The 105,966-nt window shown below is 64.3% G+C and carries 126 protein-coding genes, 1 pseudogene and 1 riboswitch (1 of these 128 only partly in view); of the genes and pseudogenes, 70 read left to right on the top strand and 57 right to left on the bottom strand.

All coding sequences use genetic code 11. From position 1 onward, the window contains the following. Both P9272_RS27130 and P9272_RS27125 read right to left on the bottom strand, forming a co-directional pair. Window positions 1-20, bottom strand: partial view of a DUF982 domain-containing protein gene (locus P9272_RS27130; RefSeq protein WP_128260822.1) — the beginning only. The gene continues 283 nt to the left of window position 1, outside the view; 20 of the gene's 303 nt are visible here — the first part of the coding sequence; it begins with the start codon at window positions 18-20; its stop codon lies beyond the left edge, outside the window. Between the two features lie 112 nt (window positions 21-132). Continuing rightward, window positions 133-447: an EthD family reductase gene (locus P9272_RS27125; protein ID WP_278162949.1), complete on the bottom strand. Its 315-nt coding sequence runs from the start codon at window positions 445-447 to the stop codon at window positions 133-135. A 193-nt stretch (window positions 448-640) separates the two neighbouring features. Here P9272_RS27125 and P9272_RS27120 point away from each other — a divergent pair, with 193 nt between their 5' ends. After that, the gene (locus P9272_RS27120; RefSeq protein WP_278162947.1) at window positions 641-1,000 is read left to right on the top strand and encodes a hypothetical protein; all 360 of its coding nucleotides are present in this window, start codon (window positions 641-643) and stop codon (window positions 998-1,000) included. Window positions 1,001-1,020: 20 nt separating this feature from the next. On the opposite strand, the gene P9272_RS27115 is transcribed toward P9272_RS27120, so the two are convergent. Then, window positions 1,021-1,557, bottom strand: a complete 537-nt coding sequence (locus P9272_RS27115; RefSeq protein WP_278162946.1) for a cupin — start codon at window positions 1,555-1,557, stop codon at window positions 1,021-1,023. A gap of 80 nt (window positions 1,558-1,637) precedes the next feature. Here P9272_RS27115 and P9272_RS27110 point away from each other — a divergent pair, with 80 nt between their 5' ends. After that, window positions 1,638-1,796 carry a hypothetical protein gene (locus P9272_RS27110; RefSeq protein WP_278162945.1) on the top strand — a complete coding sequence of 53 codons (159 nt, stop codon included), beginning with the start codon at window positions 1,638-1,640 and terminating at the stop codon, window positions 1,794-1,796. A 73-nt stretch (window positions 1,797-1,869) separates the two neighbouring features. Here the strand turns inward: P9272_RS27110 and P9272_RS27105 are convergent, their stop codons facing one another. From P9272_RS27105 to P9272_RS27095, 3 genes are all read right to left on the bottom strand, one after another. Continuing rightward, window positions 1,870-2,235, bottom strand: a complete 366-nt coding sequence (locus P9272_RS27105) for a hypothetical protein (protein ID WP_278162943.1) — start codon at window positions 2,233-2,235, stop codon at window positions 1,870-1,872. 126 nt (window positions 2,236-2,361) lie between these two features. After that, window positions 2,362-3,090: an SDR family oxidoreductase gene (locus P9272_RS27100; RefSeq protein ID WP_128260817.1), complete on the bottom strand. Its 729-nt coding sequence runs from the start codon at window positions 3,088-3,090 to the stop codon at window positions 2,362-2,364. A 33-nt stretch (window positions 3,091-3,123) separates the two neighbouring features. Then, window positions 3,124-3,585 carry a VOC family protein gene (locus tag P9272_RS27095; protein ID WP_128260816.1) on the bottom strand — a complete coding sequence of 154 codons (462 nt, stop codon included), beginning with the start codon at window positions 3,583-3,585 and terminating at the stop codon, window positions 3,124-3,126. Window positions 3,586-3,709: 124 nt separating this feature from the next. Here P9272_RS27095 and P9272_RS27090 point away from each other — a divergent pair, with 124 nt between their 5' ends. Beyond that, window positions 3,710-4,597: a transcriptional regulator GcvA gene (locus tag P9272_RS27090; RefSeq protein ID WP_278162941.1), complete on the top strand. Its 888-nt coding sequence runs from the start codon at window positions 3,710-3,712 to the stop codon at window positions 4,595-4,597. Window positions 4,598-4,659: 62 nt separating this feature from the next. Further along, entirely contained in the window at window positions 4,660-4,860 is a 201-nt protein-coding gene (locus P9272_RS27085) for a hypothetical protein (RefSeq protein WP_278162940.1), read from the top strand. 138 nt (window positions 4,861-4,998) lie between these two features. Here the strand turns inward: P9272_RS27085 and P9272_RS27080 are convergent, their stop codons facing one another. Next, window positions 4,999-5,352 (bottom strand): hypothetical protein, encoded by a 354-nt coding sequence (locus P9272_RS27080; protein WP_278162939.1) that lies wholly within the window; start codon window positions 5,350-5,352, stop codon window positions 4,999-5,001. A gap of 189 nt (window positions 5,353-5,541) precedes the next feature. On the opposite strand from P9272_RS27080, the gene P9272_RS27075 reads away from it, so the two are divergent. From P9272_RS27075 to P9272_RS27030, 10 genes are all read left to right on the top strand, one after another. Then, the gene (locus P9272_RS27075; protein ID WP_128260813.1) at window positions 5,542-6,882 is read left to right on the top strand and encodes a phospholipase D-like domain-containing protein; all 1,341 of its coding nucleotides are present in this window, start codon (window positions 5,542-5,544) and stop codon (window positions 6,880-6,882) included. Between the two features lie 174 nt (window positions 6,883-7,056). After that, the gene (locus P9272_RS27070; protein ID WP_278162937.1) at window positions 7,057-7,260 is read left to right on the top strand and encodes a hypothetical protein; all 204 of its coding nucleotides are present in this window, start codon (window positions 7,057-7,059) and stop codon (window positions 7,258-7,260) included. Window positions 7,261-7,696: 436 nt separating this feature from the next. Beyond that, window positions 7,697-7,924, top strand: a complete 228-nt coding sequence (locus P9272_RS27065; RefSeq protein ID WP_128260812.1) for a hypothetical protein — start codon at window positions 7,697-7,699, stop codon at window positions 7,922-7,924. 197 nt (window positions 7,925-8,121) lie between these two features. Next, complete coding sequence (locus P9272_RS27060) at window positions 8,122-8,424, top strand: DUF982 domain-containing protein (protein WP_128260828.1); 303 nt, start codon at window positions 8,122-8,124, stop codon at window positions 8,422-8,424. A 26-nt stretch (window positions 8,425-8,450) separates the two neighbouring features. Beyond that, entirely contained in the window at window positions 8,451-8,735 is a 285-nt protein-coding gene (locus tag P9272_RS27055) for a DUF982 domain-containing protein (protein ID WP_278162935.1), read from the top strand. Between the two features lie 179 nt (window positions 8,736-8,914). After that, entirely contained in the window at window positions 8,915-9,997 is a 1,083-nt protein-coding gene (locus P9272_RS27050; protein ID WP_278162933.1) for a L,D-transpeptidase, read from the top strand. A gap of 146 nt (window positions 9,998-10,143) precedes the next feature. Then, window positions 10,144-12,582, top strand: a complete 2,439-nt coding sequence (locus P9272_RS27045) for an FAD-dependent oxidoreductase (protein WP_278162932.1) — start codon at window positions 10,144-10,146, stop codon at window positions 12,580-12,582. 52 nt (window positions 12,583-12,634) lie between these two features. Next, a complete protein-coding gene (locus P9272_RS27040; protein ID WP_278162930.1) occupies window positions 12,635-13,744 on the top strand; it encodes a mandelate racemase/muconate lactonizing enzyme family protein in 1,110 nt (369 codons plus the stop codon). A gap of 69 nt (window positions 13,745-13,813) precedes the next feature. After that, entirely contained in the window at window positions 13,814-14,137 is a 324-nt protein-coding gene (locus P9272_RS27035) for a DUF2934 domain-containing protein (protein ID WP_278162928.1), read from the top strand. A 223-nt stretch (window positions 14,138-14,360) separates the two neighbouring features. Beyond that, window positions 14,361-14,645 (top strand): PRC-barrel domain containing protein, encoded by a 285-nt coding sequence (locus P9272_RS27030; RefSeq protein WP_278162926.1) that lies wholly within the window; start codon window positions 14,361-14,363, stop codon window positions 14,643-14,645. Between the two features lie 215 nt (window positions 14,646-14,860). Here P9272_RS27030 and P9272_RS27025 read toward each other — a convergent pair whose 3' ends face one another. Next, the gene (locus P9272_RS27025) at window positions 14,861-15,826 is read right to left on the bottom strand and encodes an AraC family transcriptional regulator (protein ID WP_278162924.1); all 966 of its coding nucleotides are present in this window, start codon (window positions 15,824-15,826) and stop codon (window positions 14,861-14,863) included. 403 nt (window positions 15,827-16,229) lie between these two features. Here P9272_RS27025 and P9272_RS27020 point away from each other — a divergent pair, with 403 nt between their 5' ends. Next, window positions 16,230-16,955 (top strand): outer membrane beta-barrel protein, encoded by a 726-nt coding sequence (locus P9272_RS27020; RefSeq protein WP_128260805.1) that lies wholly within the window; start codon window positions 16,230-16,232, stop codon window positions 16,953-16,955. Between the two features lie 157 nt (window positions 16,956-17,112). Here the strand turns inward: P9272_RS27020 and P9272_RS27015 are convergent, their stop codons facing one another. Both P9272_RS27015 and P9272_RS27010 read right to left on the bottom strand, forming a co-directional pair. Further along, window positions 17,113-17,334 (bottom strand): hypothetical protein, encoded by a 222-nt coding sequence (locus P9272_RS27015; protein WP_128260804.1) that lies wholly within the window; start codon window positions 17,332-17,334, stop codon window positions 17,113-17,115. 167 nt (window positions 17,335-17,501) lie between these two features. Continuing rightward, entirely contained in the window at window positions 17,502-18,695 is a 1,194-nt protein-coding gene (locus P9272_RS27010; protein WP_278162921.1) for an MFS transporter, read from the bottom strand. 46 nt (window positions 18,696-18,741) lie between these two features. On the opposite strand from P9272_RS27010, the gene P9272_RS27005 reads away from it, so the two are divergent. Then, entirely contained in the window at window positions 18,742-19,260 is a 519-nt protein-coding gene (locus tag P9272_RS27005; protein WP_128260802.1) for a GNAT family N-acetyltransferase, read from the top strand. 48 nt (window positions 19,261-19,308) lie between these two features. On the opposite strand, the gene arsC is transcribed toward P9272_RS27005, so the two are convergent. Genes arsC through P9272_RS26990 form a run of 3 tightly spaced genes read right to left on the bottom strand, consistent with a single transcriptional unit; the run spans window position 19,309 to window position 20,811 of the window. Next, entirely contained in the window at window positions 19,309-19,731 is a 423-nt protein-coding gene (gene arsC, locus P9272_RS27000) for an arsenate reductase (glutaredoxin) (protein ID WP_128260801.1), read from the bottom strand. After that, complete coding sequence (locus tag P9272_RS26995) at window positions 19,728-20,426, bottom strand: MIP/aquaporin family protein (protein WP_278162918.1); 699 nt, start codon at window positions 20,424-20,426, stop codon at window positions 19,728-19,730. The genes arsC and P9272_RS26995 overlap by 4 nt, the downstream gene beginning before the upstream one ends. A gap of 34 nt (window positions 20,427-20,460) precedes the next feature. Further along, the gene (locus tag P9272_RS26990) at window positions 20,461-20,811 is read right to left on the bottom strand and encodes a metalloregulator ArsR/SmtB family transcription factor (protein ID WP_128260799.1); all 351 of its coding nucleotides are present in this window, start codon (window positions 20,809-20,811) and stop codon (window positions 20,461-20,463) included. A 42-nt stretch (window positions 20,812-20,853) separates the two neighbouring features. Here P9272_RS26990 and P9272_RS26985 point away from each other — a divergent pair, with 42 nt between their 5' ends. Beyond that, entirely contained in the window at window positions 20,854-21,375 is a 522-nt protein-coding gene (locus P9272_RS26985) for a DUF6428 family protein (protein ID WP_278162916.1), read from the top strand. A gap of 233 nt (window positions 21,376-21,608) precedes the next feature. On the opposite strand, the gene P9272_RS26980 is transcribed toward P9272_RS26985, so the two are convergent. Continuing rightward, window positions 21,609-21,881, bottom strand: coding sequence for a PilZ domain-containing protein (locus P9272_RS26980; protein WP_128260797.1), 273 nt, complete (start codon window positions 21,879-21,881; stop codon window positions 21,609-21,611). A gap of 166 nt (window positions 21,882-22,047) precedes the next feature. After that, the gene (locus P9272_RS26975) at window positions 22,048-22,620 is read right to left on the bottom strand and encodes a histidine phosphatase family protein (RefSeq protein WP_278162915.1); all 573 of its coding nucleotides are present in this window, start codon (window positions 22,618-22,620) and stop codon (window positions 22,048-22,050) included. Between the two features lie 85 nt (window positions 22,621-22,705). Beyond that, window positions 22,706-22,850, top strand: a riboswitch (adenosylcobalamin (AdoCbl) riboswitch). On the opposite strand from P9272_RS26975, the gene P9272_RS26970 reads away from it, so the two are divergent. From P9272_RS26970 to P9272_RS26950, 5 genes are all read left to right on the top strand, one after another. Next, a complete protein-coding gene (locus tag P9272_RS26970; protein WP_128260795.1) occupies window positions 22,849-23,058 on the top strand; it encodes a CbtB domain-containing protein in 210 nt (69 codons plus the stop codon). It overlaps the preceding riboswitch by 2 nt. A 46-nt stretch (window positions 23,059-23,104) precedes the next feature. Next, window positions 23,105-23,845 (top strand): CbtA family protein, encoded by a 741-nt coding sequence (locus P9272_RS26965; RefSeq protein WP_278162913.1) that lies wholly within the window; start codon window positions 23,105-23,107, stop codon window positions 23,843-23,845. Window positions 23,846-23,993: 148 nt separating this feature from the next. After that, window positions 23,994-24,590: a hypothetical protein gene (locus tag P9272_RS26960; RefSeq protein ID WP_278162911.1), complete on the top strand. Its 597-nt coding sequence runs from the start codon at window positions 23,994-23,996 to the stop codon at window positions 24,588-24,590. Window positions 24,591-24,716: 126 nt separating this feature from the next. Beyond that, window positions 24,717-25,664 (top strand): DMT family transporter, encoded by a 948-nt coding sequence (locus P9272_RS26955; RefSeq protein WP_278162909.1) that lies wholly within the window; start codon window positions 24,717-24,719, stop codon window positions 25,662-25,664. Window positions 25,665-25,819: 155 nt separating this feature from the next. Then, window positions 25,820-26,719 (top strand): DUF1259 domain-containing protein, encoded by a 900-nt coding sequence (locus P9272_RS26950; RefSeq protein WP_278162908.1) that lies wholly within the window; start codon window positions 25,820-25,822, stop codon window positions 26,717-26,719. A gap of 104 nt (window positions 26,720-26,823) precedes the next feature. Here the strand turns inward: P9272_RS26950 and P9272_RS26945 are convergent, their stop codons facing one another. The 3 genes from P9272_RS26945 to P9272_RS26935 form a co-directional block, all read right to left on the bottom strand. Then, on the bottom strand, window positions 26,824-28,167 hold the full coding sequence (locus P9272_RS26945; protein ID WP_278162907.1) for a cation diffusion facilitator family transporter: 1,344 nt from the start codon (window positions 28,165-28,167) through the stop codon (window positions 26,824-26,826). Window positions 28,168-28,175: 8 nt separating this feature from the next. Next, a complete protein-coding gene (locus tag P9272_RS26940) occupies window positions 28,176-28,433 on the bottom strand; it encodes a metal-sensing transcriptional repressor (protein WP_128260789.1) in 258 nt (85 codons plus the stop codon). Between the two features lie 107 nt (window positions 28,434-28,540). Continuing rightward, window positions 28,541-29,365, bottom strand: a complete 825-nt coding sequence (locus P9272_RS26935) for a Ku protein (protein WP_278162906.1) — start codon at window positions 29,363-29,365, stop codon at window positions 28,541-28,543. A gap of 145 nt (window positions 29,366-29,510) precedes the next feature. Here P9272_RS26935 and P9272_RS26930 point away from each other — a divergent pair, with 145 nt between their 5' ends. Together P9272_RS26930 and P9272_RS26925 are read left to right on the top strand one after the other, a co-directional pair. Next, window positions 29,511-30,413, top strand: coding sequence for a GNAT family N-acetyltransferase (locus tag P9272_RS26930; RefSeq protein ID WP_278162904.1), 903 nt, complete (start codon window positions 29,511-29,513; stop codon window positions 30,411-30,413). Window positions 30,414-30,554: 141 nt separating this feature from the next. Beyond that, entirely contained in the window at window positions 30,555-30,890 is a 336-nt protein-coding gene (locus tag P9272_RS26925; RefSeq protein ID WP_128260786.1) for a hypothetical protein, read from the top strand. A 34-nt stretch (window positions 30,891-30,924) separates the two neighbouring features. Here the strand turns inward: P9272_RS26925 and P9272_RS26920 are convergent, their stop codons facing one another. After that, complete coding sequence (locus P9272_RS26920) at window positions 30,925-31,074, bottom strand: hypothetical protein (RefSeq protein WP_112100506.1); 150 nt, start codon at window positions 31,072-31,074, stop codon at window positions 30,925-30,927. Between the two features lie 244 nt (window positions 31,075-31,318). On the opposite strand from P9272_RS26920, the gene P9272_RS26915 reads away from it, so the two are divergent. The 3 genes from P9272_RS26915 (at window position 31,319) to P9272_RS26905 (ending at window position 32,282) form a co-directional block, all read left to right on the top strand. After that, the gene (locus P9272_RS26915; RefSeq protein ID WP_036258067.1) at window positions 31,319-31,501 is read left to right on the top strand and encodes a hypothetical protein; all 183 of its coding nucleotides are present in this window, start codon (window positions 31,319-31,321) and stop codon (window positions 31,499-31,501) included. Window positions 31,502-31,563: 62 nt separating this feature from the next. After that, a complete protein-coding gene (locus P9272_RS26910; protein ID WP_278162903.1) occupies window positions 31,564-31,944 on the top strand; it encodes a YkvA family protein in 381 nt (126 codons plus the stop codon). Window positions 31,945-32,123: 179 nt separating this feature from the next. After that, window positions 32,124-32,282, top strand: coding sequence for a hypothetical protein (locus P9272_RS26905; protein ID WP_278162902.1), 159 nt, complete (start codon window positions 32,124-32,126; stop codon window positions 32,280-32,282). A gap of 130 nt (window positions 32,283-32,412) precedes the next feature. On the opposite strand, the gene P9272_RS26900 is transcribed toward P9272_RS26905, so the two are convergent. Together P9272_RS26900 and P9272_RS26895 are read right to left on the bottom strand one after the other, a co-directional pair. Continuing rightward, window positions 32,413-32,565 carry a hypothetical protein gene (locus P9272_RS26900; protein ID WP_278162901.1) on the bottom strand — a complete coding sequence of 51 codons (153 nt, stop codon included), beginning with the start codon at window positions 32,563-32,565 and terminating at the stop codon, window positions 32,413-32,415. A gap of 418 nt (window positions 32,566-32,983) precedes the next feature. Continuing rightward, complete coding sequence (locus tag P9272_RS26895) at window positions 32,984-33,169, bottom strand: hypothetical protein (protein ID WP_278162900.1); 186 nt, start codon at window positions 33,167-33,169, stop codon at window positions 32,984-32,986. 520 nt (window positions 33,170-33,689) lie between these two features. Between P9272_RS26895 and P9272_RS26890 the strand changes: the two genes are divergently transcribed. After that, complete coding sequence (locus P9272_RS26890) at window positions 33,690-35,093, top strand: sensor histidine kinase (protein WP_128260783.1); 1,404 nt, start codon at window positions 33,690-33,692, stop codon at window positions 35,091-35,093. Beyond that, on the top strand, window positions 35,090-35,734 hold the full coding sequence (locus P9272_RS26885; RefSeq protein WP_128260782.1) for a response regulator transcription factor: 645 nt from the start codon (window positions 35,090-35,092) through the stop codon (window positions 35,732-35,734). The genes P9272_RS26890 and P9272_RS26885 overlap by 4 nt, the downstream gene beginning before the upstream one ends. A 181-nt stretch (window positions 35,735-35,915) precedes the next feature. Here P9272_RS26885 and P9272_RS26880 read toward each other — a convergent pair whose 3' ends face one another. From P9272_RS26880 to P9272_RS26870, 3 genes are all read right to left on the bottom strand, one after another. Continuing rightward, window positions 35,916-36,470, bottom strand: coding sequence for a hypothetical protein (locus P9272_RS26880; RefSeq protein ID WP_128260781.1), 555 nt, complete (start codon window positions 36,468-36,470; stop codon window positions 35,916-35,918). Window positions 36,471-36,843: 373 nt separating this feature from the next. Further along, the gene (locus P9272_RS36100) at window positions 36,844-37,023 is read right to left on the bottom strand and encodes a hypothetical protein (protein WP_347404071.1); all 180 of its coding nucleotides are present in this window, start codon (window positions 37,021-37,023) and stop codon (window positions 36,844-36,846) included. Between the two features lie 690 nt (window positions 37,024-37,713). Next, the gene (locus tag P9272_RS26870; RefSeq protein ID WP_128260779.1) at window positions 37,714-38,601 is read right to left on the bottom strand and encodes a DMT family transporter; all 888 of its coding nucleotides are present in this window, start codon (window positions 38,599-38,601) and stop codon (window positions 37,714-37,716) included. A gap of 597 nt (window positions 38,602-39,198) precedes the next feature. Between P9272_RS26870 and P9272_RS26865 the strand changes: the two genes are divergently transcribed. Genes P9272_RS26865 through P9272_RS26850 form a run of 4 tightly spaced genes read left to right on the top strand, consistent with a single transcriptional unit; the run spans window position 39,199 to window position 44,247 of the window. Continuing rightward, window positions 39,199-40,344: an acyltransferase gene (locus P9272_RS26865; protein ID WP_278162899.1), complete on the top strand. Its 1,146-nt coding sequence runs from the start codon at window positions 39,199-39,201 to the stop codon at window positions 40,342-40,344. Next, complete coding sequence (locus P9272_RS26860) at window positions 40,341-41,450, top strand: glycosyltransferase family A protein (protein ID WP_278162897.1); 1,110 nt, start codon at window positions 40,341-40,343, stop codon at window positions 41,448-41,450. Before P9272_RS26865 ends, P9272_RS26860 begins: the two co-directional genes overlap by 4 nt. Continuing rightward, window positions 41,447-42,475, top strand: a complete 1,029-nt coding sequence (locus tag P9272_RS26855) for a glycosyltransferase (RefSeq protein ID WP_278162896.1) — start codon at window positions 41,447-41,449, stop codon at window positions 42,473-42,475. Before P9272_RS26860 ends, P9272_RS26855 begins: the two co-directional genes overlap by 4 nt. After that, window positions 42,475-44,247 carry an ABC transporter ATP-binding protein gene (locus P9272_RS26850; protein ID WP_278162895.1) on the top strand — a complete coding sequence of 591 codons (1,773 nt, stop codon included), beginning with the start codon at window positions 42,475-42,477 and terminating at the stop codon, window positions 44,245-44,247. The genes P9272_RS26855 and P9272_RS26850 overlap by 1 nt, the downstream gene beginning before the upstream one ends. A gap of 399 nt (window positions 44,248-44,646) precedes the next feature. Here the strand turns inward: P9272_RS26850 and minE are convergent, their stop codons facing one another. The 3 genes from minE to minC form a co-directional block, all read right to left on the bottom strand. Then, window positions 44,647-44,919, bottom strand: coding sequence for a cell division topological specificity factor MinE (gene minE / locus P9272_RS26845; protein WP_042638296.1), 273 nt, complete (start codon window positions 44,917-44,919; stop codon window positions 44,647-44,649). Further along, a complete protein-coding gene (gene minD / locus P9272_RS26840) occupies window positions 44,916-45,731 on the bottom strand; it encodes a septum site-determining protein MinD (RefSeq protein WP_042638294.1) in 816 nt (271 codons plus the stop codon). Before minD ends, minE begins: the two co-directional genes overlap by 4 nt. A gap of 99 nt (window positions 45,732-45,830) precedes the next feature. Beyond that, window positions 45,831-46,721: a septum site-determining protein MinC gene (minC, locus tag P9272_RS26835; protein WP_278162894.1), complete on the bottom strand. Its 891-nt coding sequence runs from the start codon at window positions 46,719-46,721 to the stop codon at window positions 45,831-45,833. Window positions 46,722-47,090: 369 nt separating this feature from the next. Here minC and P9272_RS26830 point away from each other — a divergent pair, with 369 nt between their 5' ends. Beyond that, the gene (locus P9272_RS26830; RefSeq protein ID WP_278162892.1) at window positions 47,091-47,870 is read left to right on the top strand and encodes an FAD-binding oxidoreductase; all 780 of its coding nucleotides are present in this window, start codon (window positions 47,091-47,093) and stop codon (window positions 47,868-47,870) included. After that, window positions 47,765-48,481, top strand: coding sequence for an FAD-linked oxidase C-terminal domain-containing protein (locus P9272_RS26825; RefSeq protein WP_347404070.1), 717 nt, complete (start codon window positions 47,765-47,767; stop codon window positions 48,479-48,481). The genes P9272_RS26830 and P9272_RS26825 overlap by 106 nt, the downstream gene beginning before the upstream one ends. Window positions 48,482-48,594: 113 nt before the next feature. Here the strand turns inward: P9272_RS26825 and P9272_RS26820 are convergent, their stop codons facing one another. Further along, window positions 48,595-49,377: an AraC family transcriptional regulator gene (locus P9272_RS26820; protein ID WP_278162889.1), complete on the bottom strand. Its 783-nt coding sequence runs from the start codon at window positions 49,375-49,377 to the stop codon at window positions 48,595-48,597. Between the two features lie 105 nt (window positions 49,378-49,482). Between P9272_RS26820 and P9272_RS26815 the strand changes: the two genes are divergently transcribed. Continuing rightward, on the top strand, window positions 49,483-50,229 hold the full coding sequence (locus P9272_RS26815; protein ID WP_278162888.1) for a hypothetical protein: 747 nt from the start codon (window positions 49,483-49,485) through the stop codon (window positions 50,227-50,229). Between the two features lie 63 nt (window positions 50,230-50,292). Here the strand turns inward: P9272_RS26815 and P9272_RS26810 are convergent, their stop codons facing one another. The 4 genes from P9272_RS26810 to P9272_RS26795 all read right to left on the bottom strand — a co-directional run bounded on the left by P9272_RS26810 (window position 50,293) and on the right by P9272_RS26795 (window position 53,866). Then, on the bottom strand, window positions 50,293-50,718 hold the full coding sequence (locus P9272_RS26810) for a globin family protein (RefSeq protein ID WP_278162887.1): 426 nt from the start codon (window positions 50,716-50,718) through the stop codon (window positions 50,293-50,295). Between the two features lie 297 nt (window positions 50,719-51,015). Continuing rightward, the gene (locus P9272_RS26805; RefSeq protein ID WP_278162886.1) at window positions 51,016-51,837 is read right to left on the bottom strand and encodes a BA14K family protein; all 822 of its coding nucleotides are present in this window, start codon (window positions 51,835-51,837) and stop codon (window positions 51,016-51,018) included. A gap of 414 nt (window positions 51,838-52,251) precedes the next feature. Next, window positions 52,252-53,346 (bottom strand): KamA family radical SAM protein, encoded by a 1,095-nt coding sequence (locus P9272_RS26800; protein WP_278162885.1) that lies wholly within the window; start codon window positions 53,344-53,346, stop codon window positions 52,252-52,254. A 115-nt stretch (window positions 53,347-53,461) separates the two neighbouring features. Beyond that, the gene (locus tag P9272_RS26795; RefSeq protein WP_128261409.1) at window positions 53,462-53,866 is read right to left on the bottom strand and encodes a VOC family protein; all 405 of its coding nucleotides are present in this window, start codon (window positions 53,864-53,866) and stop codon (window positions 53,462-53,464) included. 120 nt (window positions 53,867-53,986) lie between these two features. Between P9272_RS26795 and P9272_RS26790 the strand changes: the two genes are divergently transcribed. From P9272_RS26790 to P9272_RS26780, 3 genes are all read left to right on the top strand, one after another. Continuing rightward, a complete protein-coding gene (locus P9272_RS26790) occupies window positions 53,987-54,685 on the top strand; it encodes a YafY family protein (protein ID WP_278162884.1) in 699 nt (232 codons plus the stop codon). Between the two features lie 103 nt (window positions 54,686-54,788). Continuing rightward, window positions 54,789-56,450 carry an acyl-CoA synthetase gene (locus P9272_RS26785; protein WP_278162883.1) on the top strand — a complete coding sequence of 554 codons (1,662 nt, stop codon included), beginning with the start codon at window positions 54,789-54,791 and terminating at the stop codon, window positions 56,448-56,450. A 93-nt stretch (window positions 56,451-56,543) separates the two neighbouring features. Beyond that, entirely contained in the window at window positions 56,544-57,437 is an 894-nt protein-coding gene (locus P9272_RS26780; protein WP_278162882.1) for a hypothetical protein, read from the top strand. 33 nt (window positions 57,438-57,470) lie between these two features. Here the strand turns inward: P9272_RS26780 and P9272_RS26775 are convergent, their stop codons facing one another. Then, window positions 57,471-58,895, bottom strand: coding sequence for a hypothetical protein (locus tag P9272_RS26775; RefSeq protein WP_278162881.1), 1,425 nt, complete (start codon window positions 58,893-58,895; stop codon window positions 57,471-57,473). Window positions 58,896-59,037: 142 nt separating this feature from the next. Here P9272_RS26775 and P9272_RS26770 point away from each other — a divergent pair, with 142 nt between their 5' ends. After that, window positions 59,038-59,193 carry a hypothetical protein gene (locus P9272_RS26770; RefSeq protein ID WP_278162880.1) on the top strand — a complete coding sequence of 52 codons (156 nt, stop codon included), beginning with the start codon at window positions 59,038-59,040 and terminating at the stop codon, window positions 59,191-59,193. A 123-nt stretch (window positions 59,194-59,316) separates the two neighbouring features. Here P9272_RS26770 and P9272_RS26765 read toward each other — a convergent pair whose 3' ends face one another. The 4 genes and pseudogenes from P9272_RS26765 to P9272_RS26750 all read right to left on the bottom strand — a co-directional run bounded on the left by P9272_RS26765 (window position 59,317) and on the right by P9272_RS26750 (window position 61,258). Continuing rightward, a complete protein-coding gene (locus tag P9272_RS26765; protein ID WP_278162879.1) occupies window positions 59,317-59,826 on the bottom strand; it encodes an Hsp20/alpha crystallin family protein in 510 nt (169 codons plus the stop codon). Window positions 59,827-59,919: 93 nt separating this feature from the next. Further along, entirely contained in the window at window positions 59,920-60,396 is a 477-nt protein-coding gene (locus tag P9272_RS26760; protein WP_278162877.1) for an Hsp20 family protein, read from the bottom strand. A 226-nt stretch (window positions 60,397-60,622) separates the two neighbouring features. Continuing rightward, window positions 60,623-60,862, bottom strand: a pseudogene (locus P9272_RS26755) (protein usg). A 48-nt stretch (window positions 60,863-60,910) separates the two neighbouring features. After that, a complete protein-coding gene (locus P9272_RS26750) occupies window positions 60,911-61,258 on the bottom strand; it encodes a hypothetical protein (protein WP_278162876.1) in 348 nt (115 codons plus the stop codon). Between the two features lie 329 nt (window positions 61,259-61,587). Here P9272_RS26750 and groES point away from each other — a divergent pair, with 329 nt between their 5' ends. The 8 genes from groES to P9272_RS26710 all read left to right on the top strand — a co-directional run bounded on the left by groES (window position 61,588) and on the right by P9272_RS26710 (window position 68,548). Further along, window positions 61,588-61,902 (top strand): co-chaperone GroES, encoded by a 315-nt coding sequence (gene groES / locus P9272_RS26745; protein WP_224524795.1) that lies wholly within the window; start codon window positions 61,588-61,590, stop codon window positions 61,900-61,902. Between the two features lie 61 nt (window positions 61,903-61,963). Then, entirely contained in the window at window positions 61,964-63,592 is a 1,629-nt protein-coding gene (gene groL / locus P9272_RS26740; protein ID WP_278162875.1) for a chaperonin GroEL, read from the top strand. Window positions 63,593-63,657: 65 nt separating this feature from the next. Beyond that, entirely contained in the window at window positions 63,658-63,879 is a 222-nt protein-coding gene (locus tag P9272_RS26735; RefSeq protein ID WP_278162874.1) for a hypothetical protein, read from the top strand. Window positions 63,880-63,957: 78 nt separating this feature from the next. Further along, on the top strand, window positions 63,958-64,353 hold the full coding sequence (locus P9272_RS26730) for a hypothetical protein (RefSeq protein ID WP_278162873.1): 396 nt from the start codon (window positions 63,958-63,960) through the stop codon (window positions 64,351-64,353). Further along, window positions 64,334-64,636: a DUF982 domain-containing protein gene (locus P9272_RS26725; RefSeq protein ID WP_278162872.1), complete on the top strand. Its 303-nt coding sequence runs from the start codon at window positions 64,334-64,336 to the stop codon at window positions 64,634-64,636. Before P9272_RS26730 ends, P9272_RS26725 begins: the two co-directional genes overlap by 20 nt. Window positions 64,637-64,696: 60 nt before the next feature. Continuing rightward, a complete protein-coding gene (gene htpG / locus P9272_RS26720) occupies window positions 64,697-66,586 on the top strand; it encodes a molecular chaperone HtpG (protein WP_278162871.1) in 1,890 nt (629 codons plus the stop codon). A gap of 129 nt (window positions 66,587-66,715) precedes the next feature. Next, a complete protein-coding gene (locus P9272_RS26715; RefSeq protein ID WP_278162870.1) occupies window positions 66,716-67,396 on the top strand; it encodes a glutamine amidotransferase in 681 nt (226 codons plus the stop codon). Between the two features lie 24 nt (window positions 67,397-67,420). Further along, window positions 67,421-68,548, top strand: coding sequence for a serine hydrolase domain-containing protein (locus tag P9272_RS26710; protein ID WP_278162869.1), 1,128 nt, complete (start codon window positions 67,421-67,423; stop codon window positions 68,546-68,548). A 9-nt stretch (window positions 68,549-68,557) separates the two neighbouring features. Here the strand turns inward: P9272_RS26710 and P9272_RS26705 are convergent, their stop codons facing one another. From P9272_RS26705 to P9272_RS26680, 6 genes are all read right to left on the bottom strand, one after another. Beyond that, entirely contained in the window at window positions 68,558-70,180 is a 1,623-nt protein-coding gene (locus P9272_RS26705; protein ID WP_278162867.1) for an ABC-F family ATP-binding cassette domain-containing protein, read from the bottom strand. Between the two features lie 163 nt (window positions 70,181-70,343). Next, window positions 70,344-71,087 carry a 2OG-Fe(II) oxygenase gene (locus P9272_RS26700; protein ID WP_278162866.1) on the bottom strand — a complete coding sequence of 248 codons (744 nt, stop codon included), beginning with the start codon at window positions 71,085-71,087 and terminating at the stop codon, window positions 70,344-70,346. A gap of 268 nt (window positions 71,088-71,355) precedes the next feature. Further along, window positions 71,356-71,880 carry a hypothetical protein gene (locus P9272_RS26695; RefSeq protein ID WP_128260898.1) on the bottom strand — a complete coding sequence of 175 codons (525 nt, stop codon included), beginning with the start codon at window positions 71,878-71,880 and terminating at the stop codon, window positions 71,356-71,358. A 5-nt stretch (window positions 71,881-71,885) separates the two neighbouring features. After that, a complete protein-coding gene (locus tag P9272_RS26690; RefSeq protein ID WP_278162865.1) occupies window positions 71,886-72,308 on the bottom strand; it encodes an OsmC family protein in 423 nt (140 codons plus the stop codon). Between the two features lie 143 nt (window positions 72,309-72,451). Beyond that, a complete protein-coding gene (locus P9272_RS26685; RefSeq protein WP_278162864.1) occupies window positions 72,452-73,942 on the bottom strand; it encodes an AMP-binding protein in 1,491 nt (496 codons plus the stop codon). A 79-nt stretch (window positions 73,943-74,021) separates the two neighbouring features. Continuing rightward, window positions 74,022-74,855 carry a p-hydroxycinnamoyl CoA hydratase/lyase gene (locus tag P9272_RS26680; protein ID WP_278162863.1) on the bottom strand — a complete coding sequence of 278 codons (834 nt, stop codon included), beginning with the start codon at window positions 74,853-74,855 and terminating at the stop codon, window positions 74,022-74,024. A 103-nt stretch (window positions 74,856-74,958) separates the two neighbouring features. On the opposite strand from P9272_RS26680, the gene P9272_RS26675 reads away from it, so the two are divergent. After that, complete coding sequence (locus P9272_RS26675; protein ID WP_128260902.1) at window positions 74,959-75,417, top strand: MarR family transcriptional regulator; 459 nt, start codon at window positions 74,959-74,961, stop codon at window positions 75,415-75,417. A gap of 171 nt (window positions 75,418-75,588) precedes the next feature. Here P9272_RS26675 and P9272_RS26670 read toward each other — a convergent pair whose 3' ends face one another. After that, window positions 75,589-77,121: an acid phosphatase gene (locus P9272_RS26670; protein ID WP_278162860.1), complete on the bottom strand. Its 1,533-nt coding sequence runs from the start codon at window positions 77,119-77,121 to the stop codon at window positions 75,589-75,591. A 221-nt stretch (window positions 77,122-77,342) separates the two neighbouring features. On the opposite strand from P9272_RS26670, the gene P9272_RS26665 reads away from it, so the two are divergent. After that, window positions 77,343-78,593 carry a cytochrome-c peroxidase gene (locus P9272_RS26665; RefSeq protein ID WP_278162858.1) on the top strand — a complete coding sequence of 417 codons (1,251 nt, stop codon included), beginning with the start codon at window positions 77,343-77,345 and terminating at the stop codon, window positions 78,591-78,593. A 70-nt stretch (window positions 78,594-78,663) separates the two neighbouring features. Here the strand turns inward: P9272_RS26665 and P9272_RS26660 are convergent, their stop codons facing one another. Then, window positions 78,664-79,251 carry a dihydrofolate reductase family protein gene (locus P9272_RS26660; RefSeq protein ID WP_278162856.1) on the bottom strand — a complete coding sequence of 196 codons (588 nt, stop codon included), beginning with the start codon at window positions 79,249-79,251 and terminating at the stop codon, window positions 78,664-78,666. A gap of 96 nt (window positions 79,252-79,347) precedes the next feature. Here P9272_RS26660 and P9272_RS26655 point away from each other — a divergent pair, with 96 nt between their 5' ends. Further along, complete coding sequence (locus P9272_RS26655; RefSeq protein WP_278162854.1) at window positions 79,348-79,764, top strand: helix-turn-helix domain-containing protein; 417 nt, start codon at window positions 79,348-79,350, stop codon at window positions 79,762-79,764. Between the two features lie 63 nt (window positions 79,765-79,827). Here the strand turns inward: P9272_RS26655 and P9272_RS26650 are convergent, their stop codons facing one another. Next, window positions 79,828-80,007, bottom strand: a complete 180-nt coding sequence (locus P9272_RS26650) for a hypothetical protein (RefSeq protein WP_278162852.1) — start codon at window positions 80,005-80,007, stop codon at window positions 79,828-79,830. 139 nt (window positions 80,008-80,146) lie between these two features. Between P9272_RS26650 and P9272_RS26645 the strand changes: the two genes are divergently transcribed. Both P9272_RS26645 and P9272_RS26640 read left to right on the top strand, forming a co-directional pair. After that, complete coding sequence (locus P9272_RS26645) at window positions 80,147-80,407, top strand: hypothetical protein (RefSeq protein WP_278162850.1); 261 nt, start codon at window positions 80,147-80,149, stop codon at window positions 80,405-80,407. Window positions 80,408-80,422: 15 nt separating this feature from the next. Next, the gene (locus P9272_RS26640) at window positions 80,423-80,671 is read left to right on the top strand and encodes a hypothetical protein (RefSeq protein WP_128260909.1); all 249 of its coding nucleotides are present in this window, start codon (window positions 80,423-80,425) and stop codon (window positions 80,669-80,671) included. 20 nt (window positions 80,672-80,691) lie between these two features. Here the strand turns inward: P9272_RS26640 and P9272_RS26635 are convergent, their stop codons facing one another. The 4 genes from P9272_RS26635 to P9272_RS26620 form a co-directional block, all read right to left on the bottom strand. Continuing rightward, window positions 80,692-81,396: an SOS response-associated peptidase gene (locus P9272_RS26635; protein ID WP_278162848.1), complete on the bottom strand. Its 705-nt coding sequence runs from the start codon at window positions 81,394-81,396 to the stop codon at window positions 80,692-80,694. Between the two features lie 103 nt (window positions 81,397-81,499). Continuing rightward, on the bottom strand, window positions 81,500-81,715 hold the full coding sequence (locus P9272_RS26630; protein WP_128260911.1) for a hypothetical protein: 216 nt from the start codon (window positions 81,713-81,715) through the stop codon (window positions 81,500-81,502). 417 nt (window positions 81,716-82,132) lie between these two features. Continuing rightward, window positions 82,133-82,279: a hypothetical protein gene (locus P9272_RS26625; protein ID WP_278162846.1), complete on the bottom strand. Its 147-nt coding sequence runs from the start codon at window positions 82,277-82,279 to the stop codon at window positions 82,133-82,135. A gap of 94 nt (window positions 82,280-82,373) precedes the next feature. Continuing rightward, window positions 82,374-82,607 (bottom strand): hypothetical protein, encoded by a 234-nt coding sequence (locus tag P9272_RS26620; protein WP_128260912.1) that lies wholly within the window; start codon window positions 82,605-82,607, stop codon window positions 82,374-82,376. A 164-nt stretch (window positions 82,608-82,771) separates the two neighbouring features. Between P9272_RS26620 and P9272_RS26615 the strand changes: the two genes are divergently transcribed. Beyond that, complete coding sequence (locus tag P9272_RS26615; protein WP_278162844.1) at window positions 82,772-83,209, top strand: YqaA family protein; 438 nt, start codon at window positions 82,772-82,774, stop codon at window positions 83,207-83,209. Window positions 83,210-83,310: 101 nt separating this feature from the next. On the opposite strand, the gene P9272_RS26610 is transcribed toward P9272_RS26615, so the two are convergent. After that, on the bottom strand, window positions 83,311-83,853 hold the full coding sequence (locus tag P9272_RS26610) for a phosphatase PAP2 family protein (RefSeq protein ID WP_278162842.1): 543 nt from the start codon (window positions 83,851-83,853) through the stop codon (window positions 83,311-83,313). Between the two features lie 38 nt (window positions 83,854-83,891). On the opposite strand from P9272_RS26610, the gene P9272_RS26605 reads away from it, so the two are divergent. From P9272_RS26605 to P9272_RS26580, 6 genes are all read left to right on the top strand, one after another. Next, on the top strand, window positions 83,892-84,374 hold the full coding sequence (locus P9272_RS26605; RefSeq protein ID WP_128260915.1) for a DUF2127 domain-containing protein: 483 nt from the start codon (window positions 83,892-83,894) through the stop codon (window positions 84,372-84,374). 159 nt (window positions 84,375-84,533) lie between these two features. Further along, window positions 84,534-84,998: a DUF2231 domain-containing protein gene (locus tag P9272_RS26600; protein ID WP_278162841.1), complete on the top strand. Its 465-nt coding sequence runs from the start codon at window positions 84,534-84,536 to the stop codon at window positions 84,996-84,998. A 628-nt stretch (window positions 84,999-85,626) separates the two neighbouring features. Then, window positions 85,627-87,096 (top strand): tlde1 domain-containing protein, encoded by a 1,470-nt coding sequence (locus tag P9272_RS26595; protein ID WP_347404069.1) that lies wholly within the window; start codon window positions 85,627-85,629, stop codon window positions 87,094-87,096. 245 nt (window positions 87,097-87,341) lie between these two features. Further along, a complete protein-coding gene (locus tag P9272_RS26590; RefSeq protein WP_278162839.1) occupies window positions 87,342-88,577 on the top strand; it encodes a glycosyltransferase in 1,236 nt (411 codons plus the stop codon). 197 nt (window positions 88,578-88,774) lie between these two features. After that, window positions 88,775-89,560 carry a ThuA domain-containing protein gene (locus P9272_RS26585; RefSeq protein WP_278162838.1) on the top strand — a complete coding sequence of 262 codons (786 nt, stop codon included), beginning with the start codon at window positions 88,775-88,777 and terminating at the stop codon, window positions 89,558-89,560. Window positions 89,561-89,661: 101 nt separating this feature from the next. Then, window positions 89,662-90,720: a Gfo/Idh/MocA family oxidoreductase gene (locus P9272_RS26580; protein WP_278162837.1), complete on the top strand. Its 1,059-nt coding sequence runs from the start codon at window positions 89,662-89,664 to the stop codon at window positions 90,718-90,720. 142 nt (window positions 90,721-90,862) lie between these two features. Here P9272_RS26580 and P9272_RS26575 read toward each other — a convergent pair whose 3' ends face one another. The 3 genes from P9272_RS26575 to P9272_RS26565 all read right to left on the bottom strand — a co-directional run bounded on the left by P9272_RS26575 (window position 90,863) and on the right by P9272_RS26565 (window position 94,317). Next, on the bottom strand, window positions 90,863-91,585 hold the full coding sequence (locus P9272_RS26575; RefSeq protein WP_278162836.1) for a 3-keto-5-aminohexanoate cleavage protein: 723 nt from the start codon (window positions 91,583-91,585) through the stop codon (window positions 90,863-90,865). A 171-nt stretch (window positions 91,586-91,756) separates the two neighbouring features. Continuing rightward, a complete protein-coding gene (locus P9272_RS26570) occupies window positions 91,757-92,689 on the bottom strand; it encodes a dimethylarginine dimethylaminohydrolase family protein (protein WP_278162835.1) in 933 nt (310 codons plus the stop codon). Window positions 92,690-92,721: 32 nt separating this feature from the next. Continuing rightward, window positions 92,722-94,317 (bottom strand): amidohydrolase, encoded by a 1,596-nt coding sequence (locus tag P9272_RS26565; RefSeq protein ID WP_278162833.1) that lies wholly within the window; start codon window positions 94,315-94,317, stop codon window positions 92,722-92,724. Between the two features lie 82 nt (window positions 94,318-94,399). Between P9272_RS26565 and P9272_RS26560 the strand changes: the two genes are divergently transcribed. From P9272_RS26560 to P9272_RS26540, 5 genes are all read left to right on the top strand, one after another. Then, on the top strand, window positions 94,400-95,287 hold the full coding sequence (locus tag P9272_RS26560; RefSeq protein WP_128260926.1) for a LysR substrate-binding domain-containing protein: 888 nt from the start codon (window positions 94,400-94,402) through the stop codon (window positions 95,285-95,287). Window positions 95,288-95,424: 137 nt separating this feature from the next. Further along, window positions 95,425-96,516, top strand: a complete 1,092-nt coding sequence (locus P9272_RS26555) for an ABC transporter ATP-binding protein (RefSeq protein ID WP_278162831.1) — start codon at window positions 95,425-95,427, stop codon at window positions 96,514-96,516. A gap of 75 nt (window positions 96,517-96,591) precedes the next feature. Beyond that, entirely contained in the window at window positions 96,592-97,704 is a 1,113-nt protein-coding gene (locus P9272_RS26550) for an ABC transporter substrate-binding protein (RefSeq protein WP_128260928.1), read from the top strand. 22 nt (window positions 97,705-97,726) lie between these two features. Next, entirely contained in the window at window positions 97,727-98,560 is an 834-nt protein-coding gene (locus tag P9272_RS26545; RefSeq protein WP_278162830.1) for an ABC transporter permease, read from the top strand. 4 nt (window positions 98,561-98,564) lie between these two features. Then, window positions 98,565-99,371, top strand: coding sequence for an ABC transporter permease (locus tag P9272_RS26540; RefSeq protein ID WP_128260930.1), 807 nt, complete (start codon window positions 98,565-98,567; stop codon window positions 99,369-99,371). 490 nt (window positions 99,372-99,861) lie between these two features. Here the strand turns inward: P9272_RS26540 and P9272_RS26535 are convergent, their stop codons facing one another. After that, window positions 99,862-100,221 carry a metalloregulator ArsR/SmtB family transcription factor gene (locus P9272_RS26535; RefSeq protein ID WP_042638109.1) on the bottom strand — a complete coding sequence of 120 codons (360 nt, stop codon included), beginning with the start codon at window positions 100,219-100,221 and terminating at the stop codon, window positions 99,862-99,864. Window positions 100,222-100,639: 418 nt separating this feature from the next. On the opposite strand from P9272_RS26535, the gene P9272_RS26530 reads away from it, so the two are divergent. From P9272_RS26530 to P9272_RS26520, 3 genes are all read left to right on the top strand, one after another. Beyond that, window positions 100,640-100,843: a hypothetical protein gene (locus P9272_RS26530; protein WP_128260931.1), complete on the top strand. Its 204-nt coding sequence runs from the start codon at window positions 100,640-100,642 to the stop codon at window positions 100,841-100,843. Between the two features lie 106 nt (window positions 100,844-100,949). Next, on the top strand, window positions 100,950-101,195 hold the full coding sequence (locus P9272_RS26525; RefSeq protein WP_128260932.1) for a DUF982 domain-containing protein: 246 nt from the start codon (window positions 100,950-100,952) through the stop codon (window positions 101,193-101,195). Between the two features lie 310 nt (window positions 101,196-101,505). After that, complete coding sequence (locus tag P9272_RS26520; RefSeq protein WP_128260933.1) at window positions 101,506-101,748, top strand: DUF982 domain-containing protein; 243 nt, start codon at window positions 101,506-101,508, stop codon at window positions 101,746-101,748. Between the two features lie 286 nt (window positions 101,749-102,034). On the opposite strand, the gene P9272_RS26515 is transcribed toward P9272_RS26520, so the two are convergent. Both P9272_RS26515 and P9272_RS26510 read right to left on the bottom strand, forming a co-directional pair. After that, on the bottom strand, window positions 102,035-102,988 hold the full coding sequence (locus P9272_RS26515; protein WP_278162828.1) for a glycosyltransferase: 954 nt from the start codon (window positions 102,986-102,988) through the stop codon (window positions 102,035-102,037). Window positions 102,989-103,009: 21 nt separating this feature from the next. Then, on the bottom strand, window positions 103,010-103,591 hold the full coding sequence (locus P9272_RS26510; protein WP_278162827.1) for a CatB-related O-acetyltransferase: 582 nt from the start codon (window positions 103,589-103,591) through the stop codon (window positions 103,010-103,012). Window positions 103,592-103,982: 391 nt separating this feature from the next. Between P9272_RS26510 and P9272_RS26505 the strand changes: the two genes are divergently transcribed. Then, window positions 103,983-104,744, top strand: coding sequence for a glycosyltransferase family 25 protein (locus P9272_RS26505; protein ID WP_278162826.1), 762 nt, complete (start codon window positions 103,983-103,985; stop codon window positions 104,742-104,744). Between the two features lie 142 nt (window positions 104,745-104,886). Further along, window positions 104,887-105,813, top strand: a complete 927-nt coding sequence (locus tag P9272_RS26500; protein ID WP_278162825.1) for a hypothetical protein — start codon at window positions 104,887-104,889, stop codon at window positions 105,811-105,813. Window positions 105,814-105,966: the final 153 nt, after the last annotated feature.

Raw genomic sequence — 105,966 nt, 5'->3', positions numbered from 1 at the left:
GAAAAGCGCATGGCGGGCATGGACTGACTCCTGTGGTGGGGTGCTTGCACAACGCGCGCCGCCAAGCAGGGTTGCAGCCCGCAAACGATTATCCGGCTTTGGACCGCGAAGCCCCTGCCCCCGCCCTTCCGCTCAGACCTCCATGCTGTCGAAAATGAAGATCTGAACGCCCGACTCATCCGGCGCGTAGAGCCGGCGGTCCGCGCCGGCCGCTTTTCCCTCGGGGCTGGCGAAGCCCTTCTTCATCCCCTCGATATCGTCGAAATGCAGTGTCCCGACCAGGTAAACATCCTGCGGTCCGGCCAGCACGGTGATCGGCCCCCGGCTTACTTCGTATTTCCTCAGGCCCGGGATCTTCTTGGCCAGCGGTATATGCGTTTCGAAATAGTGCCTGTCGAACGCTTCCGCGTCGGCCGGCTGCTTGTAGATGACGACCATTCCAGCCATTGCGGCTCTCCTTTTCGTTGCGGACGACCAAGGACGAAGCGGCGGGTGGAAACGGAACGAGGTGTTGAAAAAATTTCTGGAACGCCTCGACGGCAGGCGACAGCAGTTGTCCGGCTCTCCTTTTTGCCGCCATCTCGCTTGTGGGAAGAAGCATTCTGTGGTCTTTCCCGCCTAAATTAGCGAGGACTCAAGGATGAGAAATGCGGTGATCGCCGCGCTCTGCGCGGGTGTGGCTGGATGCGTGTCATCTCCGGCCGACTACGGCGCCTCGCTATCGCAGCAGGATCCGAAATGGGCATCGCCGGGATGCCAGCAGGCGCGCGCCGCTGCCGCCGACTATGCGCAGCGCGAGAAGGACCATCCCGGCTGGGGATTCGGCGTGCTGCTTGGGCCCTACAGCATGGGGATGGTTGCGGCGGTGAAGGAGCATGAAAAGCAGCAGCGGCGGCTGCTCGCCCGTCAAACGCACCTGCAATGCTCAAGTCTGCCGCTACCGAAGGAATTGGATTTTGATCCGGCAATCTATGCGCCGAAGAAGGAGCATTATCCGTAAGCGGACCGCCGCGTTGCGGTTCAGGCCGCCAACTTGCTCCACGCTGTCAACAGTGGACCGTCGCTCCCATAGACCGGATCCTTGTCGGGTCGTCGGACCTCCGGGATCGTGCGCAGCGCCTCGGCATGCTGCTTTGGGCTGCGGCACAGATCATATGTGCCGAACGGCGGATAGGCGCCGACTACCAGGAGATCGGCCGAGCCGGACAGGCGCTGGTGGCCAGTGCCGGCCGGCAGGACCGCCACGTCGCCCGCCTTGACCTCGAGCACCTTGCCCTTGTCGCCGCCGAAGCGGACCTCGGCGGCGCCGCGCGCGATGCCCAGTACCTCGTGGATGCGCGAATGATAATGGACGAAGTTGTAGATGCCGTTGCGCCAGCTGTCACCCCAGCCATTGGCGGCGAAAATATCGTCGAAGATGGCCCCCGGATCGATATCGTCCGGCAGTGGCACCGCGCCCGGATAGACAAGCATCGGCCAGCGCGGGTGATTGGGCACCAGCCCGTCATCGGCGAAGCGAAAGGAAAGAGGCTCCTGCTTTTTGACCTGTTGCGCCATGCTCACCTTCCTGCAACCTCTCGACCATCGGGTCTAACGGTTTTCCGCGCGTTCTGCTCCAATCACCCGGGGAGATCACAATGACCGCATTTCGCGTTTCGACAACCGGCTTGCTCGCGTTCGCGCTTTTGTCCGCCCTTGCGTTCGTCGCCGCAGGTAGCGCCAAGGCGGCCAAAGCCGCGCCTGCAGAAGATCTCTACAAGCTTTGCCGTCAGGTGCGTAGCGCCCCTGCGGCATGATCTCTTTTCTCGCAGCTCAGGCTTGATGTCCGGCACCGATCAGGCCGGAGCATGTGCAGCACAGCCACCGCGGTCAGCGCGGAAGCAGCCGGGAGACCTTGAGGCGCGGCGCGAAGAAGCAGCGCAGATAGGGCTGGTTGGTGATGACGTATCTGTTCTCGCAGATATGGTATCGGCCGTCCGGGGATTCCTGCACGCGCTCTCGCGGGATGTTGAAACCATCGGGCAGATAGACGTAGCCGCCGTCGGCCCTGGACTGCACCGCGGACTCCGGTATGGGGCGGCAATCCGTGCCGCCGCAACATTTGAAGTTCGTTACCGGATCGACCCTGTTTTGGTACCAGTCGTGGGCGTTGGCGCCTGTCGCGGCGGCAAGGCAAATGGCGGTGACGATGACCCTTCGCATGGCATTCCTCGGCGAGGTGGAGGCGCTGCTCATTCGAGCGTCATGTATATGAGCGTTGCGCCGGAAACGCTACGTTCAGCGAGGGTCTGGCGGCGAAGCCGGCACTGATGGACGTCGATGGCGGAGCCGGATCCTCGGACAGAGGCCCGGCCTTTCCGATCAGACCAGCCGCTGCCCGCCGTCGATATGGACGGTCTCGCCGGTCATGAACTCGTTCCGCATCAGATAGAGATAGGCCGGCGCGATGTCGGCGGGCTTGGCGATCCTGCCGGCCGGGATGCGACCGCCCATCTGCTCGAAATAGCCTGTCTTGGCCTCGCCGACGATCTCGTCCCACATTTCGGTGTCGACCCAGCCGGGCGAGACGATGTTGACGCGGGTTGGCGCGAGCTCCAGCGCCAGCGCGCGGGCGAAATAGCTGAAGGAACCGGCGACCGCCGCGACCACCGCGCCGCCCGGAACCGGCGGGCGGTCCTTGTTGATGCCGGAGGTGAAGATCATCGAGCCGCCCTTGTTCAATTTGCGCACAGCATGCTTGGCAAGCATCACCGATCCGATCAGCTTGCCGTCGACGAAGCCGCGCACGAAATCCATGTCGGTCTCGCCGATCGGATAATTGGGCGGCGGCGTGCCGGCCGTCGCCACCAGATGATCGAAGGCGCCGGCTTGCTCGAACATGCGGGACACGTCCGCCTCTTTCGCCATGTCGGCGGCAATGCCTGTCACGTGTCCTGCCCCGAGCCGCTCTTCGGCGGCCTTCAGCTTGTCCTCGGAGCGGCCGACGATCACGACTTCCGCGCCGTGTTCCAGGGCGGCCGCAGCGACGCCGAAGCCGATGCCGGAGCTGCCGCCGACGACGATGATCTTCTTTCCTGTGAGAGTGGTCATGGGTTTTCTCCGTTTTACAGTAATGGGTTGGAATCAGGCGCGGCCGGCGTGGGCGGCGGCGATGTCCGCGAGGATGATCTTCTTCATCGAATACATCGCCTGGCGCGCCCGGTCGGCCTTTTCGCGGTCCGGATCGTTCATCAGCCGTAAGGCTTCGCCCGGGATGACCTGCCAGTAGACGCCGAACTTGTCCTTCAGCCAGCCGCACGGCTGTTCGGAGCCGCCGCCGGCGGTCAGCGCGTTCCAGAAATAGTCGGTCTCTTCCTGGTCCCCGGTCTCGATGTAGAGCGAGATGCGCTCGTTGAAAGGCGGCACGCCGCCGGCGTTGAGCGCCGTGAAACGTTGCCCTTCGAGCTCGAAGTCGAAGATCGCGTGCGGCTTGTCGGTGAACTCGATCGCTCCGAGCGCGCGGCTGTTCTTGAAGACCGAGAGATAGAAATCCCGCGCGGCTTCGGCATCGAGGTTGAACCAGAGGAAGGGATGAACGGTGGCCATTGCGTCCTCGCACGTTGGTGAGTTTTGATCACAAGTTCTGTGAGGATTTTTGGCTGGAAAAAGCTCGATGGACAAACCAAAGTTTGGCAAGTATTTGTTACCATAACTCACAAATGTCTTGGCCATGACCCGCAGACTGCCGCCACTCAACGCCTTGCCGGCCTTCGAGGCCGCCGCACGGCATTTGAATTTTTCCAGGGCCGCGGACGAGCTCAACCTCACGCATGGCGCGATCAGCCGGGCGATAAAACATCTGGAGGATCAACTCGGCGTGCAGCTCTTCGAGCGCGCGACGCGCTCGGTGCGGCTCACTCCGGTCGGCGAGCCCTATGCGGTCGCGGTGCGCGAGACGCTCGACCAGCTCGCGCTGGCGACGCAGACCGCAACCTCGCGCCACTCCGGCTCGACGCTCAACGTCAGCACGTCGGACGGGTTTGCGGGCAAATGGCTGGTACCGCGGCTCTACCGTTTTCACCGCGCGCATGGCGATATCGACGTGCGCGTCTCGACCACCGGCCGGCTAACCAATTTCCGCGGCGACGGCATCGACGTCACCATACGATATGGCGGCGGCCGCTATCACGGGCTGACGTCGGAATTCCTCACCGGCGAGGAAGTGTTTCCCGTCTGCAGCCCGAAGCTGTTGGAAGGGCCGCATCCGCTCAGGCAACCCGAGGACCTCAAGCACCACACGCTCATCCGCGACGGCTACCGCATCGACTGGGCGGCATGGCTGGCCAGCGCCGGCGTCGAAGGCGTCGACCCCAACAGCGGGCTCACCTTCGATTCCGCCACCTTCGCGGTGGAATCGGCCGTCCAGGGTGAAGGCGTGGTGCTCGGCCGCACCATGCTGGTTTCCGCCGACCTTGCCACCGGCCGGCTGGTGCGGCCGTTCGATCACGCGCTGAAGGCCGTCTCCAGCTTCTATCTGGTCTATCCGCCGGAGGCGATCCGTCAGCGCAAGGTCAAGGCGTTTCGGGACTGGCTGTTTTCCGAGATCGGCCCGGGCTGACGTGGCCTCAGGAAACCTTCCTTCGGCTCCGCGGTTGATACCGATCCGAGAGTGGGTCATTCATGGCGAGACAAAGAACAGCGACGGTCAGACACGCCAAGCGGCCGCGCTCGCGTCCGCTGAAGGGCGAAGAGACGGAAGTGAAGCACGTCGTCGAGACGCAGGGGCTGTCGCCTGCGCAGGCGCGGGAACTTGTACGCCGCTATGGCAACGACTGGCGCAAGATCGAGGAAGCCGCCAAGACCTACAAGGGCGACGACTAAGGCTCGCCTGCCGACCTGAAGCAAATGTTCATAGCCCGGATATCGACGCGAGCCGCAGCCCGTTTGGTCTCGGCTTTCGCCGTTTCGAGATTTTCCATCTCGACGTGGATCGGCGGCTACGCCGCGGATTCGAGGAACTCAAAACGGAATTTCGGCATTCGTCTCCCCGTTTCCAGCGGCGGACGGTGCAGGCGCAATCGAGCCATGATCATCGCCGCCGCCATCGCGCTGCTCCTCCAGCACGGTCTCGGCGATGTATTCCTTGAGGTCGCCCACTTCCTCGCTGATCTCGTCAGGCCCTATGCCTTGGCTTTCGGCGTCGGCGATGCACTGATCGGCCAGTTCAGCGGCGACTATCTCGGGCGGCATCGAGACGCGGGGTTCGGTCTTATGCTCATTGATCCATTCCTCCACGAAGTGGGCGGTTTTGTTCACGAGCATGTCGGCCTCCGGCGAGGCTTCGGCTACGGGCTGTTCCAGCTTGATATCCATGCAAGAGCATCCTCGATGATCTTCTTCAACGCCGATTGGTCGCAAAGGATGCAGCGCTCGGTCGATGGTGAGCGGCGAGCCGGGGATCGGCTGACCAGGCGCCGGTCGGGGCTCGCGCATGTCGGCCGGGAACCTGAATCACGGTCGAACATTCTTGCTGTTGGGAGAAACTGACCGCAGGCGAAAGACGTGAAGGCTCAGGGCTTTAGAGCGCTGCTGGCCAGCGGAGCACTCGCTGCCGGGCGCAAGGCCGGCTATTGGCTCGACATCCTCAAATATGTCGCCGTGGCCGTCGCCGCCGCGATTGCCACGCTGGCCGCGGTAAACCTCACCCCGGAGCCGCGTGTCATCCGCACGATCGTTCCGCACCGTTTCGACGCCGCGGATCCGCAATTCGTGCAAAGCATGAGCAGCTATTCGCAAGGGCAGATGTTCGAGCAGAACGCCGTGCAAACCCTCGTCAACGGCGACGAGATTTTTCCGGCGATGCTGCAAGCGATTGGCGCGGCCCGATCCAGCGTCGACATGGAAACCTACATTTACTGGTCGGGCTCGGTCGGTTATCAGTTCGCCACGGCGCTGGCCGCGAAAGCCCGCGAAGGCATCGAGGTCCGAGTGCTGGTCGACTGGCTCGGCAGCCTGCCTTTCGACGAGAACCTGATCCACATCATGACGGGCGCCGGGGTGCGGTTCCAGCGCTACCGCCCCGTATACTGGTATACGCTTGACCGGGTGAACAATCGGACGCACCGCAAGCTGCTCATCGTGGACGGGCGGGTGGCGTTCACCGGCGGGGTCGGCATCGCGGACAACTGGCTGGGCAATGCGCGCAATCCGAACGAGTGGCGTGACACGCATTATCGGATTGAAGGACCTTCGGTGGGCGCCTTCCAGGCAGCCTTCGCCGAGAACTGGCTGGAGACCGCGGGCGAAACATTGCAAGGAGAGAAATTCTATCCGCCACCCGAACCCGCAGGCGCGCTTAGCGCCCAGCTGATCCTTTCATCGCAACCGAACGGCTCCGAGAACATGGAGCTGATGATGCTGGCCGCGATCGCCGCGGCCAAGGATCATCTGCGCATCGGCATGGCCTATTTCGTGCCGGACGAAATTGGGCTGCAGCAGATACTCGACGCCAGGAAGAGAGGCGTGGCCGTCGACGTCATCGTGCCCAATTCACTGACCGATGTGCCCATCGTGCGAAAGGGCTCGCGCCACTTCTGGGGAGAACTGCTGGAAGCGGGCGTGCGCATCTACGAGTTTCAGCCGACGATGTATCACCCCAAACTGCTCATTGTCGACGACGTCTGGGCAAGCTTTGGTTCCACCAATCTGGACGAGCGCTCTTTGCGCCTGAATGACGAAGCCAGCCTCAATGTCTACGGCAAGGATTTTGCGCACACGCAGATCGACTTGTTCAACGAGGACCTGAAACGGTCGAGGCAAATCAGCCTGGCGGAATGGCAGGCGCGCCCGCTGACCGAGAAAGTCACCGATTGGCTTGCGAGCAAGCTGCACACGCAGCTCTAGGTTCGGCGCGAAGAGTTTCGCGCTACGATTCACCTGGGTTAGGGCGGAATCATCAACAAACATCCAGGATGGTCGTGCCAGAACGTTGGGGTTGGCAGGCCCGGTCGGCGGTGGTTGTGTCACCAGCATGTCCGCCGGTCGGGCGTCCTTGGGCTGGGGCGCGGAGGAGGAGACATGCCGATTACGAGACTGTCGAAAGGCGCATTCCTGCCCGACGAGGTGAACTTTCTTGGCCGCGTCCTTGAACTCGGCGCCCATGTCAATGAAACCGAGGAGCAGCGCGAGCGACGAGCCTTGCGCATCATCGCGAACTACATGGCGGGGATCACCGACGAGCGGGAACTGGCGGAGCTGTCGCGAAGACCGCTGGGCAGATGACGCGCAGCGAAGCGGCCAGCCAAAGCGAGGCCGCGATGAAACTTTCGACGGTTTTCCCAGTTCGGTTGGAAGGAGGATTCTCGATATGACTGAACCTGGTGAAGGCAGTTCCCATGGTCGAATTGACGACAAGCAGCTCGTCATTCTGCTGAAGCAAAAAACCGGCATTTCCGACGCTCAGGCCAGGCGGCTGATAAAGGCTGTCGGGCGCGACCGGCCGTCGCTTTTGCGAGAAGCCCGGATCATAAGGGCGCGTGTTCAGACGTCCGCTTCAGGTCGTATGTGACCGGCGGAATGCGGCGCATTTCCTACCGGCCTCCGCGACAGTGAAGGCGCTTCGCGGCTTGTGGTTTCGAAAACCGTGCCGAACCAGGCAGCGGCTCGTCGAAGTCCGTTGGCTTGCACGGGCATGCCGTTTGCGCGATGCTGAACGGTCATGACCACCCAGTATCTGGACCACAAATTGGAATGCCCGTTTTGCGGCGTCATCCGTTTGAACATTCCAGCCGATGCCCAACCCACAACACCGATCCATTGCGCCGAGTGCGGTGCGTATCTCGGCACGTGGGACGAGCTTCAAACCGACTTCGAGCAGCAAGGCGGCACCGACGGCGTGTTCCGGCTGGACAAGGGGCGTATCAAAAAGCTCAATTCCAGTCGGTAAGAAGGCCGCTGCCGGTGGCCCGAATGCTGGCTGATCGACTGCTCGACACGCCGAACATCGGGCCTGAGGAATGGGACATGAGCGCATCCGCCAAGTCCTTGACGGTTCAAACTCGTAAACCCATATCGAAGTCGGGCACGGACCGCCGCGGTCCCGCCCTATCAAACTCAAATTGTTCGTTCGACTTGGAGGATCTTATGAACGATCGGATGTTCGACAGCCCTGTTTTCGTCAAGAGCGGAAACAGCCTCGTCCAGGAGATCGCGTGCCTCGAGGACGCGCTGGAATTCCTCTATGAATGGCCGAAGAACCGGCGCGGGCCGATCTATGAAACGGCGCTGCGCGCCTGCCAGCGGGCATTCGACAGCGGTTTTCCGCTGACAGCGGCCAGAGAGGCATTCTGCGGTTTCGCGAGGTCTGCCAGAATCCATGAAGACGTGAGCACCACCCTGCCCTGGATGATCGGCAAAGGCCGCAAGGGCGGCGGTCTGACCGCCTAGCATCGTCGCGGATCGAGGAGTTTGCGATGTTCGCCAAACCATTCGAAAAACCAATCCGGGTTTGGGTAGGGCTGGGCTTTCCGCGTCAGTTGAACACCGTCGTGGACGCCTATCAATTCGCCATCGACTGGTGCGGCAACAGCCCCGAGCAGAAGGCGGCCATCCGTGCCTGCAGGGCCGCGCTCGCCGGGGATGTCGATGCGGAAACAGCGAGGGGCGTTTTCGTCGCCTTTGCGCGCAAGAAGGACATCCTCATCGAGGATGGAGCCATTCCCCCCATGCTTGGAAGTGCTCACCCAAAACATGCCTGACGTAAGTGAGGCGGCGGCCAGCGCCGCCTCATTGCCTCTCAGTCGCGATCGCCGGTGGCGAGCACTCGCGATGATCTTCACGTTGCGCTTTGATAGGAACCAGATCGGGGCTGCCGCGTCATAGAGGCAGGTCCTAAAGCATGTCTCCCGAAAATGGTACCCGGTTTCGGGAGAAGGACATGCGTAACATCAAAGACCTAAAGCGCATGGAGCGAATCCGAAGGATCGCGACGCGCTTTGGTCGCGGTTCCGGAGTGACGTCGATGGTCAGGTTCCTTGTTGTCGTGGCGGTGGCGCTCGGCATCGCGTGCGGCATGACGCAGGCAGCGAGGCTGCAACCCGACGCGGTCAATCAAGCGCAATTCAGCGAAGGCGAACCAAAAGGCGTCAGCCCCATGCTGCTCAAGGCACAGGTGCTTCTGGACCGCGCCCGCTTCTCCCCCGGACTGATCGACGGCCGCGCATCGCAGAACTTCACCAAGGCGGTCGCGGCCTTCCAGGCGGCGAACGGACTGCCCTCCGACGGCAAGCTCACGCGGGAAACCTGGGACAAGCTCGCGGCCACTTTCGCCGGTCCGGTGATGACGACCTATGAGACCACCGCGAAGGATGTGCGCGGCCCCTTTACCAGGCGCATCCCGGCCCGCATGGAGAGCATGGCGCATCTCAAACGCCTCGGTTATCGCAACGCGCGGGAGAAGCTGGCCGAGCAGTTCCATATCAGCGAACAATTGCTGGGGGTGCTCAACCCCCGCGCCGGGTTCAACAAGGCCGCCGCGAACCTAGTCGTGCCCGACGTCGGCCGCGGCGATCCGCCTTCACAGATAGCCAGCGTCGAGGTGGACAAGGCATCGCGCCAGGTGCGCGCCCTCGATGCAGCCGGCAAGGCGATTGCCGTCTACCCGGCCTCGATCGGCAGCGAGGAAAAACCGGCGCCGAGCGGCGCGGCCGAGGTCAAGCGCGTGGTGCACGATCCGACCTATCACTACAATCCGAAATTTGCCTTCAAGGGAGTGAAGACCAAGCATCCCTTCACCATCGCCAAGGGACCCAACAATCCCGTCGGATCGGTGTGGATCGACCTCTCGATCGAGAGCTACGGCATTCACGGCACACCCGATCCGGGCAAGATCGGCACCACCTTCTCGCATGGCTGCATCCGGATGACCAACTGGGATGCCGAAGACCTCGCCGCCATGGTCAAGCCGGGAACGAAGGTCGACTTCAACGACGAGACGGCGCAGGATGGGCAAGCTCAGTGACTGCCGCCGCCCGCAGCCCGGGCGGCACACCACTGCATAAATCCAGCTTATCATGACCCCTAATTTTTGAAGACGTTACAGCGCCGATCACCCCCTGTAGCTTCGATCGCGGTTGTTCTCGGCTCGTCGAAAAACTTGGTGGTTTGATGCAGACACATGCGCGGGTAGTGATCGTTGGCGGAGGGTGCGTTGGCGCTGGTATCCTCTATGGCCTAGCCAAGCGCGGCTGGACCGACGTGGCGCTGCTGGAGCGCACGCAACTGACCGCCGGCTCGACTTGGCACGCGGCGGGGCTGATCCCCTCCTATGCCCGCAACATCAATGTCGGGCGCATGATCAACAAGACAATCGAGATTTATGAGGGGCTGGAGGCCGAGACCGGACAGCCGGTGGGCTGGCACAAATGCGGCCAGTTGCGCATCGCCAATTCACGGGACCGGCTCGATGAATTCAAAAGTTATATGAGCGTCGCCGAGGTGCAGGGCATGCGGGCGCATCTGCTGACGCCCGACGAAGCGCGAAAGCTCTGGCCGCTGCTCGACAACAAGGAGATGCTGGGCGCGCTCTACCATCCCGATGACGGGCATATCGCGCCGGCCGACGTGACGCATGCCATGGCCAAGGGCGCGCGCGATCTTGGCGCCAAAGTCTATCTCAACACAGAGGTCACCGGCTTCAGACGGACGCCGGGCGGCGAGTGGCTGGTTCAGACCAATCAGGGCGACATCACCTGCGAGCATGTGATTTGCGCCACCGGCAATTACGCGCGCCAGACCGGCGCGCTGCTCGGTCTCGACATCCCGGCGATACCGATCCTGCACCAATACTGGATCACCGAAGCGGTGCCGGAAGTGGTGGAGCGCAAGCGCGGCGGCCGGCCCGAAATGCCGATCCTGCGCGACGAGGGTTTCGAGGGCTATCTGCGCGAGGAAGGCGACGGGCTGATGTTCGGCCCTTACGAGCGCACCGAGCACCTCAAACTCTTCGCCGAGGACGGCGTTCCCGGCTGGTTCGGCGCCGACCTGCTGGAAGAGGATTTCGAGGCGGTGTCGTGGAACTGGGAGCAGGCGTTGCGGCTGGTTCCGGCGCTCGGTCGCGTCGGCATCAAGGCCAATGTGCGCGGGCCCTTCCAGATGACGGCGGACGAGCTGCCGCTGATGGGACCAGCCTGGGGCCTGCCCAATGTGTGGCTCGCCGAAGGCGTGCCGGGCGGCATCCTGTGGGGCGGGACAATAGGCTATTACCTGTCGGAGCGGATCGTCGAGGGCGGCAATAGCCTCGACACGTCCGATCTCGACCCGCGCCGCTTCGGCGACTACGCCAACAAGGAATGGACGCGCGAGAAGGTCCGCGAAGCCTGGGGCACGCATGCGGAGCAGAAGTATCCGGGGCAGGACATGCCGGCCGCGCGTCCGCAGAAGACCGCGCCTTCCTATGACCGGCTGACGGAACTCGGCGCGGTCTGGGGCGTGCTCAATGGCTGGGAGATGCCCAACTGGTTCGCTCGCGACGGCGTCGAGGCCAAGGACCAGTACAGCTGGCGCTGGACACCCAAGGGCAATCTTGTCGGCGAGGAGGTGCTGGCGGTTCGCAACGCGGTGGGCCTTGTCGAGATGACGCCGATGACCAAGTTCGAGGTGTCGGGCAAGGGCGCGGCTGCATGGCTGGACCGGATCATCGCCAATCGGCTGCCCTCAGTCGGCAAGGTGACGCTGGCGCATCATCTGACGGCCAACGGTGGAGTGCAGGCGGAGTATATGGTGGCGCGTCTCGGCGAGGACCTGTTCTACCTGATCTCAACGCCGCGCGCCGAGCGCTGGAACTTCGACGACTTGTCGAGGTTGCTCCCTGCCGATGGCGGCGTGAGCCTGAGGAACGTCACCAATGACCGCGGCTGCTTCACGGTGGTCGGCCCGAAGGCGCGAGACGTGCTGCAGCCGCTGACCGAAATCGATCTTTCCAACGAGAGCTTTCCCTGGTTCGGCGTCAGGACCGGCAGCGTGGCCCTGGCCAGCGATGTGCGGCTGCTGCGCGTCAACTATGAGGGCGAGCTCGGCTGGGAGCTCTACCATCCGCTGCCCTACCAGCGGCAGTTGCTCGATGCGATCCTGAGAGAAGGCGACAAGCACGGCATGCGGCTGGTGGGGCTGCATGCGCTGGAGTCGCTCCGGCTCGAGAAATCCTATCGCGCCATGTATCGCGACATGAACCCCGAGCTCAACGCACTGGAGAGCGGACTGGAGCGCTTCATCCGCCTCGACAAGGGCGACTTCGTCGGGCGTGACGCGGTGCTGGAATACAAGGAGCGCAACGACCAGCGCCGCTCGGTGACGCTCAGGATCGATACGGACGGCGCCAGCACTTTAGCCAATGAGGGGCTCTACAGCGACGGCAAGCTGGTCGGGCGCATCACCTCCGGCGGCTATGGCTATGCGCTCGGGCACGACGTGGCGCTGGCGCTGCTGCCCGGGCGTTTTGCCAGGCCCGGCACGAAGCTCGATGTCGCGATCCTCGGCGAATGGAAGGTCGCGGAGGTGATTCCGGACTCGCCCTACGACCCGACCTCGGCCAGGGCGCGGATGTAACAGGCGGGGCCTGCAAAGGGCCCGTTGCCGGCGTCTTTCGGAGGGAAGCCCAATGCACATCGAGCGGATCAACGTCTATTCGGCACAGCTGCCGGTCAAGAACGGCGTCTACCGCATGGCCAGCGCCGATGTGGAGGCGCTGGACTCCACACTGGTCGAGATCATCACCGATGACGGGCTCACAGGCTGGGGCGAGACCTGCCCGATCGGCCCCGTCTACCAGCCGCATCATGCTCTCGGCGCCCGCGCCGCCATCGCCGAGATCGCACCGGGGCTGATCGGCTCGGAGATCGCCTCGATCAGGCTGCTCGCCAAGCAGATGGACGAGCGGCTCAACGGCCACGGCTATGCCAAGGCCGCCTTAGACATGGCGTTTCTCGACCTGATCGGCCAGAAGCTCGGCGTGCCCGTCTCGACGCTCTTGGGCGGCGCGCTGACCGACCGCGTGCCGGCCTATTGTTCGCTGATCGTCGGGGAGCCGGAGGAGACGGCGAGGATCGCCGCCGACAAGGTGAAGGGCGGCTATCCGCGCCTGCAGGTGAAGATCGGCGGGCGCAATCTCGAGGAAGACGTCGCCGTTGTCCACAAGGTCTGGGAAGCGGTCGGCTACAAGGCGCGGCTGGCGGTCGACGGCAACCGTGGCTTGACGGTGGCGGCCGCGATCCATCTCGACCGGCTCTGCCAGGCGATCCCCTTCGTCTTCGAGCAGCCCTGCAACACGATGGACGAAATCGCGACGCTGAAAGGCCGCCTCACCCATCCCGTCTATCTCGACGAAAGCACCGAGGACCAGAATGCGGTGCTGCGCGCAATCTCCATGGGGATTGCCGACGGCTTCGGCTTCAAGGTGACGCGCCTCGGTGGGTTGACGAAGATGGCGACTGTGCGAGACCTTTGCGCCATCCGCTCCCTGCCGCACAGCTGCGACGACGCCTGGGGCGGCGACATCATCGCGGCGGCCTGCGTGCATCTTGCCGCCACCGTCGAGCCGCGCCGCATGGAAGGCGCCTGGATCGCCCAGGAATACATCGAGGGCCATTTCGACCAGAAGCACCCAGTCGTCATCAAGCAAGGCTATATCGACGTGCCGCAGCGGCCGGGGCTGGGCGTGAAACCCGAGCCCGGCATGTTCGGCAAGCCGGTCGCGATTTACGGGCCGTAGGCCGGTCGCCGACGATACGGATCGTTCCGCCCTGTCCCGCGTTCTTGTGACACACAAGGAGGAATGGCGATGGACGACGATCGGATCGAGAAGATCAGGCAGCGCGCCTATGAGATCTTTCAGCGCGAGGGCGGCATCCTCGGCAATCATGAACGACACTGGCACCAGGCCGAGATGGAGATCGACCGCGAAGCCGCCCTGCCGCTGACGGCGGACGATGCCCTGCCCGAAACGCGCGAGATCGACAGCGCCGATGTGCTGACGGTGGAGGCTCTTGCCATGCGCACCGGCATTTCGGGCGACGAGGCGCAGGAGCTGCTCGACCGGCTGGGCAACGACCGCGCCGCGATCGAGCAGGCGGCGCGGAGCCTGCAGGCGAAACGGCGCAGCTGACGAGCCGGCAACCAACCTATCCGCGGTGAGAGCCACGGGCATGCCCAGGCATGCCCCGGCGCCCGCGCCCGGCGTGCGCTCTCAGGCGCGCTGGTCGCGCTTGTCCTCATACTCGTGACGGGATGGACAGCGCTTCACCGAGCGACGTCGGCTTTTCGCTCCATCGCCGGAACCCTCGGGCCGATCAGAGGTTCATCCCCTGTAAGATCACAGGAGATGCGCCATGGACCACACCAGCCACGCAAGACTGACCAATGCCGAGCTCACGCCCGACATCCTCGAAGGCGCGACCATCTATGGGCCTGATGACGAGAAGATCGGCTCCGTCGATCACCTGCACGGCAGCCAGGTCGTCATCGATGTCGGCGGCTTTCTCGGCATCGGCGCCAAGCCGGTGGCCGTCACCGCCAGCCAGCTCGACTTCATGCGCGACGAGGACGGCGACGTGCATGCCGTCACCAGCTGGACGAAGGACCAGTTGAAGGCGATGCCGGAACATCGCGACTGAAGCGCAAGCGCTCGTGAAACGAACCCGACCCGGCAATTGCCGGGTCTTTTTTTGGAGGCGGCGCGGTCGAGCAGCTCGCGCTCGGCGGCCTGCATCTGGCCGCCGTGCTCAACGAGACGTTGGCGGTGGACAAATAGAAGCTGCGCAGAAATCAGGCTGCGGGCAAACTAGCCGATGCACGGCATCGGGTGAAGATGGCAGCGAACCCCGGCTCTTCAGCCGCTATCGCCCTTCTCGGTCAAGGCACGAACTTCCGTCGGCGTCATGCCGTAGCGCAGCCGGAACTGCCGATAGAAAGTGGAAGGCTCGTTGAAGCCGACCTCAAAGGCAATGTCGGCGATGCGCCGCAGCAACTGTCGGCGGTCGGTGAGGCAGCTATGGACATAGGCGAGCCGCTCGCCGTTGACATAGTCCGAAAAGCTTGTGCCCTCCCCGGCAAAGAGCTGGCGGACATAGCGCTCGCTGATACCGAATTTGCGCGATATCTGCCCGGCGTTGAGCCCGGGATCGGTGAGATTGCGGGCGATGTGCTGCTTGATGGCTGCAAGCCTCGCGGCGCGGACGCCAGGGGGATGCGTATGGGCCTCCATGCCACCGAAGGACACGGCAAGAAGATCGGTGATATGGCGGGACGCGAGAGGTGCGAGCGTCTCGGGCTCCTCGATATGCAGGAGCGACCAGAGGTAATCGAACAGCAGCCGATGGGCTGGAAGCGTACGGCCGAGAGTGTCGGGACGCACGTCGTCGAGGTTCTTCACCAGCGGGGCCAGCAGCGAGCGCTTGAACTGAAGCGCCATGGTCCATTGCGAATCCTCGCTGACGACCGAGTAGCGACGGTCCATCGGGAAGATGGCGGCGGTGCCGGGATCCGTGCTGAAGTCGCCACGCCCGGGCATGGTGAGGCGGTAACCGCCCTTTTTCCAGGACAGGATGATGTCGTCGTTGCCGTCGGCCATGAGCTCGCTGTTGCGCTCCCAGATCATGGGAGAGACAGAACCCTTGGTGAGACTCATCTCCGGCAGGAGCAGGGTACGGGCCGAGAATTTGAGGGGCACGTCGGCACGCGGCGTGATGTCCAGCCGCATCTGGATGCGCCCGTAGCAATCGCGAATGAACTCGTCCCGATGATCTTCGGGAATGTCGTCCGCCGAGAATGTAGCCACCCGATCAGCGCTCGCCATCGTGCTCCCTGTCGAAGACCGCCTGGAGTTGGACGGTGCCTGCCCGCAATTGGCGTTTGCCTGTCCGCTGACGCTGAGAATCCTCATTTCCGCTCTGGATCGAGCCTGATCCCAAATGGTCTCTCAGCTTTCTGAAAATGAGTTAAGTGTGACAATTTTGCAAGACTGAAATTCCGGAGCAACAACTGTTCCGTTATTGCAATTTTGACTTCCGTCTTCGCCACACGCACCCGGATTTTCTCTGCTAGCGGTGCGTTGAAGGGGCGGCACTCGATTTTCACGTCCGCGATGAACGGACATGTCTTCGCAAGTTGGCTGACGGCCCCGGAGACCCGCTCATGGATGAGCGGGAAGGAATGTGGACGCAATTTCGAAACTAGCAATCCAACGAGGAACGTATCCGATGAAGATCATACCCACGTCCATGGCCGCCATGGCAATCGTCCTTGCCGCCGGCAGCGCTTTCGCGGCCGATGCGCTCGCCCCGGAAGCGGCCCCGATGCCGCCGGCGGAGGAGAGCTTCAGCTGGACGGGGCCCTATTTCGGCGGGTTCGGTTCGTTTGCGGTTGGCGACATGAACCTCAATTCGCGGCAGATCTTCGCCGATGGCAACCCGCCGCCGATCAACGGTGCATTCGAGATTTCCGCGAGCGGCTTCCTCGGCGGCATCCAGGCCGGCTATGACCGGCAGTTCGCCGACCGCTGGGTGATCGGCGCCGTGGCGGACATTGCCGCATCCAGCTACGGCTCTTCGGTCACGGCTTCGGTGGACGGCACCGAGATCTTCAATGGCGAAGTGGACCTCAAATATCTTGGCACCGTTCGCGCGCGGCTGGGGCACGCTTGGGACCGCACGCTGATCTATGGCCATGGCGGCCTTGCCTTCGGCAAGACCGAGCAGACGCTGACGGTCGGCGGCACGACCGTCTTCAACGAGAAGCAGACGCGGGCCGGCTGGACCGTCGGCGCGGGCATCGAGCACGCCATCACCAATCACCTCTCCTTCGGCACCGAATATGCTTATGTGGACCTTGGATCGAAGCAGATACTCGACAATGGCGAGGGGCTGACGGTCAAGGACGACGTGGCTTTCCACACGTTGAAGGCCTTTGTGAACTTCCGTTTCTAAGCACGTAGCGAACGCTCGGCTTCGCTGTGGATAGATAGCGACTGGAAGATGTCATCCCGGCTGGCCGCACGTCGATGATTTCTTGCTGAAGGCCGCCCCGGCAAAAAAACGCCCGCTCCGGCATGCCGGAGCGGGCGGAAGTTCCTGCGCAGGAAGCCTACTTGCAGTCTTTCAGCAGCTTCAGCGCCTTTTCGGCATTGGCCTGTGACGTGTAGGCCTTTGTCCCCGCGTCGGTCAGTTTCTTGCCGTCGGGTTTCGTGGAAACCACCGAACATTTCTTGGTCGTTGCGTCCTTTGCCACCCAATATTGCGTGGCGGCAAATGCCGGCATGCTGACAAGCGCGACAACCGAAGCTGCAACCAGAACCTTACGTATCATGGCGTTCTCCCAAAATTGTGGATGGCCCGGCCTGCCCATCCCTGAAGCGCCGATGCCCCAATAGGAGGAGCGGGCCGAGCCGGCGGCCAGCGGTATCGCGAATTTACCGCCTGGGGCAATTTACAAAAATGTAAAGTTTGGCCGTGCGTTTGCGGCGCGAGACGAAGCTATCGGCGCACCACTGCAACAAGGCTGGCGCAGAGGCCGACATTGAGCGTGGCGGCAGCCGCGAGAGCGATCAGGACGAGATTGCCGCCGCCCACGCCAAGAAGCAGCGCTCCAATGGAAGGAGCCGCCGCCTGGATGATGAGGCTGGGCGTCGCGAGCTTGCCCATCAGGGTTGCGTATTGCTGCGGATTGAACAGCACCAGCGGCAGCGCGCCGCGCGCGATCGTATGGATGCCGTTGCCGGCACCGTAAAGGATCAAAGCGAGGGCAATGAAGGTCTGGCTCGTCAGGAGCAGCCAGATTCCGGCCGCGAGCAGTGATACGGATGCCAGCATCGTCCAGATCGGATGATGCCGGTTGCGGCCGATCAGCAGCTCGGCTACCCGCGCGCCCACCTGTGAAGGGCCGACCAGGGCGCCGAGGCCGACTGCGGCCGCCAGTCCGATGCCGCGCAATTGCAGCAGCGTCAACAGGTGAACGGAGAGCGTGGATGCGATCATCGCGGCCAAGGTCTGAATCGATGCCAGCAGAATGAAGCGCGTTCGCGTCCTGCCCGTGGCCGACGCCTCCTTCGACCTGTCTCTCACCGGCATTGGCGCCGCGGGCGGAGGCGGCGGAATCACCCAAAGGTGGAGCGGCAAGCAGATCGCCAGATGGATCGCGGCATAGGAAAGGCAGGCGACGCGCCATCCGCCATGCTCGACCAGGAAGACGCTGAGCGGCCAGCAGACGGTGCTCGCGAAGCCGCCGAAGAGCGTCAGGTTGGTGATGGCGCCGCGCGCGCTTCCTCCGTAGAGCCGCCCTAGCGTAGCGAAGCCAGCGTCGTAGAGACTGCTCGACATGCCAAGGCCCATCAGCAGCCAGGCAACCAGGTAAAGCGGATAGGCGGTTGCCGTCGCCAGCAACGAATGCGCGGCCGCCACCAGCAGCGAGCCGGCGGCGAGCACCGGACGGCCGCCGTGGCGCTGGATCAGTTGGCCGGTGACGGGGGATACAAGCCCGGCAAGCAGCAGCCCGCAGGACAACCCGGCAACGACCGAGGCGACCGACCAGCCGGTATCCTTTGCAATCGGCGCGGCAAGGACCGCTGGCAGATAGTAGGATGATCCCCAGGCGAGGATCTGCGTGATTCCGAGGGCCGTGACGACAACATGACGGTTGCGCTGGACGGGCGCAGGGGCTTCGGCCTTCACGGATTGCTCAAAGCCCATTATCAATCGAGCCTTGAAAGGGGAGCAAATGCGTATCGCGGTAATCGACCAGGCCGAAGCAACGGCGCAGCTCGACGCCCTCGCCGGGCTCTTGATGCAGAGCATCGAGGATGGGGCACTCGTCGGCTTCGTCCTGCCGTTCGACGCCGAACAGGCCCGGTCCTATTGGCAAGGCATCCTCCCCTCGCTGACGGACGGGGAACGTCTTCTCATCTGCGCCTATGTCGAGGACAATCTCGTCGGCACCGTCCAGCTCTATCTGTCGCCGGAACCAAATGCGCTGCACCGGGCGGAGGTTTACATGCTGCTCGTGCATCGAGATTTCCAGCGGCAAGGCATCGGTTCCGCGCTCATGGCGTCCCTGGAAGACGAGGCAAGGAAGAGAAAACGCTCCCTTCTCCTTCTCGATACCGCCGAAGGGGGAGCAAGCGAGCGGCTCTATCGGCGAATGAATTGGCGGCAAGTCGGCGTCGTGCCGCATCATTCCGTCGACCCGTTCGGCAAACCAAGGGCCTCCATCTATTTCATGAAGCATCTGGCGCCCTAAGCGGGAGGCCGGGATCTTTTGTTTTTTCGCAATTCGGACGGAAAGCCGCTACGCACTTTTCCCGGAATTGGCCGTATAGGCGACCTGCTCGCCGTCCTCCTTGATAAACTCCCGCACCGGATTGTCGAGCAGCGGCAGCACCGCTTCCGATGGCCGGCACAGTCTTGTCCCTTTCGGCGTCTCAACGATCGGCCTGTTGATCAGGATCGGATGGGCGAGCATGAAATCGATCAGCTCGTCGTCACTCCATTTCGGATCGGCGAGACCGAGCTCGGCGTAGGGCGTTCCCTTCTCCCGCAGCAATTGACGGGGCGCGATCCCCATCGCTGCGATCAGTTCGAGCAGCCGCTCGCGGCTCGGCGGCGTCTTCAGATATTCGATCACCACCGGTTCCTCGCCGCTGGCGCGGATCATGGCGAGCGTGTTGCGCGAGGTCCCGCAAGCGGGATTGTGGTAGATCGTGACCGTCATGGCTCTGCTTTCAGTGGCTGGGATTGCTGAACGGTTTCGGGCTTGAGCAGCCAGCCCATGAGCGCAAGAGCGACCAAGGCGCCGAGCAGTTCGGCGATGATGAAGCCCGGCAGGTCGACCGGCCTGATACCGGAGAAGGTGTTGGTGAGCGAGCGCGCTACGGCAACGGCAGGATTGGCAAAGGACGTGGACGCCGTGAACCAATAGGCCGCCGTGATATAGAGCCCGACCAGCCACGGCACGGCCCGCCGTTCGAAGCGAATGCCGGCGAGAATGACGGCGACAAGGCCGAATGCCGCGACGCCTTCGGAGAACCATTGCGCCGGCCCGGTCCGCGGCTTCGTCGCGATCTCCAGAACCGGCAGGGCGAACATGAGATGCGCCGCGGCCGCGCCGGCGATGCCGCCGATAAACTGCGCGACGAGATAGGGCGGGAGATCGCGGGCAGGCAGCGACCGGTTGAGGCAGCACACCAGTGAAACGGCTGGATTGAAATGCGCGCCGGAGATCGGCCCGAGGATGGTGATCAACACCACCAGCATGGCGCCGGTCGCGAGCGTGTTGCCCAGCAGCGCCAGCGCGGTGTCATGCGTCAGCGTCTCGGCCATGATGCCGGAGCCGACGACCGTCGCCACCAGCAGAGCGGTGCCCAGGGCTTCGGCGGCGAAGCGCCGCGACGGGTCGAAGCCGGTCATCGGCTGGCCCCGGGGCGGGCGAGGCGCACGGCGATCATTGCCGGGTCCCCTCGCCCGGCCGACAGCAAGGCGCGGCAAGCGCCGGCGCGCAGATTTCCGGACGGCCCGAGCAGCAATCCTCCATCAGGAACCGGATCAGCCCGGATAGCGCGTCGTATTCGGCGCTGTAGACGATCGAGCGGGCATCACGCCGCGCGCTCACGAGACCGGACCGTTCCAGCTCCTTGAGGTGGAAGCTGACATTGGAGGGCGAGACCTCGACCTGTTCGGCCAGCGAGCCGGCAGCGATGCCTTCCGGTCCGGCAACGACCAACAGGCGCAGCAGGCGCAGGCGGGTTTCCTGCGACAGCGCGCCAAAGGCGATCAGGGCTTGACGTTCATCCACGTTTCAATAATCCTTGAAATATTGAAATGAGGAATAGCCGACATGCTGTCTTCTGACAACCCGAAAAAAGTCACCCCGGTCGACCCGTCCGACTTGACCATCGGCGACCTGCTGGTGGCGCTGGCCGATCACAAGGACCGGCCACTGGTGTTCCGCTATGACGGGCGGCCGGTTAAACCAGGCTATCATGTCACCGAGGTGAAGGCGGGGCAGTTCTCGGCGCTGGATTGCGAGGCCAATCCGGAATCATGGTCGGAGATCTTCGTCCAGCTATGGGACGTAGACGAAGGCGGGCCGGTCCATATGCCGGCCGGCAAGTTCGCGGCGATCATCCGCAAGGTCTCGGATCACGTAGCCCTCGACCAGTCGGCGAAACTGACCTTCGAGGTCAGCGACGGCGTCCGCCCGATGGAACTGCACCGCGCGGCTCAGCCAAGCGTCGTTGGCGGCGCCATCGAGGTCGAGCTTTCGCCACGGCCGGCGAGCTGCAAGCCGCGTGACCGCTGGCTGACGGGACAGGCGGCCATGGGAAACGCGTGTTGCGGAGAGAGCCGCTGCTGCTGACCCGGCGAACGACGCCGCGGTGTGCTGCCGTTTCAGAATCTGATCAGGCCATTGGCCTGCAACAAATAAAGACCCACGAGAACGATAGCGGTCAGCGCCACCCAAACGGCTGTCCTGCTCATGCGCGAAGTCCCAGTTGATCGGCCCCAATGAACGCACGCGCCGCGGTTCCCATGTGCCGGGTTGCATGCCGCCCGGGCAGGATCAAGTCACGAACTGCTGAGGACGGCCCATCAGTCCCTCGGCGCGTTGCTGTAGAGCGCCACGCCGATGCGGTCGTTGCGACGCCATCGCACCAAGGCGCGATAGGTTATATCGTCGGCTGGAACCTCGAGCAGGAAGCGTTCCGGTATGTCCGTATCGGCGGGGACGCGCAGTTCCGCGCCCTGCTCGTGCTGATTGCGGACCGAGCAGCCGACTTTTACGGCCCCGGCAATGATCGTGGCTTCCTTGAGCACGAATTCGCGCACATGAAGACGGCGCTCGGTCTCGGGATAATTGGCCATATCCGGCGGGCTCCTAGGGCAAGGGTTTCCTCGCCACGGGGCAGCACGATAGCAGCGATGCGTTTCCGTTCCGTTAGCGATCGCTGAAACGACGAGCCTTGATACAGGTGCTGACGGTTGTCGAAGCTTGAGGGGATCCGCGCGGGATCGACCCGCGCCCGACCGTCTAGCCGCCGGCGATCACCCCGCTCGCATGCAGCACCCAGCGGCGGCCGTCGCTGCGGAACTCGGTGAGCGACAGCGGCTCGATGTCGATCTTCCAGACCGAGGAGAGCGGCGCGCCCAGCACATGCACGATGGCGGCGCGGATCGGCACGGCATGGGTGAGCGCGATGGTGTGGCCGCTCTCGCCGGCCGGGCGCTCCATCAGCGCAGCAACCCGCCGGGCGACGGCGGCAAGCGATTCGCCGTCATGGGGCGCGGCGTCCGGATCGGCGAGCCAGGCTGCCATGCCTTCCGGGTCCTCGGCCCGCACCTCCTCGAAGCTTCGGCCGGCCCAACGCGCGAAATCCTGTTCGGCAAGCAGCGGCTCGACCGTCGCTTCCAGGCCAAGGGCCTCGGCCGTCCTGCGCGCGGCAAGCGCCGGACTTGCCCAGACGCGGTCGGCCCGGCGCAGCGACGAAGCGAGCGCGCCGGCGCGGTCGAACGCGCTCGGCTCCGGCGCCTCGTCCTTCGGAAAACGGCCCTTGCGCATGCCGGGCGTCGCGCCGCTTGCGATCATCGTCAGGCGGGCGAACATCCCAAAACTCCGTGGTCCAGTGAAATTTCGGCCGCGCGAAGCCGCGTTGGCCATTACATGTCGTTGACAGGCGAACGAAGTGCTGACAAGTGTTTTAGCGCTATACGGGATTGGAAGCCGGTGCGAGTCCGGCACGGTCGCGCCACTGTGATCGGCACCAGCCGAAAGTCAGGCCTTATCCCGCAGCACAGTTGGATCAACGGGACGCAGCATCCCACAGGAGGTCAAATGTCCGACACCACCTTCGCCCCGACCTACGGCCCGGTTGCGATTCCCGTCCGCGAGCTTCTGCCCTGGGCCATCTTCGCCGGCCTGATGCTAATGCTGATGATCTATTTCGTCGGCGCGGAAGAAGGCGCGACCTCGCTGATCCGTGGCACGGCGGTGCACGAATTCGTGCATGACGGCCGCCACCTGCTCGGCTTCCCCTGCCACTAGGCGGTTTCAGCCTCGCTGAACCCGCTTTCCATAAAGGGTTAGTGACATGGTCGGAAAACTTTTGCTGCGCGGCATGCTTGTCGGGCTTGTGGCGGGGATTCTGGCGTTCGCCTTCGCGCGTGTCTACGGCGAGCCGCAGGTTGACAAGGCGATCGCCTTCGAGGAACAGCAGGCCCAGGCGGCCGGCGGCGCGCCGGAGCCCGAGATGGTCAGCCGCGCCACGCAGGCAGGCATCGGCCTGGCAACCGGCGTGCTGGTCTATGGCGCGGCGCTCGGCGGGCTGTTCTCGCTGGTCTTTGCCTATGCCTATGGTCGGCTGGGCTCGCTTGGGCCGCGCGGCACTTCGGCGCTCATCGCGCTGCTCGGCTTCCTTGCCGTGATCGTGGTTCCGAGCCTCAAATACCCGGCCAACCCGCCCGCGGTCGGCAACGCCGAAACGATCGCCTACCGGACCGAGTTGTTCTTCATCATGATCGTGGTTTCGATCGTGGCGATGGTGGCAGCGGTTGGCCTTGCGCAGCGGCTGTGGAACCGGCTGGGCGCCTGGAATGCCTCGATCGTCGCGGCGCTCGCCTTCCTGGTGGTGTTCGCGCTGGTGAAGGCAGCTCTTCCTGACATCAACGAAGTGCCGGAGGACTTCTCCGCGACGGTGCTATGGCAGTTCCGCGTCGCCTCGCTCGGCATGCAGTTCGTGCTGTGGACGGTCGTCGGCCTCGGCTTCGGCGCCGCCGTCGAGCGCCTGGTCGCGGTGCGCGACCAGGGCGGCTCCGCCCGCCGCTACGCCTGAACCCATGCCTTGGCCGCCACGGTTGCTTGCCCTGGCGGCCAAATCGGCTCAACGGTCGACACGACCGCTGAGCCGATCTGGTCTTTTGTTTTCTCGCAATTCCGGACGGAAAACCGCGGCACACTTTTCCTGGAATTGCTCGGTTGCAGTGCTGCTCGCCCTGCTGGCCACATCAGCGCAAGCGCATAGCGGCTCGTCGGCCCCGCCTCCCCCGGGCATCCAGATCCCCGGCCTCACCCACGGCCAGATGGCGGTGATCGCGCGCTATCGCGGCGACATCCTCGACCTTGCCCAACGCCAGACCGTGACCGACCCGACCTTCAGGCGGCTCTACAATCACGGCAATCTGCAATTCACCTACTGCCTCTGGGGCCTGATGCCGGGAAGCCTCGGCGACGAGCAGAGCCCCTTCAACGAATGCAGCCACGCTTATCTCGCCGCGGCCAAGGCGCTGCTCGCCTATATGGCCACGATGCCAGCAGCCGAACGCGAGGCGAAGGCGCTGATCTCCGACATCGACGCCGACATGGTGCGCAGCGGCGCGTCGTGGATCCTTTGCCAGTTCAGCGACGAGGCCTTCAGCACCGGCGCGGTGATCGAACCCAGATGGCGGGAGATGGTCTTCCACCTGCCCAGCCTGGCGGCGCTGCTTGCGACCATCGCCGCGCTGATCGGGGCCGGCTGGTCGATCTTCGGCGCGCCGCGTGGCGGCACAGACTGGGGCAATTCCAGGAAAAGCGTGTAACGGTTGGGCCGGGGGACTTCGCCGTACCTTCGTCTTGAATTGCGTAAACCGCGCTAGCTGTCCGCCGCAAGCCGGCGTAAGAAGCGCCACCCACCTGACGTCCGCACGGACCCGCAGCCACCAACCATGTTCGTCTCCGAAGCCCTTGCCGTCACCGCCGCCATGTGCAGCGCGCTGAGCTCCATGTTCCTCAGCGAGCTCAAGGGGCGGGTTCCCCTCCTCCAGCTTGCCCGCTGGCAGATGCTCGCGACCTTCGTGATGACCGGCTCGGTGTCGCTGGCGATCGGCGGCTGGCACACGATCGGACCAAGGGAGTTCTGGTTGCTCGCCGGATCTAGCTTCGCCGGGATCAGCATCGCCAGCACGACCTATTTCGCGACCATCTATTCGGTCGGCCCGCGCATCACGGCGCTGCTCTTCTCGCTCACCTCGCCTTTCGCGCTGGCGCTCGGCTACCTCGTGCTGGGTGAGACCATCGGCCGCTGGCAAGCGCTGGGCGTGGCGCTGGTGCTTGCGGGCATCGTGCTTGCCATCGGCATGCCGCGGCGGTTCCGCAAGCGCGGCGAGCTGGCGCCGGCCATGCCGGTCGTCACCCCTTCCACCGTGCCCGTCAGCACCGTGCCCGGCCCGCCGCTCACCGGCCGCATGGGACCAGGCATCGTGCTCGGCGTCACGACGGCGCTCGGCCAGGCGATCGGCACCCTTCTGGCGCGGCCGGCCATGGCGGCCGGCGTCGAGCCGTTCACGGCCATGGCGCTGCGCTCCGGCCTCGCCGTCATCCTGTTCATCGCGCTCACGGCAACGCCGTTCGGCAAGGGCAAAAGGGAGGCCGTCCAGTTCGGCACGGTCGGGCTCGCCGTGCTGTCCGCCTTCGTCGGCACCTCGCTCGGCATGTCCTGCCTGATGGCCGCGCTGCGTACCGGCAATGTCGGCATCATCTCGACGCTGTCGTCGATGACGCCGGTCATCATCCTGCCGATGGTGTGGCTGCGCAGCGGGCGAAGGCCGACCGCAGCCGCCTGGGCCGGCGCCCTGCTGGCGATCGCCGGCACGGCTCTGATCAGCGTGCGGTGACGCGTTGCGCGTGAGGCTCGAGCCGAAACAGCGAAAAACACGTAAGCCGGCGACCTGGGCGACCAAGTGCGCATCACAATTGCGCGAGCGTGATGACATCTCGGAACGGCAGACGTTTTCCACTTGGGCACCTGGGCTGAACACAGGAGCAAATCATGCGTGGAACAATCATAACTGGCCTCGCGCTGGCAGCCTCCCTTGGAATTGCCCAACCCTCGCTTGCCGCACCCGACTGGAAGGCGGTACAGCAGGCACTGGGGAAATCCGGCCAAGAGGTATCAGGGGGCATCTATCGGGTCGGGCTTCCTCGTTCGGACCTGAAAGTCACCCTCGACGGCTTGGAACTCAAGCCTGCCTTGGCGCTCGGTTCGTGGCTCGCATTCAAACCCATGGGCGATCACGACGCCATGGTGATGGGCGATCTCGTGTTGACAGAACCCGAGATCGGCCCGGTGATGATGAAACTGATTGAAAGCGGCATCGAGGTCACCGCCCTTCACAATCACCTGCAGAGGGCCAAGCCAGAGACGATGTACATGCACGTCCTGGGGCAAGGCGATCCGGAAAAATTGGCCACAGCGCTGCATTTGGCGCTGCAGCAAAGTGGAACGCCACTGTCGGACGCACCGGCGAGCGCCGCCGCTGCTTCCAAAGCGATCGATCTGGACACGCAAACCATTGACAAGGCGCTTGGCCACAAAGGCAAGGTCAACGGCGGGGTTTATCAGATCAGCATCCCGCGCGCGGAGACCATCAAAGACGATGGCATGGACGTGCCCGATGCAATGGGCTCCGCGATTGCCATCAACTTCCAGCCCACCGGCGATGGCAAGGCCGCGATCACCGGCGATTTCGTTTTGATCGCATCTGAAGTGAATCCGGTGCTACGAGCTTTGCGGGAAAGCGGGATAGAGGTGACCGCCGTGCACAACCACATGCTCGACGAACAACCCCGGCTGTTCTTCGTGCACTTCTGGGCAAATGACGATGTCGGAAAGTTGGCCAAAGGGCTGAAGCTGGCGCTCGATCAAGCACACCTCAGGACGGGTAGCTGATCTTTCACGGCCGGCCGAGGCAGAGTTCAGACACCTCTGAACTGCAAGAGCCAGCGGGGCTACCGCCAGGTAAATCTCGCGCTGCTTGTCAAAGCGCGCCTGTATCATTCATGCGCGTGCTCGTGGTGATGCCCTTCCGGTTCCGCCATGGCGAAGGGCAGGTCCTCGCTGTCCTGACCGGCCGCAAGCTGCAGCCTGGCGCTGAACTCATGCGGCTCGGCCGGAGCGACGAGGCTTTGCAGATAGTGGTGGTCGCCGCCGACCGGAGACAGCGGCAGGCTTTCGACGGCGCCGCCCGCCCTTTCAATGGCGACGTTTGCCCGCAGGCCCTCGGCATGGCGCGAGAGACGCAGCCGCATGCGCTCGCCCTGGGGCGTGTCGACGATCTCGAGCAGCCCGCAGGCCAGCTTGCCCGACACCAGGAACGGGTCAGGCGCATGGTGGTGGCCACCCTCGGCGCCGGGCGCGGCAAAGCGCACCGTGGCGACGTCGAGCGCGGGAATGTGCGCGAAGAGCTCGGCCTTGAGCGAAGCGGCAATGTTGTTGGCGGCGGCGAGCAGCAGCCCGTCATTGACCGCGATCTCAACATCGACATGCAGCTTGTGGCCGAGCCAGCGGGCCTTCGCGTCGACCACCCTGTCGATCCCGGCCACATGGTCGGCCGCGTGATGAACCTCGTCGAGCAGCCCCGGCTCCACTCCGTCGAGCATGCGCGTCAGCACGGAACGCGCCGACTGCCAGACGATGCCGAAGATGGCGAGGGTGATCAGCAGGCCGATGATCGGGTCGGCGAGCGGGTAGCCAAGCCAGACGCCGATCGCGCCGGCAACGACGGCAAGGCTGGTCAGCCCGTCTGTGCGCGCGTGATAGCCGTCGGTGATCAGGGCCGCGCTGTTGATCTGGCGGCCGACGCGGATGCGGAAGACGGCCACCGCCTCATTGCCGAGGAAGCCGATGACGCCGGCCGCGGCGAGCCAGCCCAGGAAGCGCACCGGCTGCGGATTGAACAGGCGATCGATCGCTTCGTAACCGGCAACCAGCGCGCTGGCCAGGATGATCAGCACAATGGTGATCCCGGCAAGGTCCTCGACGCGGCCGAGGCCGTAGGTGAACGTTCGAGTCGGCCTGCGGCGCGCCAGCACGAAGGCGATCCAGAGCGGAATGGCGGTCGTTGCGTCGGCGATGTTGTGGATGGTGTCGGCAAGCAGCGCCACGCTACCCGAAAAGACGACGACGGCGAGTTGCAGCGCGGCCGTTATCGCCAGGATGACGAACGACCATTTGATCGCCCAGATGCCGCGCGCAGTCGTGGCGATCGTCGCGTCGATCACGCCATGCGTGTGCCCGTGCGTCCCGTGATGGTCATGGCCGTGCCTGCCATGGCCGTTCCCGCCATGGCCATGTCCGTGCGAGCCGAAGCCGAACCAGTCGAGAATCCTCGTCAACATGAGCCGCCTCACAGATATTTGGTGAGCTGCTTCAGCTCTTTCAGCGTATCCCTGGTCGGCTCTCCGCCCTCGACAAGGCAATGCTCCATATGGTCGTGGATAAGCTCGCGCTTGGCGTTGCCGACGGCACTTTCGACGGCATGGAGCTGTTGCGCGAGGTCAAGGCAGGAACGGCCCTGCTCGAACATGGTGAGCACCGCCGCGAGATGGCCGTGCGCGCGCTTGAGCCGGGCGATGATGTCGGGATGGGAGCCGTGTATCGTCATGGCACCGATCCTATCCCCCAGGGTAGGATATGGCAATCAGGCGAAAGACCACCTCCCGCTGTGTCAGCGGATCCGCCTATCCCGAACTTGGACGTCATATCGCCCGATCAGGCCGACTTGCGGGCAGGCTTGGCATTCGAGGGCGCCTTTATGCCTTCCTTGGCAAGGCTCTTCCTGAGCACCGAGGCGAGGTCGACGACATTTTCCTTTGGCGGTGGCGCGGCCTTCGGCGGTTTCTTACCCTTGCGCTTGGCATCGATCATCGCGATCAGCGCATCCTCATAGGTATCCTCGAACTTCGAAGGATCGAACTTCGTCACCTTCTTGTCGATCAAAAGCTCGGCAATCTCGAGCAGGTCCTTGTCGTATTTCGGTGACGTCAGGTCTTCGAAGACGCTCTTTTCCGAGACCATCTCGTCGCGGGTGCGCAGTTCGGTGAGCAGCATTCCCTTGCCGAAAGGCTCGATGACGACCTCGCGGCCGCGCTGGTAGAGCACCACGCAGGATCTTGCGGCGACGCGCTTCTTCTTCATCGCCTCGCGCAGCACTCTGAACGCCTCGAGCGCGGCGCCATCGGCGGGGACGAGGTAATAGGGCTTTTGCAGATAGCGGGTGTCGATCTCGTCAAGGGCGACGAACTCGTCAACCTCCAACGTATGCGCCGAGGTGAGCTTCAGCTTCTTGATCTCATCCGGCTCGATCTCGATGAAATCGTCCTTCTCCACCTCGAAGCCCTTGGTCTGGTCCTCAGTCTCTACGATATCGCCGGTCTGCTCGTCGACGTAGGCGCTTTTCACCGGCAGGCCGTCCTTGCGGTTCAGGATCTTGAAATGAACTTTTCCGGTTTCGCTGGTCGCGCCGACCAGCTTCACGCCGCACGACACCGACCCGACCTTGAGAAAACCCTTCCAGACCGCGCGTGGCGCAACCATGTGCCATTCCTGTTGTCGTTGCGATCAACAGGAACATCTGGCGACCCGCGTGGTTCCGCGCGGGCCAAGCCACAGCAAGACGGCAGGCATGATTCGCTGATATGATCCGTACGGCGGCTCGCGCTCTAATGGTTGAGGTTGTTCCATGTCGCTCGTTTACAGACCTGCTCGCGCCGATGACCTGGCCGCGACCGATGCCATGGTGGTCGGCAGCATCAATGAGCTTACCGTTCGGCACGGCTTCGGCCCGATGGCGGCGACGAGTCCGCCCAATTTCCAGTTGTTCTCACTCGAGGACGACCCCGACGGCCTGTGGGTGGCGGAAGACGACGGGGAAATTGCGGGCTTCGCCTGGAGCTGGGCCTGCGGCGACATCTGGTTTCTCGCCCAGCTTTTCGTAGATCCTGGCCGACAAGGCCACGGCATCGGGAATACGCTGCTGGAGCGAACCATGCAGCACGCCCGCAAATCGGGCGCAGTCCACAGGGCGCTCATCACGTTCACCTTCAACCGTGTCTCGCAGGGCCTTTACATGCGGCACGGCTTGTTTCCCAAAACGCCGATCTACTTTCTCGGCGCCGCGCGCGAACAAGTGACCAAGGCGTTGCCTCAATCGCCATTGCGCGCCATCGAAATGGACGGCAGCGCCGCGACAATGGAAAAACTCATCAAGATCGACGCCAGTGCCCTGGGCGTCTCGCGGGAGAAGCACCACCGCTATCTGCGCACCGATTCCGCGACGACAGGTGTCTTGCTCCTCGCCGGGAGCGAGGCGATCGGCTACAGCTATCTCAGCGCCGGCGGGCATATCGGGCCCCTGGCGGTGACGCGGCCGGATTTTCTTCGTGATGCCTTCGCAACGGCATTGCGGCTGGCGGCAGATCGCTCGGTCGAAAAGGTATCAGCCTTCCTCCCGGGCACATGCGAGAGCGCGCTTGCCCTTGCGGTCGATCAAGGGATGCGCATCACCTTCCCGATGCTGTTGATGGCATCGCCCGGCTATGGCGGCTGGACGCAGTATCTGCCGCGAAATCCCGGCTTCATGTGATCGGCCGGGCCGTGGCGGCAGGCACGGCAGAGGCAACCAAACACTTGTTTTTCCGTTTATTTCAGCAGCTACCGGCATCCGTCATGTCGTCAGCCAATTGGCTCCCGTCCAACGACCGCGCGGAGCAGAAAGGAGGCCGCAATGACACGGCCCGTTGTTGAAATAGGCGATAGGGTGGCGGTGGTCGCGACAGTGACCGCGCGCGTCAAGGACCGCGTGACGCTGACGCTCGAGGGCGACAGCCACAGTTATTCGATGGTCGAGCCCAACGCCAAGGCGGGCGACAAGCTCAGGCTTGAGGGCGAAGTCGTCCATGTCGACGAAGATCTCGGACGAACGACCGTGCAGGTTCTGGGGCGCGTGACCGTCGACACCGGATCGGTCGAGATGCTGACGCGGCGTTGCGACCTCGACCACATCGGCTCCAACGTGCCGGGCCACCCTCGCCCGCGCACCCCGCCGACACCGCATGGATGATGCGATCGCCATCGGTGGCGAAAACGAAAAACAACTAGTGCCGCTTGAAATACTGGACTTCGCGTTCGTGCTTTTCCGCGGCTTCGCGCGACTTGAAGGTACCGAGATTGCGGCGCTTGCCGGTCCTGGGATCGATCTTGCGCGAATAGAGCCGGTATTCGCCGGATTTCAGCTTGCGGATCATGGAGACCTCCTGTGCAGGGCCATGACTCCAACCCGCCTGGGGCCGCCTCGGTTCCGATCGCCATGCACCCCGCCCGCGGCCGGCGGCAAAAAAAGCTTCTGTCGGTGAACCATTTCACGGACGCAAACGACCCAATGTAGGAATCGACATCGCAACGACACGATTGAGTCGAATTATTTGTATTCAAATGACTTTCGCGGCGTTATGCGGATGTTGCTGAAGTGCCGGATCTGAGGAGGGTGAGATGGTGACGGCGAAGCTTCACGGTGTTGAACTCGTCAGGGGACAGAAATGGACGGTCCGCGTCACCGCCTACGGCACGACGCTCATCTTCCCCTTCGAAGCCGAGCAATATGCGCGCTCCTACGCGGATGGCCAGGCTTTCCGCCTCGGCGTAGAGGTTGTCGAGCTGAAGGACTGCGCCTGAGAGGCCAAATCCAGCGTTCGTCCGTTGGCCTGAAGACCCGCACAGCCGTATAGAATAGGCTCATGTCGGCTCTGGACTCGGCAAAGCAATGGGCGCACGCCATCAAGCGCGACGCTGTGGCGCTCTGGATCGCAGCCCGTGATTCGCGCGTGCCCTGGTACGCAAAAGCCACCGCGGGCGCCGTCGCGGCCTATGCGCTGAGCCCGATCGATCTCATACCGGACTTCATCCCGATCATAGGCTATCTGGACGATTTGGTGATCGTGCCTCTCGGCATCATGCTCGCGGTCAGGTTGGTGCCGCCCGACCTGATGCGGGAATTCCGCGAAGAAGCCACGCGACGCGAGAAGCCGATCAGCAAGGCGGGTTTCGCCTTCATGATCGCGGTCTGGGTGCTGGCGGCGCTGGCGCTCACCTGGCTGTTCTGGCCGAAGCCGGCCTAAGCCCGCCTGTTTGGACTCGACCGGACGGCGTCGATTGTTGTCGAACTGGAAGTTCTTGCGCCAGCACGGCGCATATCCGGCTGCATTAGCAGCACCTTGTATTCGATGCAAATCAGGCTCATGCTCAAGGGTGAGCGAAATTACATGCGCTACAGGTGGGTCAAAAGGGGTAAGGCGTTATGGAGTTTGCAGTCTGCTACGATCACAGCGGGTTCGATCTGGCACGATCGATCTTCCTCAATCTCTGCGCTTTTCTTGCTCTGATGACGCCATGGGCGATCGCGCGGCTGATCGAGATCGCGCGCGAGGATGCCGCGGCCGGATTGCAGGTCGCGTGACGGGCTGAAAGCCGCGTTCCTGGAATTGCCCTAGAGCGCGTCGATGAAACGGATTCAGGCGACGCGCTTTAACCCTGTTTTGATGCATGTCCTTGTCCCAAAACCGCCGCGCACTTCTGGGCGACATGCATTAACCGTCGCGGCCGACCTTTCGGATCGACAGGTCGCCGAGCAGGGCCGAACAGTCGATCTCCTCCTGGAAATGCGCCTGCGGATCGAGCACCAGCCAGGAAGCGTGGGTGCGAAGCTTCTTCAGCCTGGCGTTCTTTTCCGCACGCGCCAAGCGCTCCGCCTCGTCTGTTGAGGCCTGAAACGGCTTTTCGGCGTTATGATGGTGGGGACTCCTCGACATCGCGGCCTAGAACGCGACTGACCTGCTTTTCGTTCCGCCACATTGCGATGGCCACGGCCATACATTCCTTCGGCGCCTCGCGACGACGACGGACCGGCCTTGGATCATTCAGGGAGTAGGGTAGCCCGGCTTGCCTTGGCGGTAAAAGAGTACGGCTCTCTTACAGGCAAGCCGGGCTAAAGCGCCGACCATTGGGTTTCCTTGGGGGGAGCCGACGCGAGCACAGAGTGTCCGTTTCCACCTGCGCCCGCAATTGTCGCCGAGGTCCTATGCGCCGGCGCAATGGTCCGAACAGCCAGGGCCGAAGCGTTCCCGCCTGGAACCATCCGGCTCCCGGACGCCTGAACGCTCAACCTCGCATAAGCCGGCTGCCTTTTTGGAGCGTGCTCTTGACGAAATGCTCGGCGTGCCGCGCCCAATCGGCTTCCGTGACGTCGTTCTCCCGAACAGACTGCCTGAAAGCTTCCCGCAATGCCTCGAGCTCAAAGATCGACAGCCGCTGATTTCTTTTATGGTTTTTTGTGCCGACGTCCATACTGCGTTGCCAGAAACAGCAAGGTAACGTCCATCGTATAAGCGGCGCGTCTCCGGCCGATCAAGGCCCTGGCTCTGACTTCTTTTGGGGGCAAATGCCGTCGCGAGTTCCCGGGTTTTGTGCGAGGACAGAGCGTTTCGGCCGCGGGAGTCTGGCACCCGATAGATATCGCTATATTCATGTCCACAACGCCCGAGGCAGGACCACCCTGGAGCGAGACGGCCGTGGCGCGGCGCTATATTCCGCGAGGCACACGTCTTTCGGTCTGGACCTGGGCCAGGATTGGTGATTTTGTCGGCGCTGCAAGAATTCAGGTGGCAGCCGGCCCGCGTCTTCCCCGCCAACAGGAGCGACGCGGGCATTTGCCATTCGGGGCGTGACCTTGCCGCTTGCTAATCGCAATTGCTGGCGGGCCGGCAACGGCCCGTCATTAACCTTCCTCATCGGCACGGACCAAGGTCGGTGTCGCAATTGCGTCACCTCGCCTATACTGTCGCGAACGGGTGGGTGAATGGTGTCGATGTTTGGGAGGTATCTGAAACGGCTTGCAGGAATCTGGAGCGGGCTCTCGCTTGCCTGGCAGTTCGTGATCGCGGGCGGCATCGGCCTTCTGGCGGTGATGCTCGTGGTCGGGCTGTGGGTGACATCGCAGATCCGTGACGGCGTCCTGCACAATTCCGCCGCCACCACCGCACTCTATGTCGACAGCGTGATCGCGCCGCTGCTGCCCGACATGCGCAAGAGCCAGGAGCTGGACGACACCGTCAAGCGGGCGCTGGACGAGACGCTCGGCCAGGGGGCGCTCGGAAAAAGGCTGGTATCGTTCAAGCTGTGGCGGCGCGACGGCAGAATCCTCTATTCGAAGGACGCGAACCTTATCGGCAGGCAGATCAAGCCCAATGCCAACCTCATCGCCGCCTTCGCCGGCAATGTGATGGTCAAATACAACTATAACAGGCTCGAAGACGAGGAAGACGACAAGGAACGGTCGATGGGAGTGCCGCTGCTCGAGATCTACAACCCGGTGCGCGAACCCTGGTCGGGCGAGGTCGTGGCCGTGACCGAATTCTACGAATTGTCCGGCGATTTCGAGGAATCCCTGCACTCGGCCCTGTTGTGGAGCTGGCTGGTGGTGGCGGGCGCCACGGCGGCGGCGCTTGCCCTGCTCTCGGGCATCGTTTTCCGCGGCAGCCGCACCATCGTCACGCAGCAGGCAGCGCTCGAGGCCAAGGTCTCCGAATTGCAGGCGGCGCTGGCGCAGAACTCGTCGCTGCGGCAGCGCGTTCAGCGCGCCTCGCGCCGCGCCACCGCCATCAACGAGCGCTATCTGAGGCGCATAGGCGCGGACCTGCATGACGGGCCGGCGCAACTTGTGGCGCTCGCCGCGCTGAGGATGGACAGCCCGGCGCTGGTCGATCCGGCCACGTCGAGCACGCTGCGCGAAGCCGAGATCGCCGGAATCCACAAGACGCTCGGCGAAGCGATGCGCGAGATACGCGGCATCTGCAACGGGCTGGTGCTGCCGCAGATCGAAACGCAGGCCATCGCCGACATCCTGCGGCTGGCGGTGGCCGAGCATGAGCGCCGCACCAGCACCAATGTGTTGCTAACCCTGCCAGAGCGCTTGCCGGAACTCGGCACCTCGGAAAAGATCAGCATCTATCGGTTCGTGCAGGAGGGCCTGAACAACGCCTTCCGGCACGGCAAGGGCAAGGGCCAGCAGGTCAGGGCCACGACGAAAGGCGGTAAGCTTCTCGTCGAGGTCGTGGACACGGGCCCCGGCTTCGACCCGGCCCGAAGCGAGGGACTTGGGCTTGCGGGCCTGAGAGAACGTATCGAAAGCATAGGCGGTCAATTCGAGACACTGACCGGACCCGGAGGAACCAGACTGGTGATCACCTTGTCTGTCGAGGAGCAACCGTGAGCACATCCATCCGCATCGCAATAGTCGACGACCACCCACTGTTTCGCGAGGGCGTGGCGCGCAGCCTCGGCGAGATAGGCGGCTTCGAACTCGTGGGCGAAGGCGCCAGCGCCGAGGACGCCGAACGGCTGGTGCGCGCCAGCACGCCCGATATCCTTCTGCTCGACATCAGCATGCCGGGCGGCGGCCTCAACGCGCTTGCCAGCATCCTTTCAGCGACGCCTGAGCAGAAGGTCGTGATGCTGACGGTGTCGGAGACCAATGCCGACGTCGCCCAGGCGCTGAAGGCCGGCGCGCGCGGCTATGTGCTGAAAGGCGTCGGCTCCAAGGCGCTGGCTGAGATCCTGCGCGATGTCGCCAACGGCCAGAGCTATGTTTCGCCGAGCCTGTCGGCCAGGCTGCTTTCCGACCTTCTGCAGCCCACCGGCAGCAAGCCGGACCCCCTCGCCCAACTCACCGGCCGCGAGGCCGAAATCCTGAAGCTCGTCGCGGAGGGACTGAGCAACAAGGAAGTCGCCGCCCGGCTGTCGCTGCAGGAAAAGACCGTCAAGCATCACATGACCAGGGTGCTCGCCAAGCTCAACGTCCGCAACCGCACCGAAGCGGCGCTGCTGATGCATGAGGCGAGGGAGAGGAACTGAGGGGCTGGAGAATTGAGGAAATGAGGAAATATTGCGTGGAGAGCTGAGGCGACAATGAAACGGTGACTGCCCGCTTTCTTCAGTTCTTCAGTTCCCCGCCTCCCAACACAGATCACCCCCGCCTCAGGGAGACGGGGGTGACGTGCAAGGCGCGGCAAAAGAGGGTAGCTTCTCCCGGCCCTCACAAGTTCAGCAGACGATTCAGATCCTCCTCCGTTGCCTGCCGATTGATGATGGTGCGGCCTTGCGCGTCGATCATCTCGAAACGGCCGTTCTGGACTTCTTCCTTCATGCCGTTGCGATGGACGACGGTGACCTTGTTGCCGTCGATCGAGAGCGTGTCGCCGGTTGCCGGGTTGCTATAGCTGTTCTTGCCGCCGGGACTGGCATTGCCCTTGCCGCTGTTGTTGCCAGGCCCGGCATTGGGGTTGCCGCCCCCGGCATCGCTGTTGTTGGAATTGCTGCCGGCGTTACCGTCGTCGCCGGCGCTTCCGGAATTCGAGCCGCCCGTGGAGCCGGAATTGGAGCCACCAGCGGAGCCGGAGTTGGAACCGCCGCCGGAACCCGAATTTCCGCCATTGCCATTGCCGCCGCTGTTGCCGTTGCCGGCGTAGGCGGCGGACACGAGCTTTGTCACCTTGCCCGGCGCCAACAGGCAGGGCGCGACCAACACCGCCAGCGCGACAGAGAGGCGCAGCGAGAGGTCAGCTAGCCTTTTGCAGGCGGGTTGGCGCATTCTTTTCCTTCTTGCCGGTTCCACCTCGGTGTGCCGAAGTTCCGCTCGCGGCACAGCCGAGGTGGAACCGGTCTCTTGACAGGGGCAAGGATCACATTCCGGCGGCGCGACGAAAGCGGCCCACGACCCATGCTCCAGCCGATCAGACCATTTCCGCCGCCATGGGTGACCAATGTCTCAACAGCAAACATCGCCGCAGCTTGAAAAAATTACCCCCGCACGGAGGCGGGGGTAAGGTGAGTAGCCAGATTCCATCGCAAGACGATCAGGACCGCAGAGACGAAGCAAAAGGTGGCAACCTGATTTTGCAGCGCTGACCTTCGATCCCTTAAGATCTAATCCGGATAAAACCTCGCTCTCACAAACTGTACTCTCACAAACTATTCAGGCGATTGAGATCGGCCATGGTGGCTTTGCGGTCGACGATGGTGCGTCCGTATTTGTCTTCCATCCTGAACCGGCCGTTCTCGATCGTCTCCTTCATTCCATTGCGGTGCGTGACCTGAATGCTGCCGGCGGTGGCCTCGACCTTATCGCCGGTCGCCGCGTTCACGTGGCTGTCGGCATCAGCGGCGCTTGCCCCGCCGGCACTGTTGCTCGAGCTGTTGTTCCCGCTGCTGTTGCTATTGCTGTTTCCGCTGTTCCCGCCGCTATTGCTGTTTCCGCTGTTCCCGCCGCTATTGCCGTTTCCGCTGTTCCCGCCGCTATTGCCGTTTCCGCTGTTCCCGCCGCTATTGCCGTTTCCGCTATTCCCGCCGCCGTTCCCGCCGCTATTGCCGCTGCCGTCCCGCCGCTGTTTCCACCACCATTGCCGCCGCTGTTCCCACCGCCATTGCCGCCTTTGCCGGCATAGGCCTTGGTCACAACGGCACCATCGACGGAGAGACTGAAAGGCGCGACAACAAGCGCCAACGCAGTCAGCGCTCGCAAGACCAACCCGCAGCCCCCGCGCGATGCGCGCATCCCGCTATCCCCACGCCAGTCCTTCAGCCCGTCGACCGAACTACCCCACCGGCAATGTCGCAGCATAAGCATCCCCAATCAGCCCATGATTAGGAAGTGGCCCACGACCCTTGTCTTGTCCACTCGGACTTATTGCTATTTTCGATACGACCTAAGTCTTATTTCAACCACCGGATGTGGTCGGATATTGCCGCTGCGCCATCGATTCTCCAGGCGGGGCAACGCTCTAAAGCGCGCCGCTGAGAAATGGATTCGGGCGACGCGACCGGCTTCCGCTGGGTCAGGTCGGCGAAGGCGCAGGCCGCCGCGCTGCGACCGCCGTGCCGAAGGCGGCGACAATGACGGCGGCGACGCCGGCGCATTGCAGAAGGTTGAGCTTCTCTGCCAAAAACAGGAAGCCGGTCAGGGCGGCGCCCGCCGGCTCCAGGCACACCAGCATGCCGTAGACCTTGGCCGGCATGCGGGCCAAGACCAGCATCTCCAGGTAGAAGGGCAGCGCGCTGGAGAACAGGCCGACCACCGCCGCGCCCGCCATGATGTGCGGGTCACTGAGATAGGGCTGCGCAGCGCCGAAGCCGAAAGGCAGGGCCAGCACCGCGGCGATCGCCATGCCATAGGCGGAGGTGCGCACGCCGAGCTCGGCGCCGGCCTTCTGCGCGAAGATAATGTAGAGCCCCCAGCAGGCGCCGGCCGCGAGCGCCAGCGCCACGCCCAGCGGATCGAGCCCGCGGCTGATCCCGGCAAAGGGCGACAGCAGCACGACGCCGGCGATCGCCAGCCCCACCCAGACTAGGTCGAGCAGGCGCCTGGAGCCGAGGGTGGCGACGAAGAGCGGTCCGGTGAATTCCAGCGCCACGCAGATGCCCAGCGGAATGCGCTGGAGCGCGGCATAGAACAGCAGGTTCATGGCGCAGACGGTGATGCCGTAGGCGGCGAGCCAAGGCAGGTTTCTCCGCGAGGGCAGCACCTTCCATGGCCTCAGCACCGCCCCCAGCATCAGCGCGCCGATGGCAAGCCTCAGCATGGTCGTGCCCTCTGGCCCCAGCACCGGGAACAGGCCCTTGGCAAAGGCGGCGCCGATCTGCACCGACAGCATGGAGCCTAGCAGGCCGAGCACGGGCATGGCGCCCATTTGCGCCTGCGGTTTTGCAATCGGCGTCGACGTCACTTGCTCTCCGTCCCCCCTGCCCTGGTCGGAATCGGAAATAAGGCCTAGCGGCTGCGCCGTCGTGAGGCAGCGGGCGGCGGATGGTGGGACAAGGCGGCCCTCTCTCTCCCGAGAGGCTTCGTTGCGTCGCACAAGAGCTTGAAAATCAAGGTGCTTTTACAGACTTTGGCGATAGGACCCTACCGCTCCGTTCGAACCTTTTCGCAATATTCTCGACCCACTCGCAGTGGTTGCTTGATAACCTTCCGACACCCCTGCCGATTATACTTGCCAAAAATCAGACCAATTGCCCACGGCTGAATAGGACCATTGGATGGTCCGAGCGGATATTTTCACAACACAACTATTTGCGCCCCACAACGGCATCACAACTTATTTCAGGATCGTAAGCATTTTGTGTTGCACCGCAACATATGCCGCGACAATCGTGGGGTGGGGGCATGCCTGTTGGGAGGCTGCCATTATTGTGACTCGGATGGGCATTCCGCCGGCCGGCAGGGACTGCGCACCCGGCCCCGACGGCGAGCGGTCGGCCCGCAGCGGCAAGGTTTTCTCGACCTCCGCCGCATGGTGCGACCGATTTGGCGGATGCCGCTGATGGCGAACGCGCGCGACATCCAACTCGACGCATTGCGGGCCGTTGCGGTGACGCTGGTGCTCTATGCGCATTTCCTCGCGCCAAACGGCACCTCCTTCCTCGGCCACCTCGGGGTCAGGCTGTTCTTCGTGCTCTCCGGCTTCCTGATCACCCGACTGTTGCTGGACGCACGTGACACCGGTGCTTTCGCCTCCGGCCCCGCGCTGCGTTCCTTCTATGCCAGGCGCATGATCCGGATCTTCCCGCCCTATTTCGCGGTGCTGGCGCTGGTCTGGTTCACCGATCTGGAACAGTCGAGGCCGTCGCTTGCCTGGCATGCGTTCTACCTCTCGAACTTCTGGTACGCGCGGCAGAACGACTGGACGCCCTGGCTGCTCTGCCACTTCTGGAGCCTCAGCATCGAGGAGCAGTTCTATCTCGCCTGGCCGCTGATCGTGCTTCTGGCGCCGCGCCGGCGCATCGAGGTGATCGCCATCGGCGTCATCGCCTTCTCGCTCGCCTACCGGTTCTACTGGCCGATCGCCGCCAGCCCGGCGCTCGCCCGCGACCTGCTGCCGCCGGCCTCGATGGACGCGCTTGGCTGCGGCGCGCTGCTTGCCGTCCGCCGCGCCAGGGGCGCGGATGCGCCGCAATGGATGCGCCTCTGCTGGCCGGCCCTGGCGGTGGTGTTCCTGTTCGTGGTCGGGTCCGACCCCGGGCCGGTGAATTCGGCCTGGGAGTGGCCGCGCTGGGCGCTGGTGCAGGTGCTGCCGCTGGTGCCGCTGGTCGCAATCGTCGCTGCATGCTCGAACGGTCTTGGGGGCACACTCGGCAGGCTGGCCGAACTGCCGCCGCTGCTCGGGCTCGGCCGCATCAGCTACGGCGTCTACCTCTACCATCCGATCCTGCTCGCCTATGCCGTCAAGGCGCAGCCATGGATCCCGCTCAACGTCTCGCAACAGGGGCCGGGGCGGTTCCTCGTCGCGGGTGCCGCCACCGTGGTCGTCGCCTCGCTTTCCTGGGTGTTCTTCGAGAAGCCGCTCAACGGTCTCAAGCGCTATTTCCCCTATGTCGCGCCCGCTCATCCGCGCGGCGCGAGCGAGGCCTTCCGGTTCGGCGCCGCCCCGGCACTCGATCTGCGGCCGACGGACCGGAGCCGGCCATGACCGCGGCGCCTCTCATCTCCGTGCTGTTGCCGGTCTACAATGCCGAGCCTTACGTGGCCGGCGCAATGCAGTCGATCCTGCGGCAGGACTACGGCCGGCTCGAAATCATCGCCATCGACGACGGATCGACCGACCGGTCCCTGGAAACCCTCGAACGCTGCCGCCGGGACGACAGCCGCGTATCGATCATCTCGCGCGAAAACCGTGGCCTCGTCGCCAGCCTCAACGAGGGGCTGGCGGTCGCGCGGGGCGAGCTCGTCGCGCGCATGGACGCCGACGACTTCGCCTATCCCTGGCGGCTGTCGCGCCAGGCGGCACTGTTTGCCGCGCGGCCGGAGCTCGGCTTCTGCGGCGCGCTGGTGGATACGCTGCTGCACGGCCGCATCGCCCGGGGCCGGTTCGATCCGGTGTTCCGGCTCGACCTCCCCGTGCTGGCAAAATTCTTCACGATCTTCCTGCACCCGACCGTGGTCTACAACCGCAAGGTCATCTCCGAGGCCGACCTCCACTACGACGGCAACTACCGGCACGCCGAGGATTTCGACCTCTTCCGGCGGCTGGCCGACCGCTATCCGGCGGCGCTGATGCCGGAAAGCCTGCTGGTCTACCGCCTGCACCCCGGCAGCGTGACCAGCCGGCACAGCAAGGAGATGCGGCGCACGCATCTCAAGATTGTCGGCGAGAACCTCGAGCGCCTTGGTTTGGCGCAGGGCTGCGAGGACCTGCGCGCCATCGGCGATCGGGTCTGCCTCGACACCGTGCGACGGGCGGCAGCTTTCATCCGGGCGCTTGAAGAGCGGATCGCGACACTGCCGGACCCGACGCGGCCGAGCTTCGAGGCCGGCGTGCTCAACCTGTTCTATTTCCTCTACCAACTCGTCAACGACGAGGAGCGGCCGGCGCTGACGCATGAATTGCTGACGCTGACCGGGAAATGGAACGCGATCCGCCGACGCGAGAAATACGCGCTCGGCCCCGGCGCCTGGGCTCCCTGGCTGAGCCAGGCCTCGATGTGGGCTGGCAAGCGCGCCGATGGGCTTGCCTATCGCTTCAAATCCGCGCCGGCAGCGTCAGTGCTGGCGCCCTATCGGGTGGAGACGGCATGAACGCCGAGCGCCATCCGCTGCTGCGGCACCTGCGCCCCGCCCTGCCTCCTCCTCCGTGGCCCAGGCAGCGGCCACAGGTTTCCTTCATCGTCTGCACGCGCGACCGGCTGGACGTGCTCGAAGCCTGTGTCGATTCGATCCGCGCCGCTTGCCGGGCGCACCCGGCCTACACAGCCGAACTGGTGGTGGTCGACAACGGCTCACGCGACGGCACGGCCAGTTATCTTTCGGCGACCGCCGCGACCTCGGATATCACCCTGACCGCAATCTCGGAGCCTCGCCCCGGACTGGCGGCGGCGCGCAATGCGGGGCTGGCGCGAGCACGCGGGCGGGTGCTGGTGTTCGTCGATGACGACTGCAGGCTCGACCGCAACTATGTCGCCGACCTCGAGCGGCATTATGCGAGCGGCGAGAAATGGCTGATCCGCGGCGGCCGCGTCGAGACCGGCGACGCGCTGGATCTGCCCTTCACCATCAAGCGCTGCGATAAGCGCGAGCGGCTCACGCCGGCGGTCCATCCGGGCGGCTTCGTGCTCGGCTGCAACATGACCATGCACCGCGCGGTTGCCGCCCGCATCGGCCCCTTCGACGAACGCTTCGGCGCCGGCGGCGTGCTGCGCTCGGCCGAGGACACGGACTATCTGGTGCGGGCCATGCTTGCCGGCATGGCGGTGGAATATGTGCCCGACATGACGATCTTCCATCATCACGGACGGCGCGACCGCATGGCGATCGACCGGCTGCATCGCGACTACCATTTTGGCAACGGCGCGCTGTTGTTGAAGCATTTTCGCCGCGCGCCCTGGCTGCTGCGCCATTTCTACTGGGCGGCCCGGGCGGCCATGCGCGAGCTCGTCGGCGGGCCGCGCTTCGACCAGGAGCTCAAACTGTCGCACTGGCCGATCGTTCTGATGAACCTGGCGGGCGCGGCGAGCTTCATGGCTCTCGTGCTTGTCAGGCGGCCGGGTCGGCGGCCGCAGTCGGGCAACGAGACCATCGAGGCCAGAGTGGAGGCCGGCGCGTGATGAGCAGGCGCCCGACCCTGTCGATGCTGCGCCAGGCGCTCGGCCGCCATCAGCTCGGCCTGTTGCCGATCGTCGTCGCGCTTGGGCTTGCCAGCGCGGCGCTCGAAGGCTTCGGCATCGGCCTGATCATTCCGCTGCTCGGCATCATCATGGGGCATGGCGAGGCGACCGGATTGGCCGGACTGTCGGCCCTGCTGCAGAAGGTCGGCGCGGGGCTTGGCGAGCGCGAGCGGCTGATCGCGATCGCGGCCGCGATCCTTGGCGCGATCCTGCTGAAGAACCTGCTCGGCATCGCCAATTCGGTGCTGACCGCCCATATCTACGGCAAGGCGAGCCAGGCGATTCGCGGCGCGCTCGCCGGGCGGCTGCTCTCCGTCGGCTATCCCTTCTTCCTGAAGGAGAGTCCCGGGCGGCTGCTCAACATCGTCTCCAGCGAATCCTGGCGGGCGTCGGATGCCATCCAGGCGACGCTGGGCTCGATCGTCAGCGCCTCGGCCGCGATCATCCTGCTCGTCTTCCTGCTGCTGCTCTCCTGGCAGATGACGCTGCTGGTGATGCTCGGGCTGGCGCTGGTCCAGGCAGCGCACATGGCGCTGTCGGCGCATCTCAGAAAGCCAAGCCGAAGCGTTGCCTCGCGCAACAGCGCGCTCGCCTCGCGGATGCTGCATCTGGTCCACGCCGGCCGGCTGATCCGCATTTTCGGGCAGGAGGCGCGCGAGAAGGCGGCGTTCGAGACGGCGTCGGACGGCGTGCGCCGGGCGGCCTTCCAGCTTGCCAACCGCCAGGGCGCGCTGGCGCCGCTGACCGAAGTGCTGCACGCCATGCTGTTCCTGGCGGTGGTGATCGGCGCATGGCTCGCGGGTATGAGCTTCCCGCTGGTCGCGGCCTTCCTGATCCTGCTCTACCGGCTGCAGCCGCATGTCAGGGCCTTGCAGATGACATGGAGCCAGTTGCAGGGACTGTCAGGCTCGTTGGAAGAGGTGACCTGGCTGCTCGACCCCAAGGGCAAGCCGGCGGCGCCGCAAGGCAGCCGGCCGTTCGCGTCTCTAAGCGAAAAAATCGCCTTCGAGGGCGTCAGCTTCAGCTATGCCAATGAGGAGCAGCGCGCGGCGGTGCTGCATGCCGCGAGCTTCGACATAAGAAGCGGGCGCTCGACGGCGCTGATCGGCCGCTCCGGCGCCGGGAAGACGACCATCGTCAACCTGCTCTGCCGCTTCGTCGAGCCGGACGGCGGACAAATCCTGGTCGACGGCACGCCGCTTGGCGAGATCGATCCGGTCGCCTGGCGGGCGCACATCGCCCTGGCCAGCCAGGAGCTGGAGCTGGTGGACGGCACCATCCTCGACAACATCACCTACGGCAAGGACACGGCGAGCATGGAAGAGGCGCGCCGCGCGGCCGAGCTTGCCGAGGCGCATGAGTTCATCGAGCGCCTGCCGCAGGGCTACCAGACGGTTGTCGGCTATCGCGGCGTCAACCTGTCGGCCGGTCAGAGGCAGCGCATCGCGCTTGCCCGCGCCCTGTTGCGCGATCCCGACATCCTGATCCTCGACGAGGCCACCAACGCGGTGGACGGGCTGTCGGAGGCGGCGATCGTGGAAACACTGAAGTCGCGCGCCGGCCGCCGCACCACCATCGTCATCAGCCACCATCATTCGACGATCTCGTTCTGCGACGATCTGGTGATCCTGGAGCATGGACGGGTGAGGAAGCAGGCACCATTCGCCGAGTTCGCGGCGCGCAGCATGGATGAATTGTATCAGCCGGAGTGAGGGCGTGGGTGGCGGCGGCGCTTCAAGCGTGCATGGCAGCCTGGCGCATGCATTATCCAGCGCAGTGCTGGTCGACCCCCACTCCGTCTCGGCTTCGCCGAGCCACCTCTCCCCGATCGACGGGGTAGAGGAACGGCGCCAGGGCTTTTGCCGTCGACGCTCGTCCAGGACGCGCCCTTCCTTTCCCTCCGGAGGGGGGGAAAGGTGGCGCTGCGAAGCAGCGACGGATTGGGGGAACCACGTGGCAATCAAGCCTCAGGTCGATCGGTCACGCCAGTCACGGAACGCGCCGGCCTGGAAAGCAGTTGGAGGGAACCCGCCAGCGTCGCAGGCCCCTCTCCGCCCCACTGCGCGGGGCACCTCTCCCCCGCCCTGGCGGGGGCGAGGAACCAGCGCTTCTCACCCCGCCATGGCGAGCGGCGCGGCGCTCTTGTTGGGAATCTGGATGTCGATCTCCAGCGTCGACATGGTAGCGCCCCGGTCCATCGAGACCTGGAGGTAGTCCTGGTCGATCTGCACATGCTTGGCAATGACCGCCATGATCTCCTCGCGCAGGATGGAGACGAGGTCGGGCTGGCCGCGGCTCTGGCGCTCATAGGCGAGCAGCAGCTGCAGCCGCTCGCGCGCCACCGGCGCGCTAGTGCGCCGCTTGAAGAGGTCGAGGATGCTCATGCGGCCCTCCTTCCGAGCAGCCGGTCGAGGAAGCCCTTGCGTTCGAAGGGGACGACCACCGGCAGGTCTTCGCCTTCCAGGCGCCTTGCCGCTTCCAGGTAAGCCTTTGCGGCACCATTGAGCGGTTCCGAGAGCGTGACTGGCGAGCCGAGGTTGGAGGCCCGCAGCACGTCCTGGCTTTCCGGGATGATGCCGAGCAGCGGCGTGGAGAGGATCTCCAGCACGTCGTCGATCGACAGCATCTCGCCGCGCGAGGCGCGCGCCGCGTCGTAGCGCGTGACCAGAACGTGTTTTTGCACCAGCTCGCCCTGCTCCGCCTTCATGGTGCGAGCGTCGAGCAGGCCGATGATGCGGTCGGAGTCGCGCACCGACGACACTTCCGGGTTGGTGACGATGACCGCCTCGTCGGCGAAGCGCATGGCGAGCTGTGCGCCGCGCTCGATGCCGGCCGGGCTGTCGCAGAAGACATAGTCGAACACCGAGCGCAGCCTTGCGATGACCTCCGCCACGCCCTCTTCGGTCAGCGCGTCCTTGTCGCGGGTCTGCGAGGCCGGCAGCAGATAGAGCGTCTCCAGCCGCTTGTCGCGGATCAGAGCCTGCGACAGCTTGGCCGTGCCCTGGATGACGTTGACGAGGTCGAACACCACGCGGCGCTCGGCGCCCATGATGAGGTCGAGGTTGCGCAGGCCGACGTCGAAATCGACCAGCGCCACCTTCTTGCCGGTCTTGGCCACGGCGGCGCCGAGCGCGGCCGTCGAGGTCGTCTTGCCGACGCCCCCCTTGCCCGATGTGACCACGACTACCTTGCCCATTTATACAGCCTCCGTTGGCGATTTTTATTCATGACCGTGCCGGGCACGGTGGACTCGTTAACAACTTTGGCACGCGAAACCGGTCCGAAGCTTGCGGCCTCAGCCGAGCGGCACCACACACAGCGCATCATTGTCGAGGAAGGCCTGCACGGCCTTGCCGCGCGACACCCCTTCCATCTCCTCGGCAGTCGTGTACCAGCCGTCCACGGCGAGCAGCTCGGCCTCGTTCTTGCGGCAGAAGATGCGCGCCGAAACATTGCCTTCCGAACCGGCGATCGCGCGGCCGCGCAGCGTGCCATAGACATGGATCGAGCCGCCGGCGACGATTTCCGAGCCGGACGCGACCGAGCCCAGCACGATGACGTCGCCATGCGGATGAAAGATCGATTGCCCGGAGCGGATCGGCGCCTTGATCATCAGCGTGCCGGCCGAAGGCTGCGCCGGCTCGGCGGCCGCGCTTGTGGCTTGAGCCGGTTCGATCCTGACCGCTTCGAGCCTCGCCAGCTCGGGATCGACCGGCTCATCGCCGGACATCGCGATCTGCGGAGCCTCGGCCGGCGCCGCCTCCGCGACCGGCTGGATCTCGCCAGCGGCCTGAGCCTGCTCCCCGGCGACGACTTCCAGTTCCTCGGCCCGCGCCTTGCGCGCGGCGCGGCCCAGCAGCCCCTCGGCGGTCGCTTCCTTGGCGCCGGCCAGCAGCGGCGGCAGTTCAGGCCCGAGCTCGGCGCCTTCGAGCTCGATGGCATAGACGCGGATGCCGCGCGAGCCGAGCACGCCCACCAGCGCGCCGATCTCCTCCGGCCCCGGCTGCAGGAGGTTGAGATCCAGCACCACCGGACGCCCGTTGAAATAGCCCGGCGAGTTGGCGATCCAGCGATCCAGCCCCTCCAGCCAGTCGGCGATCGGCGCCTCCGGCGTCAGCGTGAAAGCGACGAAGGAACGCGCGCGGAAGCGGATCGATTTGTTGTGCAGGGGGGCGGCGAAGGTCACGTCCAGGCGAATCCTTACTCAATGGTTAAAGGGTGCCGGGCGAATGGTTAACAAAAGGTTAATTTTGGGGATCTAGGCCGTTAAGGAAGTGGCGCGGCTAAGTTCTGTGGCAGGGCAGCCACAACGCCTGTCGACGCCCGCGTGATGCGCCGCAGGTGGATCACTCGGGCACAGACGGCTGCAACGAACATCTTGCTGTGCATATCGCCGCCGAACATGGTCCTTTGCGACAACGACTCGCCGCCGGGCAACATAGCGCGACAATTCATCGTCACGCGAGTGATCCCTTCTGTCGGCCAAATGATATCAGCGTGACAGCCTCTTCTGCCGACTCTGATAAAAGGCCCATATTCACCCGGAGCCCCTCTCATGCCCCTCCTCCCCGCCTTCCGCACCCTCCTCCCCACCGCGACCATTTGGGACGCCGCCGAGCTCGCCTCGCGCGATCCCGGCTTCGATGCCCGCAACTTCGGCGCATCCGCGCTGGTGCGGCCGCGTGATGTCGAGGACGTCGCGACGCTGGTGACGTTCTGCGCGGAGCGTGGCGTCAGCCTTGTCCCTCAGGGCGGGCGCACGGGGCTGGCGGGCGGGGCGGCGACGTCCGAGGGGCAGATCATCTGCGATCTCGGCGGGCTTGCCCAAATCGAGGAGATCGATCCGTTCGCGCGGGTGGCGATCGTGCAGGCGGGGGTGACGCTCGGCGCGCTGCAGGAGGCTTGCGCCGTCCACGGGCTCGACCCGGGCATCGATCTTGCCGCGCGCGGCAGCGCTACCGTCGGCGGCATGGTTTCCACAAATGCCGGCGGCATTATGGCCTTTCGCAACGGCACGATGCGGCACCGGGTGCTCGGCCTCGAGGCCGTGCTGCCGGACGGGCGAGTGTTTTCCGATCTCACAAGGGTGCTGAAGACCAGCGCCGGCTATGATTTGAAGCATCTCTTCATCGGCGCGTCATCGGCGCGGAGGGCACGCTCGGCATCGTCACCCGCGTGGCGGTGCGGCTCGATCCGGTGGCCGGGGCCGGCGCCACAGCCCTTGTCGGCGTGCCCGATGCGGCCGGCGCCCAGCGCATCGTGCGGCATTTCCTGGGCTCCACCAGCGCGCGGCTTTCCGCCGCCGAGATCCTGTGGCGCAATTTTGCTTCGCTGATGCAGCGGGGGCTGGGCTATGCGCCCGGGCAGCTGCCGCTCGATGCGCCCTGCCTTCTGGTGCTGGGGCTCGGCGCCGACAGCCTGGAGGCGGCCAGAGGCGCGCTGGAGGACGGGCTGGCGGCGATCTGGGAAGAAGCCGGCATCCTCGACGGGCTGGTCGCGAGCTCGGAGGCGCAGGCGGCCCAAATGTGGCGGCTGCGTGAGGAGACCGAGCAGATCGAGCGCGCGCACCCCATGGCGCCCTCCTTCGACGTGTCCGTGCCGGGCGGCGCGCTGGACGCCTATGTGGCGCGCATCGAGGCGGGGCTGAAGCGGATCGACGCCGCCTACGCGCCCTATGTCTACGGCCATCTCGCCGACGGCAATCTGCACATCTCGATCAATTGCGACGGGCCGGTCCCGCACGAGCGGCACACGGCGATCGAGGACGTGCTATATGACGGGCTGCGCCAGGCAGGCGGCTCGTTCTCGGCCGAGCATGGCGTCGGGCTGGAAAAGCGCGAGGCGTATGATCGGCATGCGGATCCGGTGAAGCGGGATCTGGCGCGGGCGATCAAGGCGTTGATCGATCCGGGCAATGTGATGAATCCGGGGAAGGTCGTGGGGTGAAAGCACCTGTTTCCTCGCCTGTGCTGAGCGGGACACGCTGAGAGACCATCGAGGCAGCGCGGGTGAGAAGGAACGAGGCGCTGTTCCAACCTGGCAACCGGCAGCCAGGCAACCTACCCCGCCATTCTCGCCACGCCGGGCGACACTTGCCGCATGGAGCTGGGCGCGAAGCCGTAGGTGCGGCGGGCGGTGCGGCTCAGATGCGCGGCGTCGGCGAAGTTGGCGGCATGCGCGGCATCGGTCCATGAGGTTCCGGCATAGCCGAGCTCGAGCGCCCGGTTAAGCCGCGTCCACAGAAGATAGGCGCGGAAGGAAATGCCGGTCTCGGCCACGAAAAGATGCCGGAAGCGGCCGGCCGAAAGGCCGACATGCCGCGCCACGCTTTCCAGGTCCAGCGGCTCGGCCAGCAGCCGGTCGATGAAGGCGGCGGCCCGCAGGATACGCGGATCGACCGCACCCGCCGGGGCGGTTCCGGACAGCGCGTAAAGCACTTCGAGCGCGGCGGCCTCAAGCTCCTCGTCCGGGTCGCCGGCATCGAATTTCCTGCGCAGCCCGGCGGCGAGCGGCGCGATCTCGGCCGGCGGCACGCCGACTATGCCACCTGCGCCGAAGCGGCCGATCAGGCCACGGCCGAGCGCCGATTCCGGCGCGCAGAACAGATGCGCGATCATGCGACCCGGCGCCTGGAAGGTGTGCGGCAGGTCGGGCGGGATGACGGCGCCCGCATAGGCCTGCCAGGGGGCAGCATTGTCCGTGCGGAACTCGACGCGGTCTGACAGGGCGATGGCGAGCTGGACGGCATGGTGGGCATGCATTTCGCTCGGGCCCAGAGCCTGCCCGATCCACAGGCTGCCGCCCGACCAGAAGATGATCCTGCCGATGCCCGCGATCCCCATCGCATCGGTATGCCACGAATCGCGCGGGCCGGCAGCCCCTACGTTCAATCCAGCAGGCGCGCGGGCGGCTATGTGGCGCGCCATCGCAAAACATGGAGCCGAAAAATGACCACCACGCACTTCATCGATGACCTCGCCGCCATCGACCGGCGCAGCCCCGCCGTCTCGCAGCCCGCCGGCCAGCGGGGATGCCTGCGCCTCGCCTCATCGCTCCTGCTTGCCGGGCAGATCCTTTACATCGCCGTCACGCAGCTCCACGCCGGGGGCGAGGCCAACGACCATCACGCCATCTTCGCCACCTATGCCGCGAACGCCATCTGGATGGCGGTGCATCTCGGCCAGTTTGCCGGGATGGCGATCCTTACCGCCGGCCTGGTGGCGCTGTCCCTGGCGCTCGACGCCGACGCCGGCGCGGCGCGTTGGCTTGGCCGCCTCGGCACCGCCTTCGCCCTGGCGGCGCTGGCGCTCTACGGTGCTTTGCAAGCGGTCGACGGCGTAGCGCTGAAGCAGGCGGTGAATGCCTGGGCGGCCGCGCCGGACGCCGAGAAGGCGGCGCGCTTCGCCACCGCCGAGGCGGTCCGCTGGCTGGAATGGGGGATGCGCGCCTACCAGGATTTCACTTTCGGCCTGGCGCTGCTCGTCTTCGCCGCGGCGCTGGCGCGCGTCGCCTGGCCGGCGCGCCCCGTCGGCTGGCTGGCCGGGCTCTGCGGCCTTGCCTACCTGGCGCAGGGCTGGGTGGCCGGCACGCAGGGTTTCACGACCGCGCAGTCGGTGGCGATCGTGCTGTCCTGGGTGCTTGGGTTGGCCTGGATGGGCTGGCTGGCGGCGCTCTCGCCGAGGCAGGACAATTGATCATCGAAGGCGGCGGGAGCGCGAAGGAATGCGACGCGTTCCAGCTGGCCTCCCTGCGCTGCCTCAAGCCGCCAGTTGCATTTCCTTCGCTGCCGCGATCATCACACTTGCCAGCAGACCGTAGGCCGCGGTCCAGGCCACGCGCGCCTCCTGCGTGAAAGCCTCGCCGAGGCCGGCCTCGAGCGTCTGGATCAGCGCCTGGCCGACGGTCGCGTAGTGATGCTCCTCGACGCCGTAGCCGACATGGCGCCGGGCGAGGTCCTGGATGGTGGGCAGGATTGTATCGGCGCGCGACAGCCCGTGCACGACAAAGCCCAGCGCCGCCATCAGCTTGGCGCCCTGCTTCTTCATGTCGGTTTCGACAAACAGCGCCCTGAGGCTGCCGTCAATGGCGAACAGCTTCTCGTAGAACAAGGCCGCGGCCGCTTCCTTGATCGGGACGACCTCGCGAAAACTCTCCTGCACCAGCGTGATCTGCTCGGGTGTCATCGGCTCGTAGCTCCTGGGTTTCGGGATGCCAGAACCATCGAGCCTTAGCGTTTCGCCGGCATGCCGGTTGTAGGGATGGTGTGTTTCAGCTTGGTCTCAGGCAAGTATCAAGGTGGCGGAGGCCAGTTCCTCGCTCAACCAATATGGGAAAGTGGCTCGGCAAGCCGAGACGGAGCGGGCGCAAGGCTCGATTTGGAAAGCAGCCGCCCTACGAAGCCCCCCTCCGTCCGCTTCGCGGCCACCCTTCCGGTCCTTCGGACCCCCCGCCTCTGGCGGGGGCGAGGAAAAGCGCCGGCGCTACTCGCACTGGCGGCGCGGGCCGCCGTCGAAGGGCTGGTAGGTGTTGTCGCTCGGATCGTAGGAGCGGTAGCGACTGAAGCAATAGTCGACATGGTCGCCCGAGACCCGCCGGCCGGAGGCCTGGGTGGCCTCCGCCTCGGGCGACATCTCCTCCGGCGGGCCGCCATAGGTGGTGGCGTAACCGTCGCTGGACGGGGCATAGCCTTCCATCTCGGCCTGGTCGTCGGTGATCCCTGTCGTGGCGGCCTGCCGGTCGTTCGCGCCCTGATCGCTTTGGCCGGTCGAGGCGGTGCGGTCGCCGGGGTCGTAGTAGGGCGAGATGCAGGGGCGCAGCTCGCCGCTGTAGGAGCGGTAGCTGTTTTCGTCCGGGCGGTAGCTGCGATAGCGCGACGCGCACCATTGCAGATGGGCGACGGGCAGTTGCCGCTCAGCCTGCCGGTCGGCCGGCGCTGGCTGCCTGGCCACGTTGGCGTCCGGCGTGGGCTGGCTGGGCCCGGAAACATCCGGCAATGGCTGCAGCTTCGGCTGTGCTGGCGCCGCGAGCGCCGCGGTTTGGGTGGCGCCACCCGCCGTCTTGATCGGTTCACCTGGTGCCGCCACTGGCGCGGCCGCCGCCTGCTGGGCGGGAATGCGCTCAAGGTTCTGCTTTTGCGGATCGACCGGCTGCGCGTCCTTTGTCCAGAGCTCGGAAACGCCGATCGTGGGGGTTACCTGGCGCACCGGCTTGGCGGCCAGCATCCAGGTGGCGAAGGCAAGCCCGCTGGCAAACACGGCCAAGGTCAGCACGAACCCACCGGCAATTCCCAACAAAGCCTTCACACGGCGCTCCTTCAGTCCCCGCTCATAGAATGCGGGGCGTGGAATCCAGTTCCCACAGGAAGAGGGCAATGTTGCGGCCAGGGCTGTGCCGAACGGGAGAGCCCCGCATGCCCCGGGGAGAGGCAGGCGAGGCTCAATGATCGCTAGAAGGGACCTAGCCGGGGACTTTCTCAGTTGCAGACTTTGATGATCCAAAGGATCAAGCGCAGCGTCGCGCCTTTTCCGACCCGCTGCATCGTGCAAACGAAGGAACAAAAGCACGCAATCCTTCATCTATAGGGTGCGGTTTTGACAGCCTTCGACCCACGCTCGTCTCAGCCGGCGGGTGGCCACCTGCCCGTCGGTTAGGCCCGGCGGCCGGCATATTTGCCCCCAACAGGGCTGCCGGGCCGCCTTGAGCGGAGAACCCCCGCTTCAGGCCAGCACCTCGCGATATTCCCTCACCTTGCCGTCCTGGCCTCTGATCAGCCAGGTGTCGCCGTCGCGGCCCTCGATATGGCTCGCCGCCAGCGGCACCTTGCCGCCGCCGTCCGGCAGGTCGATGACATAGGTGGGGTTGCAGATGCCGGAGAGGCGCCGGCGCAGTTCCGCCACCAGCGCCTGGCCCTCGGCGATCCCGGTGCGGCGGTGCGCCATGCCGCGCGCGAGGTCGCCGTGGTGCAGGTAATAGGGTTTCACGCCGAGACGGTACATCAGCTCGCGGCAGAGCTCCTCAAGCACCTCGACATGATCGTTGATGCCTTTCAGCAATACACTCTGGTTGAGCAGCACGAAACCCGCCTGCCGCATCGTGCGGCAGGCTTGCTCCGCGGCCTGCGTGATTTCCCGCGCATGGTTGAAGTGCGTGACCACCGTCACCACCAGCCGGCCCTGCAGCGCCTCGACCAGACCTGGGGTGATGCGCGACGGCAGCGCCACCGGAACGCGGGTGTGAATGCGCAGCAGCCTGAGATGCGGGATCGCCTCCAGGCGGGCGCGGATCTCGGCCAGCGCCTTGTCGGGCAGTGACAGCGGATCGCCGCCGGTCAGGATCACCTCGCGAATCTCCGGATGCCCGGCGATATAGGCCAGCGCCGACTCCAGCGCCTCGCGCGTGTAGCCGCGGCCGATCGAGGTCAGCGACTCCTTCCTGAAGCAGAAACGGCAATAGACGGCGCATTGATAGGTGGGAAACAGCAGCACGCGGTCGGGATGGCGATGCGTGAGCCTGGGCACCGGGCTGAAGGCATGGTCGCCGATCGGATCGTCAAGCTCGCCCTCGGCGGCGACCAGCTCGTCCGGCGACGGGATCACCTGGGCGCGGATCGGATCTTCCGGGTCGCTCCAGTCGATCAGGTCGAGATAGGGTTTTGGCACGCGCACCTTGTGCGCTGCGGCGGCTTCCTGCGCGGCGGCGCGCTCGGCCGGCGAGAGCGGCAGGGATGCGAGGTCGCGGACATGGCGCACGCCGGCGCGGACATTCTCCTGCCAGGCGGCGTCGGCGGCCGGTTGTTTGAGATCGGTGGTCATCGAGGTCCCGAGACAGATTTGCGCGGGATATCGGCTGTATGGGCGGCGAGGTCAACCACCGCCGCCGCCCCGGATAGTCATACGCCTCCTTCTGTCGCGTCGGGTGGCAGCCAACTCACCGCTCGAATTTCCTGATCGCCTCCGCCGTCACGGGCATGAAGAAATTCACCAGATTGCCGTCGGGATCGCGAAACAGCAGCGAGCGGTTACCCCACGGCATCGTCGTCGGCGCCTGCACCAGCGCCTCGCCCAAGCCCTCGGCGAGCCTGCGATATTCTTCGTCGACATCGGCGACGCGGAACTCGATGATGGCGGTGCGATTTGCCGCCGGGCTTGCTACATGGTCGCCGCCGAAGAGCCGCAGCGTGCGCGTGCTGCCGATCGCCAGCGTGCCCGCTTCCGTGACGAGCTCGGCGAAATCCTCGGTGTAGAGCGTGAGCTTGATACCCGTCGCCGTTTCGTAGAAGTCGACGAGCCGCTTGACATCGGCGGTGATGATGCGGGTCGATACGAAATTCATTGGTCTTCTCCGTCGGCTGGCCGCGAAGACGTCTTCGCGGCTGGACGCGCCCGTTCGGGCGCCCTGCCCCGGCTTGTGGACCAGGCCTGCTGCCACCATAGTGGCAACAGGAGACATGCATTGCGCCGCGCCGACAGACTGTTCCAGATCATCCAGATCCTGCGTCGCTCGAGCCGGCCGATCACGGCTGACCGCATTGCCGAGGAACTCGAGACGTCGCGCCGCTCGGTCTATCGCGACATCGCCGACCTTGTTGGACAGCGCGTGCCGATCCGGGGCGAAGCCGGTCTGGGCTACGTGCTCGACCGCGACTACGACATGCCGCCGCTGATGCTGACGCCGGACGAGCTGGAGGCGGCGGTGCTTGGCGCCCAATGGGTGGCCGACAAGGGCGACCCGGTCCTTGCGGGCGCGGCGCGGGACCTGATCGCCAAGATCGCCACTGTCGTGCCCGAGCGGCTGCGCCCCTTCGTCAGCAATCCAACCGTCGGTGCGCCGCTCAGCCGCGCGAGCCTGCCGGACGGCTTGGATATCGCGAAGGCGCGGGCGTCGATCCGCCAGGGCCACAAGATCTGGATCCGCTACCGCAACCGACAGGGCGAAGAGAGCGAGCGCGTGATCTGGCCGACCATGATCGGCTATGCCGAGACAGTGCGGCTGCTTGCCGCCTGGTGCGAGCTGCGCCAGGATTTCCGCCATTTCCGCACCGACCGGATATCGGCCGCTACCTTTCTCGACGAGCGCATCGGCTGCCGGCCCGGCGAGCTGCGCAGCCGCTGGAAACGGCATATGGAAGCACAGGGGGTGCGTTTGCCCTGAGCGGTGCTCGACTTTCGCCGCAATCGACCAGCGCCTTCTTTTCATGCAATCTCCCTCGGCGGCGATCATAGGGAGATGATCCGCCGCCCGAGGGAGGACTGCCATGACCGACACGCCAGCGGGGCTGCCGCGCTATGAGGATGCCGTCAAGCGCTTCCGCATCGAGGACGAGATCGCGCGCCTCCACGGCGACCCGGCAACCGGCATCAACGCCTATGTCGAATGTTGCGGCCGCTATACCGGCGAGAACCGGCTGGCGCTGCGCGCGATCTTGGCGGCCGGTGAATTGCGCGAATATTCCTTCGACGACTTCGCCGACCTGTCGGGCCGCGTCGGCACCTTGCTCAAAAGTCTCGGCGTCGGCCCCGGCGATGTCGTGGCCGGCATGCTGCCTCGCATTCCCGAGCTTGTGGCGCTGATCCTCGGCACGTGGCGGATCGGCGCCGTCTACCAGCCGCTGTTCACCGCCTTCGGCCCGAAGGCGGTCGAGCATCGCCTGAGCTACAGCAAGGCGAAGCTGGTGGTGACCAACCCCGCCAACCGCGGCAAGCTCGACGAGGTGGAAAACCATCCGCGCATCGCCACCATCCACGGGCCGGGCGAGACGCTGCCCGAAGGCGACATCGATTTCCGTTCCGCGCTCGCCGCCGCCTCCCCCGACTGCGACCCGGCGATGCGCAAGGGCTCGGACCTGTTCATGATGATGTCGACCTCCGGCACCACCGGTCACCCGAAAGGCGTGCCGGTGCCGCTCAGCGCGCTTCTTGCCTTTGGCGTCTATATGCGCGACGCGATCGGACTTCGCCCCGACGACATCTTCTGGAACATCGCCGACCCCGGCTGGGCCTACGGGCTCTACTACGCCATCACAGGGCCGTTGCTGCTCGGCATCGCCACCACATTCTACGAAGGCGCCTTCAACGCCAAATCGACCTACGAGATCATCGAGCGCCTCGGCGTCACCAGCCTTGCCGGCTCGCCGACGGCCTATCGCCTGCTGATGGCGGAAGGGCCCGAGGCGGCCGCGCGCGTCAAGGGAAAACTGCGCGTGGTGAGCAGCGCCGGCGAGCCGCTCAACCCGGAAGTGATCCGCTGGTTCCACGCCCATCTCGCCGCGCCCATCCATGACCATTACGGCCAGACCGAGAATGGCATGATGGTCAACAACCATCATGGTCTCATCCACCCGGTCCGCGCCGGCTCGGCCGGCTTCGCCATGCCGGGCTACCGCATGGTGGTGCTGGACGAGGCCGGCAATGAGCTCGGCCCGAACCAGCCGGGCGTGCTGGCGGTCGATATCGCCAATTCACCGCTGCGCTGGTTCGACGGCTATCATCAGGCAGAGACGCCCGCGATTGCCGGCGGCTACTATCGCACCGGCGACACGGTCGAATACGAACCGGACGGCTCGGTCTCCTTCATCGGCCGGGCCGACGACGTCATCACCTCGTCCGGCTACCGCATCGGGCCATTCGATGTCGAAAGCGCGCTGATCGAGCATCCCGCCGTCAACGAGGCGGCGGTGGTCGGCGTGCCCGATCCGCAGCGCACCGAGATCGTCAAGGCCTTCGTCGTGCTGGCGCCCGGCTTCAAGGGCAGCGAGGCGCTCGCCGAGGAGCTCGCCCAGCATGTGAAGAAACGGCTGTCGGCGCATTCCTATCCGCGCGAGGTCGAATTCGTCGCCGAGTTGCCGAAGACGCCGAGCGGCAAGATCCAGCGGTTCCTGCTGCGCAAGGCCGAGGTGGAGAAGCGGAAAGCGGAATAAAGATTCGCTCCCACCCCGATTTCCGCCACGCAAAAGCCGCCAAGTCGGGCGATGGCTCGAATGGGCTCTTGATCGCTAAATTGGGGTTTGCAGATGCGGCTGGTCTTAACGCTTCTCTTTGCACTGGCAGGCAGCACGGCACTCGGCGCCTCGCCGGAAGACGACTATATCGCGGCGCGCGACAAGGCGATCGCCGACATCACCGCGCAGGAAAGCGCCAACACGCCAATCGAAACCATCGATGCGCAGAACGAGAAGGCGCTGGCCGACCTGCAGCAGCGGCTTGCCGCCATTCTCGGCCCGCTTTCGGTCAAGGGTTTTCCGGCGACCGGCACCAACAACGTCGAAAGCCTCAACGCTTCCGATATCGGCTACGGCATGCTCGACGGGTTGCGGTATGCCCAGAGCGACGACGGCCCGAGCATCGTCGCCTCGACGCGCGGACTGACCGAGCGCTGGCTCAAGTCCAAATCGACGGAGGCGGAAGCGGATTTCAAGCTGCCCACCGATATCGGCGCGGCGCTGAAGCTCGACAGCTTCTACACCCAGGCCATCGGCAGCGATGCCGCCTTCTCCGGCACGCTCGACTTTCCGCTGAAGAAGCCCGACGGCGCCGACGTGGTGGTGGCTCGCCTCGGCGGCTGGACGCAGGATGTCGGGCCGATCTACGAGCAGCATGTCGTGGTGGCGGTCGTCAAAGGCGACCGCGTGCTGATTGCCGAGGCGCCCGCCTCGCCCGCCGTGCCCAAGATCGCGGCCTGCGATTCAATCTGGGCAGCCGCCGACGCGGCCGCGCAGAAAGCCCAGCAGGCCGACCAGGGCTCGGACCAGGATGAGCCGCAGGCTTCCGATCCCGCCAACGCCGCCTGGGAAAAGGGCGATGCCGACTACCGCGCCTGCATGGCCCAGCGCCTGCCCGCCGATCCGTCCTTCCCGGCGCTGCTGAAGCAGGCGCAGGACCTTGCCGACGGCATGGCGGGAAAGTAGCCCGCCAAAGCAATTCCGGGCGCGGCGGTTTTCTCAGCCAGCGGTGGCTCGCAAGTTCCGCCGCGGGACGCGCCGCGCGGCGGGGCGCGCCGCTTCCGCGATGATCCCGTTGGCCTGAGGCGCGGCATCCTTGCGCGACCTTGCGTCGGTCACCCGATGCAGCCGCTCGTAAGGCAGCAATTCCCGGATGCGGGCGTTGAGCGCTTCGACCTCGGCATGCAGGTCCTCGCATTCCTGCTTCTGGATATCGAGCTGGATCTGCTCGGACGCCTGCTGCAGCGAAAGCTGTGAGAGATTGGTGCTGACCACGGACAGGTTCTTCTTGTCGGCTTCGCTCTCTTCCCTGAGGACGGCAAGCCTTTCCTCGGCAATCTGGCGTTCGGTGACGGCATCGTTCATCTGCGCCTTGAGCCTGGTGATCTCGGCCGTGGCTTCGCCATTTTCGGCCGAGACCCGGTCCAGGCGCGACTGCAATTCCTGGATCTCGGCGCGCAGGCCGCGCATTTCGGCCTGGCTGCGCGCCAATTCGGCGGCGCTATCGCTTTCGGCGATCCGCGCCGCCTCGGCCGTTTCGGCAAGCTTGGCCTGTGTTGCCTCAAGCATCTTCTGCAGGCGGGCTTCTTCCTTTTCGTGGTTGCCGAGCTGAGCCATCAGTTCGGCAATATGAGCGGTTTCGCTGGCGTGGGTTGCCGCGAATTCGTCGAACTTATGCCGTGCCTCGGCCTCGCGCTTCTGCGCTTGCTCCAGGTCGACCGACAGGCCGACCTGCTTTTCACGCAGCAGCTTGTTCTCGGCGCCGCGCCTGTCGAGCTCCACCGTTTTTGCTGTCAGGGCCTTGACGATCTCGCCGAACTCCGTCTCGCGCCTGGCGCTCTCATTGCTCATCTCCACCAGTTCCAGGCGCACGGCCGCCAGCGCCGTGCGCAATTGCTCCCGGTCCTGGACGAGGCTCGCCTCGCGCTGGTGCCAAGCCTCAGCGGCGCCGTCGCGCTCGCGCTGCTTGCGGGCGGCATCCAGCAATTGTTCCGAGAGCGCCTTGTGTTCGGTGGTAAGAGCGAGGTTTGCCAGCTCCAGCTCGTTGGAGCGCAATACGTCGCGGTGAAAGACGTTGAGAACCTCGCGCGTCATGTGATGCGCGGTGGCGATCTCAGCCAGCTTCGCCTCGATCTCCTGCAGATGGCCCTGGCCATCCCGGAAAAGCCCGGCGACGGCCTCGAGCGCGGCGAGCCGCGTCTGGGTATGGGGCGTCAACCGCGATGAAGCTTGCTCGGCCTGCTCCGCAGACGGCGGATTCTCGTCGCTTGCCACGAGTTCCTGGCCGTCAACAATATCGTCTCCCGACGGCGGTTGTTCATCATCTTTCAGAACGTCCTCGAATGCTTCCGCCAGATCCGATTGAAGGTCCTGAAATTCCTTATCGACGTCCTCGGCCCGCTTGATCAGAGACTTAAAATTCATCACGGCACATCCCTTACTCGCGCCCCACGCGTACTTAACGAATTGCTAATCTATATCTTTACCTTCTGTTCGGGAAGCCCGTGCAAAGGAAACCAAAATTAAGGTTATCGCCGCTCCCAATCTTATGCGGATACGCGGCCAGGTGATCGTACTTCGGCTCTTAACTTATGTTAATTCTCTCTCCGCGCTCGCGCTGAAAGCCCGCGCCGCAACAGGGAAAGACAGCGCGCTGCTTGTCATCATTCACATGACCGATGCGAAGACTTTTCCACCAAAAAAAGAAGCTTCCATCGCATGAATTTCCTCTCTCCTCGGCCGAGTTCAAGCGACCGCGAAGAGTTGCGCTACGCGGCCATCGGTTCGGCGTGGTTTCTTGGACTGCGACGCGGGAGGCGCGTCGATCGCCTCCCGCGTCGATGCATCAACTCTTGATGTCGATACGCTTGACTTGCGACTGCGCCTTCTCGCTCTTCGGTAAGGTGACAGTCAGCACGCCATTCCTGAAGCGCGCCGCCACCTCGTCCTCGTTGACCTCGTAGCCGACCGGGATGCGGCGTTCGAACCGGCCATAGTAGCGCTCGGAGAACTGCCTGTCCTTGTCGTCCGTCTCGGAGCGTTTCTCGCCTCGCAGCGTCAGCACGCCGTCATCGAACAGGACTTCGATGTCTTTCTGTTCGAGGCCCGGCACCTCGGCCATCACCTTGATCTCCTTCTCGCCGTTGGAGATCTCGATGCTCGGCCAACCAGCGCCCAGGGCGGAGACACCGCCGAAAGACGACAACCGGCTGTCGAAGCCGCGGAAAACATCGTCGAACAGGCGGTTCACCTCACGATGCAGCGACAGGAATGGATCGCGTTCGCCGTCGCGGAACAGGCTTGATACCTGGTTGCCGTTGCTGCGGCCCCAGGGAATCAGATCACGGACGCTCATGGTTTCCTCCTTTCTGTTCATCGAACCCGAAAAGGCTTCTCGCGCCGGGCAATGCGCCCGGCGCGTTGCGCGGACGCGCTTGCAGCAAGGCCCTCAGGCGGCGTGCTTTTCGGCCTCGATCTTCTTCGTCGTGCCTTTGGGCATCGCCTTGTCGGCTGCGATCTCGATCCGGCGCGGTTTCATCTCTTCGGGAATTTCACGCTTCAGATCGATCGTCAGCAGGCCATTGACCAGGTTGGCGCCGACGACTTTGACATGGTCGGCAAGCTCGAAGCGGCGCTGGAACGCGCGGCCAGCGATGCCTCGATGCAGGTACTCGCCCTTATCTTCGCCGGCTTTCTGGCCCGAGACCATGAGCATGTTCTGCTCCTGGGTAATGTCCAGCTCGTCCTGCGCGAAGCCTGCCACCGCCATGCTGATGCGGTAGTCGTCTTCCGAGGTCTTGGTGATGTCGTAGGGTGGCCAATTGTCGACGGTTTCGATCCGGCTCGCCGTTTCGAGAGCGTTCAACATCCGATCGAAACCGATGCTCGACCGGAACAGGGGACTGAAGTCAAAGGTGGTTCTCATAGCTATATCCTCCATTGAGCAACATAGATACGAGGAGCGCCAAGGAAGCGGCGCTCCTTGACCTTGCCGGTCTCTCAAGACCCGGCAAATTCGATCTGGGAATTCAACGGCGAGACGTCAAGGGCCTAGCCCCCAAGCCGCCTTCAAGGTCGTGAAAAATCACCCTCTTCGTCAGCATACAGGCAGAAGGCGGCCGCACAACGTGACCGCCCGAGGGAGCTGATCTTCAATGGACAGCGATGATCCCGTCGACGGCGCGCCATTCCGATGGCCTGATGCGCCGATGGTGGGCGACGCGAACAGAATGCAAGGCGACGACCAACTCGCGTTCTCAAGCCCAGAAAACCGTCAGCGTGGGGAAATCCGGGGCCAGATCATAGTCCTGCCAGACGTAAAGCTGGAGCAGGCTGGGATGGTCGGGCAGATGATAATGGATCTCGGCAGCGGTCAGGCCATAGCCATTCATCTACAAGCGGAATTCCCCGCTGACCGTGCTTGCCATCGCCTTGCGCCCTCACGCGCCCAGCCGGTCGACCACCTGCGGGCGGTCGTCATCGGCAGGGCCGCTGGGCGGCGGGGCAATTGCGTCGAGCCGGTGCAGCGCATCCATGATCTCGTCGAAGGAGACCGGCCGCGCGGCGCCCGGCGGCTGGCGCAGCGCCGGCATCGATTCCACGGCGCAGGCGTCGGACGCCCAGGACGAAAGGATCGCCCGCTTTTCCCATATGTCGAGCGAGCCGTCCTCCAGCACATCCCGCGGGTGCTGAAAATGGCTGGCCGGCGAAAGCAGCCGGTCGAGCGAAAGGTCTGATATTTCGGGAGCAAGGGAAGGAATGATCGGCGAGAGCGTCTGTCGGTCCATTTCTGTCCTCCGTCTCCAAAAACTCCTTGTTTCGGGTTCCAAATTTCTCAGCTGTCCCGGCGCTGCCGGGCGCCGATAATTTTGTTCAGCTCGATCGCGAATTCAAGCCTTTCCTTCATCGCGCGAGCGGATTTATCGCATGTTTTTCAGGGCGCTAGCACTCGGCAGTCGAGAGTGCCAAAAAATTTTCGGCAGCCCCTTGAAAGTACAAGAAGGCAAAATTAGCTCGACATGCGCGCGACGCCGAAAGGGTCGCGAGCCCCGCTCCGGTCCCGCCGGTCCGGAGCGAAGGGACCTCTCGCAATCTGTTTGTCCTGAAGGAGAACGATATGACGTTCCGTCCATTGCATGACCGCGTGCTCGTCCGCCGCATCGAGGCCGAAGAGAAGACGGCCGGGGGCATCATCATCCCCGACACCGCCAAGGAAAAGCCGCAGGAAGGCGAAGTCATCGCCGTCGGCCCGGGTGCCCGCGACGAAAGCGGCAAGCTCGTGCCCCTCGACGTGAAGGTCGGCGACCGCATCCTGTTCGGCAAGTGGTCGGGCACCGAGATCAAGCTCAACGGCGAGGATCTGCTCATCATGAAGGAAGGCGACGTGATGGGCGTGATCGAGCAAGCCGCGACCCTAAAGAAAGCCGCCTGACCGGGGCTTCCATCGAACCACAACCCAGTCAATGAAAACTGCCTAAGCAAGGAGTGATCCTATGGCTGCCAAGGAAGTAAAATTCCATTCCGACGCCCGTGAGCGCATGTTGCGCGGCGTCAACATCCTCGCCGACGCGGTGAAGGTGACGCTTGGTCCCAAGGGCCGGAACGTCGTCATCGACAAGTCGTTCGGCGCCCCGCGCATCACCAAGGACGGCGTCACCGTCGCCAAGGAGATCGAGCTTGAGGACAAGTTCGAGAACATGGGCGCCCAGATGGTCCGCGAAGTCGCTTCGAAGACCAACGACCTCGCCGGCGACGGCACCACGACGGCCACCGTGCTTGCCCAAGCGATCGTCCGCGAAGGCGCCAAGGCGGTCGCCTCGGGCATGAACCCGATGGATCTGAAACGCGGCATCGACAAAGCGGTGGATGCGGTGGTCGCCGAACTCAAGACCAACGCGCGCAAGATCACCAGAAACGACGAGATCGCACAGGTCGGCACCATCTCGGCCAATGGCGATGCCGAGATCGGCCGCTTCTTGGCCGAGGCCATGGAAAAGGTCGGCAACGAAGGCGTCATCACCGTCGAGGAAGCCAAGACCGCCGAGACCGAACTGGAAGTCGTCGAAGGCATGCAGTTCGACCGCGGTTATCTCTCACCCTACTTCATCACCAACCAGGACAAGATGCGCGTCGAGCTCGACGAGCCTTATGTGCTGATCCATGAGAAGAAGCTCGGCAACCTGCAGGCGCTGCTTCCCGTGCTCGAGGCCGTGGTCCAGTCGGGCAAGCCGCTGCTGATCATCGCCGAGGATGTCGAGGGCGAGGCTCTGGCCACGCTGGTGGTCAACAAGCTGCGCGGCGGGCTGAAGGTCGCAGCGGTCAAGGCTCCTGGCTTCGGCGACCGCCGCAAGGCCATGCTGGAGGACATCGCTATTCTGACCGGCGGCACGGCCATCAGCGAGGATCTCGGCATCAAGCTGGAGAACGTCACGCTGGAGATGCTCGGCCGCGCCAAGAAGGTGGCGATCGAGAAGGAGAACACCACCATCGTCGACGGCGCCGGCAAGAAGGAGGAGATCCAGGGCCGCGTCACGCAGATCAAGGCCCAGATCGAGGAGACCACCTCCGACTATGATCGCGAGAAGCTGCAGGAGCGGCTTGCCAAGCTCGCCGGCGGCGTCGCGGTGATCCGCGTCGGCGGCGCGACGGAAGTCGAGGTCAAGGAGAAGAAGGACCGTGTCGACGATGCGCTGCACGCCACGCGCGCCGCGGTCGAGGAAGGCATCCTGCCCGGCGGCGGCGTCGCCCTGCTCAGGGCGGCCAAGGCGCTCGACGCGGTTGCCGTCGACAATCCCGACCAGAGATATGGCGTCGATATCGTGCGGCGCGCGATCGAGGCTCCGGCGCGCCAGATTGCCGAGAATGCCGGATCGGAAGGCTCGATCATCGTCGGCAAGCTGCGCGAGAAGACCGACTTCGCCTTTGGCTGGAACGCCCAGACCGGCGAGTATGGCGACCTCTACAAGCAGGGCGTGATCGACCCCGCCAAGGTGGTGCGCACCGCGCTGCAGGACGCGGCTTCGGTCGCGGGACTGCTCGTCACCACCGAGGCGATGGTGGCCGAGAAGCCGAAGAAGGAAGCCGCCCCGGCCATGCCTGCTGGCGCCGGCATGGACTTCTGAGACGCTGACGAGAGCCCGCTTCCGGCAACGGGAGCGGGCGTTCACCAGGACGATGGGAGGCTCTCATGAACATGATGAGCGGGAATGGCTCGCTTCCCGCACCGACGCATCCGGCAAGCGAATTCCTCGCCTATGAAACCGAATGCCGAAGCGCGCTGAAGCCGCTGCTGGCAGGCCTGCTCGACGCGGCCGAAGCCGCCGGATGGAACCGGCGGACCGTCGCCTCGACGCTGATGTTCCTTGCCGCGCAGCAGGTGTCGGCCACCGAGACATCAGCGCGAAGCTGAGCGAAATCGGCCCCCGCCGCGGCGGGGTCCGACCGACTATGTCGCGATGGGATTTGGGCTAAGGGAATTGCGATTGCCATGATTGCAGGACGCTTGCGGGAATGCCTGAGAAGCTTGCGATGGGAAGCCAGCGACCTGGCGCAGGAGCTTGGCTGTTCCAGGACCGATGCGACGCGCTGGATCGAGGGGCGCGCGCCTGTGCCGCTGGCGGTCGCGGCCTGGATCGAGGCCCTGACGAAGGCGCATAGCGCGCTGCCGCCGCCACGCCTGAGCCAGCAAAGTTCAGCGACGCACACCACGCCGGCGGGCTTGGTCGATGCGCGGGCCTTCACCGGCATAGGCCAATCGCGGCCGCACGGCGTCGTCCTGCAACCGCCCTACCCGCGCCGCCATGCGCTGGCCGGGGGGCTTCGCCCCGGCACCGTGGGCATCCATCCCAAAGAGTGTCCGGACCATGAACCACGACCGCTTTGAAGAGCCTGTCACGGTGCTGGTCGGCATGGGCTTGCCGGCGCGGCTGGAGACCGTGGCGGAAGCCTACGCCCTGCTGCAGGATTGGCCGGCTGCGAGCAGGAGCAGCGCGCATGCGGTCGCGCTCAACGCCTGCAAAGCCGGCATTGCCGGCGAGATCGACGCGGAGACGGTGCGGGCAACCCTTGTTGCCTTCGCCCGCCGCCACGATATTCTGGCGCCGGACATGGCTTCGCTGGCGCCCGCAGGACCGGCAGGGCACGCGTCCGCAAGCAACAATGGCTGAAGATTTGAAGCCCGGCGCGTGTCGGCGCGGCGGACAAAACGACCAACCCAGGAATTCTGAATGACGACGGACACCAAGACGGAAACCAGGACATTCGAAGCGGACGTCTCGCGGCTGCTGCACATGATGGTTCACTCGGTCTATTCGGATCGCGATGTCTTCCTGCGCGAGCTGATCTCCAACGCGGCGGATGCCTGCGAGAAGCTGCGCTTCGAGGCGGTCAGCCGGCCCGAGCTTCTGGGCGAGGATCCGAAGCCGCGCATCACCATTGCCGCCGATCCGGACAACAAAGAGCTTGTCGTCGAGGATAACGGCATCGGCATGAGCCGCGACGAGATGGCGGAAGCGCTGGGCACAATCGCCCGCTCCGGCACGCGCGCCTTCATGGAGCGCGTCGAGGCCGGCAAGGCGGCGGAGGACACGCAGCTCATCGGCCAGTTCGGCGTCGGCTTCTACTCGGCCTTTATGGTTGCCGATCGGGTCGACGTCATCAGCCGCCAGGCTGGCAGCGACCAGGCCTTCCGCTGGTCGTCCGATGGCAAGGGCACCTATGAAATCGCGCCGGCGCCCCTGGAGGCCGCGCCCAAGCGCGGCACGCGCGTGGTGCTGCATCTGATGGAAGACGCTGCCTCCTACACCACGCCCTATCGCCTCGAGGGCCTCGCGAAGTCGCAGTCCGGCCATGTGCCGGTGCCGATCACGCTTGTCGAAAAACCCGGCGCAGAGCCGCGCGACATCGCCGACGGCACGGCGCTCTGGGTGCGGCAGAAGAGCGAGATCAAGCCCGAGGAATATACCGATTTCTACCGCAGCGTCGCCGGCCAGTATGACGAGCCGGCCTCCACCATCCATTTCCGCGCAGAGGGCCGGCAGGAATACAGCGTGCTCGCCTTCGTGCCCGGATCGCGGCCGTTCGACCTGTTCGACCAGGACCGCAAGGGCCGCATGAAGCTCTATGTGCGGCGCGTCTTCATCACCGACGATGCCGATCTCCTGCCGCGCTACTTGCGCTTCGTGCGCGGCCTGGTCGATTCAGCTGACCTCCCGCTCAACGTCTCGCGCGAGATGATCCAGGAAAGCCCGCTGCTCGCCGCTATCCGCAAGGGCGTGACCAATCGCGTGCTCGGCGACCTCGCCAAGACGGCCGAAAACGATGCCGAAACCTACACAAAGATCTGGGAGAATTTCGGCGTCGTCCTCAAGGAAGGTCTCTACGAGGATTACGAGCGGCGCGAGCAGCTGCTGAAGCTTGCCCGCTTCCACTCGACCGCCTCAGGCGAACCCTGGCGCAGCCTTGCCGACTACGTCGCCGCAATGAAGGAAGGCCAGAAGGCGATCTTCTTCATGGCCGGCGACGACCGCGCCCGGCTGGAGGCCTCGCCGCAGCTCGAAGGTTTTCGCGCCCGCGGCATCGAGGTGCTGCTGCTCACCGATCCGGTCGACAGTTTCTGGGTGTCGATGGCACCGGAATTCGACGGCAAGCCGTTCAAGTCGGTGACGCAGGGCGCGGCAGAGCTTGCCGACATCCCCCTGCCCGACGATGCGGCCAAGCCTGATGCCGAGACGTCATCGGAGATCGCCGCCTTCCTCGCCTTCGTGAAGACGACGCTTGGCGAAGAGGTGTCGGACGTGAAGGCCTCCGACCGGCTGACCGAAAGCGCCGTCTGCCTCGTTGCGCCCGAGCATGGCCCGGACCGCCAGTTCGAGCGCCTGCTCAACGCCGCCGGCCGGCTCGACAAGGCCGCCAAGCCGATCCTCGAGATCAACCCGCGGCATGAGCGCGTGGCGGCGCTGGCGAAACTCGGCGACGAGGAGAAGGCGTTCAAGGAAGACGCCGCGCATCTGCTTTACGACGAAGCGCGCGTGCTCGACGGCGACAAGCCAGCCGACGCCAAGGCCTTCTCCACGCGCCTGGCGCGGCTGATCGATCGCGGCTTGGCGAAGGGATGATGAGGGCGCCATACCGAGATGCGCCGCCCATGAGGGGCGGCGCCGCCAAACACGATCAGATGCTGGCACATTGCCAATGACCCGCTAAGCTCTATCGTGGTTTTCGCGAAATGAGCGGCAGGAACTCCGATGAAGCGCATCGTTCTGGTCAGGCACTCGGAGGAACCGGGCGACGATCATGTCCAGACGACGCTTGAGACGAACGGCCATGCGGTCACGACCGCGATGCCGTTCAAGGGCGAGCAGATCGATCTCGGCTCGATCGATGGAGCCGTGATCTATGGCGGTCCGTTCAACGTCTTCGACACCGACAAGCATCCGTTCCTCGATCACGAAGCCGCGCTGATCGAGCATTGCCTGGACAACGACCTGCCGCTGCTCGGCATCTGCCAGGGCGCGCAGCAGATCGCCTGGCATCTCGGCGCCGATGTCGGGCCGGTGGATAGCGGAATCAGGGAGTTCGGCTATTTTGAGATCACGCCGACGGCCGAGGCCGGCGACTTCCTCGACCGGCCGCTCTACTTGCCGCAGAACCATTTTCACACTTTCGCTCTGCCGGCGGGTGCCGTGCACCTGGCTTCGAGCGAGATTTTTCCCAACCAGGCATTCCGCATCGGCGAGAAGACCTACGCCTTGCAGTTCCACGCCGAGCAAGGCCCGGCCGGCTTCCGGCGCTGGCAGGAGCGCCAAGGCGCGCCCTACGGAACGCTCGGCGCGCAGGACCGGGACGAACAGGACCGGCTGATGGAAGCCCATCACGCGGCGCAGCTTGCCTGGTTCAGCGGCTTCGTGACCAAGCTCTTTGGCTGAAGCGCATTTGGTGAGAATCCGGGCATGACCATAGAAGGCTTCTGCGATCCGCGCTTTGCCGGCGTGCGCGATGCGTTCGCCTTGTTTTTCGATCAAGGCCTCGAGCATGGCGGCGGCGTCTCGGTCGTGGCGGACGGCAAGACCGTCGTCGACCTTTGGGGCGGCCATGCGGACGCCGCGCGGACTCGGCCGTGGCGGCGTGACACGCTGGTCAATGTCTGGTCTTCAACCAAGGGCGTCGTGGCGCTGGCGATCGCCATGCTGGTGGAACGCGGCAAGCTGGACTATGCCGCGCCGGTCGCGCGCTATTGGCCGGAATTCGCGGCCAGCGGCAAGGAGAGGATCACACTCGACCAGGTGATGTCGCACCAAGCCGGGCTGAACGGTCTCGCCGTGCCGATGGACGAGGCGGGCATGCTCGCCTGGACGCCCTATATCAATGCGCTTGCCGCCATGGCGCCGCTGTGGGAGCCCGGCAGCCGTTGCGTCTATCATGCGCTCAGCTACGGCCACCTTGCCGGCGAGGTGCTGCGGCGCATCGACGGACGCAGCGTCGGGTGCTTCATCGCGGAAGAGATCGCCGGCCCGCTTGGGGCGGATTTCTATGTCGGCCTGTCGGCGCCCGAGGATGCCCGAGCAGCCGAGATGATCGAAGGTCCGAAAGCCTCGGAATGGGTCGGCTTCGTGCGCGCCTCGCCCTTTCCTCACGCATGCGACAACCCAACGCCCCGCGCCCTGGCGCCCAACGACCGGGCCTTGCGCGCCGCCGAGGTGCCGGGCGGCAACGGCCAGTCCACGGCGCATGCGCTGGCGCTTATCTACGGCATGATGGCGACGGGCGGGACTTTTGAAGGCAGGCGCCTAGTCGGCCGCGCGGCGATCGAAGAGGCCGCGAGGCCGCGCTTTCGCGGCATGGACGACAGCTTCGCGCTGCCGGCCGCCTTCGCCGCCGGCTTCCAGATCGAGGACCCTGTCTATGCCGGCCGCGCATCGGCCCAAAGCTTCGGCCACACCGGCTGGGGCGGCGCCATCGGCTTTGCGGATCCCGGCGCCGGCGTCGGGTTCGGCTATGTCACCAACCGCATGCTGGGGTTCGACGATGTGGACCCGCGCCGCAAGGCGCTGATCGACGCCCTCTACGACGCGCTCTGAATAAGATCCCTAGCTTCTCAGCCCCGGTGCTTCCTGGCCGGTGCGCGCGACATATTCGGTATACCCGCCGCCATAGGTGTGGATACCGTCGGGCGTCAGTTCCAGCACGCGGTTCGACAGCGCCGCCAGGAAGTGGCGATCGTGCGAGACGAAGAGCATCGTGCCTTCGTATTGCGACAGCGCCTCGATCAGCATCTGCTTGGTCGTGATGTCGAGGTGGTTGGTCGGCTCGTCGAGCACCAGGAGGTTGGGCGGGTCGAACAGCATCAGCGCCATCACCAGCCTGGCCTTCTCGCCGCCCGAAAGCACACGGCACTTCTTCTCGATCTCGTCGCCGGAAAAGCCGAAACAGCCGGCAAGCGCGCGCAGCGGCGCCTGGCCGGCCTGCGGGAAATTGTCCTCCAGGGTCTGGAACACGGTGCGCTCGCCGTCGAGCAATTCCATGGCGTGCTGGGCGAAATAGCCCATCTTGACGCTCGGGCCGCGCGCGACAGAGCCTTCGTCGGGCTCGGAAGCTCCGGCGACCAGCTTCAAAAGCGTCGACTTGCCGGCGCCGTTGACGCCCATCACGCACCAGCGCTCGCGGCGGCGTATCTGGAAGTCGAGGCCCGAATAGATATTGCGGCTGCCATAGGATTTGTGGATGCCCTTCAGCGTTGCCACGTCCTCGCCGCAGCGCGGCGCCGGCTGAAACTCGAAGGCCACAGTCTGGCGGCGCTTCGGCGGCTCGACGCGGTCGATCTTGTCGAGCTTCTTCACCCGGCTCTGCACCTGCGCGGCGTGGGAAGCGCGCGCCTTGAAGCGCTCGATGAAGGCGATCTCCTTGGCCAGCATAGCCTGCTGACGCTCGAACTGCGCCTGCAACTGCTTGTCGGCCAGCGCGCGCTGCTCCTGGTAGAATTCGTAATTGCCGGAATAGGAGGTGAGCGCGCCGGCATCGATCTCGATGATCTTGTTAACGATGCGGTTCATGAACTCGCGGTCGTGCGAGGTCATCAGCAGCGCGCCGTCATAGTCCTTGAGGAATTTCTCGAGCCAGATCAGGCTTTCGAGATCGAGATGGTTCGACGGCTCGTCGAGCAGCATGACGTCGGGCCGCATTAGCAGGATGCGGGCCAGTGCGACGCGCATCTTCCAGCCGCCGGAGAGTTTTGCGACGTCGCCCTCCATCATCTCTTGGCTGAAGCCGAGGCCGTCCAGCACCTCGCGGGCACGGCCGTCCAGCGAATAGCCGTCGAGCTCCTCGAAGCGGTGCTGCAATTCGCCGTAGCGCTCGATGATTACGTCCATCTCGTCGGCGCGGCCGGGATCGCCCATGGCGTGCTCGAGCTCGCGCATCTCGGCTGCCACCGCGCTCACCGGCCCGGCGCCTTCCATGACTTCGGCGACGGCGCTCATTCCGCCCATGTCGCCGACATCCTGGCTGAAATAACCGATGGTGACGCCGCGATCGACCGAGACCTGGCCTTCGTCGGGCTGCTCCTGGCCGATGATCATGCGGAAGAGCGTCGTCTTGCCGGCGCCGTTCGGGCCGACCAGCCCAACCTTCTCGCCCTTCTGCAAGGCGGCAGAGGCCTCGATGAACACGATTTGGCGACCGTTCTGCTTGCCGATATTTTCGAGACGGATCATGGGGCGGTCCGGGAAACTGCGCTGATTTGGCGGGATTTGCCCGGGCGTGTACGCGATTGAAGGTGCGAGGGGAAGAGGCAGAAGCGACGCAGATGAGACGATGGGGTTGCCGAAGGCGGCGCCGCAGCCAATCTCCCCACAAGGGGGAGATAGGCGCCGCGCCCTACTTCGCGTCGTGGAAGATGATCCCCACCGTATGCCGCTGCCCCGAACGCAAGCGGCTGACACCGTGGCGCAGGTTCACCCGGTAATATCCTTTGGTGCCTTGCACCGGCCGGTTGTGCACGGCGAAGATCGCCGCGTCGCCGCGCTTCAGCGGCACCACCTCGGCGCGACTTTGCATGCGGGGGCGCTGTTCGGTCAGCACGAACTCCCCGCCGCTGAAATCCTCACCGGGCTCGGACAACAGGATCGCCACCTGCAGCGGAAAGGCAAGCGCGCCGTAGAGGTCCTGATGCAGGCAGTTGAAGTCGCCGGGGCCGTATTGCAAGAGAAGCGGCGTCGGCCTCGTCTGGCCCTCGTCGTGGCAGCGCTTCAGGAAAGCGGCGTGATCGGGGGGATAGCGAAGCGCTGCGCCCATCTTCTCGTTCCAGTCATTGGCGACGGCGGCAAGGCGCGGATACAGGGCTGAGCGCAGGCCCTCGATCAGATCAGGCAGCGGGTATTTGAAGTAGCGATATTCGCCCTTGCCGAAGCCGTGGCGGGCCATCACCACATGACTGCGGAAATGCTCCTCATGCGGATAGAGGCCGGCTATATCGGCGCATTCTTCCGCTGAGAGAAGGCCGGGCATGACGGCGCTGCCATGAGCGTTGAGGTCTGACACCAGCGCGCGCCAGTCTTGCGCCGCGGCACGGGATTCGGCTGAGCGGCTGGCGCGCTTGGTGTTCAGGGAGTGGACGGTCATGAGTTCGCCTCCTTGCTTGTCCACGAAGATAGGACGAGCGGCGTGGGGAGCCACCCGATTCATGGCAAGGTGGCGAGGCGCGGGAGCGCCGATCTCCCTTGCGGGGGAGATGGCCGGCAGGCCAGAGGGGGTGTGAAGGAACGCAACCTCTCCGGGTTGCGACAAATGCCAACTTCCGAGAATTTGTCCTCAAAGAATGATAGGTCGGCGGGACAGCACCCCCTCTGCCCTGCCGCGCATCTCCCCACAAGGGGCGAGATCAGCAGCTTCACGGCCTCCGATACCCCTCCAGCTCCGGATCAAGATCGACCTTCACCGCATTGGTGAACACGCAGGTCGCCACCATGATGCCGGCGAAGGCGGTGAGGTTGACGAGCAGCGTCTCGTCATAGCGAGATTTGAGCGCGGCCCAGGTCTCGTCCGGAACGATGTTGGAATCGGCCGCGACCGCTTTGCCGAAGCCGATCAGCAGCGCCTCGTCCGCGGTGGGCTCGATCGCTTCGGGGTCGAGCCCGCTATCGATCAGCGCGCGGCGGAAGAAAGTCACCGGAATCTCGGCGCGCATCGTCTCGGCAATCGCTTTCGAGAACAGCCAGATGGTGCGGTCATCGAGCGTGGGCTTCAGCAGGTCGCGCAGTGTGAACCATTCGGCGTAGATGCGGTGCGCGGCCGGCGAATGAAGCAGGATGCGCTTCATGTTGGTCATGCGGCCGCGCAACTCAAGCTCGCGGTCGTGCTCGGCGCGGATGTCGTCGGAGGCGGTGGCGTAATCGATCGCGGAGAGATGCGCCATCGGCTTCACCCCAGTGTCGCATGCAGTGCCGGCGCGCCGCGCAGCGTGTTGGAAACGGTGCAGATGTTTTCAGCGTCGGCCAGGATACGCTCTTTCATCGCGGCATCGAGATCGCCAGTGATTTCCAGTTTGATGTTGAATGTCTCGAGCCGCGAGGGCTCGTCCTTTGCCTTCCCGCCGCCTACATCCGCCCTCACTTCGCCCAGCCGATCGGCGACGCCGAGACGGGTGGCGGCGATGCGGGCGCTGAGCACCATGCAGGCGGCCAGCGAGGCGTAGAGCAGATCGAGCGGATTAAAACCCGGCGCGCTGACCTGGGTGACGACATCGACCGTGCCGCCGGTCGGCGTCGTCACCGTGGGCAGGTCGCCTGGGGGCATGACCGCGAGCGCGCCAGTGTTGCGGGTTCTGATCTTCAGCTCGCTCATTGCAAAATCCTTCCGGCCGGCATGGCTGACAGATCTGTCATAGCGGGCATGAATTCAACAGGGCAATCGCCGAATGCGAAGGGCAACGCAGACGGACGCAGGCCTCTTACAACCGGGTCGCCGGGCTTCCCGTCGCGCGCTCCTTATGCCAGCCCCCGGAGCACGTGCTTCTGAACCTTACCCGACGCCGTGCGCGGCAGCGTTTCCATCAGCCGGAATTCCTTGGGCACCTTATAGCGGGCGATGTGCGCGGCGCAGTGGCTGATCAGCGCCTCGGAGTCGAGCGCCCGGCCGGGCCGCAGCACGACGAAGGCGCGGCCGACCTCACCCCAGCGCGCGTCGACAACGCCGATCACCGCCGCCTCGGTGATGTCTGGATGGGCAAGCAGCGCCGTCTCGACCTCGGCAGGGAAGACGTTCTCACCGCCGGAGATGAACATGTCCTTGCGGCGGTCGACCAGGGTCACGAAACCGTCCTCGTCGCGCCGCGCCATGTCGCCGGTGCGGAACCAACCATCCCCGCTGAACGCACTCGCCGTCTCATCCGGCCGGTTCCAATAGCCCGGCGTGACGTTGGGGCCGGCGAGCCAGATCTCGCCCGTGTCGCCAGGCGCGACATCGTTGCCTGCGTCATCGACGATGCGCAGCGAAACCGACGGCGCCGGCAGGCCGGCGGACCCCGCCTTGCCGGCAATGCGATCCGCCTGCGGCGGCACGCAAAGCACAGTGCCGGTTTCCGTCATGCCGTAGCCATCGGCCATGAGCACGCCCTGCTGGAGCCACCAAAGCACATCCGCGGCGGGATTCGGCGCGCCGCCGGTGAAAAGGGCCTTGAGCGACGTCCAGAGCGCGGGCGCGAAGCTTGCATGCTCGCGCAGCATCTTCGCCATCTGCGGTACGCAGAAATAATGGGTGACGCCGAGATTGGGGTCGGCCAGCCGGCGATTGGTGGCGCCGGCATCGAAGCCGGAGGAAATCAGAACCATGCCGCCCTTCAGCAGGACAGGGCGAAGATTGGTGATCAGGCCGATGACATGAAACATCGGAGCGTCGCAAAGGACGATGCTGTCATGGCTGACGCGGCCGACGACACCGAAATTGACGGCCGTGGCGAAAGCGTTGGCCTCCGTCACGATGACGCCCTTGGGCCGGCCCGACGTGCCTGAAGTGTAAAGGATGATCGAAGGCCGGTCGGCTTCCGGCAAGGGACGGCGCGGCGCGGGCGCCGCTGCTTCCACCGCCGCCGCGAAGCGCGCGACCGCAACAGGCGCGCAACCGGGCGGCGCCGCGATGTCCAGGTCGGCGTCGTGCACCAGCAGCGAGGGGCCGCAATCGGCCAGGATCACCTGCCGTTCAACCGCCGCGAGCCGCCAGTTGACCGGCACGAAAATAGCGCCAAGACGCATCGCGGCCTGTTGCAGGATGACGAGGTCGGCGCTGTTGCGGGCGAGCGAGGCGATCCGCTGCCCCTGCCCTATGCCATGGCTTTCGAGCACAGCGACCGCGCGCTGGATGGCGTCGTCGAGCGCCGCGTAGGTCCAGCGCCGGCCGGACGCGAGATCGACGCAGGCGAGTCGGCCTGGCTGCGCCCGGGCATGCAGGGCGACGGGGTCGGGTGTCGTCCAGGCCGGCATTTGCGTTCTCCTCCCGTGTCGCGCGCCGTATCGGTTGCCGGCCGGCATCAGTGCCGTCACGGCGTCAGGTCATTCCGGATCATCTCGCCTTGTCGTAGGCACCGAGGCCAGGCTTGTAGCTCTTTTCGTCGATGAACTGGCGGATGCCTTCCTTGCGGCCTTCATTGTCGAAGGAATTCGCCGCCTCCTGCGCGCGCACCAGATAGTCCTCGGCATTGTCGTAAGTCATCTCGGCAACGCGGCGGATCGCGTCCTTGGTGGCCTTGAGCGCGACCGGGTTCTTCTTCAACAGGACTTCGGCCACTTCGGTGACGCGCGCCTTGAGCCCGCTGAGCGGCACGCTCTCGTTGACCAGCTTCCAGGCCGCCGCCTTGCGGCCGTCGATAAGCTCGCCGGTCAGCGCGTGGTACATGGCATCGCGCATGGACAGCAGTTCGACCACCACCTTGGTGGCGCCGCCGCCAGGCAGGATACCCCAGTTGATCTCGGAAAGCGCGAACTGCGCCTCGTCGGCGGCGAAGGCGAGGTCGCAGGCAAACAGCGGGCCATAGCCGCCGCCGAAGCACCAGCCATTGACCATGGCGATGGTCGGCACCCGGTACCATCGCAGCCGCCGCCACCAGCCATAGGCTTCGGATTGCGCCCTGCGCACCGCGCCCAGGCCTTTCGCCTCGGTCTCGCGAAAATATTCCTTGAGGTCCATGCCGGCCGACCAGGCTGCGCCCTCACCTGACAACACCAGAACGCCAACATCGTCCCGGAATTCGAGCTCGTCGAGAACCTGCATCATGCGCCGGTTGAGCGTCGGGCTCATCGAGTTGCGTTTGGCCGGCCGGTTGAAGCGGACCCAGGCGATGCCGCCCTCGACATCGAAGGCAACCGAGTCTTCGGTTTCACTCGTCTTCTCGGTCATGCCGGTCTCCTCCTCCGATTGCTATGCTACATAGCGTTATCTTTGCTATGTCGCATAGTATTTTTGCCTTGACAAGGGGATGGATCACGGCGATCGATCGGACATGGACGAGACCAGAGTTCGCGATGTCCCCAGCGAGGACGCGCTCGACGCACAGATCGGCTACAATTTGCGGCGCGCATCGGCGCTGGCGCTCAACGATTTTTCCGTGGAGATGGCGGAGGCGTCACTGCGGCCGGTGACCTATGCCATGCTGGCGCTGATCGACGAGCGGCCGGGCATCCGCGCCGCCGAGCTTTGCCGGCTGCTCGGCATGAAGAGCGCGAACATGGCGCCGCTGCTCGCCGAACTGGAGGAGCGCGGCCTGATCGAGCGCGACGATCATGCAGAGGACAAGCGCGTGCGGAAACTCAGCCTGACCGGGGCGGCCAAGGCGGCAATGCCCGCTTGGCGCCTCAAGGTGCGCCGACACGAAAACCGTTTCCTGGAGCGTCTCAGCAGGAAGGAACGGGCGACACTGCTGCGGCTGCTGCGCCTGATCTGGGTGGATGAGGCGGAGTGAGCGCGGCGCGCTCCCACTCTAGCAAAACAATCCGATAGCAGCGCATTCTGCCGGGTTGATTCAATCTACTGCGCAGAGGGAACATCGGAGAGGCTGGCGGGACAGCACCTCGCTGCCCGGCAGGACAGAGGGGTGTGAAGGACCGCGGCGTAACGGGCTTCTTTCACGCCCTCACCGCGTCAGATCGAGCGCCGCCGTCAGGTCGCCCATCGGCGCCTGGTCGTTGTTGCGCAGCGCCTTGTCGCGGGCGACGATGCCTTGCAGCACCGGCAGGTCGTAGCGGTTGGTGATGAAGCGCAGGATCGAGGTGGTGTCGTACTGCGTGTGGTCGACAATGCCCATCTTCGCGTAGGGCGAGATGATGAAGGCCGGGACGCGGTTGCCCGGGCCCCAGCGGTCGGCCTTTGGCGGGGCGACATGATCCCAGAAGCCGCCATTCTCGTCATAGGTGACGACCACCAGCATATGCGCCCATTGCGGGCTCTTCTCCAGATGCGAAACGATATCGGCCAGATGCTGGTCGCCCGAGGTCACGTCGGCATAGCCGGCATGTTCGTTGAGGTTGCCCTGCGGCTTGTAGAAGGTGACCTGCGGCAGCTTGCCGTCGTCGATCGCCTTGATGAACGCTTCGCCGCCGAGGCCGCCGTCCTTGATATGCTCGGCGCGCGCGGCGGTGCCCGGCGCGTAAGCCGCGAAATAGTTGAAGGGCTGGTGGTGGAACTGGAAGTTCGGCACCGGTGTCGCGTTCTTGCCGTCGAGCGCGGCCTGCCAGGCGCCTGAATACCAGGCCCAGGAGATGCCCTTGAGCGACAGGAGATCACCGATGGTGATCTCCTGCTGCGGCGGCAGCGTGGTCGGCTGCGTCGGGTCGGCGAGCGCCTTGTCGCCGCCCTCGGCCGGCTTGTTGGCGCTCGGCTGGTAGGGCGGCTGCATGGTGTTGACGGCGTAGAAGTCGGGCGTGATGGCGCCGTCATTGGCGAATTTCGGTACGCCGGCCAGCGCCGAGGCGGGCGAATTGTCAGCCGGCTTCAGCGTCACGCCATCCGGTTCGACGATAGCGATCTGGCCCTTCACCGGGCTGGTGTCGGCATTGGGATAATAAGGCACGCAGGCGCAGGCCAGCATGAAATGGTTGAGGAAGGAGCCGCCGAAGGCTCCCTGGAAGAAATTGTCCGCCAGAACGTATTTCTTGGCAATGCTCCACATTGGCAGATTGGACCCGTCGTAATGGCCCATCACCAGCGAGCCGGAATCGGCCCAGGCGACGAACTTGTCGTTCCGGCCGCCGTCGATCTGCATCTGCTCCTGGTAGAAGCGGTGCCACAGGTCGTGCGTGACGACGTTGGTGCCCTCGTTGAAGCCCTTGGGGTCGTCGATGGCAAAGACGGCGTTGGGAAGATGCGCGCTCTGCGCCTCCGTCACCGCCGGCGTGACGCCCTTGCCGGTCAGCCCGCCCCAGACCGGGGGCAATTCGGAGAGCGGCTTGCCGTCGCGGTCGAGCTGGCGCGCTTGGTCGGGCGACACATTGGCGAGGCCATTGGCGCCGGGGAAGCCACCATAGAGATTATCGAAGCTGCGGTTCTCGGCGTAGATGACGACCACGGTGTCGATCTTGTCGTAGCCGGGAGGAGCCGCATGGGCAGCGGCGGAGAGCGATGCCAGCGCCGTGGAGGCGAGGCAAAAGGTGAGAAGGGACCGGGTCATTGAAGGATGCCTCGTGGCTTGGGAATGGCTGGAGGACGGCAATGCAGGAACGCAACTGCATCAATGCCCAGCTACTTCGACGCCTTGTCACCTATGTGACAGTTCTGCGAGGTTCGAACACGGTTTCGTGAGCGAGAAAGCCGGTCATCAATCCGTTGCACTTGAAGCTTACGTCGCGAACGAAATCAGGTGAAGGGAAATCAGGGATATCGCCGCAGACGATGGGACGGAAAGGTCACGCGATCGCCCTTGTGGCGGCTTCGATCGTCGGCTTGACCGCGCCTGCCAACACCGCGGAGCCGTCGGGCGTCCATCCCGGCCCGATGTCGCGCCAGGAAGCCTATGCGCGCGCCGAGGCGCTGACGGCGCTCGGGCGGCAGATGTTCTTCGATCCTTCGCTTTCGGCCTCGGGCAGGCAGGCCTGCTCATCCTGCCACGATCCCAACCACGCTTTCGGACCGGCCTCGGCTTCGCCGGTCGAGATGGGCGGAGCCAAGCTCGACCAGCCCGGCGTTCGCGCGGTGCCGTCGCTGCGCTATTTGCAGGCGACGCCCGCCTTCACCGAGCATTTTCACGACTCCGAGGACGAAGGCGACGAGAGCGTCGACAATGGCCCGACCGGGGGGCTCACCTGGGACGGCCGGGCCGACCACGGCAAGGACCAGGCGAGAATCCCGCTGCTCTCTCCCTTCGAGATGGGCAACAAGGATGAGGCCCAGGTGGCCGCCCGCCTGCGCAAGGCGCCCTATGCAATGGCGTTCGAGGCTGCCTTTGGCGCCGATGTCTTCGACCATCCGCGGGACGCCTTCGATGCCGCGGTGGAAGCGCTCGGCACATTCGAGCAGAGCAGTGCCGATTTCTACCCCTATTCCAGCCGCTACGACGCCTTTCTCGCAGGCAAGGCACAGCTCTCCGCGCAGGAATTGCGCGGCCGCATGCTGTTCGAGGACGAGGCGAAGGGCAATTGCGCGAGCTGCCATTTGAGCGAGCCGGCCAATGACGGCGAGCCGCCGCAGTTCACCGACTACGGCCTCATCGCGATCGCCGTGCCGCGCAATCCGGCTCTCCCCGCCAATGCCGATCCCGATTATTTCGACCTCGGCCTGTGCGGCCCGCTGCGCACCGACTTCAAGGGACGCGCCGAATTTTGCGGCCTGTTCAAGACGCCGACACTGCGCAACGTGGCCTTGCGCAAGAGCTTCTTCCATAATGGCTATTTCCACACGCTTCGCGAGGCGGTGGCCTTCTACGCCAGCCGCGACAGCGATCCGGCGCGCTGGTATCCGAAGAGGGCCGACGGCACGGTCGACAAATTCGACGACCTGCCAAAAGCCTACTGGCCGAACCTCAACACCGACCCGCCCTTCAACGGCAGAAAGCCCGGCGACAAGCCTGCGCTGACCGACGCCGAGATCGATGATATCGTCGCCTTCCTCGGCGCGCTGACCGACGCCGATCAGACGGGACACTGAGGCTGGGGGGCCAGTTAGGAAGGCCTGTTGCGAGACTGATTCAAGGCGGCGCGGCCCCGGTTGCCGCCTCTTATTGCCCCGGCGCGTAGCGGCTCACCACCATGCCGCAGGCATAGGGTCTCGAGCCGAGGAGCGTCAGCCCGGCGAACCCGCCTTTGTCGAAGATGCGGCGGCCGCTGCCCAGAACCGCCGGATTGATGAACAGCTGGAACTCGTCCACCAGACCGGCGGCGATCAACGCCGAGGCGAAGCCGGCGCCGCCGAACACGGCGATGTCGCCGCCCTCGCCCTGCTTCAGCGCATCGACCTCGCGCGGCAGGTCGCCGCTTACGACCCGTGTCCGTTCCCAGCGCGAAGCTCCGAGCTTGTCGCTCGCCACCACCTTCTCAGCCTCGATGATGCGCCGAGCAAAGGCATAGAAGCGATCCTTCGGATATTTCTTCGCCGCATTGCCCCAATGGGCAAGGTAGCCCTGCTCCGCCATCTTGCGGCTCAACAGGATGGTGTCGACGGTGGTGAGGACGGCGTTGAAATCCTGTTTGAGCTCCTCGTCCCAGGCGCTGTCGTCGCCCCATTCCCACAGCTGCCAGCGACGATCCTCATCGGAGCCGACAAAGCCATCCACCGACATTTGCATCTGAAGGATCAGCCTCCTCATGCTCGTTCTCCTCGCCAATGATTTACTTTTGGAACCATTTGACGCAACGCGGTAACGGTGTCAATAGTAAATTGATTTACAAATGGAATCATATTGATGACATCCAAGGGACGGTCTGGCTGCCCGATCAGCCTTTCGCTCGAATTGCTGGGCGACCGCTGGACGCTGCTCATCATCCGCGACCTGGCCTTCGCGGGGAAACGGCATTTTCGCGAATTCCTGCTGTCCGATGAAGGCATCTCGTCGCGCACGCTGGCCGAGCGGTTGCGGACGCTGCAGGACGAAGGCATCCTCACCCGCAGCGACGATCCTAGCCATGGCCTGAAGGCGATCTACCGGCTGACCGAGGCCGGCATCGACCTATTGCCGGTGCTGGCGACGCTAGGCGCCTGGGGCAGCAAACACCGCAAGGCCGACGACAAGCTTGCCCAAATCGCCGATGACCTCGCGGCCGGCGGCGAGCGGGCGGTCGAGCGGATGAAGGAGAAGCTTAGGGTGGAGCATTTGGGATAGCGAAGGCGGAATACTGCACTCTGCCGGCGACCTGCGCGAGCGGCGTTTTGCCCAAACACTGGGTCAGCGGCCTGCCTTGCGTGGCGTGTTGAGCGCGTCGAGGCGCTCCTGCAGATGGCCGTTCAGCACGATCATCTCTTTCAGAGCCTTCACCGCATCGCCGTTGTGCCGGGCAATGAAGCTCTCGGCGACCCCCTGAAGCGCGGCTTCCTGGCGGCTGTCCAGCCTTATGATGTGACTCATGACGGTTGCTCCCAGCGGCTTGTATTAGAAAGTGAACAAAAAGGGAACAAATATGTCAAGCGCGAATTGACTCGACGAGGAATGCGTTCCTATTTTGGTCGGTAGGTGGGGCGGTTGCTCGATACCAGGGAGAGCCGCGTTGGGCAGACGGAAAAGCCGCTATGACAGATTGTTCCATTCAGAGGCGGAGGCGATCATTCGCGATGCGCTTAAGCTGCGCGAGACGGTGCTCGCAGCGCAACTCAACCTAAAAGGGAATGGTGAAATGTACTGGCGGCTCAATGGTCTGGTCGACCGGCTGCATGAGGTGATGGGCGCGGTAGCTGGCCGGGAGCCGGATTTCCGGACCGCCCTTCTCGGTCTTTTGCCGCTGCCCAAGGATTATTGCGACCGGGCATGACGGATGGCCGGCCCCATGGACAGCGTCGGCCGCGCGGCCAAGGCCAACATGCTGCTCGTCGTCGAATGCCGCCATTGCTATCACGCCGGCCGCTTCAAGGCGAACGACGTGGCCAAGGTGGTGGGCTGGAACAAGCCGCTGGAAGCCGTCCGCTTCCGCTGCAAACGCTGCGGCCGCAAGGACACGGTGGTGAAGACCCAATTCATCGACCAGGACCATCCGCCGAAAGGATATATCTGGGTGCTGCAGAAGGCGCGAGGATAGAGTGCCAAGCGCCCTCGCCATTAAAACAACGATCCCTGCGCCGGCGGCCCAATCGGAAACTTGATCTGCGTCGCAGGCTTTTCCACGATCACCAGCGCGTCGTCCGGCGCCGGCCGCTGCAGCTTCCTTGCCTCCGGCCACGGCGCGGTCAACCACAGCTCGGTCTGTTCCTGCGTGGTCAGGATCACCGGCATTGCCTTCTCGTGTATCGGCGCGATCAGCGCGTTGGGCCTCGTGGTCAGAAAGCCGTAAAGCTCGTGATCGCCCAGACCTTCCTTCACCTTGCGCACGCCATGCCAAGGTGTCCAAAGGCCGGCGAAGAAGAACAGCGACCGCTCTTCGTTGATCGCGAACCAGAAGTTCTTCTGCACGCCGGTTTCCGGGTCCTTGTCGCCCGGGGTCGGCGACGGTTCGGCGAAGCTCGTGACCGGCACGACACAGCGGTTCTCGACCCCCAGATAGGGAAGCCAGTGCGCGTATTGAGGATTGCGGATGTTGGTGGTCCCGGAATCGGCGTTGCCGCGCACCCGCTCGGCCGGCGTCGGCATGCCCCAGCGTAGCCTGGCGAGTTCGCGGCTGCCGTCGACGGCATTGCGCACGACCGGCGCCGGCTGGTTGGGATAAATGTCGACCGACGGTTCCAGATTGCCGGTTATGTCACGCAACGCCCGCGTCCACTGGCGGATCGCTTCCTGGCTGGTGGTAATGTTGTAAAGATTGCACATCGGCAGCGTTTCCCCGTCCGCCGATAGTTCCCGCATTTTGAGACAAAGCGCAAACCACACGAAAGCAGGCAGCGCCTTTTGTGGGCTTTGAGCGTCGACGATCTCAACCAGCCTGTCCGCTCTGCGGCGGGCCGGCCGACTCCTCGGCCGGTGGTTCCCCGGGGAGCCCTAATCGCAGCCGCTCCTCCTCGGCGAAGCTCTCAGCCTGCTCGTGAATATCGAACACTTGCTGCGTCAGCCTGCCGCCGTCCACGACGCGCACGATCCATTGGCCGTTGACGGTTTTTACACGGACACTGTCTGGCTCACTTGTTATCATGTATGGCCCCTGCCCTTCGACCCAAGTATTCGGTTCCTAGATCCGATACGATCTAGAGCGGCTGAAGTTGCTGAAAAGCGGAGCTGCTCGACCTTTAGTGCAAAGGCACTCGCGGAAATTCAATAGATTTGTGATATCCGACGGACAAAAGCGATTATGGCGCCCACGTCGCCTCATCCCGAGCAAAGACTACATAAACTCGCGGAGCGATGGGCGGCCCGGCAGCCTTGGGGGGTGATACTGGGTTCGGCGGCCGGGCCTGACCGGAGTTTGCGAGGCCGCCGGCTGCAGGAAAGGATGCGCTTGCGCCCATGCGAGGGCAAGAACGACCTAGGCCCTAGGACCAAAGCTGCAAGCGCAGGGCCGAGACGGACCAATCACGATCAGACTGGAAAACCACCTGAAGCCGGCCGCGCATCAAAGGCCGAAATAATGCCGGCCGACGAGATAGCCGAGCGCCGCGACCACCAGGGGAAACAGCGCCGGCGCCGCCCGGCTGAACAGCGAGGCGCTTATCTCCTTGGCTGGAGCGCTGGGCTTGGCATTGCCGAGGTTTTTGGTCATGGGCTCGCTACCGGTTGGGGCTAGTGCCGGCGGAGCCATATTAGAAGTCGCTTATTAAGTTTCCGGCAAGCCCAATACTACAATTCGCGGCAATTTATTCCGATTGCTGGGTGCGCTCGGCAAGCGCGAAAGCCTGGAGGTTGCGCGATTTGCCGGGGTCCTGGTCGGCGTTGGCGATGATGGCGTGGAAGGCGGCGCGGGCGATGTCCTTCTTCCTGGCGCCGGGATGCTCCCTGCGCACCGCCTTGACCAGATCCTTCGGCGTCATGCTGGGGGTGACGAGGCGCATCAGCGTGTCGCCTACGGCCTGCAATTCGCTGGCATCCATAACGATGACCCTGTTTCGACGACATAAGCGTAGCGTATAGCATATAGGGGGGCGATCGCGTCACTTTTGTGATACGCGCCGGTCAGAATCGGAGCTGGGCGACGGTCTCCACGACCCACGCCGTTCGGGATTCGAAATGGCCAAGGCGAACTGACGGACGGGCAATGCTTGGTGACCTTGCCGCCTTCGGCGGACTTTTCCTGACCGCCTTCGCCGCCGCGACCATCCTGCCGCTGCAATCGGAAGCAGTTCTGGTCGGCCTGCTGCTGGCCGGGACCCATTCGCCGGCCGCGCTGGTTCTGGTCGCGACGATCGGGAACGTGCTTGGTTCGGTGGTCAACTGGCTGCTGGGCCGCGGCATCGATCGCTTCCGCGACCACAAATGGTTTCCGGCAAAGCCTGCCGCCCTCGACCACGCGGCGGCGCGCTATCACCGTTGGGGACGATGGAGCCTGCTGCTGAGCTGGGCTCCGTTTATCGGCGATCCGTTGACGGTGATGGCCGGCGTGCTGCGCGAGCCCCTGTGGAGCTTTATCGCGATCGTCACCCTCGCCAAGGCCGGCCGGTACCTGGCGGTGGCGGCCGCAACCCTTGGCCTCTAGAGCAATTCCAGGAAAGTGTGAGTAGTTTTCCGTCAGGAATTGCGTCAAAATAAAGAGATAGAGCGGTTCGCCGTTTTCGTGAAACGGTGAAACGCTCTAGCCTAAAGGATCCTCGTGGCGAAGGCATCCAGCCGTGAATTCTCGCGATAGCAAAGCCGCACCGCGAGGGCGGCCGCGACCCCGGTGGCCGCGCCTCCGGCGACGTCGCCCGCATAGTGGATACCGACATGAAGCCGCGACCAGCAGATCAGCACGGCCATAACGAGCAAGGCAAGCGTGCGGCGCGGCAGCGCCTGCATGGCGAAGGCCGCTACGATGGCCATGCTGGCGGTGGCATGATCGGACGGGAACGACCAGTCGGCGCTAGGTGTGATCAAAAGATGCGTGACACCTGCGTCGTAGGGCCTGATCCGGTGGACGAACAAGAGGATCGCCTGATTGACCGCCAGCCCGACCAGGAAGGCAAGCCCGGCGGACAGGCAGGCATGGCGCACATGGGCGCGATCGGTCCTCGACCACCATTGCAGGGCGACCGCGATCACCATCAGCGGCACGCCGATTTGTGAGATCGTGATCATTGTCCTATCAAGAAGCGGGCTGATGCCGGCGGCAGAGTTGATCCAGTGCGTGAGAGAAGCGTCCATTTTTGTCTGATTTCCCTGGTCGACCATGAGGTCGATCGTTGAAGCCCGCCGGCGAGCATCGCATTCACCAGCTCTTTGAGGTCAGCGTATGGCTGAAAGGTGCCCATGCCTTGATCGAGTGCGTCGGCGGCATCCTGCTTTACCTCGTAACCACGCAAACCATCGCCTCCTGGGTCAACATGCTCACCCAGGAGGAGCTGATCGAGGATCCCAACGACTTCATAGCCGGCCATTTGTCGCGGATCGCCGCCGGGTTCTCGATCGCGAGCAAGGAATTCTACGCCTTCTACCTGCTCAGCCACGGGCTGATTAAGCTCCTGCTGGTCATCGGCCTGCTGCGCGGCAAGCTGTGGTCCTACCCTGCCTCGCTGGTCGCGCTCGGCGCCTTCATGGCCTACCAGGTGTATCGCTACTCCTACACGCATTCGCCCGGCCTGCTCGTGCTGACCGTCTTCGATGCCATCGTCATGTGGCTGATCTGGCAGGAGTGGAAGACGGTGCGCCGCCATATCACTCCCTGATCGCCCGGCCTCACTCGACTTCGCGCCGGAAAGGCGTCGGCGCAGTCATGCAAACGAGCAATGGAACATTCCACTCGTCGCGGGGTCTCTTGTTCTCTGTCGCGGCTCGCCGGCTCCGGTGATGAGGGTCGGTAGGCCGGCCAGCGTGGAGGCGACGTCATGACCCACTTTCCGCGCAGCACGGCAAGCATCGGCGGCCACCCGATCCATCCGATGCTCATTCCCTTTCCCATCGCGTTTTTTGTTGCAGCTCTCTTTTGCGACCTGATCTTCTGGCGAACGGGCAATCCCGGCTGGGTGACCGGCTCGGTATGGCTTCTCGGAGCCGGCTTGATCATGGCTGCCCTCGCCGCTGTTGCCGGGCTGACCGATGTTTTGGGCGACGACCAGGTCCGCAATCTTCGGGACGCATGGCTTCACGCCGGCGGCAACGTACTTGCCGTCATGATTGAGCTCTACAACTGGTATTCGCGCTATGCCCACGGCGATGCGGCGGTCATCCCAGTCGGTCTCACACTTTCCTTGCTCGTGGTCCTCATCCTTCTGTTCACAGGATGGAAAGGCTGGGAAATGGTCTATCGTCACCACGTGGGCGTCGCCGACAGCCCCGAAAGGCCGCGCTGACGTTTGTGGGTTTTGTCGCTTCAGGGGCCGCAGCGCCGCCATTAGGCGGGCGACTTTTTGGGAGCGATCCTCGCAACACAGAATCTATCTCCCACACCCAAGAACCCGCCTCGACTGGCCCAAAGCTTTCGTGACTGGCTTATTCCGCACTTGGCCGGGTCGTCGCATTTTAACCCAAATCGCCCTCTAGCCGGCTGAAGATGTTGTGGTTCCGTTGTTCACGGTTTCTTGACAGAGGCCGGAAAAACGGGCAGCAAAGCGGGTGAGGGAGAGCATTTTTACCGTGGCGAAGACCATGGAGGGCTCTTTTTTCGTATGGACCGTCGCCAAATCGGCGATTGGTGGAGGGATTGGTTAACCATCTTTGTCCATCTTTTGAATCAATCGGCAACAGACGCGTGAAGGTGCAGGGGGCACCAGCGAACTGTGATCGTGACGGGTGCCAGGTGCGAAAACCGGCATGCCGATTGAGAGTGGTCGTATGGCGTTTTTGCGTTTGAAAAACCGGGGTGACGCTCCTCATGGGGGGGTAACTTCGAAAAAGTCTGGTCATCGTTGGGTCCTGGTGCCTGCTGTCGGCGCCGCCCTTGCCCTATGGTCCTTCGCCACCTTGGCGGGACTTTATTCGGTGAGCACCTCGCTGACCGCCGCTTCCAACGGATTGCCGCAAGGCCTGCTTTCGTCCAACATGATCGCGCTTGGCGACCAGCGCCGGCAGATCGCCAATGCCTGGGCACCGCATCTTGGCGTCAATGGCGGCTATAAGGCGGCTTCGCTCACCGGCGGCTGCGATGCCGGCTGCTTCAGCCTTGCGACAAGCTTCAGGCATGACGGCCAAGCCCCTGAAAAACTGAAGAATAACGGCCATGACGGCAAGATGGCGCGGCTCAAGCTGCCCGCGCCCGATGGCGTGGCGCATGAAAAAGTCGTGGTGGTGGCTTCGGCCGCCGGAGCCGCCGACCGCTTCGATAGCGTGGTGAAGCGCGCGGCGCTTTCGCCGCAGAAGCTCGCCGATGCCTTTGCCCGCGCCGAGAACGCGCCGTTCCTGCTGGCCAGCCTGCCTTCGGCAAGCCGCTTCGGCGACGCGCAGCCGGACGCGCCGATCGAGGCCCGCTTCGGTTCGAAGCCGGCCGAAGTTCCTGGCGCTTCCGAGCTGGCGCTGGCGCTTGCCAACATCGCGCCTGAAGATACGGCGGATGTACCGACCGCTGTCGCGCTGCAGAACAGCGATGCGCCCGATGTCGCCGACAATACCGCCAATAATGGCAAGGACGGCGAATACCAGGTCGCCTCGCTGCCGCCGCAGGACGATCTGCCCGATAGCATTGCCGTGCCCGGCCTTCGCCCGCGCACCACGCTCGAGCGGGCGACCCAGGCGCCTGAACAGAACGCTGCCAAGCCGCAGAAGCCGGAGGCCGTGAAGCCGCCGACCGCCAAGGCCAAGCCGCAGCCCGTCGAATCCGACACCGCGCAAAGCGCGCCGACGACGGCCTCGCCGAGAAGCGGCGATCAGGCCTTGCCGGGCGTGCCGAATTCGAAGCAGATGGTGGCGGATTCCAAGCCCGGCAAGCGCAAGGCGCAGGCGTCGGAAATGCTCGCCTATGCCAAGCCGGACACGCCGGAGCGCGGCGGGCTGGGCAGTGCCTTCCGTAGCCTGTTCAACGGCCCGTCGATGGGCAATGGCGTGGCGGTCTACGATATTTCGGCGAGGACCGTTTACATGCCCGACGGCTCAAGGCTCGAGGCGCATTCGGGACTGGGCTCGATGGTCGACCAGCCGCGCTTCGTCAACCGCAAGAATGTCGGTCCGACGCCGCCCGACACCTACAACCTTTCGCTGCGTGAATCACGTTTCCATGGCGTCGAGGCAATCAGGCTCACGCCGACCAGCGGCAGCAACAAATATGGCCGCAACGGCCTGCTTGCCCATACCTACATGCTGCGCGGCGGCCGTGCGGAATCCAATGGCTGCGTCGTCTTCAAGGACTATCGCCGCTTCCTTGCTGCCTACAAAAGCGGCAAGATCAAGCGGCTTGTCGTGGTCCCACGCCTGACAAGCTCCCCCACCCGGGTCGCCCAGGAGGGCCGCCAGGGTTAAGCCTGCCCTTGCCGACGAACGTGTCGCCGGCATTTGTTAATCCCCACTTGCTGATCCGAACGGCCTCGCGCCAAAATGCGCCCGGGCCACCGCCCTGCCGTCGCGCCCTCCAGCCGTCACGACAACCGCCTGGGAAAGCGATAACGACCCTTCCCAGAAAACAGATATGGCGCAGCCTGGGCTTGCGGCAAGCCCCCGGGCATGGCGTATCAACGCTGCTCCGAAAAACGACAACGGAGCACGGAATGCGGATCTTGTTATCGACTTACGGCTCGCGCGGCGACGTGGAGCCTTTGGCGGCGCTGGGCGCGGCCTTGCAGGCGAATGGCCTGGAGGCGCGGGTGAGCGCGCCGGGCGACGCCGAGTTTGCAGCGCTTCTCACCCGCGCCGGTGTGCCGCTGGCGCCGGCCTTCGCGCCAGTGCGCGAATGGGCGAAGGAGATGGTCAACCGGTCGCGATCGGCCTCGCCCGAGGACCGAGCCAAGCTCATCTCCGGCCAAGCGGCCGAGATCGCCGCCAGGCAGTATGAGGCGCTGAGCGCGGCCGCCGAAGGCTGCGATGCGGTGGTGGCGTTCGGCCTCTTCCCGCCCTGCGCCGCCGCGCGGCTGGTCGCGGAACAACGCGGCATGCGCTACATGCTCGGCACGTTCTGCCCCATCTGGCTGCCGTCGCAGCACAACCGGCCGCATGAATATCCTGGACATCCGCTGCCAGACGGCATGACCGACAACCGGCTGCTGTGGGAAACAGACATCCGGACCAAGAACGCGCTCTTCGGCGAGGCGGTCAACGGCCAGCGCGCATCGCTCCGACTGCCTCCCGTGCAAAATGTCCGGGATTATGTCTACGGCAACCCCGTCCTGCTCGCCTGCGATCCGACGCTCGGCCCGTGGCCCGATTCGGACCTGATAGGCGCTGTCCAGACCGGCGCCTTCATCCTGCCGGACGAACGGCCCCTCCCCGATCGGCTCAACGCGTTCCTCGATGCCGGTCCGCCGCCGGTCTATGTCGGCTTCGGCTCGATATCGGTTGCGAGCGAAACCGGCAGCGCCGCTATCGAAGCGATTCGCGCCAGGGGCCTTCGCGCGGTTGTCGCGCAGGGATGGGCCGGGCTCGACCTCGTCGACGATCGTGACGATTGTTTCGCCATCGGCGAGGTCAACCAGCAGGCGCTCTTCGGCCGCGTCGCCGCGGTCGTCCATCATGGTGGCGCCGGCACCACGGTCGCCGCCGCGCGGGCGGGAGCGCCGCAGCTGATCGTGCCGCAGATCGGCGACCAGCCCTATTGGGCCAGGCGTGCTGCCGAGCTAGGCATCGGCGCCGCGCATGACGGCCCAATGCCGACGGGGCAGTCGTTGTCCGCGGCGCTGGAGGTGGTGCTGGCGCCGAAGGTCTTGGAGCGCGCCCGTGCCTTTGCCGGCAAGGTTCGCGCGAATGGAGCCGACGCTGCGGCGAAATGGCTGGCGGACAGGATGAGGTGAAAGCTCTGAGGGTGATCGTATGCTGTTGGTTGAGAGTGGAGATCGGGCGGAATTGAAGAGGCCGATCAGCATCGTCATGTATGGACGGCCCTAGATGAACGAGGCCGAAAGGCCGCCACCGCAAAGCACCTTCCAATACAGTGTGAAGCCTTTATGTTTGATCTCCGGGGCGGCTCCCAATCATCACGAGGCTATTCATGACAATTCGCGCTGTCGTCTGGGGCGAGAACATCCATGAGCGAACCAATGAGGTGGTCGCCGGCATTTACCCCGAAGGCATGCACGCGGCCATCGCCAAGGCGCTGAACGCCGACAAGGCGATTTCCGCCTCGACCGCTACGCTGGAGCAGCCGCAGCACGGCCTGCCGGAGGCCCGCCTCGCCGAGACCGATGTGCTTGTCTGGTGGGGCCACAAGGACCATGGTGCTGTCGCCGACGAGGTGGTCGAGCGTGTGGCGAAGCGCGTCTGGGAAGGCATGGGGCTGATCGTGCTTCATTCCGGCCATTTCTCGAAGATCTTCAAGCGGCTGATGGGCACCCCCTGCACGCTTAAATGGCGCGAGGCGGGCGAGCGCGAGCGGCTTTGGGTGACCAGCCCCAGCCATCCGATCGCCGAAGGCGTCGGCGAATTCTTCGAGTTGGAGAACGAAGAGATGTATGGCGAGCAGTTCGCCGTGCCGGAGCCGCTGGAAACCGTCTTCATCTCCTGGTTCCAGGGTGGGGAGGTGTTCCGCTCGGGCCTGACCTACCGGCGCGGCGCCGGCAATGTCTTTTACTTCCGGCCCGGGCACGAGACCTATCCGACCTATCACGATGCCACCGTGCAGAAGGTGCTGCGCAACGCGGTGAAGTGGGCACATAACCCGCAGGGGTCCAAACCCGCCATCCTCGATGCGCCGAACGTGCCGGTCGAGAAGGCGCTGGAGCCGATCGAGGAGCGCGGGCCCAAGCTGCACGCGCATGGCGAGGCCGGCTTCCGCTAAAAAAGGCGCGTCCCGCTTCGCTCGGGATTGCGCGGAAACAGCGCCTCAGTCACATTCGCGACGATGATTGAATCGAACCAAATCCATTAGAGGAGCAGAGAATGCGGCTTTTGATACTCGGGACCGGCTGGATGGCGCAGGAGCATGCCCGCCGCTTCGGCGCGATCGAGGGAGTCGAGCTGGCGGCGGCCGTCGATGTCGATGAAAAGCGCGTGGGAGAATTCGCCGACAGCTTCGGGATCTCGAAGCGCTTCACCTCGCTGGAGGCGGCGATCGACTGGGGCGATTTCGACGCGGTGGCCAATGTCACGCCCGACCGCATCCACCACCCGACCACCATGGCGCTGATCGCCGCCGGCAAGCCGGTGTTGTGCGAGAAGCCGCTGGCGGAAAATTTCGGCAAGGCGAACGAGATGGCCGATGCCGCGGAGGCCGCCGGCATCGTCAACATGGTCAACCTCACCTATCGCAACGTGGCCGCGCTGCAGAAGGCGCGCCAGATGGTGCAAGCCGGCGAGATCGGCACCGTGCGCCATGTCGAAGCGTCCTATCTGCAGAGCTGGCTGGTCTCGAAATTCTGGGGTGACTGGCGCACCGATCCGAAATGGCTGTGGCGGTTGTCGCGCGGCCATGGCTCCAACGGCGTGCTGGGCGACGTCGGCATCCATATCCTCGATTTCGCCAGCTATGGCGCCGCGCTCGACATCGACCATGTGTTCTGCCGGCTGCGCGCCTTCGACAAGGCGCCGGACAACCACATCGGCGAATACCAGCTCGATGCCAATGACAGTTTCGCCATGACGCTCGATTTTTCCAACGGCGCCTTCGGCGTGGTGCATGCCAGCCGCTGGGCCACCGGCCATATCAACGAATTGCGCTTGCGCATCCATGGCGACAAGGGCGCCGTCGAGGTGGTGCATAATCTCGAGGGGTCGGCTCTGAAGGCATGCCTCGGCGCCAATATCGAGAACGGCAAATGGGAAGAACTCGACGCGGGCGCGGTGCCGACCAACTACCAGCGCTTCGTCGAGGCGGTGAAGAGCGGCGCCCAGACCGAGCCGACCTTCCGCCACGCGGCGGGCCTGCAGAAGGTGCTGGACCTCGCCGTGGTGTCGGACCAAAAGCGGGCGGAGTTGAGGGCCAACGCGGACACGCAGTGAGGGCGTTTCCTCGCCCCCGCCAAAGGCGGGGGAGAGGTGGCCGCGAAGCGGACGGAGAGGGGGGGCCTCGTAGGGCGCTCCCCTCTCCGTCTTGGCTTCGCCGAGCCACCTCTCCCCACTTCGTGGGGCGAGGAACCAAGGGTCACTTTCCGCGATAAATCCCCACCGCTACCGCAACCAGCGCCGCATTGCCGTCCGCGACATTACCGTCCGGGAACTCCCTGCCATCCTCCAGCCCGACCCGCGTCGAAAACTTCCGCGCCGCCGCCCTTTCCACGAAGGGCCAGACCGTCGCGTTCTCGCCATGCAGCAGAATCGAGCGCCTGATACCGGCGCTCTTCAGCACCTTCTCGATGTCGTCGGCGACGGCAAAAGCCTCGTCCAGCGCCTGTTCGGAAATCTCGATCAGCACGCGCAGCACCCGGCCGCCGTGGTCGAGACCGGCCAGGCGCTCGGCGTCGGCAATGGAGGCCAGCCCAGCTTCGATGCCGATGCCGCGCTGGCGCAGGCTCTCCATGGCGACCGGTGCGGCCGTCTCGCCGAGATTGACCGAGGCGTAGTCGGGCAATTCGCGCCAGCTGGAGATCGCGACCTGCGTGCGCAGATCGTCCTTCTCGATCCAGGCGCCGGTGGAGACGCCGATCAGAGTGCCCGGGCAGGCACGGCGGAGCGCCGCAACCGTCCTGTCCATCGCTTCCGGCGCAAGGCTCTCGCGGCCATCGGCGCCGCGTGCGTGGACATGCAGCTCGGCCGCGCCCGCCGCGACCGAGGCTGCGGCGTCACGCGCCATTGCCTCAGGATCGAGCGGCAATGCGGGATGGAAGTCAGCGGGACGAGCGCCGTTGATGCAGGCCTGGACGATCATCTTTGCGGCAATCCTGTTTGGCTGGCGGAGCCTAGCGCAGGGCCAGGATGATCGGAACGGGAAAAGGCGAAGTCTACTGACACGCCAAGGCAACTGGCAGCAGTCCCCTTGGCCCGCGGGCCGAAGGGATGAGCCTCATTGTGCGATTGCCGAGGTGGGTAGAGCCTGTTTTCAGGCCGGCACGCGCTTCAGGGCCTGCGCCATGCAGTGGATGCCGCCGCCGGTCTTGGATATCTCGCTCATATCGACGGCCGCGACCTCGAAACCCCGCGCCTTCAGCTGGCCGATCAGCGTCTTGCTGGAGGTCGGCGCGATCACCCTGTCCTTGCCGAGCGACATGAAGTTGCAGCCGAGCGCCATCGTGTCCTGGAAGGGCACGTCGATGATCTCGTGACCCTTGCCCTTGAGCCAGTCGACGATGCCGGGCTCGGTGCAGGCGAGGCAGACGGCGGTGAGCTTCTCGGCGATCGGCACCACCATCAAATCGATATGGACGTAGTACTCGTCGATGAAGGCGAGACGCGTCTCCCAGCCTTCCTTGTCGAACCATTCCTTCACTTGGCGGGCGCCCTCTTCCTGGGTGCGGGCGCCGCCGCAGCCGATCAGAACCACGCCCTCCTCGATGACGTTGAAGTCGCCGCCCTCGAATGTGCCGGCCGTCACCATGTCGTAGATCGGGATGCCGAGCTTTTCATAGGTGCGGATGGCGGCGTAGTTCTCGCCGCGCCGCCACCAGTTGGCCATGGCGGTGATGAAGGCGCCGTAGGGCGTCATGACGCTGGAGTCGCGCGAATAGACCTGCATCGGCAATTCAGGCGTCGGCTCGTGCCAGTGGATGTTGACGCCGAAATGCTCGTAGGCGGCGACGAGGTCCTTGTGCTGCGCCTGCGCGATCTGGATGTTGCAGGGCGCCTCACGCAGATGCTTTCTCGAAAGCGAGCTGGTCGACAGATGGCGCAGGAAGTTCGGCGAGCCGAGCAGCACGTCGGTCAGCACATCGGTCTCGTTGGCGAAGCCCCAGGCGGTCAGCGGCTTGGTGCCTCCATTGGGGTTGCGGCGCTGCAGCGAGAACGGTTCGGCGACAATGCGGTCATGGACGGTCATGGAGTTCTCCTCTGGACTGTTCTGTTGATCGGTCATGCGGTGGAGCCGGCCGGAATCCACCAGTCGCGCCCGCGCGGGGTGGTGACATATTCCGGCCAGCGGAAATGGATGGGGGGTTCGTAGTCGCAGAGCGGCGCGATCCAGTTCGAGCCGCCGACGCCGCCGCCGGTCCGCCTGACGAACTCGTCCATCGCAGCATGGCGCGCGGCCTCGTCTTCGAGTAGCCGCAGCGCCGTCAGCGCGACAGTCTTGGCGGCGCAGATGACCATCGGATCGATGGCGGCGGAAATGCCGCCGAGCGCGTTCATCACCCAGGCCGGATAGGCATGGCCGCCGGCCGGGCGCAGCGCCGGACGGGCGACATAGAAACGTGACGTCGGCGCGTGCCAGCTCATATCGGTGTAATCGTCCGAAGTGGAATTCACCTGCGACGGCGGCAGATCGCGGCGCAGGATCGCCTCGGCCTCCTGCGGCGAGATCAGCCGTTCCAGCTCGTCGATGAACGGATTCTCGGTCGCCGCGCCACCGGCATTGACCTGAACCTCGCGGGCAATGGCCCTCGCCTCTTCGTTCCAGCGCGGCGGGCCGACGGTGGACAGCGCCTGATAGGTGATCTCGGCCATGGCGTGGTTGGCCAGCCCCGGCCGCGACTTCGACACCCAGTGGCGCTCGTGGCGGCAGCCGCTCATCGCAGCCGCTGCTTCCGCGTTACGGTCGAGCACGGCCGTCACCTGCTCGGCCATGGCAATGGTCGGCACGCGGATCATGTACTGGATCTCGGCAAGGCCGGCCGGCAGGTTGTCCGCAGTCGCCTGCCCTGCGGTGAGGATCGCCTCGCTGATGGACCAGCCGCCTTGATGGGTGAGCATGGAATCACGCAGCGCCTTGGAGGCCATGTACATCATCATCAGCGCGTCATTGGCGCCGGGCGCCCGCACCGCGGAATGCGCCTGCGGGATGGGTGCTGCTTCGCTTGCCGCGCGGCCCCAATTCTCGGGCTCGTCGCAGACGAAGCGGTAGATCATTGAATAGGCGGCGCCGCAATGCGTGTCCCAGCGCGCGGTGTTGCAGAGCGGCAGCATGTAGAAGGGATGGAAGGAGATCATGCCGGCAAGGCCGTCATAATAGCCCTTCGCCGCATGGATCGGCTTCGAACCCCTTACCTTCTCCGCCGGCTCTCCGGTGAAGCGAAGCGTGCCCTTGATACCGTGCTCCAGCATCGCCGCCTTGGTGGCGAGCAACCCGCCAAGGCTGCCGATGCCAAGGCCCGAATGCGGATCGGTGTGGCCTCCGGCTTCGGCACCGAGGCCCGGCCGCGGCTGCTTTACCGTCGCGGCGTCCTGGCAGTTGCCGGGCACGGCGTCGTACTCGCCATACATGCCGATCACCGGGCCGTCGCCATTCGTCCAATGGGCGCAGAAGGCCGTCGGCATGCCGCCCGAGCCTTCCTCGACCGAGAAGCCCTCACGCTTCAGCCGATCGACATACCAGGCCGCCGATTGGTACTCGCGCCAGGCTGTCTCGCCGAAGTCGAAGATGGTGCGCGTCCAGGCCGACAGCAGCGGCTGGATGCCGTCGATGCAGGCGAGCGCGGTTTCTTGCGCCGAAGTCGTGACCGGTTTGTCCATGGTCCAAGAAAAGCAGTGAAGCGGCTCATCAAAAAGTGATATGTTTTCCCGGCTCGTGCAAATTCGGTTCACCTGAGGCCCTTTGCGAATACCATCCACGCAGGCGCTGCGCGCCCTAGACAGTTTTGCCCGTCACGGTAGCGTATGGCGCGCCGCCGACGAGCTTCACCTCACCCGAAGCGCCGTCTCGCATCAGCTTCGCCTGCTCGAGCGCGACCTCGGCTTCGATTTGTTGCAGCGCATCGGCAAGGGCGTGGCGCTGACGCCGCGCGGCCAGCGCTATGCGGCCGATGTCCGAAAAGCGCTGACCGTGCTCGGCGACGCGAGGACGCAAAATAGCAGCGCTGGCGTCGGCGGCTCCTTCGCCATCTCCTGCCCGCCGGGCTTTGCCTCGATGTTCCTGTGCACGCATATCGGCGAGTTCCAGCAGATGTACCCGGACGTGACGCTCTCGGTGCTCACGCCGCGGCGCCTCGACGATGTCAGCAATCCGGACGCCGATGCCTTCATCTCCTTCGGCGTCGGCAACTGGCCCAACCGGGCCGTGGAGCTGCTCTGCGAAGTCTCCTTCACGCCGCTCTGCAGCCCGAGACTGCTCAACAAGGTCGGCGGTTTCTCCAAACCCGCCGACGTGCTGCGCGCCAGCCTGCTCCATCTCAGCGACACGGAGGACTGGGCGCGGTGGCTGGCGCTGTCCAAGGTGGAAAATCCCGATACCGAAGGCGGCATCTTCTTCTCCGACATGAACCTCGTCTTCTCGGCGGCGATCGCCGGCCAGGGCATTGCGCTCGGCGACGAACTGACCGGCCGCCAGGCGCTGAGCGAAGGCCGACTGGTCAAGCCTTTCGAGGCGACCGTCCCTTCGCCGCGCTCCTATTTCCTCGTCTTCGAGCACGCCAAGGCGGGGCACCCGGTGCTCAACGCCTTCGGCGACTGGCTGAGGGCGAAGCTGTCGGAGAGCAGGCTTTAGGCAGATTGAGATTGCCGCTTCGCATCGCCGCTCCGCACCACCCGTGAATCAAATTTGCCGATCAGGCGAAAACTATTCGGTTGCGGTGAGCCGCAGCCATGCCTACGATTTCGTCGGGAACTGAGGAAAGAGCGAGGATGCAGCAACCCGGCCGGGCCGCAGAGATCAAGGCGAACGGGATCGGCAAGAGCTTCGGCTCGTTCCGGGCGCTCGACAATCTGTCGCTCGATATCGGCCGCGGCGAGTTCCTGACGCTGCTGGGGCCCTCCGGCTCCGGCAAGACCACTTTCTTGATGATCCTGGCCGGCTTCGTGCAGCCAAGCGAAGGCAGGCTTTTCAGCGACGGCGTCGACATCACCGATCGTCCGGCCGAGCAGCGCGCCGCCGGGATGGTGTTCCAGGGCTATGCGCTCTTTCCACATATGAGCGTGGAACAGAACATCGCCTTCCCGCTCAAGGTGCGCAAGAAGTCCGCCGCCGAGATCAAGAGCCGCGTCGGCGAGATGATCGAGCGCGTCGGCTTGAAGGGTCATGAGAAGAAATTGCCGGCACAGCTTTCCGGCGGCCAGCAGCAGCGCGTGGCGCTCGCCCGCGCGCTGGTGTTCGAACCGGGGGTGCTGCTTCTCGACGAGCCGTTCTCGGCGCTCGACAAGAGCCTGCGCGGCCAGATGCAGGCCGAGATGAAGCGGCTGCACCAGGAGACCGGCACCACCTTCGTCTTCGTCACCCATGACCAGAGCGAGGCGCTGGCGCTGTCGTCGCGCGTCGCCATCTTCAATCACGGCAAGCTGTTGCAGGTGGGCAGGCCGGACGAGGTCTACGACCGGCCGGCCAACCGCTTCGTCGCCGAGTTCCTGGGCGAGATCAACATGCTGCCGGTGAAGGGCGTTCGCCCCGCCGACCATGGAGCCACCGGGCTCTGCGAAGACCGCGCGGTCAACATGCGCTGCAAGGCGGAGGCGATCAAAGGCGACGCCATCCTTGCGATCCGTCCCGAGGACATGTCGATCGCCCCGGAGCCGTCGGTCGACGAGAACGGCATCGCCGTGACCGCTGTCGCCTCGACCTATCTGGGCGCCGCGACCAAGCTCGACCTCACCACGCGCCAGGGCGCCAAGGTCACCGTTTCGGTGCCGAACGAGGTCGCGGCCGCGGCCTTGAGCAAAGGCAATTCCGTCTGGCTGACCTGGCCGGCGGAGAAGGGTTTCCTCCTTCCGGACGGAGGATAGTAGAGAGCGCTGATGCGGCATGGAAATCGCCGCATCGGCTTCCGGTTCAAATCAACGACAACAAGGGGAACTGACATGAGCGATACAAAGAAACAGACAATCGAATCCCTCGCCGAAAGGACAAAGCGCGGCGAGATCTCGCGCCGGCAATTCGCGCAGCTTGCCGGCCTCGTGCTCGCCGGCACGCCGCTGCTGTTGCGCTCGACCGGCGCTCAAGCCGAAACCAAAGGGCTGGTGCTGGTGAACTGGGGCGGCGATGCCATCACGGCTTACGACGCCGCTTACGGCCAGGCCTTCACCAAGGACACCGGCATTCCGGTCAAGATGGACGGCTCGGGCCCGACCGAAGGCGCGATCGCCGCGCAGTACAAGAGCGGCGCGCCGACCTGGGACCTGGTCGACGTCGACCCGTTCTCGGCCATCACGCTGGGCGGCCAGGGCATGCTGGAGCCGATCGACTACAAGATCGTCGACAAGAGCAAGATGCGGCCGGGCTTCGGCTGGGAATATGCGGCGTCCACCTATTTCTTCTCCTATGTGATCGCCTATGACTCGAAGAAATTCGGCTCCAACGCACCGACCGGCATGGCCGACTTCTTCGACGTCAAGAAATTCCCGGGCAAGCGCTCGCTCTACAAATGGGGCGTGTCGAGCTGGGAAGCAGCGCTGCTGGCCGACGGCGTGGCGCCAGCATCGCTCTATCCGCTCGATCTGAAGCGCGCGCATGACAAGATCGCCGCTTTCAAGGAAAACGTCGTCTCGTATTGGGGCGGCGGCGCCGAGAGCCAGAGCGTGCTGCTCAACGGCGAAGCCTCGATGGCGATCGTGTGGTCGACGCGCGCCTCGCTGATCGAGCAGGACTCGGGCGGCCAGATCAAGTTCATCTGGGACCAGGGCCTGATCTCGCCCGGCGCGCTGGCGGTGCTCAAGAACAACCCCGGCGGCAAGGACGCGGCGATGAAGTTCATCGCCAGCACCCAGGATCCGCAGAAGGAACTTGTGATGTTCGAAAAGCTCGGACAGGGCCCGGCCAATCCAGCGACCGACGCGCTGATCCCTGCCGACAAGAAGCGCATCAACCCGGTCGATCCGGCGAACATGGCGAAGCAGATCCCGCTCGACATGGATTGGTACGCCAAGAACTACGGCGCAGCACTCGACGAATATACCAAGATCATCTCCGCCTGACCGGGCGGAGACTTTCTCACCGATGAGAGGCACCCTCTCCGACAGGTCGGGCGCGGCGCTGCTGATGGCGCCGCTGCTCATCTTCCTGGTCCTTGCCTATGCCTGGCCGTTCCTCGGCGTGGTGAAGTGGAGCTTCACGCTTCCCACGCCCGGTCTCGGCCAGTACCACGCTTTGCTCACCGACGATTTGGTGCAATCGGTGTTCATCCGCACGCTGCGCATCGCGGCGATCGTCACCCTGGTCTCTGTCACTGCCGCCTATGCCATCACCGTGGTATGGGTGCGCGGCTCACCCGTGCAGCGCGTGTTGGCCGAATTCTGCATCCTGGTGCCGTTCTGGATCTCGGTGCTGACGCGCGCGTTCGGCTGGGTGGCGCTCCTCTCCAACCGCGGCCTGATCAACACCTGGCTGCAATCGATCGGCTTCATTTCCGAACCGCTGACCCTGGTGCGCAATGAATTCGGGGTCATCGTCGGCATGTCGCATTTTTTGATCCCATTCGCGGTGTTCCCGCTGGCGTCGGCCATGCGCAGCCTGGATGAACGCGTGCTGCTCGCGGCGCGCGGGCTTGGCTCCAGCCGTATGCGCACCTTCTGGACTGTGTTCGTGCCGATGACGCGCTCCGGCATCATCGGCTCGGCCATGATCACCTTCGTCTTCTCGCTGGGCTTCTTCGTCACGCCGGCAATCCTCGGCGGCGGCCGCAGCGTGATGATCGCGGAGCTGATCTATCTGCGCATCTTCCAGAGCCCGGACTGGGGGCTGGGCGCGGCGATCAGCGTCGTGCTGGTGGTGTTCGTCGGCGCGCTGATGGCGCTGCTTTTCCGCTACGTCAAACCGAAGCAGTTGGTGTAGCGCGATGCCCACCTACCGTCCCGGCCCCGTCTCGCTGATCCTCGCGGCGCTGGTGGCGCTGTTCCTTTTGATGCCGCTCCTTGCCGTCATCCCGGTGTCGCTGACACCGAGCCGTATGCTGACCATGCCGACGGGTGAATTGTCGCTGCGCCATTACCGCTCGCTGATCGAGGATCCGCGCTGGCTGGACTCCATCCTGCTGTCGATCCGGATCGGCGTGGCGAGCAGCGCGCTTTCCACGGTGCTGGCACTCACCTTCAGCCTCGGCGTCTGGATGTTTCAGCCGCGCTTCACCGCAGCCCTTGTCGGCTTCGTGCTGCTGCCGATGGTGGTGCCCCCGGTGGTCTCGGCCGTGACGCTCTATTTCCTGCTCACCTCGGTCTCCGGCCTCACCTCGTTCTTCGGCTATGACACGTGGCTGGGTGTCGCCATGGCGCATTCGGTGATGACGGTGCCATTCGCCACGGTGCTCATCCTGGTCTCGCTCAGCCAGCTCGACCGGCGCATCGACCTTGCCGCGCGCGGCCTCGGCGCCAGCGTGTGGGAGCGCGCGACGCGCGTCATCATGCCAAACATCAAGTTCGGCATCGTCACCGCGGCGCTGCTTTCCTTCGTGCTTTCCTGGGAAGAAATCGGCGTGACGCTGTTCATCACCTCAGTCAACGCCATCACCCTGCCGCGACTGATGTGGATGGGCCTGCGCGACAACATCGATCCGGCGATCGCCGCGCTCTCGGTGATCCTGATCGTCATCACCGTGCTGGTGCTGGCGGTGAGGAGCGTGATCACCAGGCAAAAGGCGTCGCCGTAGAGCAGTTTACCGTTTCACGAACGGCCGACCGTCCTCTCTTTTGACGTGATCCGCACGGGACGCTGCCCACCACCTCCCTGGAATCGCCCGATCCAGAAACGAAAGAGGCCCGCCGGGACCGGCGAGCCTCTTACGGAGCCGAAGTGGAAGCTCGGCACCGTCATGATCCGGGGGTGTGGATCGACTCGAAATTTAGCCAAGAGCGCTCAGCCAGGCGACTTACAAATCCGTAAGTTTCGGCGGTCCGTACTCCAACCGCGCAACAAAACGCTGTTCTGTCAGCACCTTGCGACGAGCATCCGACATCGAGACAGCGCCTGTCAAAGAAACGTGATGAACCGTCTGCCCGGCCAGCGGGAGGGCGGAGCGGCTTGAAGATGCAGGAAACCGGGCGGCGTCGCGACGCGGCCCGCTTCAATGCAGCCTGCGTCATCAACGCGCCGCGCCGGGCGAAGGCCCCCCGGCCTCGTCCGTGTGCGTGGCAGGGGGCTCAGGCGGCCTGCGGCCGCCGCATCCTCTCGACAAACGCCTGCCTTGCCGGTCCGGCAAGAGGCTTGTCCGTGGCCAGCAGGCCGTCGAGCAGCGCCAGAAGTTCGCGCGCCGCCGAAGACTTGCAGGAATAATAGACCATCTGACGATCGCGACGGGTTTCGACCAGGCCAAACCTGCGCAATTTGGCCAGGTGTTGCGACAGCGCCGATTGGCTGAGCTCGACCTTGTCGGCGAGCACGCCGACGGAGAGTTCGCCCTCAGCCAGGTAGTTCATGATGAGCAGACGCTTCTCGTTGCCCATCACTGCAAGAAAGGCTGCCGCGCTTTCTGCGTTGGCGGTAAGTTTCTTCGTAACCATCGATTTCCCCATGGTTCATGCTCTTCCGAAGGCCATGGGGGCAAATGGCTTCAGAGTTCCAGAGCGTTGGTGGGCATGCCCGATTTTGACACGGGACCTGCCCTGCTTCTTTTGCGACCAGAACCCCTACGTAACCCGGTTGCCACCACGTCGGGGTTGTTGGTCTCGGACAGAATGCGCGGAGCTTTTTCCTGGTGCAAGTCAATGCAGACTCGGAAAAATTCCGCGCTGCTAATGCGTATCAGCGCAGCGCTCGTTCGGCAAGAATATAACGAGGCCGGCAAAACAGCGGCCAGCCGCAGGCAAGAACGGCGTCAGCCGAAATGCATGCAAGCTCACCTTCGCCGCGGCTCACGCTTAACCTTGAAGCATGGTAATATTGGCCGGGCAAAAAGGAGCCCGGCTCAAGGAGGAAGCCATGTCCATTGCGTCCAATGCCCGAAACACATTCACTCCGGACGAGACGGCCATGCTTGGCCGTGTCTATGAGAATGGCAACATAGAGGGCGAGACCACCGAGCAGAAGGAAGCGCGCGCCTCGCGCATCATCGCCAATTACATGGCCGGCATAACCGACGAGGCGGAACTGATCGAGCTTTCGCGCAGGCCGCTTGGAAGATGAGCAACGTGCTCCGCCCGCGCGAGGCTGCTTCACGGTAAGTTGACGTTCCAGCAGGGAACTCCACGCTAAAAAATCGTGTTCCGAGATAATTTCGGGAGGTTTCGCGATGATGCAGGGATGGTTTTCCAGGCCGGTCGAAGTCGCCGTAGGCGTTTCCGGCTCGATCCGCCACATATCCAACGCCGAACAAGCCGCCGAGCTGCTGGCCGGCCAATGGCGCGATGCTGGCAGCGCGCTGCATGGCGAGGCGCTGCGGGCCTGCCGCCGGGCGATCCGCGGCGACGTCACGGCCGACAGCGCCAGAGAGGCCTTCATCGTCGCCGCGCGCGAAGCGCATGTGCTGGTTGAATAGGACATGGCGGCGGCGTGTTGCACGCGCCGGCTATCGATAGAAAAGCCATCGAGGAGGCATGAGGGGTCTCCATCAATAGGGTCCCCAGTGCCGGGTGGGCATGACTTTGGCCATGCGATTTCAGCCATACAAACCCGTGTATCGGCCAGTTCACGAGGTCGTTCGAATGGGTCGCTGGCGGCCATGAAAATCTTCGGAACCTAACGCACGATGGTTGGTTAATGCGCGGGTCCGCAATCGTGGAGCCGCATCGGGCGCCGTCCGGCGCCGATTGCTTGCTCAAAAGACGATCATAACAACGGAGGAAGTGATGAACGATGTCTGGTTTTCCGAACCAGTCGTGATCGATTTACAGCCAAACGGCCAGCGCAAGGTATCGACCTGCTTCGAGGCGATGGAATGCCTCGACCAACGTTGGCCGGGACAGGCGCGCGATGGCGCCTGGCGCTCGGCGAGCCGCGTCTGCCGAGACGCGCTTGACGGCCTGCGCAGTCCGGTGGAAGCCCGCAAGACGCTGCGTAAGGCGGCCAAGATCGCCGGACTGCTGGCGTAGCCTCGATTTCCCCATGCCCGTCGCGGTTTCCCATTGCCGCGGCGCGCTTGGCGTTTTCCATACAGGCGAAGTTACGGCCGGCGCATACTGCGGAACGCGTTCAAGCACGCATCCCGTGGGGTACATGAAAACGCCGGCCGCTGGGCTTAGGGGCTGCCTGACGGGTTCAGGCCCTTCCATCTCGGCGAGTCGGGCGTCGGGCCGCAAGGCGAGCGCCGAAGCATGGTAAACCCACGGTTACTATCCACAGCCCATGATCAGTCGGCCAAGCAGGCAGACGGCCTGGTCAGGCGAATCCGCCAAGCACTTCCGGAAACTGGACCGCCATCGCGCCTTCATCCGCCTGCCTGGCATAGAGCGCGTGCATCCTGCTGCCGTCATATCTGGCCCTGCGGCGCTGCAAGTCCTTGCCGAACAGCCCGGCAACCGCGTCGAAGCGCCGGAAGAAGCGCTTCATCATGCCGCGCTCGAAGGGTATGCCCTGCTCGAAAGGCCTGCCCCAGGGCGTGTCCCTTGCCAGATCCCGCCAGATGCGCAGCGCCTCGAGTTCGACCCCGACCTGATTGCCCCACGGCTTGCCGCCCGCGAAATGCCTGGCCCAGGCCTGCGAGAAGCGGAATTCTCCGAGCGACTGCAGGTTCCAGTTTGGATGCATCGTCTGCCATTTGCCTTCGAAGGCGACGTTCAGGGCATTTTGATCATTCATGCTTCCGTCAATGGCGGTCTTTCGCGTGCGCTCCAGCAGGGCGTTCTCCCGGACAGCGTTCATATCGAAGACGACGACGCCGGAATTGAAATATGGCGCGCCGGGCGCCAGCTTGAGCTTCTGCCGGTAAGAGGGCCGAAAATACATGTAGTCGTCGTGAGCGGCGAGCAGCGGAGCGCGCAGCCGCTGCCCGGCAAGGTCATTGACGTCCCGGTTGAAGAGAACATCGCAGTCCGTATATGCAATGCGGTCGTACGGCTCGAAAACCGGAATCCGATCGGCGAAAAGCCGAACGTAAGCGGCAATGCTGTAGGTTCCGAAGCGAAAGCCGAAATTCGTCATGAAGTCGGCGACATCGACCAGCTCGACCTTGCCTTTCAGCAGATGCCGGGCGACCTCAAGATCCGCTTGGCTCGCGCCGGTGTAGAGCAGAAAGCCGTCGATCGGGGTGGAGACATCCAGTATCCGGCGCGCCGTCAGGCAGGCATATGGAAAGTAGCCGGCATCCGTCGCCAGGAAGAAACACGACTTCATCGTTCCGCTAACCGCTGCCCGTCATTTCGTTGCCGTGCCTGCCACGGAATGCCTCTCGATAAAAGTCTCGATCGGGCCGGTAAGCGCGGCCGCCTCGCGTTTGATCTTCTCGTCGTCCCAACGCCACCATTGGATGGCGAGCAGTTGCAAGATGACGTCCTCCGAAAAGCGGTATCTGATCAATCTTGCCGGGGAACCGCCGACGACGGCGTAAGGCGGCACGTTTTTCGTGACCACCGCCCCTGCTCCGACGACAGCGCCGTCGCCGATCTCGACGCCCGGCAAAATCATGGCGCCGTTGCCGATCCAGACGTCATTGCCGACGGTGATGCCAGCCGGCTTGCCGCCATTGGCGACAGGCTCAGGCTGCTTCAGCAATCGGCTGTAGATGGGGAATGACGTCGCGCTGTCGGTCGAATGCTGGCCCGAGCACATGAAACGTACCTGGCCGGCGATGGAGCAGAAGGCTCCGATCTTCAGCGGAGCGTCCTTCGAGGGAAACATGACCTTCTGCCATTTCACCCCGTAGGTGTGGCGGCCAACCGTCACATGCTCCGGCAATTTGGAGCGGACATCCTTCAGCCATTTCGAAAATGTCGACATGCGAAACCTCGGTCACGACCTTTGAGCGGCATAGCCTCAGAGGAATGAACTCACAAGTCGGGTTAAGACGCCTCATACCATGTGCGGTAAGCAGATCTTACCAAGGTCGCAAGTTTGTTAGTTGATTGGTGGGTTCCCAGGCACGAGAAGCCTTGGAATAGAACCGGCAGTGGGATAGTGACATGAATGTCGAAGTTGACGAACTGGCTACGCGATCGCGGTGTACTTAGGGACCGGCATAAACTGCCGAAAGCCGTGAAGGTGGGCCGGGCAAAATACGGTGATGGGATTGTCTAATTACGAAAATTGTTGAGGAAAAGGCGACATTCGACTTACCTGCCGAGGAATTCGCGAGGCGGTTTGGGAGAGCAGACCACGTATGAAATGCTTGGTGATCAACCTTGATCGATCAACAGACAGATTGGATCGCGTAACGTCCGAGTTCGCCAGGATCGGAATTGCCTTTGAGCGGGTTCCTGCAATCGATGCGTCGAAAGGGCCTTTGAATATCCCTGCCGCGCCCCATCTCGCCAAACCGGAAATCGCCTGCTTTCTCAGTCACCGCAAATGCTGGGAGATCATTGCAGACGGCGCGGATCAGCATGTCGCCGTCTTTGAGGATGATGTTGTCTTCCGTTGCGATGCCAGCCTCTTCCTGTCTGGTGACAGCTGGGTGCCGCTCGATGCGGATATCGTAAAGGTGGAGACCTTCTTCGGCCATGTCAGATTGGCGCGCCTTTTTTCGCTCGGGAACGGCCATTCGCTCGGCAGGCTGGTTGGCGAACATCTCGGCACGGCCGGCTATGTCATATCGAAGCGCGCGGCCCAAAAACTCCTTGTGCGGACGGCGCATCTCAAGGAACCGGTCGATCTCGCATTGTTCAGCCCGAATTCGATGATCTGCGCTCGCAACACGACTTATCAGGTGACGCCAGCCCTTTGCGTCCAACAGCAATTCCTGTCAGGGCAGAACATGGCTCCCTCGCTGATCCAAATGTCACCCCACTGCCGCAAGAGCGTAGTCACCAAAATTCGCGGAGAGTTGTCGCGGCTCTTCGCCCATTGCCGAAACAGGACCTTCTGGCGAACCAAGAAGGTAGATTTGCGCCCGGGCTGGACGCGCAGCATAATTCCCGCTGGCCAGTCGTCGTAAGACCTAAGGGACAAGCCTCCGATCGGGTGGCGCCAATTGGCTGCGACAGGCAGCGGCAAGACGACCTAAATTGCGGTGACTTGATTTTCCAGCGGGGTCGGGCAAAGAGAACATCGGGGGTCGCTGCTATCGCGAGACAGCCTTGGCATTCAAGTCGATAGTTGACCGATTGAGCCGAAGCCGGGCAGTGATCCGGATAAGAGCTCTCAGGAACCAGATCGTCTACAAGATCTTCGAGCATCGAGGACGCGCGTCCGGTCGTCTTCTTGCGAAGGAATTGCAGGATGCTGGGGTGTCGCGGGTCTGCTTCACGGTCGCTTTCAACGTGCCGTGGGTGATCGATGCCTTGACGAAGGCCTGGGAGATGCGATCGCCGGGGATGACCCTGGTTGTCGTCGACAATTCTACGAAAGTTTCGGCGAGGGAAGCCATTGGGCGCATCTGCAAGGCACGCGGCGTGCCTTATCTTGCCCTGCCGATGCGGGTCGAAAAGCATCTGTCAAGATCACATGGAACCGCCATCACATGGACCTTCCACAACATCGTGCGCCACTTGAAGCCGGAGCTATTCGGCTTCATCGATCACGACTGCTTCCCTGTCGCGCCGTTCGATATCCCATCCAGACTGAATGGAAGAACAGTGTACGGCCGCAGAGCGTACGGAACAGAGAATCATATCTACAAAGCCAAGCCGGGCGACCGGCACTGGAATCTATGGGCAGGCTATTGCTTCTACCGGTTCTCCGCCGTGGCCGCTTACCAGCTGAATTTTGAACCCCGGATAAACCTCGGTCTCGACACCGGCGGCGCCAACTGGACAATCCTCTACTCGAAGCTCGCTGAGACGGATGTCGCCGTTGCAACAGTGGAACAACGGCCGATGACGATGGCAGGCGCGGTAGGGCATCACGAATTCATCGAAGGGGCCTTTTTCCACCTCGCCGGCGTGTCGTACCCCGAGAGGCCCGGCTATCACCATCGAACATCGGAGCATCGCAAGATGCTGCGGGATTATGTGTGGAACACATATCTGGGCGGGCCGGCCGGGCAAGCCGTGAGCGATTTCTAGCGGCGGGTCGGCACGCGACGGCAGGATTGACGGCGATGGGATCGCCAGCGCATGGGCTACGAGATTTTTGACAAAATGCCCTTCCCGAGAGATGGGTGACAGTTCATTCCGGATAGATGGGTTACACTTTTGGCCCTTTGCAAGGAGAGCAAG

Origin of the sequence: Mesorhizobium sp. WSM4976 (assembly GCF_029625685.1) — a bacterium.
Lineage (GTDB): Bacteria > Pseudomonadota > Alphaproteobacteria > Rhizobiales > Rhizobiaceae > Mesorhizobium.
This window is presented reverse-complemented; position numbering and strand designations above follow the sequence as displayed.

What these genes read in the sequence shown, in the direction of transcription:
- P9272_RS27125 (WP_278162949.1), bottom strand. Translation starts at nt 447, where the DNA reads ATGGCTGGAATGGTCGTCATCTACAAGCAGCCGGCCGACGCGGAAGCG.
- P9272_RS27120 (WP_278162947.1), top strand. Translation starts at nt 641, where the DNA reads ATGAGAAATGCGGTGATCGCCGCGCTCTGCGCGGGTGTGGCTGGATGC.
- P9272_RS27115 (WP_278162946.1), bottom strand. Translation starts at nt 1,557, where the DNA reads ATGGCGCAACAGGTCAAAAAGCAGGAGCCTCTTTCCTTTCGCTTCGCC.
- P9272_RS27110 (WP_278162945.1), top strand. Translation starts at nt 1,638, where the DNA reads ATGACCGCATTTCGCGTTTCGACAACCGGCTTGCTCGCGTTCGCGCTT.
- P9272_RS27105 (WP_278162943.1), bottom strand. Translation starts at nt 2,235, where the DNA reads ATGAGCAGCGCCTCCACCTCGCCGAGGAATGCCATGCGAAGGGTCATC.
- P9272_RS27100 (WP_128260817.1), bottom strand. Translation starts at nt 3,090, where the DNA reads ATGACCACTCTCACAGGAAAGAAGATCATCGTCGTCGGCGGCAGCTCC.
- P9272_RS27095 (WP_128260816.1), bottom strand. Translation starts at nt 3,585, where the DNA reads ATGGCCACCGTTCATCCCTTCCTCTGGTTCAACCTCGATGCCGAAGCC.
- P9272_RS27090 (WP_278162941.1), top strand. Translation starts at nt 3,710, where the DNA reads ATGACCCGCAGACTGCCGCCACTCAACGCCTTGCCGGCCTTCGAGGCC.
- P9272_RS27085 (WP_278162940.1), top strand. Translation starts at nt 4,660, where the DNA reads ATGGCGAGACAAAGAACAGCGACGGTCAGACACGCCAAGCGGCCGCGC.
- P9272_RS27080 (WP_278162939.1), bottom strand. Translation starts at nt 5,352, where the DNA reads ATGGATATCAAGCTGGAACAGCCCGTAGCCGAAGCCTCGCCGGAGGCC.
- P9272_RS27070 (WP_278162937.1), top strand. Translation starts at nt 7,057, where the DNA reads ATGCCGATTACGAGACTGTCGAAAGGCGCATTCCTGCCCGACGAGGTG.
- P9272_RS27065 (WP_128260812.1), top strand. Translation starts at nt 7,697, where the DNA reads ATGACCACCCAGTATCTGGACCACAAATTGGAATGCCCGTTTTGCGGC.
- P9272_RS27060 (WP_128260828.1), top strand. Translation starts at nt 8,122, where the DNA reads ATGAACGATCGGATGTTCGACAGCCCTGTTTTCGTCAAGAGCGGAAAC.
- P9272_RS27055 (WP_278162935.1), top strand. Translation starts at nt 8,451, where the DNA reads ATGTTCGCCAAACCATTCGAAAAACCAATCCGGGTTTGGGTAGGGCTG.
- P9272_RS27050 (WP_278162933.1), top strand. Translation starts at nt 8,915, where the DNA reads ATGCGTAACATCAAAGACCTAAAGCGCATGGAGCGAATCCGAAGGATC.
- P9272_RS27045 (WP_278162932.1), top strand. Translation starts at nt 10,144, where the DNA reads ATGCAGACACATGCGCGGGTAGTGATCGTTGGCGGAGGGTGCGTTGGC.
- P9272_RS27040 (WP_278162930.1), top strand. Translation starts at nt 12,635, where the DNA reads ATGCACATCGAGCGGATCAACGTCTATTCGGCACAGCTGCCGGTCAAG.
- P9272_RS27035 (WP_278162928.1), top strand. Translation starts at nt 13,814, where the DNA reads ATGGACGACGATCGGATCGAGAAGATCAGGCAGCGCGCCTATGAGATC.
- P9272_RS27030 (WP_278162926.1), top strand. Translation starts at nt 14,361, where the DNA reads ATGGACCACACCAGCCACGCAAGACTGACCAATGCCGAGCTCACGCCC.
- P9272_RS27025 (WP_278162924.1), bottom strand. Translation starts at nt 15,826, where the DNA reads ATGGCGAGCGCTGATCGGGTGGCTACATTCTCGGCGGACGACATTCCC.
- P9272_RS27020 (WP_128260805.1), top strand. Translation starts at nt 16,230, where the DNA reads ATGAAGATCATACCCACGTCCATGGCCGCCATGGCAATCGTCCTTGCC.
- P9272_RS27015 (WP_128260804.1), bottom strand. Translation starts at nt 17,334, where the DNA reads ATGATACGTAAGGTTCTGGTTGCAGCTTCGGTTGTCGCGCTTGTCAGC.
- P9272_RS27005 (WP_128260802.1), top strand. Translation starts at nt 18,742, where the DNA reads ATGCGTATCGCGGTAATCGACCAGGCCGAAGCAACGGCGCAGCTCGAC.
- arsC (WP_128260801.1), bottom strand. Translation starts at nt 19,731, where the DNA reads ATGACGGTCACGATCTACCACAATCCCGCTTGCGGGACCTCGCGCAAC.
- P9272_RS26995 (WP_278162918.1), bottom strand. Translation starts at nt 20,426, where the DNA reads ATGACCGGCTTCGACCCGTCGCGGCGCTTCGCCGCCGAAGCCCTGGGC.
- P9272_RS26985 (WP_278162916.1), top strand. Translation starts at nt 20,854, where the DNA reads ATGCTGTCTTCTGACAACCCGAAAAAAGTCACCCCGGTCGACCCGTCC.
- P9272_RS26980 (WP_128260797.1), bottom strand. Translation starts at nt 21,881, where the DNA reads ATGGCCAATTATCCCGAGACCGAGCGCCGTCTTCATGTGCGCGAATTC.
- P9272_RS26975 (WP_278162915.1), bottom strand. Translation starts at nt 22,620, where the DNA reads ATGTTCGCCCGCCTGACGATGATCGCAAGCGGCGCGACGCCCGGCATG.
- P9272_RS26970 (WP_128260795.1), top strand. Translation starts at nt 22,849, where the DNA reads ATGTCCGACACCACCTTCGCCCCGACCTACGGCCCGGTTGCGATTCCC.
- P9272_RS26965 (WP_278162913.1), top strand. Translation starts at nt 23,105, where the DNA reads ATGGTCGGAAAACTTTTGCTGCGCGGCATGCTTGTCGGGCTTGTGGCG.
- P9272_RS26955 (WP_278162909.1), top strand. Translation starts at nt 24,717, where the DNA reads ATGTTCGTCTCCGAAGCCCTTGCCGTCACCGCCGCCATGTGCAGCGCG.
- P9272_RS26950 (WP_278162908.1), top strand. Translation starts at nt 25,820, where the DNA reads ATGCGTGGAACAATCATAACTGGCCTCGCGCTGGCAGCCTCCCTTGGA.
- P9272_RS26945 (WP_278162907.1), bottom strand. Translation starts at nt 28,167, where the DNA reads ATGTTGACGAGGATTCTCGACTGGTTCGGCTTCGGCTCGCACGGACAT.
- P9272_RS26940 (WP_128260789.1), bottom strand. Translation starts at nt 28,433, where the DNA reads ATGACGATACACGGCTCCCATCCCGACATCATCGCCCGGCTCAAGCGC.
- P9272_RS26935 (WP_278162906.1), bottom strand. Translation starts at nt 29,365, where the DNA reads ATGGTTGCGCCACGCGCGGTCTGGAAGGGTTTTCTCAAGGTCGGGTCG.
- P9272_RS26930 (WP_278162904.1), top strand. Translation starts at nt 29,511, where the DNA reads ATGTCGCTCGTTTACAGACCTGCTCGCGCCGATGACCTGGCCGCGACC.
- P9272_RS26925 (WP_128260786.1), top strand. Translation starts at nt 30,555, where the DNA reads ATGACACGGCCCGTTGTTGAAATAGGCGATAGGGTGGCGGTGGTCGCG.
- P9272_RS26920 (WP_112100506.1), bottom strand. Translation starts at nt 31,074, where the DNA reads ATGATCCGCAAGCTGAAATCCGGCGAATACCGGCTCTATTCGCGCAAG.
- P9272_RS26915 (WP_036258067.1), top strand. Translation starts at nt 31,319, where the DNA reads ATGGTGACGGCGAAGCTTCACGGTGTTGAACTCGTCAGGGGACAGAAA.
- P9272_RS26910 (WP_278162903.1), top strand. Translation starts at nt 31,564, where the DNA reads ATGTCGGCTCTGGACTCGGCAAAGCAATGGGCGCACGCCATCAAGCGC.
- P9272_RS26905 (WP_278162902.1), top strand. Translation starts at nt 32,124, where the DNA reads ATGGAGTTTGCAGTCTGCTACGATCACAGCGGGTTCGATCTGGCACGA.
- P9272_RS26895 (WP_278162900.1), bottom strand. Translation starts at nt 33,169, where the DNA reads ATGGACGTCGGCACAAAAAACCATAAAAGAAATCAGCGGCTGTCGATC.
- P9272_RS26890 (WP_128260783.1), top strand. Translation starts at nt 33,690, where the DNA reads ATGTTTGGGAGGTATCTGAAACGGCTTGCAGGAATCTGGAGCGGGCTC.
- P9272_RS26880 (WP_128260781.1), bottom strand. Translation starts at nt 36,470, where the DNA reads ATGCGCCAACCCGCCTGCAAAAGGCTAGCTGACCTCTCGCTGCGCCTC.
- P9272_RS26865 (WP_278162899.1), top strand. Translation starts at nt 39,199, where the DNA reads ATGGCGAACGCGCGCGACATCCAACTCGACGCATTGCGGGCCGTTGCG.
- P9272_RS26860 (WP_278162897.1), top strand. Translation starts at nt 40,341, where the DNA reads ATGACCGCGGCGCCTCTCATCTCCGTGCTGTTGCCGGTCTACAATGCC.
- P9272_RS26855 (WP_278162896.1), top strand. Translation starts at nt 41,447, where the DNA reads ATGAACGCCGAGCGCCATCCGCTGCTGCGGCACCTGCGCCCCGCCCTG.
- P9272_RS26850 (WP_278162895.1), top strand. Translation starts at nt 42,475, where the DNA reads ATGAGCAGGCGCCCGACCCTGTCGATGCTGCGCCAGGCGCTCGGCCGC.
- minE (WP_042638296.1), bottom strand. Translation starts at nt 44,919, where the DNA reads ATGAGCATCCTCGACCTCTTCAAGCGGCGCACTAGCGCGCCGGTGGCG.
- minD (WP_042638294.1), bottom strand. Translation starts at nt 45,731, where the DNA reads ATGGGCAAGGTAGTCGTGGTCACATCGGGCAAGGGGGGCGTCGGCAAG.
- P9272_RS26830 (WP_278162892.1), top strand. Translation starts at nt 47,091, where the DNA reads ATGCCCCTCCTCCCCGCCTTCCGCACCCTCCTCCCCACCGCGACCATT.
- P9272_RS26820 (WP_278162889.1), bottom strand. Translation starts at nt 49,377, where the DNA reads ATGGGGATCGCGGGCATCGGCAGGATCATCTTCTGGTCGGGCGGCAGC.
- P9272_RS26815 (WP_278162888.1), top strand. Translation starts at nt 49,483, where the DNA reads ATGACCACCACGCACTTCATCGATGACCTCGCCGCCATCGACCGGCGC.
- P9272_RS26810 (WP_278162887.1), bottom strand. Translation starts at nt 50,718, where the DNA reads ATGACACCCGAGCAGATCACGCTGGTGCAGGAGAGTTTTCGCGAGGTC.
- P9272_RS26800 (WP_278162885.1), bottom strand. Translation starts at nt 53,346, where the DNA reads ATGACCACCGATCTCAAACAACCGGCCGCCGACGCCGCCTGGCAGGAG.
- P9272_RS26795 (WP_128261409.1), bottom strand. Translation starts at nt 53,866, where the DNA reads ATGAATTTCGTATCGACCCGCATCATCACCGCCGATGTCAAGCGGCTC.
- P9272_RS26785 (WP_278162883.1), top strand. Translation starts at nt 54,789, where the DNA reads ATGACCGACACGCCAGCGGGGCTGCCGCGCTATGAGGATGCCGTCAAG.
- P9272_RS26780 (WP_278162882.1), top strand. Translation starts at nt 56,544, where the DNA reads ATGCGGCTGGTCTTAACGCTTCTCTTTGCACTGGCAGGCAGCACGGCA.
- P9272_RS26775 (WP_278162881.1), bottom strand. Translation starts at nt 58,895, where the DNA reads ATGAATTTTAAGTCTCTGATCAAGCGGGCCGAGGACGTCGATAAGGAA.
- P9272_RS26765 (WP_278162879.1), bottom strand. Translation starts at nt 59,826, where the DNA reads ATGAGCGTCCGTGATCTGATTCCCTGGGGCCGCAGCAACGGCAACCAG.
- P9272_RS26760 (WP_278162877.1), bottom strand. Translation starts at nt 60,396, where the DNA reads ATGAGAACCACCTTTGACTTCAGTCCCCTGTTCCGGTCGAGCATCGGT.
- P9272_RS26750 (WP_278162876.1), bottom strand. Translation starts at nt 61,258, where the DNA reads ATGGACCGACAGACGCTCTCGCCGATCATTCCTTCCCTTGCTCCCGAA.
- groES (WP_224524795.1), top strand. Translation starts at nt 61,588, where the DNA reads ATGACGTTCCGTCCATTGCATGACCGCGTGCTCGTCCGCCGCATCGAG.
- groL (WP_278162875.1), top strand. Translation starts at nt 61,964, where the DNA reads ATGGCTGCCAAGGAAGTAAAATTCCATTCCGACGCCCGTGAGCGCATG.
- P9272_RS26735 (WP_278162874.1), top strand. Translation starts at nt 63,658, where the DNA reads ATGAACATGATGAGCGGGAATGGCTCGCTTCCCGCACCGACGCATCCG.
- P9272_RS26730 (WP_278162873.1), top strand. Translation starts at nt 63,958, where the DNA reads ATGATTGCAGGACGCTTGCGGGAATGCCTGAGAAGCTTGCGATGGGAA.
- P9272_RS26725 (WP_278162872.1), top strand. Translation starts at nt 64,334, where the DNA reads ATGAACCACGACCGCTTTGAAGAGCCTGTCACGGTGCTGGTCGGCATG.
- htpG (WP_278162871.1), top strand. Translation starts at nt 64,697, where the DNA reads ATGACGACGGACACCAAGACGGAAACCAGGACATTCGAAGCGGACGTC.
- P9272_RS26715 (WP_278162870.1), top strand. Translation starts at nt 66,716, where the DNA reads ATGAAGCGCATCGTTCTGGTCAGGCACTCGGAGGAACCGGGCGACGAT.
- P9272_RS26710 (WP_278162869.1), top strand. Translation starts at nt 67,421, where the DNA reads ATGACCATAGAAGGCTTCTGCGATCCGCGCTTTGCCGGCGTGCGCGAT.
- P9272_RS26705 (WP_278162867.1), bottom strand. Translation starts at nt 70,180, where the DNA reads ATGATCCGTCTCGAAAATATCGGCAAGCAGAACGGTCGCCAAATCGTG.
- P9272_RS26700 (WP_278162866.1), bottom strand. Translation starts at nt 71,087, where the DNA reads ATGACCGTCCACTCCCTGAACACCAAGCGCGCCAGCCGCTCAGCCGAA.
- P9272_RS26695 (WP_128260898.1), bottom strand. Translation starts at nt 71,880, where the DNA reads ATGGCGCATCTCTCCGCGATCGATTACGCCACCGCCTCCGACGACATC.
- P9272_RS26690 (WP_278162865.1), bottom strand. Translation starts at nt 72,308, where the DNA reads ATGAGCGAGCTGAAGATCAGAACCCGCAACACTGGCGCGCTCGCGGTC.
- P9272_RS26685 (WP_278162864.1), bottom strand. Translation starts at nt 73,942, where the DNA reads ATGCCGGCCTGGACGACACCCGACCCCGTCGCCCTGCATGCCCGGGCG.
- P9272_RS26680 (WP_278162863.1), bottom strand. Translation starts at nt 74,855, where the DNA reads ATGACCGAGAAGACGAGTGAAACCGAAGACTCGGTTGCCTTCGATGTC.
- P9272_RS26675 (WP_128260902.1), top strand. Translation starts at nt 74,959, where the DNA reads ATGGACGAGACCAGAGTTCGCGATGTCCCCAGCGAGGACGCGCTCGAC.
- P9272_RS26670 (WP_278162860.1), bottom strand. Translation starts at nt 77,121, where the DNA reads ATGACCCGGTCCCTTCTCACCTTTTGCCTCGCCTCCACGGCGCTGGCA.
- P9272_RS26665 (WP_278162858.1), top strand. Translation starts at nt 77,343, where the DNA reads ATGGGACGGAAAGGTCACGCGATCGCCCTTGTGGCGGCTTCGATCGTC.
- P9272_RS26660 (WP_278162856.1), bottom strand. Translation starts at nt 79,251, where the DNA reads ATGAGGAGGCTGATCCTTCAGATGCAAATGTCGGTGGATGGCTTTGTC.
- P9272_RS26655 (WP_278162854.1), top strand. Translation starts at nt 79,348, where the DNA reads ATGACATCCAAGGGACGGTCTGGCTGCCCGATCAGCCTTTCGCTCGAA.
- P9272_RS26650 (WP_278162852.1), bottom strand. Translation starts at nt 80,007, where the DNA reads ATGAGTCACATCATAAGGCTGGACAGCCGCCAGGAAGCCGCGCTTCAG.
- P9272_RS26640 (WP_128260909.1), top strand. Translation starts at nt 80,423, where the DNA reads ATGGACAGCGTCGGCCGCGCGGCCAAGGCCAACATGCTGCTCGTCGTC.
- P9272_RS26635 (WP_278162848.1), bottom strand. Translation starts at nt 81,396, where the DNA reads ATGTGCAATCTTTACAACATTACCACCAGCCAGGAAGCGATCCGCCAG.
- P9272_RS26630 (WP_128260911.1), bottom strand. Translation starts at nt 81,715, where the DNA reads ATGATAACAAGTGAGCCAGACAGTGTCCGTGTAAAAACCGTCAACGGC.
- P9272_RS26625 (WP_278162846.1), bottom strand. Translation starts at nt 82,279, where the DNA reads ATGACCAAAAACCTCGGCAATGCCAAGCCCAGCGCTCCAGCCAAGGAG.
- P9272_RS26620 (WP_128260912.1), bottom strand. Translation starts at nt 82,607, where the DNA reads ATGGATGCCAGCGAATTGCAGGCCGTAGGCGACACGCTGATGCGCCTC.
- P9272_RS26615 (WP_278162844.1), top strand. Translation starts at nt 82,772, where the DNA reads ATGCTTGGTGACCTTGCCGCCTTCGGCGGACTTTTCCTGACCGCCTTC.
- P9272_RS26610 (WP_278162842.1), bottom strand. Translation starts at nt 83,853, where the DNA reads ATGGACGCTTCTCTCACGCACTGGATCAACTCTGCCGCCGGCATCAGC.
- P9272_RS26600 (WP_278162841.1), top strand. Translation starts at nt 84,534, where the DNA reads ATGACCCACTTTCCGCGCAGCACGGCAAGCATCGGCGGCCACCCGATC.
- P9272_RS26590 (WP_278162839.1), top strand. Translation starts at nt 87,342, where the DNA reads ATGCGGATCTTGTTATCGACTTACGGCTCGCGCGGCGACGTGGAGCCT.
- P9272_RS26585 (WP_278162838.1), top strand. Translation starts at nt 88,775, where the DNA reads ATGACAATTCGCGCTGTCGTCTGGGGCGAGAACATCCATGAGCGAACC.
- P9272_RS26580 (WP_278162837.1), top strand. Translation starts at nt 89,662, where the DNA reads ATGCGGCTTTTGATACTCGGGACCGGCTGGATGGCGCAGGAGCATGCC.
- P9272_RS26575 (WP_278162836.1), bottom strand. Translation starts at nt 91,585, where the DNA reads ATGATCGTCCAGGCCTGCATCAACGGCGCTCGTCCCGCTGACTTCCAT.
- P9272_RS26570 (WP_278162835.1), bottom strand. Translation starts at nt 92,689, where the DNA reads ATGACCGTCCATGACCGCATTGTCGCCGAACCGTTCTCGCTGCAGCGC.
- P9272_RS26565 (WP_278162833.1), bottom strand. Translation starts at nt 94,317, where the DNA reads ATGGACAAACCGGTCACGACTTCGGCGCAAGAAACCGCGCTCGCCTGC.
- P9272_RS26555 (WP_278162831.1), top strand. Translation starts at nt 95,425, where the DNA reads ATGCAGCAACCCGGCCGGGCCGCAGAGATCAAGGCGAACGGGATCGGC.
- P9272_RS26550 (WP_128260928.1), top strand. Translation starts at nt 96,592, where the DNA reads ATGAGCGATACAAAGAAACAGACAATCGAATCCCTCGCCGAAAGGACA.
- P9272_RS26545 (WP_278162830.1), top strand. Translation starts at nt 97,727, where the DNA reads ATGAGAGGCACCCTCTCCGACAGGTCGGGCGCGGCGCTGCTGATGGCG.
- P9272_RS26540 (WP_128260930.1), top strand. Translation starts at nt 98,565, where the DNA reads ATGCCCACCTACCGTCCCGGCCCCGTCTCGCTGATCCTCGCGGCGCTG.
- P9272_RS26535 (WP_042638109.1), bottom strand. Translation starts at nt 100,221, where the DNA reads ATGGTTACGAAGAAACTTACCGCCAACGCAGAAAGCGCGGCAGCCTTT.
- P9272_RS26530 (WP_128260931.1), top strand. Translation starts at nt 100,640, where the DNA reads ATGTCCATTGCGTCCAATGCCCGAAACACATTCACTCCGGACGAGACG.
- P9272_RS26525 (WP_128260932.1), top strand. Translation starts at nt 100,950, where the DNA reads ATGATGCAGGGATGGTTTTCCAGGCCGGTCGAAGTCGCCGTAGGCGTT.
- P9272_RS26520 (WP_128260933.1), top strand. Translation starts at nt 101,506, where the DNA reads ATGAACGATGTCTGGTTTTCCGAACCAGTCGTGATCGATTTACAGCCA.
- P9272_RS26515 (WP_278162828.1), bottom strand. Translation starts at nt 102,988, where the DNA reads ATGAAGTCGTGTTTCTTCCTGGCGACGGATGCCGGCTACTTTCCATAT.
- P9272_RS26510 (WP_278162827.1), bottom strand. Translation starts at nt 103,591, where the DNA reads ATGTCGACATTTTCGAAATGGCTGAAGGATGTCCGCTCCAAATTGCCG.